Below are 115099 nucleotides of genomic sequence, written 5' to 3' on the forward strand. Positions count from 1 at the left end.
CAGGGCGACGGGTTTGGGCTGGATACTCATCATGCAAGCTCCCCGGCAATGATGTGATCGGCGACGCGCAGCGCCTGCGCGGCAATGGTTAGTGCCGGGTTGACCGCGGCGGATGTGGGAAGGAAAGCAGCGTCAACGACAAACAGGTTCGGGTGGTCAAAGGCGCGGCAGTGGATATCGAGCGGTGCCTGTGCCGGGTCCGTGCCCATCCGCACGGTGCCGCATTGATGCGACGGGGTCTTGCGGTCAAAGGCCTTGGACAGGACCACGGGAAACCCGGCGGTGCGCAACACCGACTTGATCCGGGCCACCAGTTTCTGATGTGCAGGCCAGTTGCTGCGCACCCATTCGAGTATGATCCTGTCACCGTCGACGCGAACGCGGCTTTCCGGCTTGGGCACATCCTCGCTCATGGCAAGGAAATCCACCGTATGGCGGCAGAACCGGTCGAGCACCCATTCAGGCACGAGCTTCAAGTCCGACTTCAGCACGGGGCCGCTGATCCGCCCGAGCAATTGCACATTGCCGAGTGGTGCGCCGCCCTCGCCGTCGGACAGGTAGAAATCATTGAAGCCGAATGTTTTCTGATAGATGGAATCGTTGCGGAAACGCGGATCGAACCCGATGACCGCCGACAGGTTGTGATTCATGAAATTGCGGCCGACCTGATCGGAGCGGTTGGCAAGACCAGCGGGATTGCGGCTGTCGGCCGAGCGCAGCAGAAGCACCGCGGACTGCACCGCACCCGCCGAAAGGATCACCAGTTTCGGCTTGACCACCGCGGGCACGCCATCCCTGACATAGTGCACGGCGGCAATCGACTTCCCGTCACCCGCCGTTTCCAGCCGCGTGACGCGCGAATTGGTCTGCAGGCGGATATTGCCGTGCGTCAGCGCCTGGGCAAGGGCCGTGGTTTCCGCATCCATCTTGCCGTTGAAACTGTTCGGATGCGCATCCCACGGCGTCCTGCCATGGGACAGCCAGGTGTCGATGTCGACGCCGAGCGGCAGCGAGAAAGGGTGGACGCCGGCAACGCGCAGCCGCCTGCGCAGGATGCCGATGGGTTCCTCGTCGGGTACGGGCGAAAAGCCATAGGGCGTCGAATGACGCGGTTCCGTCGGGTCTTCGCCCGAAGTTCCACGCACCCGGTAGAGCGCCTCTGCCTTGCCGTACCATGGCTCGAGCTCGTCATAGGCAAACGGCCAGGCGGGCGAGACACCCTCGAGATGCTGCATCTCGGCAAAGTCCTCTGCCCGGTAACGCGTCAGCACCGCGCCATAGAATTTCGAATTGCCACCGACATTGTAGTAATTGCCGGGATTGAAGGCCTTGCCCTGCGCATCGTACCAGCTTTCATCCGGGCGGAAGAACCCCTTCTGGAAGATTGCACGCGGATCGCGGTTTTCCGGACGGTCAGGCAAATGATCGCCCGCCTCCAGGATCAGAATATCTGCTCCCGAGCCTGCCAGACCGGCGGCAATAGTCGACCCGCCAATCCCCGAACCGATGATGACGATATCGGGGGATCGGCTTTGTTGCGATGCGGCGTTCATGACATTGTGATCGTCAGGCGCCGATGCGCAGCTGCGATTGCGGATCGAAGAACACGGCCTTGTCGAGATTGAATGCCAGCTGGGTCTTCTGCCCCGGCAGAATCTGAGCGTCGGCACGCAGGCGCGCCACCACTTCCTTGCTGCCAAGCTTGGTCACGGCAAAGGTATCGGACCCCGCCGGTTCAACCACGTCGATCAGGCATTCGCCTTCCACCAGCGATGTAGCGTTGCGGTCCGCGCCATCCGGATCGGTCAGCGCTTCCGGCCGGATGCCGAAAATCACGTCCTTGCCGGAATGGCCCACCAGCGCACTGGTGGTCTTCCTGATCGGCAACCGCAATGGTGCGGAATCAGGGCGGTCAAGCACAACGCTCAAATCCGAAGCACCGCCCTCAATCTTGGCCTTGAGCAGGTTCATGGCGGGTGATCCCATGAAGTCGGCGACAAAGAGGTTGGTCGGATTGTTGTAGATTTCCGCCGGGGTGCCGAACTGCTGGAGGATACCGTCCTTGAGCACGGCGATCTTGGTGGCCAGCGTCATCGCCTCGATCTGGTCGTGCGTGACATAGACGATGGTGGTTTTCATGCGTTGGTGCAGGCGCTTGATTTCGGTGCGCATGTCGACACGCAGCTTGGCATCGAGATTGGACAGGGGTTCATCGAACAGGAACACCTGCGGATTGCGCACGAGCGCCCGGCCCATGGCAACGCGCTGGCGCTGGCCGCCGGAGAGCTGGCTCGGCTTGCGGTCGAGCAGATGGCCGATCTGCAGCATGTCGGCAACCTGCTTGATGGCCTTTTCGCGTTCCTCCTTCGGCACGCCGCGGATTTCCATGCCGAAGGCGATGTTTCCGCCGACTGTCATGTTCGGATAAAGCGCATAGGACTGGAACACCATGGCGATGTCGCGTTTGGAGGGATGCAGTCCGCTAATCGACTTTCCCTTGATGGAGATATCACCGGAGCTGATCGGTTCGAGCCCGGCAATGGTGTTGAGCAAGGTGGACTTGCCGCAGCCGGAAGGGCCGACGAGGACGAGAAAGCCACCCTCGTCGATCTCGATATTGATGTCCTTCAGGATCGGGACATTGCCATAGGATTTATGCAGGTTCTTGATCTGTAGGAATGACATGAGATTATCCCTTCACGGCGCCGGACATAAGTCCACGGACGAAGTAGCGCCCGGAAACGATGTAGACGATAAGAGTTGGCAGTGCGGCGAGGATCGCGCCGGCGAAATGCACGTTATATTCCTTCACGCCCGTCGACGAGTTGACGAGGTTGTTGAGCGCGACCGTCATCGGCGTGCTGCTGAACCCGGAGAACGAGGCGCCGAACAGGAAGTCGTTCCAGATATTGGTGAACTGCCAGATGACGGACACGACGATGATCGGACCCGACGATGGCAGAAGGATACGCCAGAAAATCTGGAAGAAGCTGGCACCGTCGATCTGCGCCGCGCGGACCAGCTCCGTCGGAAATGCTTCGTAGTAGTTGCGGAAATACAGCGTGGTGAAGCCAAGGCCATAGATCACGTGGACGAAAATCAGGCCTTGAATTGTGCCGGCCATTCCGAGAGCCCCGAGAACCCGCGCCATCGGTATGAGAACGATCTGGAACGGAATGAAGCAGCCGAGCAGCAGCATGCCGAACATGACATTCGAGCCGCGGAACCGCCACTTCGTCAGCACGTAGCCATTCAGCGCACCCAGCACCGTTGAAATTGCCACGGCCGGGATGACCATGATGATCGAATTGATGAAATAGGGCCGCAAGCCCGTCGGCTGCACGCCGATCTGGGCCGTCGACCACGCCGCAAGCCAGGGCTCGATTGTCCATTCATGCGGCGGCGACAGCATGCCGCCCTGGCGAATCTCGTCCAAGGTCTTGAGCGAGTTCACCACCATGACGTAGAGCGGCAAAAGATAGTAAAAGGCGAAAACCAGCAAGGCGATGTAGATCAAGACGCGGGTCAGCTTGCCGCTGGAGATGGCATTGTCCGGGCTCTGGGCGCTCATTTGCTGCCTCCCCTGACTTCGGAATAGAGATAGGGAATGATGATCGCGAAAATGGTGATCAGCATGATGATGGCCGAGGACGCGCCGATGCCCATGGAATTGCGGGTGAACGTATAGGAGTACATGAAGGTGGCGGGCAGTTCCGTCGCCTGTCCGGGGCCGCCGCCGGTCAGCGCAATCACCAGGTCATACGCCTTGATGGCGAGATGGGCGAGCACGACGAAGGCCGACAGGAAAACCGGGCGCATCAGCGGAATGATGATACGGCGATAGATCATGGCGGTGGACGCACCATCGATCTGTGCCGCCTTGATGATCTCGTTATCGACACCGCGCAGACCAGCAAGGAACATGGCCATGACAAAGCCGGAGGATTGCCACACGGCGGCGATCACCACCGTATAGATCGCCATCTTGGAATCCTTGATCCAGTTGAAGGCGAAACTGGTCCAGCCCCACTGGTGCATGGTGTTTTCAAGGCCGATGCCGGGATCGAGAAACCATTTCCAGGCAACACCGGTCACGATGAACGACAGCGCCATGGGGTAGAGGTAGATCGGCCGCAGGAAACCTTCGATGCGGATCTTCTGATCCAGCAGGATGGCAAGGCCGAGCCCGATGACGGTGCAGATGATGATATAGAGCGAGGCAAAGATACCAAGATTGGTGATCGCCCGCCACCAATGCGGCAGGGCCCACAATTTGCGGTAATTCTCCAGTCCGACAAAACCAAAGGACGGCAACATCTTGCTGTCGGTGAACGACAGGACGCCCGTATAGATGATAAAGCCATAGACGAAGATCAGGACAATCAGAAAACTCGGCCCCAAGACCAGTTTGGGTATCAAGTCCTGTATGCGGCTGCGGGTATCCATAGCCTCACCCCTTCAACTCTTAAGTTCTTGTCATTGCCGTGCATGTTCACGGGAACCTGTCCGGGGCTTAGCGCCCCGGACAGAAGGCGCGCGCTTACTTGGCAGCGTCCACGGCGGAAACGAGTTCCTTGACCGCTGCATCGGACGTCAGCTCACCGTTGAATTCGCGGGTCACCACGTCATAGATCGCATTCTTGATGGCAGCCGGAACCGCATAGCCATGGGCCATGGAGCCGTAGAGCGTGCCCGCCTTGTTGGCTTCGGCCAGATCCTTGATCGCCTTCTTGCCGCAGGCATCGAACGCTGCATCGGAAACGTCCGTGCGTGCCGGGGCGGAACCCTTCACGACATTGAAAGCGGACTGGAAGGTCGGGCTTTCAATGGACGATGCCATGACGAGCTGCGACTTGTGCTCTGCTTCGCTCTTCTTGAAGAACAGGAACTGATCGGAGTTGAAGGTGACCGAACCCTGGGTACCGGGGAAGCGCATGCAAACGAAATCCTTGCCTGGCTCCTTCTTGGCCTTGACGAACTCGCCCTTGGCCCAATCGCCCATGAACTGCACACCGGCCTTGCCCTCGATAACCATGGTGGAGGCAAGATTCCAGTCGCGGCCGGAGAAGTTGCTGTCCACGTAGGAGCGCAGCTTGGTCATGCGGTCAAACGCTTCCTTCATCTTCGCGCCGCCCAAAGCCTTGGGATCGAGATCGATGAAAGCAGCCTTGTAGAAGTCATTGCCGAGCGACAGGACAACCGCATCAAAAATCGTCGCGTCCTGCCATGGCTGGCCGCCGTGGGCGATCGGTGTGATGCCCTGCTTCTTGAAGTTGTCGAGAAGGGCAATCAGCTCGTCCCAGTTCTTGGGTTCCTTGCCGCCAGCCTTGTCGAGAGCGGCCTTGTTGATCCACATCCAGTTGGTGGAGTGAACGTTGACCGGTGCGGCGATCCAGTGACCGTCATATTTGGAGAAATTCTGCAGTGCGCCGGGAATAACGTCGGCCCACTTTTCCTTCGAGGCAACATCGTCAAGATTGGCAAGAACACCCTGCTTGGCCCAGTCGGTAATGTCGAAGCCCAGGGCCTGCACGGCTGTTGGAGGGTTGCCGCCGGTCACGCGAGCGCGCAGAACGGTCATGGCTTCCGTACCGCCACCGCCGGCGACAGGCATGTCAGACCAGGTGATGCCCTTCTTTTCCAGATCCTTCTTCAGGACTTCCAGCGCCGTCGCTTCACCGCCGGATGTCCACCAATGCAGGACTTCGACGTTTTCGGCAGCGCGGGCCATCGTGGCCGTGCCGAGCAGCATGGCTGCCGCAGCAACCGTATTCATCAACTTATTCATTTCATTCCTCCCAAGGAAAAAAAGATAAAATTCCCACTACCCTAGACCTCAGTTATCCCTCAGCCTGCTCCATTCATACAATAAGCCGAACAGCGAATACAATCGATTTAATTCGACGCCCAAAGTAATGTCCTCCGCCCCATATGCATGTTCAGGGTCTTGGTCTCGGTGTAGTCCTCGACCGCATGACGGCCCAGTTCACGGCCAAGGCCAGACTGGCGATAACCGCCGAACGGCAGCTCCGCTGCGCCGTCCATGAACGTGTTCATCCAGATGGTCCCGGCACGCACCCGGCGGCCAACGGTCAGACACGTATCGAAATCGCGGCTCCACACGCCTGCCGACAGGCCGTAGTCGATGGAATTGGCAATCCGGATGGCGTCTTCCATCGTCTCGAATGTTAGCACGGAAAGCACAGGACCAAACACTTCTTCACGCGCCACCGCCATATCCGGCTGCACCGCCGAAAGAATGGTCGGGCTCATATACTGCCCGAGGCCCAAATCAAGCGGTGCACCGCCATGCGACAGCGCCGCACCGGCGGTTTCGGCATTGCGCACGTAGGTATCAATCTTGGCCAGATGTTCCGGGGTGATGATCGCGCCGACCTTGGTTTCAGGGTTGAGCGGGTCACCCACTTTCACCTTGGCGGAAAGCTCCGCAACGCGGCGCGTTACTTCATCAGCAATGTCGCGATGCACGATCAGCCGCGAACCGGCATTGCAGCATTCGCCCGCGTTGAAATAGGCGCCGAACACCGCCGCATCAATGAAATCATCGAGATTGGCATCCGGGAAAACAATCTGCGGGTTTTTGCCGCCAAGCTCGAGCGAGACCTTTTTCAGCGTCTGGGCAGCATTGGCCATCGTCAGCTTGCCGACAAGGGTCGAGCCCGTGAACGAGACCATATCGACATCCGGATGGGTGGTCATCGGCGCGCCGACTTCCGCGCCCGTACCGGCAAGGATATTGACGACACCGGCGGGAACACCGGCTTCCATCAGGATTTCGCCGAGAACGAGCGTGGACCCCGAGGTCAGTTCTGACGGTTTTACAACAGCCGTGCAACCAGCCGCCAGGGCAAAGGGCAGTTTCTGGCTGACGATCAGGAACGGAAAGTTCCACGGCGTGATAATGGAGATGACGCCGATCGCCTCGCGCAGAACCACGCCCAGCGTGCCGTCGCCCAGCGTGTTGTAGCTTTCCCCGTGCAGATCGCGGCCAAGCGCGGCGGCATAGCGCCAGATATCGACCGCACCACTCAGCTCGCCCTTGGCCTGCGAAATTGGTTTGCCGGATTCGATGCAGTCGAGATAGGCAAGTTCGTCGGAACGGGCAGCAATCAGATCGGCGGCCTTGAGCAGGATATTCGAGCGCTCGGCACCGGTCATGCGCGACCAGGGACCGTTGTCGAAGGCATTGCGGGCGGCATGGATGGCGCGCTCCGCGTCGGCTTTCGTGCCTGCCTGATAGCGCGAGACCACGACACCATGGCCGGGGCTCTTGCGCTCGATCACGCCGCCTTGCGCCCCATTGGTCCATTTGCCGTCGATCAGCATCTGGAATTCGCGCACCTTGAAATTATCGAGCGCCTGTGGCCGCATCAGAACCGTCATTACCATTCTCCCTTGAACACGGGCTCACGCTTTTCGGCAAAGGCCGAAACACCTTCTTTCAGGTCCGCTGTTTTGGCGACGAGGATCGAGCCGAGGGCTTCGACCGCCGTGCCATTGTCTTCGCCGTTAGCCGACGCAATCATCAGTTTCGCCACTTCCTCCGCAGCCGGGCCGCGCCTGGCGATCCGCTCGGCATAGGCCTGCGCCGCGGTGACGGCAGCGCCGGTTTCCACGACGTGATCGACGATCCCAAGCGAGGCCGCTTCAGTCGCGCTGAAGGTTTCGCCGCCCAGCGCCATGCGGCGCACGGCCTGCGCACCAAACCGGCGGACAAGCCGCTGCGTTCCCGACCAGCCTGGCACCATGCCGAGGCCGGTCTCCGGCAGACCGATGCGGATATGCGTCTCGGCAATGCGGATATCGGCAGCAGCCGCCAGCTCCAGCCCGCCGCCCAGCGCATGACCGTTGAGCGCGGCGATCAACGGCACGCGCAACGTCGCCAGACGCTCGAAGACGCGGTGCCCGAAGCGGACCCAGGCATGGCCGAATTCATTCGGCGTCATCGCCGCCCAGGCCTTGATATCGCCGCCTGCGGAAAAGGCCTTGCCGGCGCCGGTGAGGATGGCGGCGCGAATATCGGCATTGGCCTCCAATTCGTCACACGCGGCGGAGAGTTCCTTCAACATATCGATGTCAAAAGCATTGAGTTTTTCCGGGCGCGACACGGTGATGGTTGCGACAGGCCCGTTAACGTCAACCGTAATGCGGGGCTCAGCCATGGAGCGTCCTTTCCGGTTTCTGCGGCAGCTTCAGGCCGAACGGTCCTTCGGCAAAGAGCTCTGCTGCCATCAGTTTCAGATCGCCGGCAACGATCAGCGGGAATTCCGACTGATCGAGAATCTGGGTCTGGAGATCGACACCCGGCGCGATCTCGGTCAGCACGATGCCTTCCGGGCGAAGGACCATGACGCAGCGCTCGGTGACATAGGTGATGTCCTGCCCCTGTTCCACGGCGCGGCGGCCAGAGAAGGTGACGTGCTCGACTTCGTTGACCAGCTTCTGCAGCTTGCCTTCCCTTTCGATGACCAGCCTGCCATCGGCCACATGCACCTTGGCACCGGCATTGAACATGCCGGAGAAGACGATCTTGCGGGCCCGCGCGGTGATATCGACGAAACCGCCGGCACCGGCCGTCACATGCGGGCGGAAGCTGAGCTTGGACACGTTGACGGAGCCGGACTTGTCGATCTCGAGGAAGGACAATAGCGAGGCATCAAAGCCCGCCCCCTGGAAGTAGGTGAACTGATGCGGCGACGGCACGAAGGCCTCGGCGTTGGAGGCGCAGCCGAAGGCAAAGTCGAGAAGCGGGATGCCGCCGACCGGCCCCTGTTCGATCACCCACGTCACCGCGCCATGCAGGCCCTCTTCGAGCAGGATGCGCGGGACATTGGCGGAAATGCCGAAACCGAGATTGACCGCGCTGCCTGCCTCAAGCTCCGTCGCGACACGGCGGGCAATCACCTTCTGGATATTGAAATCCGGCAGAGCGAAATCGTCAAGCGGATGGAAGATCTCACCTGAGATGGCCGGGTCGTAAACGGTCTGTGTTGTCTGCTTCTGGTCGGGGTCGACGACGACATAATCAACCAGAATGCCGGGAACGCGCACGTCATGCGGTTTGAGCGAACCGCTCTTGGTGATGCGCTTGACCTGCGCAATGACGATGCCGCCATTGTTGCGCGCGGCCAAAGCCTGATCGAAGCCGCCGAGGTATGCGCCTTCATGTTCATAGGTCAGGTTGCCGCGCTCATCGGCCGTGGTCGCACGGATGATGGCGACTTGCGGGATGACCGGCTTGAAGAACAGCCATTCCTCCCCGTCGAACTCGATCTTGCGGACCACCGGCTCGCGGGCGGCCGAAGCGTTCATGGCGCAACCCTGGCGGTCCGGGTCGACGAATGTATCGAGCCCGACCTTGGTCAGAACGCCCGGACGCTTGGCCGCCGCCTCGCGGTGCATGTCGAACAGGATGCCGGAGGGAATATTGTAGGCGGCCACTTCGTCATTGCCGATCATCTGCCAGATCAGCGGCGGTTCGGCACTCGATGGCCCGGAGGGATAGGAACCGCCGAGAATGCGCTTGAGCAGCCCCTTCCTGGCGATGTAATCGATGCCTTTGATGCCGCTCATGTCACCCGCCGCAATGGGATGCAGCGTGGTCAGATCGCGCGGATGGCCCGTCGCATCGAAACGCGCGCCGATGGCTTTCAGCATCAGATCGGGACAGCCAAGGCCGCTTGACGACGAGACGGAAACAATCGCTGCGTCGGGGATGAGGTTTGCCGCCTCTTCAGGGGTTATGTGCTTGCTCATGCTTGAACGCCGTTTTCTTCAAAGACCCGGATTGATTGTCTGCGCGGTGCCGGTGCGGGCGGCCTCGGTGACCGCAAGGCCGGCGGCAAGCGACCAGACGCCATCTTCGCCGGTTGCCGGCGGCTGCCCCTTGCCGAGGATGGCCGCGTGGAACTTGGCAATGCCGGTTTCATAGAGGTTCCTGTGGTCGAGCTTCAGCTCGGTCTCGCCCTCCGCATTGCGCAGGGTGACGGTGCCGACTGGCTTCTGTGTCATGACATTGCGGCCGACGAGCGAGCCTTCGGAGCCGTGCACCTCAAAGCCGGTTTCGGCATATTTCGTGGTGAAGCCATCATGGAACTGGGCAATCAGCCCCGACTTGAAGCGCATGACGCCCATGACGCCATCGGCAAGGCCTGCCTTGCCAAGACCACCGACCTGGCTGGCGGCAACCGCCTCGACGGGATCGTCGCCCAGCACATAGCGCAGGGTATCCGTGTCATGCACGGTGATATCCAGGATGACACCGCCCCCGGCTTCCGGCTTGTCGAGCCGCCAGCCCTGCAGGTGCGGCGGCAGATAGACCGCGTGAAAAACCCGGGCGGCGAGCGGCGTACCGATCCGGCCGGCGGCAATGGCATCGCGCATGGCTGTGTGGCTGGCGGCATTGCGCAGATGATGATTGGTGCCAAGCACCACGCCGGCCGCGCAGCAGGCGTCAACCATGGCTCGCGCATCCGCCAGACTCATGGCCAGCGGCTTCTCGCAGAGCACATGTTTTCCGGCAGCCGCGGCAGCGAGCACCTGATCCCTGTGCAGTTCATTGGTTGTTGAAATGTAGACCGCATCAACGTCCTGATCGTTGACCAGCGCGTCAAGGGATGTAACGGATTTGGCAATACCATGACCGTCAGCATATGTCCGGCCACGCTCGGCATTCGTGCTCATGACGGAAACAATCTCGCCGCCTTCGGCACGGATCGCGTCGATCACCCATTCATGCGCAATCGTGCTCGCGCCGATCAATCCCCACCGCGTCATGCCATTTCCTCCAGATGATTGTTCCTGACCGGCGCACCACAGCTCTGCCGCACCACAAGGCGCACGGATGTCACCAGCGATTCCTGTTCATTGCCGCCGGCATTGATCTGCTTGAGCAGCAGCTGCGCCGCGCGCTGGCCCATGCCCTGCGGATCGACCGAAACGGTCGTCAGCGCCGGGACGGCGGTCTTGGCCTCGATCACGTCGTCGAAACCGATCACGCCAAACCCCTTGCCGGGCTCGATGCCGACGGTCCGCAAACCATCGCAGACACCGAAGGCCACCGCATCGTTGAGGCACAGCGCCGCCGTTGCCCGATCAGCGAGCAGCATCATCCGCTCGACCGCGGCAACACCGCCGGCACGGGACGGGGCGGAATGCACGATCAGTGCTTCATCAGCAGCAATGCCCGCTTCCTGCAGGGCATCGCGATAGCCGCGCAGCCGCTCGGCAAAAACAGCCGTATCGAGAAAGCCGCCCATGAAGCCGATACGCGTGTGGCCGAGGGAAACCAGATGGCGCACAGCGGCCTTCGCGCCGGTATAATTGTCGGAAAGCAGGGTGGAGACCTTGGCGCCGGACAGATTGCGCACCACGACGACAACCGGAATACCGCTGTCGATCAGGGGCTTGAGATCAGCCGCTTCCGTGCCGCGCGCCGGTGACAGGATCAGCCCGGCAATGCCGTTTTCCCGCATGGATGCGATGACTTCGCGCTGGCGGTCAACGCTCTCGCCGCTATGAGCAAGAAACTGCACGTAGCCAGCCGACTGAACGACCATGTCCATGCCGACGGCGAGTTCGGCGAAGAAACTGTTGGTGAGGTCATTGACCACGATGCCGACGATCTTCGAGCGCGCCTGCCGCAGGTTGGCCGCACCGCGATTATAGACATAGCCGAGATCGGCAATGACGCTGTTGACCTTTTCGCGGGTCTTTTCATTGACCAGGGGACTGCCCTGCAGAACCAGGGACACGGTAGACTTCGACACGCCGGCGGCATGCGCAATATCCACAACGGTTGTCCGGCTTCGGCTCACGGTCTTCCTCCACAGTCAGATAGTGGATATAATTGGAACGTTCCAAATATGTCAAGCAGGAAAAATCAGAGGCGATCACTGTGCGACACCGGAATGACCGGAAAGCCATGATTACAGTGAAGTTTTGCTCATTTTCACTCTCTCGATCGGTGATTTTCTATTTTGTGACTGCGCAAAGCCTTGGATTTTTCCCTCTTGTTTTTTGGAACGTTCCAAATTACAAAGCCCTCACATGACCGGGAGCGCCAAGATGAGCCTAGTTCTGAACCTGCCCGCCGCCGACGGCACACTTTCAGCCTACCGCCTTTCGGGCGAACCAACGGCACGGCCGGATGCTCCGCCATCCTTCAGCCGTATCGCCTATGCGGCCGCCCATGTGGTGTCCGACCCGCGCCGGGACAGCGCCCCCTGGGGAGCGCCCGCCATCGACTGGGATGCCACGATGGCCTTTCGCCATCACCTCTGGTCACTCGGATTCAAGATCGCCGAAGCCATGGACACCGCCCAGCGCGGCATGGGCCTGGACTGGGCCGGTGCGCAGGAACTGATCCGCCGTTCGCTCGCCGAGGCTCGTAGCGTGCCGGGCGCGGACCTTGCCTGCGGTGCCGGGACCGACCAGCTGGCGCCGGAAAACACCCGCAGCCTCGCAGATGTCATCGCCGCCTATGAAACACAGATCGGCTTTGTCGAGGCTGAGGGCGGCCGGGCCGTGATGATGGCCAGCCGGGCACTGGCCAGTGCGGCAAAATCCCCGGATGACTACCGTGCCGTCTATGGCGAGATCCTGCGCCAGACCCGCAACAAGGTCGTCCTGCACTGGCTTGGCGACATGTTCGATCCGCAGCTTGCCGGTTACTGGGGCTCCCACGACTTCGAACATGCCCTGGAAACCGTGCTTGCCATCATCGATGACAACAGGGACAAAGTCGAAGGCATCAAGATTTCGCTGCTCGACAACACAAGGGAGATTGCACTGCGCAACCGGCTGCCCGAGGGCGTCCTGTGCTTCACCGGCGACGATTTCAACTATGCCGAACTGATCGAGGGCGACGGCGCACGGTACAGCCATGCCCTGCTCGGCATTTTCGACGCGGTCGCGCCGCAGGCCTCCAAAGCGCTGGCGCTGCTGGCAAAGGGCGAGACGACGGCCTTTCGCGCCGTGATCGAACCGACCGTGCCGCTGTCCCGCAAAATCTTCGAAGCCCCGACGCAGTATTACAAGGCAGGGGTGGTTTTTCTGGCCTGGCTCAATGGTCACCAGAGCCATTTCACCATGCCCGCCGGCATGCAATCGGCACGCGGCATCGTTCACTATGCCGATATTTTCCGGCTTGCCGATCAGGCTGATGTTCTCGACAGGCCGGACCTTGCCGCACACCGCATGAAGAGCCTGCTTCAACTCTACGGTCTCTGACAGCCGGCTTCTGCTTGAGCCCTCTTGATCCCGCGAGCGGGCCGGGCGATTGTCCGTGCCGACTCGCTCCATCATTCGGGATTCCCCATGAAGCTGCTTTATCAGACCCACTCGCCCTACGCCCGCAAGATACTGGTCGCCATGCACGAAATCGGTCTGGCGGACAGGGTCGAGGTCATTCACCACGAGACCAGCCCGACCCGGCGCAATGAGGCGGTCTATGCGCTCAACCCGCTGGGAAAGGTCCCGGTGCTGATCGGCGAGGACGGCTTTGCGCTCTTCGATTCAGTTGCCATCGCGGACTATCTCAGCACCCTCCCCGGTGGCTCCATACTCATACCGTCAGGCGGGAATGCACGCTGGGAAACACTGCGCCTGCAGGCGGCGGCGCAGGGCATTGCCGATTCCGGCATCGTGGTGCGCTGGGAAACCGAGCGGCGGCCGGAGCCTTTGCGCTGGCCGGCCATGCGCGATGCCCAGTTGCAGAAAATCATCGCGGCTTGCGATTTTGCCGAGAACGAAGCATCCCTCGAAGGCCTGCCGCGCATCGGCGAGATCGCCTTGGCGACAACGCTCGACTGGATCGCGTTTCGCAACGTCTATCCGTTTGCCGAGGGACGCCCGCGCCTTGCCGCATGGTATGCCGGCTATTGCCAGCGTCCGTCGATGCAGGCGACCGCCTTTTCCGGCGAAACGCACGATTGAGACGGCGGTGAAACACCGTCTCCTCCAGGCCAATGCGGCGAGCGGTAGCCTGCGCCGTTGAATCCGATAGCTATTTGCACAAGCATCCAGTATTGAATAATCCGTGGTGATTTGGCCGGCCGGCTTGCAGCCACGTTAAAAAACTCGCTAAAGGGCCGCGTGCGGACCGGAAGCGATCTATTGGCTTTTTTTGGTGACCGTGATGCCTATCAAGATTCCTGATAAACTGCCCGCTTTCGACACTTTGGTCAGCGAAGGCGTACGCGTGATGACGGAAGCCGTGGCTATCCGTCAGGATATCCGCCCGCTCCAGATCGGGCTGCTGAACCTGATGCCCAACAAGATCAAGACAGAATTACAGATCGCGCGCCTGCTTGGCGCTTCGCCGCTGCAGATCGAACTTTCACTGGTGACCGTCGGCAGCTACAAGCCGAAGAATACGCCCGAAGACCATCTCAGCGCCTTTTATGAAACGTGGGAAAAGGCGCAGCATCGCACGTTCGACGGTTTCATCATTACCGGAACCCCCGTCGAGACAATCCCGTTCGAGGATGTCAGCTATTGGCCGGAAATGCGCGATATTCTGGAATGGACGCAAACCAACGTCCATTCGACGATGAACGTCTGCTGGGGCGCGATGGCGGCGCTTCATCATTTCCACGGCGTGCCGAAGCATCCGCTTGGCGAAAAAGCATTCGGTGTCTACCGCCAGAGAATCCTGAAGACAGCGTCGCCCTATCTCAACGGCTTTTCCGACGATTTCAGCATTCCGGTATCACGCTGGGCCGAAGTGCGGCCGGCGGACATTCTTGCGCGGCCGGAACTGACGCTGCTGGCGCATTCGGAGGAGAAGGGAGCCTGCATTGTCGAAGATCCGCGATACCGCCGCCTTTATGTGCTCGACCATCTCGAATATGATTCCAGTTCCCTGGCCGATGAGTATTTCCGCGATGTTCAGGCGGGGGTGCCGATCAACCTGCCGTTCAACTATTTCCCCGATGACGACACATCGAGGCCGCCGCCCAATCGCTGGCGCTCGCATGCGCATCTGCTTCTGTCCAACTGGATAAACGAGATTTATCAGACGACGCCCTTCGATATCGGTTCAATCGGAAAATCCAGATAGACGAACGAAGGGCCAGCCCGGCTGCCGGCTTCTACTGCGATGGGCGCTGGACGGTTTGGGCCATGAAGGTTTCGAGGGCTTCAGCCTGGGCGTCGGTGACATGCAGGCCGATCTTGGTGCGCCGCCACAACACGTCCTGTGCGGTCATCGCCCATTCCTGCGCGATGAGGTAGCGCACCTCCGCCGCATAAAGATCCCAGCCAAAATGCTGGCCGAGATCGGCGGATGCGGCCGCCGTGCCCAGGAGCACCCAGGCCCGCGTGCCGTAGAGCCGTACGAGCCGGTAGGCATGGCGCGGCTCGAGGAAGGGATAATCGGCTTTGAGCCGCTGCAGCTGCGCCGCAAAGCCGTCGGCCGGGAAATCCCCGCCCGGCAGCGTGCCGGTCGCCGTCCATGGCTTGCCCCTGGCCCCGAGTTTTTCCTCGATCTTCTCCAGCATGTGCTCCGCCAGCCGCCGGTAGGTGGTGATCTTGCCGCCGAAAATGTTCATCAGCGGCGCCAGACCCTCCGGCGCATCGCTTTTCAGCACATAGTCGCGCGTTGCCTCCTGCGCCTTCGAGGCCCCGTCATCATAGAGCGGGCGCACCCCCGAATAGCTCCACACCACATCGGCGCGCTGCACCGGCGCGGCAAAATATTCGCTGGCCGCCGCGCACAGATAATCGGTCTCCGCAGCGGTGATCGCCACCTTGGCCGGATCGCCGTGATAATCCTGGTCCGTCGTGCCGATCAGCGTGAATTCCTGCTCATAGGGAATGGCAAAGATGATGCGCCCGTCGGTGTTCTGGAAGAAATAGGCGCGCGGATCGTCGAACTTCTTGCGCACCACGATGTGGCTGCCCTGCACCAGGCGCACATTGTGCGCCGTCTTCAGCCCGGCCACGCCGGTCAGGACCTCGTCCACCCAGGGACCGGCCGCATTGACCACGAGCCGCGCCCGCACCGTCTCCACCGCCCCCGTCAGGGTATCCTCAACCTGCAGCGTCCAGCCATCGGCATCGCGCCGCGCCGCCGTCACCTTGCTGCGGGTGCGGATCAGCGCGCCGCGGTCGGCCGCATCGCGCGCATTGAGCGCCACCAGCCGCGCATCATTGACCCAGCAGTCGGAATATTCGAATGCCCGCGTATAGAGCGACTTCAGCGGCCTGGCCGCCGCATCGCGCGTCATGTCGAGCGTGCGCGTCGCCGGCAGCTTCCTGCGCCCGCCAATGTGATCGTAGAGGAACAGGCCCAGCCGCAGCAGCCAGGCCGGGCGCAGCCCCGCATGGTGCGGCAGCACGAAGCGCAGCGGCCAGATGATGTGCGGCGCCGCCGCCCACAGCACCTCGCGCTCCATCAGCGCCTCGCGCACCAGGCGGAACTCGTAATATTCCAGATAGCGCAGCCCGCCATGGATCAGCTTGGTGGAGGCCGACGAGGTGCCGCTGGCCAGGTCGTTCATCTCGGCCAGACACACGCTGTAGCCGCGCCCCGCCGCATCGCGGGCAATGCCGCAGCCATTGATGCCGCCGCCAATCACGAAAATGTCGTAGATCCCGTCCTGTGCCACCGCTCATCTCCCTGTCCGCAACCATCGCCCGTGCCAATACAGCACCACCGCGAAACAAATACGAAACCAAAAGGAAATATAACGCGCATCAATCCCACCGGCAAGCGGCGATTCAACGGGATGTTTCGATCAGCCGCACATCCGCATCCACGCAAATCGCACGGATGATCTCGCTGTCGCAGCGGTCGGTGATGAAGGTGTTGACCTGCGACAGGTGACCAATGCGCACCGGAGCCGTCCGCTCGAACTTGGTGGAATCGGAAACCAGTATCACGTGCCGTGCATTGGCCATGATGGCCTGCGCCACCTTGACCTCGCGGAAGTCGAAGTCGAGCAACGCGCCGTCATGGTCGATTGCCGACGTGCCGATGACGGCAAAATCCACCTTGAACTGGCGGATGAAGTCCACGGCGGCTTCACCGACAATGCCGCCATCCGAACCGCGCACCACGCCGCCGGCAATGACCACCTCAATGTCGGGATAAACCCGCAAATGGTTGGCGACATTGATATTATTGGTGATGACCATCAGGCCTTTACGGCCCAGCAACGCCTGACCGACCGCTTCCGTGGTGGTGCCGATATTGACGAAAAGCGAGGCATTGTCGGGAATGAGGCCGGCAGCAGCCTGACCGATCGCCTCCTTTTCACTCGCCGCGATCAAACGCCGGGCCTCATATTCCAAGTTCTGGATGCCCGAAGGATACAGCGCGCCGCCATGGATTCGGTTCAGCAGCCGCTGATCGCACAGATCGTTCAAATCCTTGCGGATGGTCTGTGGCGTCACACTGAAATGCGCGGCGAGATCATCCACGAGCACGCGGCCGTGGAGCTTGGCCATTTCGAGGATTTCAACGTGCCGCGGCGGAAGGAACATGGGATAGACTTTCGCTTTCGTTTTTCTGAATACTATACGAAAATGAAAATGAATGCATGTCAATTGGCAAATAAGCGAAGTTGGCAGGCAATTGTGATTTCCAATGGGCCAGATCACGCGGCTGCCATCGTCGCAGGTTGAAGATGCCCAGGGCTCGCGTCATATCCTCCCGCAAATATTCCGGCCGCGATGTCGGGAGTGTTTTTTCCCGTTCGTCCTTGCGATAATCTTCGGCACGCCGTGCCAAATCATAGGAGGACATGATGATGGAAAAAACCGGACCGACAACAATTTCGGCCAAGGCACACTGGGCGGGGTGGATTCTCAGCGGTCTTGTCATCCTGTTCCTGGTGTTTGACTTCAGCATCAAACTGGTGCCGCTCGATATCGTGCTCAAGTCGATGACCGAGCTGGGCTATCCCGACAGTGTCGGCATGGCGCGCGGGCTGGGGATTCTGCTCTTCGTCTGCACGGTGCTTTACGCCGTGCCACAGACCTCGATTCTGGGTGCCATCCTGCTGACAGGCTATCTCGGCGGCGCTATTGCAACCCAGCTTCGGATCGGCAATCCCCTGTTCAGCCATCTGCTGTTCGGCGTCTATCTCGGGCTTATGGCCTGGGGCGGGCTATACCTGCGTGATCCGCGCCTGCGTGCCTGCATACCGTTCCGGGCGGCGGATGGCCAGGTGTGAGCCAAGGCATCGATCCGGCCGCCAAGGGCACGAAAACCGGCATTGAAATTTCCGCGCAATCTGCAAGGTTTGGCGCGGCAGGAAACCCGGGAGGACATGGATTTGGCCATCACATTCCGTATCGATCCTTTCCCGTCCAATGACGAGATGAATGCTCTGTGGGAATGGGCCTGGGATGATTTTGTCCGGAAGGACTTTTCCGTCATTCTGGCACGCAGCCTTGCCCATGTGGGTGCCTATGACGGGCAGCGCCTGATCGGATTCGTCAACGTGGCATGGGATGGCGGTATACACGCCTTTCTCCTGGATACCTGCGTGCACCCCAAATTCCGGCGGCAGGGTATCGCCACGCGGCTGGTCAAAGAGGCGGAAAATCTGGCGCGCGATCGCGGCGCCTTCTGGCTGCATGTGGACTTCGAAGCCCGCCTCACCGGATTCTACCGGGCCTGCGGCTTCACAATGACGGGAGCCGGACTGATCAAGCTGCAGCCTTGATCCGGCGTATCGGGATTTTTCCGGATAGGGGATAGATGCCCTGGCTGCGCGCACTCACTGGTCAAACCGCGCAAGCCGGAATGGCGACAATCGCTCTTCCGGTCTCTCCGATACAATTTCCCGGCTCAACAGCAGACCAACGGCAGGCGCAAGCGTCACACCGGAATGCATCACGGCGAGGGAAAGGCCATCGAGATGTCCGGCCGGCCCGACAATCGGGAAACCGTCGGCGGGGGTCGGCCGGTAGCCGATTGTAAAGAAATCCAGAGCCAGAGCAGCCACATCGTTGAGGCTCGCTTTCAGGCGGTCAAACAGCGCATCCGCCGTTGCCTGCTGATCGTCGCCCGGATCGCTGCCGCCGAAATCGGCGCCCGCGATGATACGGCCTTCCGCAGTCTGGCGCATATGCAGATCAGGGGTGATCACGATGCCGTTGAGCCGCTTTTCCACCGGTTTTGAATGAACGATCAGACCCGGCGGCGTCTCCATGGGCAGGGTCACCCCCGCTGTCTGTGCGAGGGCAGCGGCCCCAGCGCCCGCCGCGAGCACCACATGGTCGGCTTTCACCTCGCCGAAGGACGTGGCGACGCCGGCAATGCGCCCGCCTTCCTGGACAAGCCGGGTAACGTTTGCACCAACCAGCAGCCGCGTACCGCGCGCCTGCGCCCCGGCCAGCATGCGCTGCGCCGCGGCAACGGGCTCAACGGCGCCCTCTTCGGCAATGTGCACGGCGGCATCCGGCACCTGTGCCAGATAAGGCTCGCGCGCCGCTATGGCTTGCCGGTCAATACGCCTCACTCCATAGCCCCACTGCCCATGCTGCGTGACGTAGGCTTCAAGCTCGTCCGGCGATAAATCCCAGCTGATGCCGCCGCACCAGTTCACCCCGATACCGGGCAGCTCATTGTGCAGGCGCTGCCAGCCCTCCATGGCGTAGCGGCGGAAACGGAAATAAAATTCGGGATTGCCCCAGCTGGCATTGATCCATGCGAAGGAGGCCGGTGTGGCGACCCCGCCGCCTTTTTCGGCAACCACCGTGACAGCCGCGCCCTGCCGCGCCAGATGCCAGGCAATCGACGCGCCGATAATGCCGGCTCCGACCACGATCACATGTTTCTGTTTCGCCATGATTCATTCCTTTTGGAAAGGCCGGGACTCTCTGCACAGGGCAATGACAGCATCATTTCCAGACGAATGCCACCGCAAAGGCCGCAAATTTGTGATGGCGCGCATCCGGTGATAGAAAGACCCGCATGATCAAGGGCCAGTTCAGGATAATGCGCTGTACAACCGCGGGGGTGGAAGCCGTCGCGGCGGCAACGCGGCACAGCTTTTCCCGGCACACGCATGAACAATATGGCATAGGTGTTATTCATCAGGGCGCGCAAAAGTCGCTCAGCGGCCGGGGAATGGTGGAGGCCGGCCCCGGCGACATGATCACCGTCAATCCCGGTGAAGTGCATGATGGCGCGCCCATCGGCGATGCCGGGCGCTCGTGGAAAATGCTCTATTTCGACCCGAACCTCATTGGTGCAATGACCACTGATCTGCAGGAGCATGGCAAGGGACGGGACGAGTTTCCGCGGCCGGTCATTCAGGAGGTGCGGCTGGCAACCCAGTTCGAGCGGCTTTTCACCGCAATGACGGCCCCCGGCATTGCCTCGGCCATCCGGCAGGAGGAATCGCTGCTGATGCTGCTTGCCGGCGTGTTTGGTGAAGCGGGCGATCCCCAGCGGTTTCCGGCAATACCCCAAGCCATTCGCCGCGCCCGCGACCTGATCGACGATCAGCCGGCACGCGCGGTGACATTGGAGGACCTGTCACGGGAAAGCGGTTTGAGCCGCTTTCAGGTTGTCCGCGCCTTCGCCCGCGCTACCGGCATGACACCGCATGCCTATCTGGTGCAGCGGCGCATCGACCTCGCCCGCCGCATGATCGCCGGGGGATCGTCCCTGGCGGAAGCCGCCATCGCCAGCGGCTTTGCCGACCAGAGCCACATGACCCGCACCTTCATCCGCAAATATGGCCTGTCGCCCGGCGCCTATGCCGGCGCCATGAACTGAAGCCCTTCCTGCAATTTCGTTCAAGACGAATCCTGCCCGATCCGCTGTTGTGTGCCTTCCCAGGATGAAAAGGATTGCGCATGTCCAAGCAGCTTCAAGGTTATGTTTTTCTCGCACTCGCCATGGTTCTCGTCGGGAGCACCATCATTGCCAGCAAGGTGATTGCAGCGGGCTTGCCGCCCTTTACGGCAACAGCCCTGCGCTTTGCCGTCGCCTTCCCGATATTCCTGTTGCTGATGCGGCTGACGCGAACCAGGTGGCCGCAGCTTGACCGCTCTGCCTGGATCCTTCTCGTCCTGCAGGCAGGTGCCGGCAGCGTCGGTTACACGACCCTGCTGATATCCGGCCTCAAACTGACCTCGGCGACGGATGCCGGTGTCATCATTGGGACGCTGCCGGTGGTTGCCGCAGCCATCGCCATTCTCATCCTCGGCGAACGGCCGCACCGCTTCACCCTTGTCGCCATCCTGCTGGCGACAGCGGGCGTTGTCAGCATCGCTTTCCGCCCCGGCGAAAGCGGCACACACTCCCTGCCGGGCAATGCGCTGATCTTTGCGGCTGTCATCTGCGAAGGTCTGTTCATCCTGATCAACAAGCGCCTGAGAACGCCCATTCCGCCACTTGCCCTTTCGACGCTGATGACAGGCCTTGGGTTGGCGGTGGCCGCTGTACCTGCCCTGTTCGAGATGCCATGGACGGGCAGCATGAGCATTGGATCGTTCTGGGCCGTCATCTACTACGCCATTGTTCCGACAGTTGGCGGCTTCCTGCTGTGGTATGCGGGTGCCGCCCGGGTCAGCGGGGCTGAAGCCTCGCTCTTTACCGCCCTGGCACCGGTTTCGGCGGTGATATTTGCCGTCATCTTCCTTGGAGAATCCGTCAGCGAGAATCAGATGATCGGCATAGCCTGCGTGCTTCTGGCCGTCGGCGGCCTCGGGCTGCAATCCCTGAAACCGGTCAAATCTGCCTGACCATTGCCGCCCGTTCGGACAGGACCGCCCTCATGCGGTTGCACCTTCTATGATGTCATAGCCGGTGTTGATGATGGTCTTTTCAGCCGGGCGTTCGCGGCTTTCCAGAAGCTTTTCGGCGGCGGTCTTGCCGATCAGGAATCGCTTGGAAAGAATCGTCGACAACGGCAACGGCAGAGCCTGCCCGATATCGAGGCCATTGAAGCCGAAAATGCCGAGCTGCTCCTTCGGCGTAATGCCCGCATGCATGCAATGGAAGATGCCGCCCATGGCCATGTCGTCATTGGGGAAGACGACCACATCAAGCCCCGGCGCTTTCCGGAGAATCGCCTCAAGCAGGTGGCGGCCAGCCAGGGTGGAGCTGCCCCCCTGCACGCGTTCTTCGGCAATCAGCAACAGGCCTGCCTCTTTCAAGGCTGCCCGCAGGCCATCATAACGGGCGCGGGCGCGATCATCGCTGGCAATAGTGTGGCCGGCATAGCCGAAACGGCGGTAGCCGCGCTGCACCAGATGTTTGCCGGTATCATAGCCGGCTTGCCAATGCGACATGCCGACCGCGATATCGACCGGGTCCCCGTCAATATCCATGAGTTCGGCGACGCGAAAACGCCCATGCTCCAGATGCCGCCGTGCGGTAGCAGTGTGGTGCAAGCCAGCCAGAATCACCGCCGCCGGCTGCCATGCAAGAAAAGACAGAAGAATGCGCTCTTCAATCACCGGATCATAGTCGGTGACGCCGATGACCGGCTGAAACGCCGTCTCGGTCAGGGCGGTATGGATACCGCGCAATACATCGGGAAAGACAATGTTGGACAGAGAGGGCAGCAGCACGCTCATCAGCGTCGAACCCGAGGAGGCAAGACTGCCTGCCGCCCGATTGGGAATGTAACCAAGCTCGGCGATGGCGGCGAGGACCTTCGCCCGTGTCGCATCGGCAATCGGCCCCTTGTTGCGGACCACGCGAGAGGCGGTGATATCGCTCACACCGGCAAGCCGCGCCACGTCAGCCAAAGTCGGCGTGTCGGCATTCCGGTGCGCGTTGCGTTTGCGTGGCATGGCATGATCCCGATGGGATTGAGCAGAATAATGATAGCGCTACCATAAATCACTTGATGAATGCTAGTGAGTGTGCATAACTTTGTGTTAGCGCTGTCATAAGACCCGCCAGGGCTGGCAGAATAAGACGTTCTGGGAGGATCGGTTCTTGAGTTCAGCGGCAGGTATTGCAGTGATTTGCCTTGGCCCGACGAGGCTTGGCATGGCCTTTTCGGCGCTGAGTCACTGCGAACCCCGCATCTTTCCCCTCGCGCATCTCGTTTGAACAAAACGGGCGACCTGCCCGCATGACAAAGAGGTTGATTGCATATGCACGTACTGGTCATTGGCGCCGCCGGAATGGTGGGCCGCAAACTGCTGGACAGGATCGCGGCTGAAGAGGGTATCCTCGGCGGCGGCATCGACACGCTGACGCTGGTCGATGTCATCGAGCCGGCGGCGCCCCGCACCCTCGCCGGTATTTCCACCACGAAAGCGGCCGACCTTTCCGATCCCGGTGTTGCTGAAAAACTGATTGCCAGCCGCCCGGACCTGATCTTTCATCTCGCAGCCATTGTTTCCGGTGAAGCCGAAGCGGACTTCGAAAAGGGCTACAAGGTCAATCTGGACGGCACACGGTTCCTGTTCGAGGCGATCCGGCTGGAAAGCGCCAAGGCACCTTATCGTCCACGTGTGGTCTTCGCCTCCTCCATCGCGGTGTTCGGCACGCCCTTTCCCGACAAGATCGGCGACGAATTCTTCACCACGCCGCTCACCAGCTACGGCACGCAGAAGGCGATCTCCGAGCTGCTTTTGTCCGACTACAGCCGCCGCGGCTTTTTCGACGGCATCGGCATTCGCCTGCCGACCATCTGCATTCGGCCCGGCAAGCCGAACAAGGCGGCTTCGGGCTTCTTCTCCAATATCCTGCGCGAGCCGCTGGCGGGGCAGGAAGCCATTCTGCCGGTGGACGAGAATGTCCGGCACTGGTTCGCCAGCCCGCGCTCCGCGGTCGGCTTTTTCGTGCATGCGGCAACGCTCGACCTGGAAAAAGTCGGACCGCGCCGCAACCTTTCAATGCCCGGCCTTTCCGCCCTCGTCGGCGAAGAGATTGCAGCCCTGAAACGCGTGGCGGGTGAAAAGGCGGTAAGGCTGATCCGGCGCGAACCGGACGCGACCATCCAGAAAATCGTGGCAGGCTGGGCGACGGATTTCGACACGCGGCGCGCGGCCGCGCTCGGGTTCAAGGCGGAGACCGTCTTTGACGACATCATCAAGGCGCATATCGAAGACGAACTGGGCGGAACACTATGACCAATTATCAGGATTCAGGCAGAGGCAAGATCGCACTGGTGACCGGCGGCGGCACGGGCGTCGGCAAGGCGATTTCTGTGGCACTGCTCGGTGTCGGCTGGACCGTCGTCATCACCGGGCGGCGCAAGGACGTGCTCGATGAAGCAGCAAAGACACTGGCCGCCGAGACCAAGGGAACGGTCAATCCCATTGTCTCCGATGTCAGCGATCCCAAATCCGTCGCCGCACTGTTCGAAGCGGTCAAGGCGGCCTATGGACGTCTGGACCTGCTGATCAACAATGCCGGGATCAATGTGCCGAATGTCGCCATGGAAGAGGTGACGTTCGAGCAGTGGAACGCCATTGTCGGCGCCAATCTGACCGGCGCATTCCTGTGCACGCAGCAGGCGCTGAAACTGATGAAGACGCAGACGCCGCGTGGCGGCCGGATCATCAACAATGGCTCGATTTCCGCGACGACGCCGCGGCCGAATTCAGCGCCCTATACAGCAACGAAACACGCCATCACGGGCCTGACCAAGTCGACCGCGCTGGACGGACGGCCGTTCGACATTGCCTGCGGCCAGATCGATATCGGCAATGCCACCACCGAAATGACGTCGAAAATGGCGGGCGGCGTGCTGCAGGCCAACGGGGAGACGGCAAGCGAGCCAACCATACCGGCGCACTATATCGGCGATGCGGTTGTCTACATGGCCGGACTGCCGCTGGAAGCCAATGTGCTGTCGCTGACTGTCATGGCGACGAAAATGCCGCTGGTCGGTCGGGGATAGTATTTTCGCGCGGTGTTTTGGGAGAAGCGCCGTTTGACATAATTCAGGGAGGAACAGGCATGGCATCCGTCGAATTCGCCAATGTCAGAAAATCATTCGGGACGCATCCGGTTATCAAAGGGGTTGATATCGAGATCGCCGATGGCGAGTTCGTCATTCTGGTCGGACCATCCGGCTGCGGCAAGTCCACGCTGCTGCGCATGCTGGCGGGGCTGGAGAACATTTCCGCCGGCGAGATCCGCATCGGCGGACAGGTGGTCAATGGCCTCGCGCCAAAAGAGCGCGACATCGCCATGGTGTTCCAGAACTATGCGCTCTATCCGCACATGACCGTTGCCGACAACATGGCCTTCTCGCTGACGCTGAAAGGTGCCGCCAAGGCCGAGATCGACAAGCGCGTCAAACCGGCCGCGGAAATTCTGGGCCTCACCCACCTGCTCGACCGCTTTCCCCGGCAATTGTCCGGCGGCCAGCGCCAGCGCGTCGCCATGGGCCGCGCCATTGTCCGCGATCCGCAGGTGTTCCTGTTCGATGAGCCGCTTTCCAATCTCGATGCGAAACTGCGCGTCGCCATGCGCGCGGAAATCAAGGAGCTGCACCAGCGGCTGAAGACGACCACGGTCTATGTGACGCATGACCAGATCGAAGCCATGACCATGGCCGACAAGATCGTCGTCATGCATGACGGCATCGTCGAACAGATCGGCGCGCCGCTCGAACTCTATGACCAGCCGGCCAATCTGTTCGTCGCCAGCTTCATCGGTTCACCCGCCATGAACATGATCAAGGGCAGGCTTGATCCGAACGATGCACTGAAATTCGTGACGGAAAAGGGCGTTGTCCTGCCGGTGGCCAAGGCGCCGGAAAGCGCCAGGGGACGCGCCCTGATCTATGGACTGAGGCCCGAGCACATGACGATTGCCGAGGGCGGCATTCCGGCAAACGTCGTGGTGATCGAACCCACCGGATCGGAAACCCAGATGATCATGCGCATCGGCGGTGACGATATTACCGGCGTGTTCCACCAGCGCGTCAACGCCCGTCCGGGCGAGACGGTCGGCCTGTCGATCCACGCCGAGGCGACATATCTCTTCGATGCGGAGAGCGGCAAGCGCCTCGTCTGAAAACCACCAAGCGGCACCTGCCAGTCGGGGAGCGTGTGCCGGTCATATAAGCCCCCGGAAAGCATGGGCCGGAAGCGGGAGACGTTCCGGACATGCTTGTGAAACCCCAAGGAGGAGCATTCATGACCATCAACAGACGACATCTTCTCGGCGCTTCTGCCGGACTTGTGGCCGCTGCCGGGTTGAACCGGCTGGGCCTTACCCCGGCCTTTGCCCAGGCGGCCCCCGCCTACAAGCCGGAAGCGGGTGCAAAACTGCGCCTGCTGCGCTGGGTGCCGTTCGTGCCGGCGGAAGAAGCCGCATGGCTTGCCAATACCAAGAAGTTCAGCGACGCCACCGGCGTTGAAGTGCGCATCGACAAGGAAAGCTGGGAAGATGTGCGCCCGAAGGCCGCCGTTGCCGCCAATGTCGGCTCGGGCCCGGACATGGTGATGAGCTGGTTCGACGACCCGCACCAATATCCGGACAAGCTCGTCGATGTCACCGAGCTTGGCACCTATCTCGGCGGCGCCCATGGCGGCTGGTATCCGGGCCTCGAAGGCTATGCCAAGCGCGACGGCAAGTTCATCGCCCTGCCGCTCTGTGCCATCGGCAACGCCATCGTCTACCGCGACAGCCACATGAAGGCCGCCGGCTTCAGCGAATTCCCCAAGGACACGGCGGGTTTCCTCGAACTCTGCAAGGCCATGCACGCCAAGGGCACGCCCGCGGGCTTCCCGCACGGCAAGGCCGTCGGCGACGGCAACAATTACGCCCACTGGCTGCTGTGGAGCCACGGCGGCAAGATGGTCGATGAAATCGGCAAGGTTGTCATCAACAGCCCGGAAACGCTGGCCTCGGTGAAATATGCGCAGGAACTCTACAAGACCTTCATCCCCGGCACGGAAAGCTGGCAAGACGTTAACAACAACCGCGCCTTCCTGGCCGGGCAGATATCGCTGACCGCCAATGGCGTGTCCGTCTATTATGCCGCGAAGAAAGACCCGGCGATGGCGGCCATTGCCGAAGACATGCGTTCGGTCAATCTGCCCATTGGTCCGGTCGGCCAGTCGGTCGAGCTGCACCAGGCATCCACCGTCTCCATCTTCAAGCACACGAAATATCCGGAAGCCGCCAAGGCCTATCTGCAGTTCATGTACCAAGCCGACAACATGAATGCGTGGATCGAAGGCGCCAGCGCCTATTGCTGCCAGCCGCTGAAGGAATATGCCGCCAATCCCGTATGGACATCCAACCCCATCCACGAGGCCTATGCCAAGGCATCGGGCAGCCTGCGGCCGAACGGCTATGCCGGACCGCTCGGTACAGCGTCGGCCGGCGTGATGGCCGACTATGTGCTGGTCGACATGTATGCCACCGCCGTGACGGGTCAGATGACGCCGGAAGACGCCATCGCCCAGGCGGAAAAACGCGCCAACCGTTACTACAACGTCTAGCCAAGGGGTGGAGACCGGCAGGATGACAAAGAGCGTGAATACAGGATGCTATGAAGGGAGTGATGTTCTTCACCCCCCTCTGTCCTGCCGGACATCTCCCCACAAAGGGGGGAGATCACATCGGCATCTGCACTTTTGCTTACATCGCCGTGGCTCAAAGCTGGTTGAAACAGCTGGGAAAGCTGATCTCCCCCCTTGTGGGGGAGATGGGCGGCAGCCCAGAGGGGGGTATTCCTTATGACAGCAACAACAAAGCCATCTTCAGCCCTCGGCGCACTGACTCGGAACAACACGTTTCTGGGTTTTCTGTTTCTGTTGCCGGCTGCGGTGTTCCTGCTGTGCTTTCTGACCTATCCGCTCGGCCTTGGGGTGTGGCTCGGCTTTACCGATGCCAAGATCGGCCGCGACGGGATTTTCATCGGCCTGGAAAACTATCAGGCGCTGGCCAGCGATTCCGTCTTCTGGATGGCGGTCTACAATACGGTTCTCTACACATTCATCGCCTCGGTCCTGAAATTCGCCCTCGGCCTGTGGCTGGCGCTGATCCTCAATGAAAACCTGCCATTCAAGTCGTTCTTCCGTGCCATCATCCTCTTGCCGTGGGTTGTGCCGACGGTGCTGTCGGCGCTGGCCTTCTGGTGGATTTACGATGCACAGTTCTCGATCATTTCCTGGTCGCTGATCAAGCTCGGCCTCATCGATACGCCCATCAATTTCCTCGGCGATCCCAACAATGCGCGCGCATCGGTCATCGCCGCCAATGTCTGGCGCGGCATTCCCTTCGTGGCCATTTCGCTGCTCGCGGGCCTGCAGACCATCCCGCAATCCTTGCATGAAGCCGCCTCGCTCGACGGTGCAACCGGCTGGCAGCGCTTCCGCTTCATCACCCTGCCCATGCTCACCCCCATCATTGCCGTGGTCATGACCTTTTCTGTGCTCTTCACCTTCACCGATTTCCAGCTGATCTACGTGCTGACCAAGGGCGGGCCGGTCAATGCCACCCATCTCATGGCCACGCTTTCATTCCAGCGGGGCATTCCGGGCGGGCAACTCGGTGAAGGCGCGGCCATTGCCGTCGCCATGATCCCGTTCCTCCTCGCCTCGATCCTGTTCTCATTCTTCGGCCTGCAGCGCCGGAAATGGCAGCAGGGCGGACAGGATTAAGGGAGGAGAGACCATGAGCATTTCCGAACAGACCGCCACGCCGACACTCACCGACGACGCGCAGGGCATGAGCTATCTCAACCGGCTGCCGCGGCGCCTCGTCGTGCTCTACCTGCCGCTGGCTGTTTTCATCATCGTGTTGCTGTTCCCGTTCTACTGGATGGCAATCACGGCGGTGAAGCCCAACTCGCAGTTGACGGACTACAACAATTACAGCCCGTTCTGGGTGGTCGGGCCAACGCTTGACCACATCAAATATCTCCTGTTCGAGACCTCCTATCCGGGCTGGCTGTGGAACACACTTGTTGTCTCGGTCTGCGCGACCGTTCTGTCGCTTGCAGCCTCGGTCTTTGCCGCCTACGCCATCGAGCGCATCCGCTTCAAGGGCTCGCGCTCGGTCGGGCTCCTGATCTTCCTTGCCTATCTCGTGCCGCCCTCGATCCTGTTCATTCCGCTGGCCGTGATCGTCTTCAAGTTCGGCATCTATGACAGCAAGCTGGCGCTGATCTTCACCTACCCGACCTTCCTCATTCCGTTCTGCACATGGCTGCTCATGGGTTACTTCCGTTCGATCCCGTTTGAGCTGGAAGAAAGTGCCCTCGTCGACGGCGCTTCGCGCTGGCAAATCCTCATCAGGGTCATATTGCCGCTGGCGGTGCCCGGACTGATCTCTGCCGGCATTTTCGCCTTCACTTTGTCGTGGAATGAGTTCATCTATGCGCTGACCTTTATCCAGTCCTCGGAGAACAAGACTGTCCCGGTCGGTGTCCTGACGGAGCTGGTGCGAGGGGATGTTTTCGAGTGGGGTTCGCTGATGGCAGGGGCGCTGTTTGGCTCGCTGCCCGTCGTCATCCTCTACTCATTCTTTGTCGATTATTACGTGTCCTCGATGACCGGCGCGGTCAAAGAGTAATTGGGGCGTGCCCCCATCCAGGAGTTGCTTTCATGACCACCACCAAAACCCCGAAAAAGCTTCGCTCGCAGGAATGGTTCGACAATCCTGACAACCCGGGGATGACGGCGCTCTATCTCGAGCGTTATCTCAATTACGGCCTGACACGGGCGGAACTGCAGTCGGGCAAGCCGATCATCGGCATCGCCCAGACGGGCTCGGACCTTTCGCCCTGCAACCGCCATCACATCGAATTGGCCAAGCGGGTGCGCGACGGCATCATCGCGGCGGGCGGTATCCCGTTCGAGTTTCCGGTTCATCCCATTCAGGAAACCGGCAAGCGTCCCGGCGCAGCACTCGACCGCAACCTCGCCTATCTCGGGCTGGTGGAAGTCCTCTTCGGTTATCCGCTGGATGGCGTCGTGCTGACCATCGGCTGTGACAAGACCACGCCGGCCATGCTGATGGGCGCTGCCACGGTAAACATTCCCGCTATCGCCCTCTCCGTCGGGCCCATGCTGAACGGCTGGCACCGCGGCGAGCGCACCGGTTCCGGCACCATCGTCTGGAAATCGCGTGAAAAGCTGACTTCAGGCGAAATCAACTACGACGAGTTCATGGACATCGTGGCGTCGTCGGCACCGTCCGTCGGCTATTGCAACACCATGGGCACCGCGACCACGATGAATTCGCTGGCCGAGGCACTCGGCATGGAACTGCCCGGCGGCGCGGCCATCCCGGCGCCTTACCGTGAACGCGGCCAGATTGCCTATGACACCGGCAAGCGCATTGTCGACATGGTGCGCGAAGACCTGAAGCCCTCCGACATCATGACCCGCGCGGCCTTCGAGAATGCGATCGTCATCAACTCGGCCATCGGCGGGTCGACTAATGCGCCCATCCATCTGAATGCCATTGCCCGCCATCTCGATATCGCGCTCGACAATGATGACTGGCAGGCCATCGGTCATGATGTGCCGCTGCTGGTCAACCTGCAGCCTGCGGGGGAATATCTGGGCGAAGATTACCACCGCGCGGGCGGCGTACCTGCCGTCGTGGCGGAACTGCTCAAGGCGAAGCGCCTGCCGCACCCCTCGGCGCTCACCGTCAACGGCAAGAGCATCGGCACCAATTGCGAGGGTGTCGAAAATCTCAACACCGACGTCATTCGTCCCTATGAGACACCGCTGAAGAAGAAGGCCGGATTCATCAATCTCAAGGGCAACCTCTTCGACAGCGCCATCATGAAAACCAGCGTGATTTCCGACGAATTCCGCGAGCGCTATCTGTCCGATCCGGAGGATCCGGAAGCGTTCGAAGGCATTGCCGAAGTGTTCGAGGGCCCGGAAGATTACCATGCGCGGATCGACGATCCGAAACTCGGCCTTGACGAGAACAGCATCCTGATCATGCGCGGCACCGGCCCCATCGGCTATCCCGGCGCGGCCGAAGTGGTCAACATGCAGCCCCCGGGCTATCTCTTGAAGAAAGGCATCCACGCGCTGCCATGCCTTGGGGACGGCCGCCAGTCCGGCACGTCAGGTTCGCCGTCCATCCTCAATGCCTCACCCGAGGCGGCCGTCAATGGCGGTCTGGCACTGGTGCGCTCCGGCGACCACCTGCGCATCGACCTGCGCAAAGGCACCGCCAACATCCTCATCGATGACGAGGAACTACAGAAGCGCCGGGACGACCTTCTGGCAGCGGGCGGCTACAAATATCCGGCCAGCCAGACGCCATGGCAGGAAATCCAGCGCGGCATGGTCGATCAGCTGGCGCAGGGCATGGTCCTGAAACCGGCAGTTGATTTCCAACGTATTGCCCAGACCAAGGGACTGCCGCGCGACAACCACTGAGGCCAACCGTTCGGGAGGGAACATGGCGAACACCATCAGGCGCTATGAGGGGCGGCATGCAGTCATTACCGGCGGTGCTTCCGGCATAGGCTACAGGACGGCGGAGCGGATCGTGTCGGAGGGCGGCACGGTCAGTCTCTGGGACGTGGATGCAGCACGGATCGAGGACGCAAAAGCCAGGCTCGGTGAGGGCGCGCTTGGGCTGGCGCTCGATGTTTCCGATCCGGCTCAGGTGGAAAAGGCGGCGCAGCACACCGCCGCCAGCGCCGGCAGGATCGATATCCTCATCTGTTCGGCCGGGATCACCGGGCCGAACGCCAAGGTGGCGGATTATCCGATCGATCAATGGAAGCGGGTATTCGATATCAACGTCAACGGCCTGTTCTACTGCAATCGCTTTGTCGTGCCGTTCATGCAGAAGAACGGCTATGGCCGCATCGTCAATGTTGCCTCCATTGCCGGCAAGGAGGGCAATCCCAATGCTTCAGCCTACAGCGCGTCGAAGGCGGCGGTGATCGGCCTGACCAAATCGCTCGGCAAGGAGCTGGTGCATGACGGCATCACCGTCAATGCCATTACCCCGGCCACCGTCGATACGCCGATCCTCCAGCAGCTCAAACCTGAATTCATCGATTACATGCTGTCGAAAATACCCATGCAGCGGTTTGGTACCGTCGATGAACTGGCATCCCTGATCAGCTGGATCGCCAGCGAGGAATGCTCGTTCACAACAGGTGCTGTTTTCGATATTTCCGGTGGCCGCGCCACCTATTGATCCCCTCCCAATCAGAAAGGTTACCCCATGAAACTCGTGCGTTACGGCCCCGCCGGTCAGGAAAAGCCGGGGCTTGTCGACAAGGATGGCAAGGTTCGCGATCTCTCCGCTCACATCAGGGATATCGCCGGTGAAGCGATTTCGCCTGCGGGGCTGAAAAAGCTTGCCAGCATCGACCCGGCTTCACTGCCCGAGGTCACCGTCGACCGGTACGGCGCCTGTGTTGCGGGAACCGGCAAGTTCATCTGCATCGGCCTCAACTATTCCGACCATGCGGCGGAAACCGGCGCAACCGTGCCGCCGGAGCCGATCATCTTCATGAAGGCGACCTCGGCCATTGTGGGCCCGAATGACGATGTGGAAATTCCGCGCGGCTCGCTGAAGACAGACTGGGAAGTCGAGCTTGGCGTGGTTATCGGCAAGCACACCAAATATGTCAGTGAGGACGAAGCACTCGATCATGTGGCGGGTTACTGCCTGATCAATGACGTGTCGGAACGGGCATTCCAGGCCGAGCGCCAGGGGCAGTGGACCAAGGGCAAGAGCTGCGACACATTCGGACCTACCGGCCCATGGCTGGTGACGAAAGATGAAGTGGCCGACCCGCAGAAGCTGAAAATGTGGCTTGATGTCAATGGTCATCGCTATCAGAACGGCTCGACCGAAACGATGGTTTACGGCGTCAAATATCTCGTTTCCTACCTGTCGCAATTCATGTCGCTGCATCCCGGCGACATCATCTCGACAGGCACACCGCCCGGCGTCGGCCTTGGCCAGAAACCGAATATCTTCCTGAAGGCCGGAGATGTCATGACACTGGGCATTGAGGGGTTGGGCGTGCAAAAGCAGACGGTCGTTCAGGGCTGACAAGCAGCCGGTTTTCCTTACTATGAGAATCACCGCACCCGATGACGGTGCGGTTCCATGGGCGTTGCGCAGCGTCCGAACGGTACTGGGAGGTCCATTCATGAGCATCGCAACGTCATCCGCCCATCCGCCGCAAAAGGCACCGGCGGGCGCCAGCAAGGTCCGCTACATCATTCTTGCCATGTGCTTTCTTGGCATAACGATGAACTATCTCGACCGGGCCAATCTGAGCGTGGCACTGCCCTATATCGATGCCGAGCTCAATCTCCAGCTGACCAATGCGGAAAAGGGTCTGATCCTCGGCGCCTTCTTCTGGGCCTATGACGGCATGATGCTCATTGCCGGCTGGTTCACCGACAAGGTCGGATCACGCCGGTCATTCACCATCGCCGCGGTCTGGTGGTCGGCCTTCACCGCGCTGACGCCGCTGGCCACCAGTTTCTGGGGATTTTTTGCCGTGCGCTTTGCCCTCGGCGCCGGGGAAGCCCCCGCCTATCCCAGCGCGACCAAGGCAGCCTCCCGCTGGTTCCCGAAGAGCGAGCGCGCCTTCGCCACGGCGGTCATCGATTCCGGTTCGCGTGTCGGCACCGTGCTGGCCTTGCCGATCGTTACGGGCATTATCGCCCTGACCACCTGGCACTATTCCTTTGCTATCCTCGGCGCGCTCGGCCTTGTCTGGGCCTTCTTCTGGTATGTCATGTACCGCGATCCGGCCGAACACACCGGCGCCAATGATCTCGAGCGCCAGTACATCACCGACAATGGCGGGCGCACCGACGCAACCGACGACGCGGAAGCCGTCAAGATTCGCTGGATCGACCTTTTCCGCTACCGCACCATCTGGGGCATGATGATCGGATTTTTCTGCCTGAACTTCGTCATCTATTTCTTCCTCACCTGGTTTCCGGACTACCTAAAGAATGCACGCGGCCTCAACCTGGCGGAGCTTGGAACATTCGGCATGATTCCGGGCCTGACCGCGGTGGTCGCCGCATGGAGCGCAGGCGCCTGGGCGGACCGGGCGATCCGCGGCGGTGCCGATGTCACGGCCATTCGCAAGCTCATCATGGTCGGAGGTCTGCTGGGCGGCGCAGCCATTCTCCCGGCAGCACTGGTGTCATCGCTTTACATGGCACTCATCTTCCTGGCGATTTCCTACAGCAGCCTCGCCGTAGCCGCCACGGCCATCTGGTCGCTGCCCGCTGACGTGGCGCCCAGTTCCCATCACGTCGCATCGATCGGCGGTATCCAGAATTTTGCCTCGAACATTGCCGGCATTATCAGCCCGTTCCTGTTCGGCGCGCTGCTTGACCGCTTCCACGGCAACTATACGCCCTCATTCGCCATGGCAGCCTTCATGGCGCTGGTCGGCGCTTTCACCTATGCCTTTGTGGTCGGTCGCGCCGAACCCTTGCCCGTGCTCCCGCCAAGAACCTAAGACGGAGAAGGACGTCCTCCTCCGTTCCTGCAGCGCCGGTCAGTAATCTCGTTCGAAGAACACACCGGCGCCGGAATCACCATCGCTGCCGACGGAGCCCTTGGCCTTGAGCTGCGGCGTCACGTCGAGGTTGATCGTGCCCTTGGTCTTGCCGGCAGCACCCGCTTCCACGCCAAGATAGACATTGTCGCGGATGTAGCGCCCGGCCTTGACGCCGGCATTGCCTTCACTGTCGGTGGTCACATCGAGATCATCAAGGCCGGTGCCCTTGCGCAGGCTGTCGAGCAGGGATGAATTCGATCCGCCGGCCAGCTCGGCCGCAGCGGCAGCCAGCCGCGCAATCTGCAGCGGCGACAATTCACTGATAGAGCGATTGAAGATCAGGCGGGCCAGCACCTCGTCCTGCGGCAATTCCGGCTGCGACGAGAAGGCGATCTGCAGATCGGATACCCGTCCCTTGACCGTGACATTGACAGTGATGTCGCTGCTCTGGGTGCTGGCCACGAAGTTGAGTTCCGGATTGAGGTCCCCGACCAGCGTGACCTGGCCTTCTGTGAAGGTGATACGCTGCCCGAGAATTTCCAGACGTCCGCGCACCAGGTCGAACGCACCGACCGGCTGGATATCGGTTGCGGGGCCGGTCAGCCGCACCGAGCCGCCGATTTCCGTATCCAGCCCACGGCCGCGCACGAAGATCTTGTTGGGCGCCGTCACATTGATATCGAGCCGCACCACACTCGGCCGCGCGGTGGGTGTTGCCGTGGCGGGCTGATCGGCCTTGGCACGCTTCAGTGTCTTGGCCACGGCCTTCGGCGTCTTCTTGTGCTTGACGTCGATGACCGCCGACGAACCGCCAAAGCTTTCGGGAACGCTGATTTCCGCGCGGTCGACATTGATATTGCCGGAAATCACGGGATCACGCGTCAAGGGGCCATTGATGCCGAGCGCGCCGGTCAGCGTGGCAACGACAAGATTGCCGTCGGCATAGCGGGCCTTATCGAGCTTGATCTGGATGTTGGCGGGGAAATTAGCCGCTGCATCGGTGGAGACGGTGCCTGTGGCGCTGACAGTGCCGCCGGTGGAAAGCCCGGCATTGAGCGTGCGGATGGTTACGGTCTGTCCTTCCATGCTGCCGAGCAGCGTAATGCGCTGCAGCCGCAGATTGGTTTCCGGATCGATCACTTCGGCGCCATTGGCCGAGAACATGCCGCGGATGAGCGGCTGCTGGAAGCTGCCGGAGACGGATGCGGTGACGTCAATATTGCCCTTCGCCTGCGTACCGCGATCGGCAAGGAAGCGGTTGGCGAGGGACAACGGGATATTGCCGGTTACATTGATGCCTAGCCCGTTTCCGGAAACCGGCACATTGCCATTGGCGGACACGGTGAACCCCTGGGGTCCATCAGCCTTGGCCGAGGTCAGGGTCAGCGTATCATTGGCAAAGCGGCCCGCAGCGGTCAGCTGCAAGGGCGACAGACCGGCGTCCTGCAAAGGCTTGGCGGACAGGCCCGACCCCTTCAGGTCAAACTCCGCATTGGGCTTCTGCAATGTACCGGTGATGCGGCCCCTGCCGGTGACATTGCCCGCGAGGTTCTGATCCTTGACCACGCCATTCAGGGCGCGCAGCGGCAGGTTGCCGAGCGTCAGATCGACGGCAAGCTGTCCCGGCGTCAGCGGAACCGAGCCTTTGGCCGATGCATCGAGCCCATTGGCGCCGGTCAGGCGCGCATCGACATTGAGCTGATCCGTGGTCGAGGTGCCCTTGGCGTCCAGATTGAGACCATCCAGTCCGGCCTTTTTCAGCATGGCGGCCGTGATCGCACGGGCCTGCACATTGAAGTTCACGTCAGGCTTGTCGCGCGTGCCGCCGATCTTTGCCGTGCCGTTGATTTCGCCGCCCAGTCCCAGATCGGGCTTGACCGCATTGGCAACATCGAGCGGCAGCTTCTCGATGGCAACGGCGAGGTCCAGCTTTTCAGCGACATCGCCGCGAATCGTGACCTTGCCCTTGCCGATATCGAGAATGATATCGCCGAAGGAAACATTGCTGCCGGCGACATTGATGGCGGCTGGCTGAACCAGCCGGGCGGCAAGCGCGCCACGGGTCAGGTCCGCATTGGCGAGCGACAGGAGAAAACCCTTGTCCGTCGGTTCGAGCGAACCGCCAACGGATGTCTTCGCACCATTTTTCAGCGCGGCGTTCAGCTTGAAATCGGTGGTCTTGCCCTGTTGCGCCGCTTGGGCATCGAGCGTCGAAATATCGACACCACCGGCGGAAACCGTGGTGGCCGTGATCGTGCCGTTTGCCGACGGAACCTTGAAGATGTTCTGGGCGGCCAGCGCAACCGCCGCTTTGCCGACGGTGACATTGCTGGCCTTCAACCCGTCAATATCGCCTTTGATGTCGATGTTCTGGCTCTCGTCATCATGGCTCAGCGCAATGGCGGCATTCGCCTTGCCGGTTGCCTCCACGAGGAACAGGGCTGCCGCCGTCGACACGTCGCTAGAAGCCAGCGTCAGGTTGCCCTGAAGCAGTCCCTTCTTGTCCTGGGTGACGTCACCGCGCAGCCGTGTGCCGCCGGCAATGAACTGGACATTGCTCAGGCGTTTTTCATCCTTGTGCAGGGCCAGTTCGGTGGCAAGATCCGCCCGCACGCCATCGAGGAACGCCAGGCCGGATACCTTGCCATCCAGCGCATCCTTGAGCAGAAGCCCGTTGAAGGAGAACGCGCCTTCGCTGAGCTTGCGCCCGGAGAGCTTGCCATCCGGAACGCCGGCATTGAAGGCGAGAGCGATGATGCCGTCACTGCCGCGCGCGCTGCCCTTGACCTTGAGCGCCCCGCTGGTCTTTTCCGACAGAAGCGCGAGGTTGGTGAGATCGAGACCGAAGTCGAAATTGGCAGCGCCCGTGGCAAAGGTGCCATTGGCCGTGACCAGCGTCTGCGGGTTTTCAACCCGGAAATTTCTGGCGCTGAGGCCTGCCTCGCCGCGTGCAAGGCCGCCGGTGATGCGCGTTTCGCCCTCGAGCACGCGATCCGCCGCATCAACGCCGAGCTTCATGCCCGTTGCATGGCCGTCCAGCATCAAATTGAAACCGCCCGTCAGCGCTTCGACAGCACCATTGGCTTTCAGATCAAGCGAACCGGCGAGATCGCGTCCGGCGAGTTCCGAAAACGGTGCGATGCTCGATGCTTTGACCAGGATGTCGCCATTATAAATGAACTTGTCGATGGTGCCCGCCAGCGACGTGCTGAAGCCATTGGCGGCAACCAGCGCCTGTTTGAGATTGACCGGCGTACCGGCCTTCCAATTGCCGTTGATCTTCAGCTGGATCAGGTCGCCCAGCGCCTTGGCGATATCGGCGCGCTTGGCCGTGATGCCCGACACATCGCCGTTCACATCATAGCTCAGGGAACGGGCGGCCGGATTGTCGAGATTTTCCGCCAGACCTTTGGCAACAAGATTGACCGATTTGGCGGCCAGACTGTTGGTGGTGAGGTTGGTGACATCGAGCGTGCTCGACCAGTCATTGCCGGCACTCGTCCCGAAGGCAACCGCTAGCACCGCCTTGTCGACGGTTGTCTGGCCGCCTGCAACCGGCAAAATGACCTTCTTGCCGCTGGGATCGGCAATCGAGGCATTCACCTTCAAGCGGCGCAAAAACCCATCGTTGGTTGTATCGGCCGTCGCATCGACCGCAAGGGCAGCGCTCTTGATGTTCAACCGGTCAAGCGAAACACCACCGGCATCGCGCACCACGCCATTGACCGCGAGCGCCGTATCGTTGCCGAAGAAATCACGGAAGAGCGGCGGAACCAGTATGGCGATCGCGCCGTCGACGGTTGTCTTGAACGCAAGCCCCTCGCCCTGACGGTTGATCTGCGTGCTGCCGGTGAGAACACGCTTGCCCGCGGCGTCGAGCGTCAGCTGCAAGGCGATGTCGCTGAGCGGACCCGATCCCTTCAGGGCAAGTGCAACCGGCGGCCTGCCTTCGATATTGAGCAGATTGGCGGCAATACCGTTCTGCGGTTCATTGAGCGACAGATCCAGATCGAGCTTCTGGCTTTCCTTGGCATAGGCCGCCTTGATCGCAAAGGTACCGCCTGGGCCGTCGAGACGCTGCACCTTGAGGTTCGAATCCAGCGAGCCGCCATCGAGTGTCAGGCTGCCGGCCAGAGAGATTTCCGACTTCAATCCGAAAATGCTGTCGCCGAAGGCAATGCGTCCCACCTGCAAATCCTGCAGGATGACCGCAAGCGGCAATTCCGGCAGGCTGAATCCTTTAGCTTCGGGGGAAGGCAGGCTGCTGGTGTCCGGCAACGGCTTGCGGATGACGTCGATGCGTTCGGCGCCGAGGCTGTTGATATCCAACCGCCCGCGCAGCAGCGCCAGACGGCTCCAGACAATTTTCGCGTTGGTAATGCGCAGCCAGATTCCTTCACGGTCGGCAATGGTGATGCTGCCGATATTGGCTTCCGACGACAGGACGCCCTGAATGTCAGAAATGGAAATCTGGCGATTGGGCGTCGACAGCTGTTCCTCGACAAAGCTGAGGAAATAGGACTTTTCCGCCTCGGCGCTATCCTGCGCCAGGGCCGGTGCTGCAAAGAGCAGAAGGAATATGACTGCGAAAATCCGGATCAAAACGCCTGTCCTATACCAACATAGAAAGCAAAACTGGGGTCATTGGTCTGCCGGTCGAGCGGCATCGCCACGTCGAGACGGATGGGGCCGAGGCCCGTATTGTAACGGATGCCAGCGCCAACGCCGACACGCAACTGCTGGGCAAAATCAGGAAAAGACTCTTCGCCCACATAGCCCGCATCGACAAAGCCGACGGCACCGATAGTGTTTGTGATCTTGGCGCGCGCCTCCACGGATCCTTCGACCAGCGACCGCCCGCCGATCACATAGCTTGTGCCGTTGCGCTCGACATTGACGCCGATGTTGCGGTAGGCGTAACCGCGCACCGAACCGCCGCCACCGGCAAAAAACAGCTGGTCCGAAGGCAGTTCGGCAATTTCTGCGCCGACAATTGTGCCAAGTTTCAGGCGGCTGGCAAGCACGAACCGGTCGTCCTTGCCGAAGCCGAAATAGGTGCGGCCCTCCGCCGTGAACTTGGTGGCAAAATTGCCATGCTCGATCTCGTAGAAGGGCGACAGCAATCCTTCCAGGAAGTAGCCGCGCGCCGGATCGACCTTGCTGTTGCGGCTGTCATAGGTGAGGCCACCCAGCAGACCGACGGTGAGAAAATCGCGCGTGCCGAAGAAATCGTCCTTGAACTGCGATTTGGAAACATTGGCCGTCAGTTTGCCCGAGAGTTCGTCGGAGAAAATCTGGGTGAACCCGGCATCCGCTGTAATCGATGTCTGCGTATAGGCATCGAGCACCTTGCGCTCGCCAATCAGCGAGGCGATGAAATCGGTATCAGGCGTATAGACGCCAGGCTTGGTGAAACTTGCACCCAGCAGATAGCTGTATTCCGAGGGATCGTAGGACTGGCTGCCGATGCCGCCGATCTTCGCGTCGATGCGCAGGCGTTCCGCCCGGCCGAAAAGGTTGCGGTGCAGCCAGTAGGTCTCAAGGCCGAGACCGTCCAGTGTCGAATAGCTGCCGCCGACGCCGAAACGGCGCAATTTCTGCTCCTGCACCGCCACCGTGATCGGCAGCAGGCCGTCGCTGCCAATGGCATCGCCCTCCTCGATCCGCGCGGAGCGGAAGACCTCGAGGCGCGACAGCCGTTTCTTGGCCCTTTCGATTTCGTCGGGATCATATTCCTGTCCCGGCTGCAGGCCGGTGATGAACGCCACGAATTCCGGGTCCATGCGCTCGGTACCCTTGACCTGCACCGGCCCGAAACCGGCCTTGGCGCCGGGGTCGGCATCGATGGTCGCATCAACCCGGTTGTTCTCGTGGTCGGCGACGACTTCCCGGCTGACAATCCTGGCCTTGGGGTGCCCCTGCTGGCGCCAGGCATCGACCACCAGCCGCTCGGCCTTGACGATGGCTGTCGAGCGGGCAATCTCGCCGGCGACGTAGCCCTGCTTTTCCGGGCTTTCGACAAAGTCTTTCGGATCAAGTGTCGGCGGCGCCATGTTCTTGACCCGGGCCGAGGCGAACAAGAATTGCGATCCGGGATCGACCGAAATGACCACCTTGGCCGGCTTGGACAGCACCGCATCCGGCGCAATATCGCTCGCCTCCTTGCCGTCGACGAGAATGCTGATGGTGCCGCCATAGCGGCCATCGGCATAGAGTGCGCCAAGTATGCGGCGGTAGTCTCCGCGCGCCTTGGCAAGCAGTCCCGCCGCACCGGATGCAGGCTTGTCCTTGTCGGCAAACAGGCTCGATGCGCCCTCTACAAGGGTCTTGGCTTCGTCGCTCGTCGAAGCAGCGGTTTCAACCGTGTATCTCTGCGGATCAGCGATGACCGAATCAGCATCGTCTTCCTTCTTGGCACCCCAGAGGTGAACGCCGAAAAGATCAAAGGCCTGGGCAGGCGAGACAAAGGCTGTAAGGGCCAGCAATGCGGCACCGAAACAACTGGCCTGTGGGCGCTTCAAGTCCATCAACCAGCAAATTCCCTACACATCAATAAACACAAGGATACACCGCAGGAAACGTGCGCACGCCGCCTGCAATTGATAAAATTCGCCCTTCGAGCTTAAGAAAACGATAACATGCCGGGAAAAGCTGGCCAACCCGCAATGGTGCCCGACCGGTCATACAACCTGGCATGAGTGGCCATATCGCCACAAAACCACGATACAAGCGCATTCAAGGGCCCAATCACTTTTTATGTGGCGCGTGCAATAGTTTGCCGAACACCGGTTCCATTTCGACCCGGATCATTGAATTGCATGTTGAGACTTTAAGCGCGTCAACAACAAAGTGCATCCAGCGCACTATTTATTGACAAAGTGCATTTAATGCACTATTTTTACCAAAGGCTATTTCAAATGCCAACCATTGCCAGAATCGGAAAAATACTCATCCGGATGTTTGCTGACGATCACAACCCGCCGCATTTCCATGTTGTGACGCCAGATTATCAGGAACTCATCAGGATTTCAGATTTTTCCACCATTGGCGGCTGGGTACCTTCGGGCACTCGTCAAACGGCATTGCAGTGGGCCTCGAAAAACAAGGAAAGGCTGGAAAGTGAGTGGAACAGACTTAGAGAACGATGACGTCATCACTGCCGGGTTACCGCTACCCCGCATCAGAGACGTTGTTCCCCTTGATAGGCGGAAGGTTGCCGTAACATGGCGCTCGGGTGAAACGAAGATTGTGGATCTTGCTCCCGCCCTTGCCAGCCACCGTGTCTATATACCGCTACGGGACGATGATGGCCTGTTCAGGACGATGCGTGTCAGTGAATACGGCGAAGCGATCGAATGGACGGATGAGCTGGATTTTTCGGCGGTGTGGATTGCACGCCTCCCCCCGGTCACATTCGACAATCAGGAATTCAGAACTGCCATGGATGAGCTTGGTATGAGCCTCGATGGCATGGCGGCGGCGCTGGAAGTGTCACGCCGCCTCATTGCCGACTTTCGCAAAGACAAGCCTATTCCACGGCATATTGCCCTCGCGACACGTTACCTGATCGAACATCACAAAAGAAGCGCCTGATTCAGCAGACGCTCTTCTTGCTCGCAATCCAGTTTATTCGGCAGCGGCGAGCCAGCCGCCCTGCGGGCCGGCATCGGCGGGCATGGCGGCGCTGATATGACCGGCGATGATTTCGGCGGTGGCGGCGGAAAGCGTCCAGCCGAGATGGCCATGGCCGGTGTTGTAGAACACGCCGGACCGCTTGCCTGCGCCGACGCGCGGCAGCATGTTCGGCATCATCGGGCGCAGGCCGGCCCACGGCACCACATTGGACGTATCCACGCCGGGGAACAGGTCGCGGCTCCAATCGACCAGCGGCTTGACCCGGTCATGGCGAATGTCGCGGTTCTCGCCATTGTATTCGGCCGTACCGGCCACGCGCAGGCGCCCCGCCCCAAGGCGGCTGGTGACTATCTTGGCGTCGTCGTCGAGCAGGCTGACCCAGGGGGCCGATTTCTGGCTCGCAGCATCGTCCAGGTTGACGGTGATCGAGTAGCCCTTGACCGGATAGATGTTGACGCGATCGCCCAGCTGGGCGGCAAATTTGCGGCTGGCAATACCGGCGCAGATGACGATGGCGTCAAAGCGTTCGGTCTCCGTCCTGGCATCGGCAGCGGATGCCTTGTTCCATGCGACCACGACGCCGCCGGTGCCATGCTTCAATTCGGCGACATCGGCATCGCCGACGAAGCGCACGCCATGACGGATGGCGGCGGCGGCAAGCCCGCGGGTGAATTTGTGAATGTCGCCCGTCGAATCGGATGGCGTGAAGAAACCGCCATAGAAGGAACCGTTCAGGGCGGGTTCAATGCTGCGGATTTCTTCATTGGTAACGGCCTGACGGTCAAGCCCCCCGGCTTCCAGCAGCCTGTTGACCTTGACGGCGTGATCATAGCCGTATTTCGAACGGTAAATGTGCAGGATCCCGCGCTTTTCCAGGTCGAAATCGATCTTTTCCTCCGCAGCGATTTCAAACATGCGCTTGCGTGCTTCAATGGCGAGCCTGGTGGTGGCGATGGTGTTTTCTTCGTAATGCGGGATGTTCATGACGAATTCCGCCATCCAGGAATATTTATGCCAGGAGGGTTTCGGGTTCATCAGCAGCGGCGCGTCCTTGCGCAGCATCCATTTCATGCCCTTGAGCACTGTCGACCAGCTGTTCCACACTTCCGCATTGGATGCGGAGAGCTGACCGCCATTGGCGAAGGATGTTTCCATGGCCGCATAGCGGTTGCGGTCGAACACGGTGACGCAATAGCCCTGGCGGGCAAGCGCATAGGCGGTTGTCACGCCGGTGATACCGGCGCCGATAATGGCGATATGGGTCATGATGCAGCGGTCCTCAGACAACACATGGTTTCAGTTTCGCCGTTGGCAACGGCACGAAACCCCATCTGTCACGGAACCTGAGAGCTTGGCCCTTCGCGCGCCCGCCGGATGTTTATCATCCGTGTCGTCGGCGCCTTTTTCCGGTCATGCAACCGGGCAGGGCTTTCTCCTTCGGTGGGCACATCTCTTGCGAGTTATGCCTCTCTCCAGATGTTCTAGACTATTCTGGTCCTTTTGCCTGAGAGTTTCCGGGGCGGTTGCTCCATCGGCGCCGGTTTTACCGGTCTCTCCCAGATAGTCTGTGCGAACGCGGGATATATATCGCAGTTGCGAGACGAGAACAACTGGCTAAGAAGCGCCGCAGCAATTATGCTGACTGAAAATCGCCCAGCCTTCCGGAGGAATTTATGAAGCCTGTCTTTCTGCAACTGCAATGCGCACCCGGCAAGACGTACGAAGTTGCAAAAACCCTGTTCGAGCGTGAAATCGTCTCCGAACTCTATTCGACCAGCGGCGAATTTGACCTTCTGGCCAAGATCTACATTCCGGAAGATCAGGATATCGGCAAATTCATCAACACCAACGTGCTCGATATATCAGGCATTGCGCGATCGCTGACAACGCTGACCTTCACCGCGTTCTGACAGGCGCTCGGCGGGGCGAGACATTACGTCCCGTTTCATGCGCCCGGCATCTGCCTTATGTAATCAATGCAATGAATCACGCCCCTTCAAGGCAATAAAATTCCATTCTTTTGCCATGGGAGCACTTTTTCTGTAAGAGATGCTCCCTCGCCCGTCATCAGCAGGATTTTCGACAATGCCTCCTTATCGTTCACGCACAACCACACATGGCCGCAACATGGCAGGCGCCCGCGGGCTCTGGCGCGCCACCGGCATGAAAGACGAGGATTTCGGCAAGCCGATCATCGCCGTGGTGAACTCGTTCACCCAGTTCGTGCCCGGCCACGTGCACCTGAAGGATCTCGGCCAGCTCGTGGCGCGCGAAATCGAAAGCGCAGGCGGCGTCGCCAAGGAATTCAATACCATCGCTGTCGATGACGGCATCGCGATGGGGCATGACGGCATGCTCTATTCCCTGCCGTCGCGCGAAATTATCGCCGACAGCGTCGAATACATGGTCAATGCGCATTGCGCCGACGCCATGGTCTGCATTTCCAATTGCGACAAGATCACGCCCGGCATGCTGATGGCGGCGCTGCGCCTCAACATCCCCGTCGTTTTCGTCTCCGGCGGGCCCATGGAGGCGGGCAAAGTTATCTGGGAAGACAAGGAAAAGAAGCTCGACCTGGTCGATGCCATGGTTGCAGCCGCCGACGACCGTATTTCCGACGAGGAAGTGAAGGCCATCGAGCGCTCGGCCTGCCCGACATGCGGCTCCTGCTCCGGCATGTTCACCGCCAATTCGATGAACTGCCTGACCGAGGCGCTCGGCCTTTCCCTGCCGGGCAATGGTTCGACGCTCGCCACCCATGCGGACCGCCGCCGCCTCTTTGTCGAGGCCGGTCATCTCGTGGTCGACCTCGCCCGCCGCTATTACGAGCAGGACGATGAAACCGTCCTGCCGCGCTCCATCGCCTCGTTTGCCGCGTTCGAGAATGCCATGACCCTCGATATCGCCATGGGCGGCTCGACCAATACGGTTCTGCACCTGCTGGCCGCCGCGCATGAAGCCGAAGTCGATTTCACCATGAGCGATATCGACCGCCTGTCGCGCCGCGTGCCCGTGCTGTGCAAGGTGGCGCCGGCTGTTGCCAATGTGCACATGGAAGATGTGCACCATGCTGGCGGCATCATGGGCATTCTCGGCGAACTCGACCGCGCCGGGCTGCTCGACACATCGGTCTATTCGGTGCATGCCGCCAATCTCGGCGCTGCTCTTGACCGCTGGGACGTGGTGCGCACCAAGAACAAGTCGGTGCATGATTTCTTCATGGCCGCACCGGGCGGCGTGCCGACGCAGATCGCGTTCAGTCAGGACCGCCGCTTTGCCGATGTCGATCTCGACCGCGAAAAGGGTGTCATCCGCAATGTTGAACACGCCTATTCGAGAGATGGCGGCCTCGCCGTGCTCTACGGCAATCTGGCTGAAGACGGCTGCATCGTCAAAACCGCCGGTGTTGATGATTCCATCCTGAAATTCTCCGGTCCCGCCCGCATTTTCGAAAGCCAGGACAGTGCTGTTCTCGGCATTCTCAATGGCGGCATCAAACCGGGCGATATCGTGCTGATCCGCTACGAAGGCCCGCGCGGCGGACCGGGCATGCAGGAAATGCTCTATCCCACCAGCTATTTGAAGTCCAAGGGTCTGGGCAAGGCCTGTGCGCTGATCACCGATGGCCGCTTCTCCGGCGGTTCGTCCGGCCTTTCCATCGGCCATGTTTCACCGGAAGCTGCGGAAGGCGGCCTGATCGGTCTCGTCGAGGATGGCGACATCATCGATATCGATATCCCGAATCGCGGGATTCATCTGGCTGTTGACGATGCCGTCCTGGCAGAGCGCCGCGCAAAGATGGAAGCAAAGGGCACCGCCGCGTGGAAGCCCGAGGAAAAGCGCAAGCGCAAGGTCACGACGGCGCTGCGCGCTTACGGCGCCATGGCGACCAGTGCCGCCAGAGGTGCCGTGCGCCAGATTCCGGACGACTGGAACTAACCAGGGTTCAAGGAACACCTACTGGAAGCGGGCTTCCAGTAGGTCGATATCCCGCACCATTTTCGTGGCAATGGTGCTTTCGAGCCGCCGCGCCCGCACTAGGCGGTGAATTTCCTGCCGTTCCGCCCGAAGCGCGGTGATGCGCAGCAGCTTCTCGATCTCCTCGCTCCGCGCCACTTCTTCGCGCTCTTCACCGAGCTGCATGCGCCCGTCGATACGCTTGCGGTAGAGCTCCATGATGTGGTTGGCGACATCCGTATAGATGTCGGCATCGGCACGACCCGATGCCAGACTGTGCTGGGCCCGCTCGATCGCCATGATTGCGGCTTCCGCCGCAGCGATACGGGCATAATCCTCTTCGCGCTGATTTGAATCCTCGATGGGCAGATCGATATTGCGCAACAGGCGCGGCAGGCTGATGCTGGCCATGATCAGCGACAGGATGATCACGCCGGTGGCGAGAAAAATGACGAGATCGCGGGCCGGAAACAGCGAGCCGTCATAGAGAAACAACGGCAGTGTCAGGATACCCGCAAGGGTGATGGCGCCGCGAACGCCGGCAAACGACATGGCGGCAATCAGCTGCCAGCTCGGCTTGACCACAGCCTCGCCCTGCCTGCGGCGCTGCGCCATGGTTACGCGCCATGACGCCCAGACCCAAAGAAAGCGCAAGGCAGCCAGGGCGGCGTAGATGACCACCACATAGACCAGAAGCCACCAGGGACTGGTCTCGCCGTGCCGCACGTTCGCGACGGCACCGGAGAAAATACCCGGCAGCTGCTCGCCGAGCAGAACGAAGATGGCGCCATTGGCGGCAAACTGCGCCGTATCCCACACCGCCGTGCGGCGCACGCGGGTCAACGCCATGGACTGGGCCGTGTTCTCGGCATAGCTCATGGTGATACCGGCCGCGACAGCGGCAAGGATGCCCGACGCATGCACATGTTCGGCCAGGAGGTAAGCGCCGAAGGGAATAAGCAGGCTGATGAGAATCTGCGAGCCGCTTTCCTCGCCGAGCTTGCGGGCAAGAAAAGCCTTGCCGCGCGTGACCCCGATGGTGACACCGATACCGATGGCAATGCCGGCAAAAGCAAGCCAGAGGAAGGTAAAGAACGCCTCGGTGATCGAGAAGCTGCCGGTCAGCATCGCGGCAACGGCAAAGCGCATGCACACGAGGCCCGACGCATCGTTGAGCAGGGATTCTCCCTCGAGGATATGCATCATGCGCGAGGGAATGGGCACGCGCGCCGCAATGGCGGAAACGGCGATCGGATCGGTCGGCGAGACGATGGCCGCCAGCGCGAAAGCCACCGGCAGAGGCACGGAAGGGATCATCCAATGCACGAAAAAGCCAACACCGATCACCGTGAAGATGACAAGGCCGAGCGCCATTTCCAGGATGATGCCCTTGTCCCGGAAGAGACCCTCCTTGGGGATGCGCCAGCCATCGAGAAACAACAGCGGCGGCAGGAACAGCAGAAAGAAAATATTGGGATCAAGTTGTACGCGGATGCTGGTGACCGAGGCAATCGCCGCGCCAAGACCGATCTGCACCAGCGGCAGCGGTATGGCCAGAGGCAGCACGCGCACGATGGAGTCACTGACCACGACGGCCAGAAGCATCAGCAGGACGATGGTGATTGTTTCCACGGCGAATCCATATTGATTGTCGGTGCAGGATGAAGGAAAGGCCGGTGCTTTGTCGAGGCGAACCTTGGCAACTTTGCGCCCATATCATGCCGATTGGATGAATTGGCGGCAAAGCACGACATTTCCGCGACAATCAATTTTACGTTTACGTCAATGTAATACTTGCATGCGCACCGCCTATCGCCATAGATAGAATTGTTGAGTAGCATGTCTGGGGTTGGAGGACCGTGGGCCAGCTACAAGGAAACCATCAGGGGAGGTTAATGTGGCAAAACAGACAACGCCGGTAAAAACATCCGTGACAGCCAAGCGCGCCACTGCAAAGGCAGCGCCAGCCAAAACGGCGAAACCCGCCGCCAAGACTGCTAAAGCCGCCGCGAATAAACCAGCTGGCGAGGTCAAGAAAACGGAAGCCGCCAAGACGGTGAAACCCGCTGCAGCAAAGACGCCGGCCAAGACTGCCGCGACAGTGGCAAAACCCAAAGCTGCGGCAGCGGAAAAGGTGGCGGTGAAAGCCCCCGCCAGGACACCCGCGGCAAAGAAGCCCGCAACCAGGGCCAAAGCCGCTGCGCCTGCGGCCGATGCAACACCGGCAAAGGCGGCATCCCTCGCCGAGATGCCCGCACCGAAACTCTGGGTCAAATCCTATCCGGACGGCGTTCCCGCCGAGATCGGACCGCTGCCCTACGAGAACATCAACGCGCTTTTTGCCACCGCCTACAAAAAATACGCCAACCGGCCGTCCTTTACCTGCATGGGCAAGGTGATGACCTATGCGGAGATGGATCGTCATTCACAGGCATTCGCAGCCTGGCTGCAATCGCGCGGGCTGGTCAAAGGCGACCGGGTTGCGGTGATGATGCCGAACATCCTGCAATATCCGGTGGCTATCGCAGCGATCCTGCGGGCGGGCCTGACAGTCGTCAATATCAATCCGCTTTACACACCGCGCGAGCTTGAACATCAGCTTAAAGACAGCGGCGCGAAAGCGATCATCATTCTCGAAAACTTTGCCACGACACTGCAAAAAGTGCTGACGGCGACGCCGGTCAAGCATGTTGTCGTTGCCACCATGGGCGACATGCTGGGCCTCAAGGGCCATATCGTCAATCTGGTCGTGCGCCGCGTCAAGAAAATGGTGCCAGCCTGGTCCCTGCCCGGCCACACGCCGTTCAAAACAGCGCTGGCGCAAGGCGCTGCGCTCACGCTGAAGCCGGTCGAGATCAAGCGTGATGATATCGCCTTCCTGCAATATACGGGGGGTACGACGGGCGTTTCCAAAGGCGCGGTGCTGATGCACAGCAACATCGTGGCCAATGTCACGCAGATGCGCCTGTGGGTTGAGGTTGGCTTTCGCAAGAAAGGCCGTCCGGACAATCTGACATTCATCTGCGCCTTGCCGCTCTATCATATTTTCGGCCTCACCGTGAATGCGATGATCAGCATGGAACTCGGCGGCAACAATGTGCTGATCCCCAATCCGCGCGATATCCCAGCCTTCGTCAAGGAATTGCAGAAGGTGCCGATCCACGTTTTCCCCGGCCTCAACACGCTCTTCAACGGGCTGCTCAACAATGAGGATTTCCGCAAGCTCGACTTCAGAAACCTGATCCTCACCCTGGGCGGCGGCATGGCCGTGCAAAAGCCGGTCGCCGATCGCTGGTTCCAGGTGACGGGCGGCCTGATCACCGAAGGCTTCGGTCTTTCCGAGACATCGCCTGTTGCATCGGCCAACCGGCTGGATGCGACGGAATTTTCCGGCACGATCGGCACGCCGCTGCCATCGACCGACTTCTCGATCCGCGATGATGACGGCAAGGAACTGCCGTTGCTGGAAGTTGGCGAAATCTGCATTCGCGGGCCGCAGGTCATGGCCGGCTACTGGAACCGTCCCGATGAGACAGCCAAGGTCATGACAGCGGACGGCTTTTTCCGCTCCGGCGACATGGGCTACATGGACGAGCGCGGCTACACCAAGATCGTCGACCGCAAGAAGGACATGATCCTGGTATCCGGCTTCAACGTCTATCCCAACGAGATCGAGGAAGTGGCCATGGAGCATCCTGGCGTGCGCGAGGCGGCGGCAATCGGCGTCCCCAACGAGCACTCGGGCGAAGTGGTGAAACTCTTCATCGTGCGCAAGGATCCCCTGCTCACCGAAGAGGCCGTCAAGGCATTCTGTGCCGAACGGCTGACCAACTACAAGCGTCCCCGGACGGTCGAGTTCCGCGACGAACTGCCCAAAAGCAATGTCGGCAAAATCCTGCGGCGCGAATTGCGCGGCTGATAGCCGAGAAAGCCGCCTTGCGCGGCTTTCTCCTTTTTCAGACGCTTGCACGCCGGTAGAGTGCAAGCGAACCGGCAAGCGCCAGCAATGCACCGCCGCAGATGCGATCAAGCCACAGCGCGCCTGATTTCTTCAGGACGCGGACGGCCTGCGAACCAAGCAGGGCGTAACCGAACATAATTGCAAAATCGAGCGTGGCGAAAATCACCGCCAGCACCGCATATTGCGGGATCTGCGGCATATCGGGCGCGATGAACTGCGGCAGGAAAGCCGAAAAGAACAGGTAACCCTTGGGGTTGGTCACCGCAACAAGGAAGCTCTTGAGAAAGATGGCGCGGGTGGTTGCCGGCGGCTCATGCGTGGCAGTGCGCAGCGACAGGTCAAGCGTTCCCTTCGAGCGCAGGAGCATGAGGCCGAGAAAGGCGAGATAGCCGGCGCCGAGCCATTTGACCACCGAGAACCAGAATTCCGAGGCTGCAAGCAGGGCGCCAAGGCCAAGGGCAACGGAGCCGATCAGAACGAAATCGGAAATGACCGCTCCCATCATCCCCGCCAGCGCACGGCGGACGCCGAAGCGCGAGCCATTCGTCAAAGCCAGGAGAACCGTCGGCCCGGGTGTTGCTATGCCAATGAAGGCAACCAAGGCAAAGGCCAGAAGTGTTGCTGCGGTCATGATCATTCCCCCTCGGCGCCAGATTGCGGGCATCCCTGCCGCTGACATTACCCATGGCAAGCGGCCGGTCAAGCGGGTGTGCATCCCCGTCCTTCACCGGGAAGGACAGGGCAGCGGGAGATTAAAGCGGCTGGCCGACATCAATTCGGTTGCCATCGAAATCCTCGAAGACAAAGGCCCTGAGGCCATAGTCCTTGTCCTTCAAACCCTTGATGATGCGCAAACCTTGTGCCTGGCAGATCGCGTGCAGTGCATCGGCGTTGTCCACCATCATATGGATGACATTGAAGGGCGCGGCTTTGTGGCCCTTCTGCAATGTCAGGTGCAGCTCGGCATTGTCGCGTTTCAAAATCATGAAACCGACGGGATCGCCATTCTGGAAAGTTTTGGAAAAGCCGAGAATGCCCGTGTAAAAATCATGGGCGCGCTGGATATCCGCAACCGGCAGCATGGCTGCGATGCGTCCGAAATGGATGGAGCGGGCGGGACTATCATTCATGTCATAACCTCATGGTTTGAAAGCTCAGGCAGGCTTTGCCGGACGGTGCCGGTTGGAGCTGCTGCTTTCGTCAATCAGATCATGAGACGGTGCCCACGGGATTTCTATAGCGTGAGGTATTGCCTCCATCAACCCCGCAAAGCTTTGCCGCGGCCCGCCAGAAAGTCCGGCAGGTCGGCAATCGAACCGAGAATGGCATCGCTGAGCGAGGCCAGATCATCCAGCGTGCTGTTGCCGGAGAGAACACCAACAGCCAATCCGGCACCGGCCGCATGGGCCATTTCCAGGTCATGGCCGTTATCGCCGACCATGGCGATGGCGCTGGCCGGAATGCCCGTCCTGGCTGAAAACAGCTCCAGCTGGTCGGCATGGGGTTTTGCCCGTGCCACGGAATCGTAGCCGATGATCACCGAAAAGAGCGGCGTCAGCCCGAGCGCTTCGGCCGTGGTGCGCGCACCGGCTTCCGAATCATTGGTGGCAATGCCAAGGATAAAACCCTGCGCCGCCAGCCGTTCCAGCGTCTCGCGCAATCCATCGATGCCGACGGCCCGCCGCGATCCCTCGCGGACAGCGTAGTCGTCATAGGCACGGATACGCTCGCGTTTTTCTTCCAGTGTCAGTTCCGGATGCCAGAGATCGACAATGTCGTTGATCGTTCCCGCTGCGACAACCGAGCCGCCGCGGAACCGTTCCATCTCCCAGTCGTAGCCGCCCGCCGCGACAAGCGCGCGGGCCCGGTCCGCATCGCCGTTCGCTGCCTTGTGCGCCAGTTCCATGGTGATGCCGAACCAGGTCCGGTTGAAATCGACCAGCGTTCCATCCTTGTCAAACAGGATGGCGCGGATTTCCGAGGGGTGCGCGCCGGGCATCAGGCTTCCAGCGAGCCTGGCCGCGCCTGTTCGGAGCGCTTGGAGCCCAGGAGCTTGAGAAGGTCGTCGCCCCGGCGGGTGTAACGATGGCTGCGGCGCGTGAGGATGCGGCCTGCCTGCGGCGCTGTCAGCGTGATATCGCCGGAGGGATCGCCGGGAACGGTCACGACCGTGACAAGTTTTGCGCCCGCCGCAACTTCGTCGCCAATGTTCACGTGGAACAGGATCATACCGCCCTGCGGCGCGCGGACCATTTCAACGTTTTCGAGCGGCGTAACCGGCCCCTTGAAATCAACCGTCAGCGTGACGGCGGGATCGCTGACCACCCCGCGATGAACGAGGAAACGGTACAAGCCTTCCGCATCCGCCTTGCCGGTTGCGATATCGACATCGTTCAACCCGCGAAACTCGACCGTTGTGACCGCACGCCGCGTCATGTCGCGCTTGCCCTCCGGCAATTGCAGCACCGGATGGGCGCAGGCTTCCTCAAAGGCCGCATCGGCAGTGCTGTTCCAGGACAGGATCGCCGTTGACCCGAGCGCCGCGGCCAGATCGTACATCTCCGGCAGGAATGCCTGATGGATGTAGAGGTAGTTTTCGCTCTCGTCATCGCAGTGCAGATCGAGCACGATGTCGTGCGGCAAAGCAAGGCGCAGCAATTGCGCCTTCAACCGTTCAGCCAGGGATTTTGGACCATCGAGCGGCACCAGTCCCGATGTGTCGAACGTATCAAGCAAAGGGAAAGAGCGATTGAAATTGCCGCTGGAAAAGAATTCGAAACGGCCGAGATGCTGATGCGACAACCACTGGGCGGAACCAACCGGATTGGCCTGCGGAACAATGGTGATATCGCCGGCGATCCGGCCTTCCCTGCCGGCCTTTTCCAGCATTGGGAGGAGGAAATGCAGGGCTGCCTGTCCTGGCAGTTCCGAACCATGCAGCGAAGACTGCAGATAGGCGCTGACGGCCTTTTCATCCTTGCCGGCAAAACGCAGCACACGCAGTTCGATATGATTGCCCGGCACATCGCCGGCCAGCTGAATCGTTTCCGTCTTCATCAATGCTTTTCCAGTTCCTCACTTCCGGCCCTGGAGTAGAGGCCGGACACCCATTCTGTTTGTTATCGGGCCACTATAGCCTATTTGCCGCGACGCTTCCTCAAGTGTGCGACAAGACCTTGCGTGGATGCGTCCTTGTCCTTTGGTTTTGCCTCGCCGGAGACGATCGGCAAAAGCTCCGTTGCCAGCTCCTTGCCAAGCTCGACACCCCATTGATCGAAGGCATTGATACCGAAAAGCTGGGCCTCGACAAAAACGCGGTGCTCGTAGAGCGCGATCAGGCGGCCCAGCGCATAGGGGTCGAGTTTGTCATAAACGATGGTGATCGACGGCCGGTTGCCCTTGAAAACGCGGTGCGGCGCAATGCGGTTCACTTCGGATTTCGGCAGGTTCTTTGCCGTGAGCTGCGCCTTGGCTTCCTCCAGCGTGCGGCCTTTCATCAGGGCTTCTGACTGGGCCAGGCAATTGGCCAGCAGCATTTCGTGCTGGTTGTCGAGATGCGGCTCATGGCCCTTCGCCGCCACGATGAATTCGAGCGGGATCGTGTCCGTACCCTGATGCAGCAGCTGGAAGAATGCATGCTGGCCATTGGTGCCTGGTTCACCCCACACCACCGGACCGGTGGGACCGGAAACCGGCTTGCCGTCGACAGTGACACCCTTGCCGTTCGATTCCATGTCGAGTTGCTGCAGATAGGCCGGCAGGCGGGCCAGCCGCTGATCGTAAGGAATGACAGCGCGGCTGGTATAGCCTGAAATGGCGCGGTGCCAGTAACCGACCAGACCCAGCATCATCGGCAGGTTCCTGGAAAGCGCTGCCTTGCGGAAATGTTCGTCCATCGCATGGGCACCATCAAGGAACCGGCCAAAGTTCTCCGGCCCGATGGCAATCATCAATGGCAGGCCGATAGCCGACCAGATGGAATAGCGGCCGCCGACCCAATCCCAGAAACCGAAAATGCGATCCGCCGGGATGCCGAAAGCGTCGACCTTGTCGAGCGCTGTGGAAACGGCGGCAAAATGCTGTCCGACGGCCTTTTCGCCCAGCGCATCGGCAATCCATTTGCGTGCAGCCCGGGCATTGGTCATGGTCTCGATGGTGGTGAAGGTTTTCGAGGCGATGATGATCAGCGTCGTTGCCGGATCAAGGTCTTTCAGGGTATCGGCGATATGCGCGCCGTCGACGTTGGAGACGAAATGGGTCTTCGGCCCGTCGTGATAGGGGGACAGGGCGAGCGTCGCCATGGCCGGTCCAAGATCGGAGCCGCCAATGCCGATATTGACCACATCGGTGATCGGCTTGTTCTTGGAGCCCTTGATGGCGCCGGAGCGCAGGCCATCCGCATAGGCGCCCATGCGCTTCAGCACGTCATTGACACCGGGCATCACGTCCACGCCATCGACCTTGACCGGCTTGTTGGAACGGTTGCGCAGCGCCACGTGCAGGACAGCGCGGCCTTCCGTATTGTTGATTGGTTCGCCGGCAAACATCGCGTCGCGTCGGGCTTCGACATGGGCAATCTTTGCCAGATCGGCAAGAAGAGACAGCGTCTCGTCATTGACGAGGCATTTTGACCAGTCGAGGAGAAGATCGTCGAGACTGAGGGAATAGCGGGAGAAGCGTTTGGGATCTTCTGCAAAGGCCGCCCGCATGTTTTTCGGCGCGCCGCTTTTGAAGTGTGCTTTCAATGTCTGAACCGCACCACGCAGGTCGTTCGCTTTCACCGTCGCCATATCTCTCTCCTGAAGTCACGCCTTGATCCCGGCAAGCAGAAACCTGCCACTGGAATCATTTTTTTTCAATCGATTTAGATCGTACGCTCATAAATCAGAATCTCTTCCGATTTAACATCAGGTAAGTCTGCGCCGCAAATCCGGGCGGAACTGCGGCGCGAAAGTTTACGAGCCCTTGATGGCTGCGAGAACGTCGTCATACGCCTTGCAGGCGTCTTTCAGATCGGTCTGGCCCTGATACTTGGCGGCCAGTTCCTGCATCTTGGTAACGATTCCCTGGGCCTTGGACGGATCCTTGGTAACGACCTGTTGAACGGCGGCGGTGATTTCACCGGCCTTTTTGGTCAGCTCTTCCTGGGTGCAGGTAGGGGCTTTGGAGCAACCGACGAGAGCGACAGCCAGCAGCGAAATGCCGGCGACCATTTTCAATTTCATGTGCAGTCTCCCTTGATGAGATGAGTGAGGTAGAAAAATACTTGGGTCAGTACTTTGTGGCCGTCATCCCTGCGGAATCACAAAGTCTTAATCCTGTTATTACACCGTTCCTGTCCGGTCCAGCGTCTTCATCGCCAGTATCATGATGTTTTGTGACAGGATTTAATACATGGATAGGAAGAACGAATTTTTATAAATCATGGACAGATGAAGCCGTCTATCTTAGCTTTCTTCTTCCAGGGAGGCTTTGAAGAATGGATATGACCGGCGAAGAACGCATTGCTGCGCCCCGCGAAGCAGTCTGGAAAGCATTGAACGATACGGACGTGTTGAAGGCCTGCATCCCCGGCTGCGAAAGCCTCGAACGGATTTCCGATACGGAGCTGGAAGCGACGGTCGGTGTCAAACTCGGACCGGTCAAGGCCCGATTCAATGGCAAAGTCGAATTGAGCAATCTCAATCCTCCGCTGTCCTATACGATCACGGGCGAGGGCAAGGGCGGCATTGCCGGTTTTGCCAAGGGCGGAGCCGACGTTACCCTTACCGAGGAAGGCGGCGAGACCGTGCTCGCCTATTCCGTCAATGCCGATGTCGGCGGCAAGATCGCCCAGCTCGGCAGCCGCCTGATATCCTCTTCGGCCAAGAAACTCGCCACCCAGTTCTTCGAGAAGCTCGGTCAGGCCGCCGCCGGCAGCTGACACGCCGGACAATTCGACGGGCCTGTCGCATTTTCCATAAGCCATGGCGGAATGACGTTTGGGTCTGATACGACGAAGCCGGATATCCTGCCTGGATCAATAGATTGTATTCAGGCTGGAATTCATGCGCGTGTTTGATTTCATCATCGTCGGATCGGGCTCTGCCGGATCGGTTGTCGCCGAGCGCTTGTCGGCCAGCGGACGCCACACGGTTCTTGTGCTGGAAGCGGGAGGGACGGACCGGCGGTTCTTCGTGCAGATGCCGCTTGGTTACGGCAAAACCTTCTACGACAAATCCGTCAACTGGATGTACAAGGCCGAAGCCGATCCGGGTCTTGGCGGCAATGCGGATTACTGGCCGCGCGGCAAGGTGCTGGGCGGTTCGAGTTCGATCAATGCCATGGTCTATATCCGGGGCGCGAAGGAGGATTTCGATGAATGGCGCGAGCGCGGCAATCCCGGCTGGGGCTATGACGATGTGCTGCCGGTGTTTCAGGCGCTGGAAGACCATGATGGCCCCGCGAAAAGCCTTGGCCGCGGCGGGCCGTTGCACGTCACCGATTGCGCGCACCTGTTTCATCCGCTGGCCAATCAGATTCTGAAGGGCGCACAGGAGGCAGGCCTGCGCTACAACCCCGATTTCAACGGCGCCACACAGGAGGGCACAGGGCCATTTCAGCTGACCACGAAAGGCGGCAGGCGCATGTCCGCCGCCAGAGCCTTTCTGCGCCCGGCGATGAAGCGCCGCAATGTGACGGTTCTGACCGGCGCGATGGTGCAGCGGATTGTCTTTGAGGGCAAACGGGCCGCCGGCGTCGCGTTCACCCGCAACGGCCGGGCCGAGACGGTGATGGCCGGGCGCGAAGTGATCCTGTGCGGCGGTTCGGTCAATACACCGCAGCTGCTCGAACTTTCGGGCATTGGCGATGCGGCACGCCTGGCGCAGTTCGGCATTCCCCTTGTGCACGCCAACAGCCAGGTAGGCGAGAATCTGCAGGACCATCTCGGCATCAATTATACCTACAGGGCCAATGTTGCCTCGCTCAACCAGGTGCTGCGTCCGTGGTGGGGGAAACTGCGTGTCGGTATCGAATATCTGCTGTTGCGGACGGGGCCGCTGTCGATCAGCCTGAATCAGGGTGGAGGTTTCTTCCGCACCGATCCTTCGCGCCAGCGTCCGAACATGCAGTTGTATTTCCAGGCCTTTTCGACTGTACGACCGGGGGAAGGCGAGCGCCCGATCCTGACACCGGATCCATGGCCGGGCTTTTCCATCGGCCTGTCCAATTGCCGTCCGACCAGCGTCGGGTCCATCCACATCCGCTCCGGCAATCCGCTTGACGCTCCGAAGATCGTTCCGAATGCGTTTTCGACCGAGCACGATGTTGCCGAGATGCTGGATGCGGTGAAGTTCCTGCGGAAAATTGCTGCCGCACCGGCCCTGTCCAAGCTGATCGTCGAGGAATTGCTGCCCGGCCCGCAGTGCCGAAGCGACGGGGATCTCATTGCCGATTTCCGCCGCCGGAGCGGTACGGTCTATCACCCGGTTTCGACCTGCCGCATGGGACCGGACCCGGCGGCATCGGTGGTCGACCCGCGCCTGCGGGTGCATGGCATCGAAGCACTGCGCGTCATCGACTGCTCCATCTTCCCCAATATCATATCGGGCAACACCAACGCCGCAGCCATGATGGTCGGCGCGAAAGGCGCAAGCCTTGTTTTGGACGAGCTGACCTAGCCATTTCACCCGCTGCCTCTGCCAGATTTGCGTGGATATTCAGCCACGCAAACGAAACGAATATGACTCAATTTCATATTTATTGACCGTTTGATAAAAAATTTGACCTTTTGAGAAAATCTGCCATTCTTTCCCTCAACAGGTGCCGGACAAACCGGCCCATCACCAAATTGCGGCACGCCCCAAGGGAACGGGATGTTGCAATTTCAGAAATGGAGAGGCGATTTCATGGGATCGATCGATTCTGGAATCCGTGATGTGAAGGCCGGGCGGCTTGAGTCCGACGCCTACATCGATGTTTTTTCCGATCTGCACCCGGCACTGACGCGGCATGAGGCGTTTGTCGAATCGGATCGCTGTTACTTCTGCTACGATGCCCCCTGCATGAATGCCTGCCCCACGGGCATCGATATTCCGCTGTTCATCCGCCAGATTGCCGCCGACAATCCCACCGGCTCGGCGAAAACCATTCTTTCGGAAAACATTCTCGGCGGCATGTGTGCCCGCGTCTGCCCGACCGAAACCCTGTGCGAACAGGCCTGCGTGCGCGAGACCGCTGAAGGCAAGCCGGTTAAAATCGGTCTTCTGCAGCGCTACGCCACCGATCACCTGATGGAAAAGGGCCAGCATCCCTTCAAGCGCGCCGAGCCGACGGGCAAGAGCGTCGCCGTGGTTGGTGCAGGCCCGGCCGGTCTTTCGGCAGCGCACCGCCTGGCCAAGCACGGTCACAACGTGACGATTTTCGAGGCCAGGCCGAAAGCCGGCGGCCTCAACGAATATGGCATTGCCGCCTATAAGAGTGTCGATAATTTTGCTCAGAAGGAACTCTATTTCATTCTGAAAATCGGCGGCATCACCATCGAGAATGACAAGGCACTTGGCCGGGACATCAGCATCGACGCGCTGAAAGCCGGTTTTGATGCGGTTTTCCTCGGCATGGGATTGCCGGGTGTGAACGAGCTAGGCCTCGAAGGCGAGGATGCAGCCGGTTGCATCGACGCTGTCGACTACATCTCCGTATTGCGCCAGAGCGAGGACCTGTCGCAGATCGCTGTCGGGCGCGACGTCGTCGTCATCGGCGGCGGCATGACGGCCATCGACGTCGCCGTGCAGACCAAGTTGCTAGGCGCCGAGAATGTCATCATCGCCTACCGGCGCGGGCCGGAAAGCATGAACGCCAGCCCCTATGAGCAGGAACTGGCGCTGAAGACCGGGGTCATCATCCGCCACTGGTTGCAGCCGCGGGCGCTTACCCGCAACGCGTCGGGTGAAGTCTGCGGCATCACGCTGGACTATACCGCCATGGCCGACGGCAGGCTTGCCGCCACCGGCGAAAGCATCACCCTTGCCAGCGACCAGATTTTCAAGGCCATCGGCCAGACGCCGGCAGAGAGCATCCTTGCCGAAGCCGGGCTTGCCCTGTCGAAGGGGCGTATCAGTGTCGACGACGACCGCCGCACCTCGATCCCCGGCATATGGGCTGGCGGCGATTGCATCGCCGGCGGCCAGGACCTGACCGTGGCCGCGGTGCAGGACGGCAAGCTTGCCGCTGAATCCATCCACCGGTCACTGACGCAGCAGCCGGAGAAGGTCAGCGGCTTTGTCGAAGCCGTGATGGCGGAAAATCCGGACAGCGCATCGGCACCGGCACAGCACCCCACCCATCCAAGCCACATCGCTGGCTGAAGGAGATCGACATGGCTGATCTTTCATCGAATTTCCTCGGCATCAAATCCCCCAACCCATTTTGGCTGGCCTCCGCGCCGCCGACAGACAAGGCCTACAATGTCGAGCGCGCCTTCAAGGCGGGCTGGGGCGGCGTCGTGTGGAAGACACTGGGCGAAGAGGGCCCGCCCGTCGTCAACGTCAATGGTCCGCGCTATGGCGCGATCCACGGTCCGGATCGGCGCTTGCTCGGCCTGAACAATATCGAACTCATCACCGACCGTCCGCTGGAAGTGAACCTGCGTGAAATGACCGAGGTGAAGAAGAAGTGGCCGGACCGGGCGCTGATCGCCTCGATCATGGTGCCCTGCGAGGAGAACGCCTGGAAAGCCATCCTGCCGCTTGTCGAAGCTACCGGCGCAGACGGCATCGAGCTTAACTTCGGCTGCCCGCATGGCATGTCGGAACGCGGCATGGGCGCGGCCGTCGGTCAGGTGCCGGAATATATCGAGATGGTGGTGCGCTGGTGCAAGCAGTATACGCGCATGCCGGTCATCACCAAGCTGACGCCGAACATCACCGATATCCGCAAACCGGCACGCGCAGCAAAATCCGGCGGTACCGATGCCGTGTCGCTGATCAACACGATCAACTCCATCGTGTCGGTCGATCTCGATACTTTCGCGCCCAATCCTTCGATTGACGGGCGCGGATCGCATGGCGGTTATTGCGGCCCGGCGGTCAAACCGATCGCGCTCAACATGGTGGCGGAAATTGCCCGCGATGCGGACACGCGCGGCCTGCCGATCTCCGGCATCGGCGGCATCACCACATGGCGCGATGCGGCGGAATTCATCGCGCTCGGTTGCGGCAATGTGCAGGTCTGCACGGCGGCCATGACCTACGGCTTCAAGGTCGTGCAGGAAATGATCGACGGGCTCTCCGACTGGATGGACTCGCGCGGCTTCACATCCATCGAAGATTTCCGCGGCATGGCCGTGCCGAACGTCTCCGACTGGCAGTACCTCAATCTCAACTACATCACCAAGGCGCAGATCGACCAGGACCTGTGCATCAAATGCGGCCGCTGCCACATTGCCTGCGAAGACACATCGCACCAGGCCATCACGGCGATGGTGGATGGCGCCCGGCATTTCGAGGTGATCGACGAGGAATGCGTCGGCTGCAATCTGTGTGTCAACGTCTGCCCGGTCGACAACTGCATCACCATGGTGCCGATGACCTCTGGGGTCGACCCGCGCACCAAGCTGCCGATCCAGCCGGACTACGCCAACTGGACCACCCATCCGAACAATCCGATGGCCAAGGCCGCTGCCGAATAACATTCAAAACCCGCCGTTAAGGCGGGTTTTTTGTCAGACCATTATCCTTTCATATAATCGTACACGACTTCCCCGAGCCCGAGGGTCAGATCGGCAATGAAATGCGTTCCCGACAAGACCTCCAGCACGGGCAGGCCCGCAACATTGGCCATGACGTGCGCATGAAGTTCAAGCGCTGCCGGTGCCGTCCAGGCACCCTTCAGATCGATATCCTGCAGGTGATACTCGACCAGTTCGCAGATGCGCGCGGTGCCGTCCACATGCGGAATGATCTTGATGAGGTAATTCGGCAGCAGCATTGATTTCAATACGGCCGCATGATCGGCCGGCTTGTGCTTGTAGCCCATGGTGCCCGTCGCACAAAGCACACTGCCGTAGTGCAGCGTGCCGAGGATGGTTTCTCCCTCATGGGAGATTTTCGGCTTGGCGAGTTTCTTGGGAAAGCCCCAGATCTCACGTCCGCCGGCAATCGGCGCATCATCGTCGAGATACATGGAATGGACGTAGACGCCCTCCTTGCCGTTGAACCGCACCGGGATGACCTGACCGGATTCTGTGTAATCGCCAAAGCCGGTCGAATCCGGCATGCGGATGAACTCGAATTTGACAATGGGTTCGGCGATCTCAAGCGGTTCCGGTACCACCGCGCGCAGTGCTTCCGGATCGGTGCGATAGGTGATGACCACAAATTCGCGGTTGATGAAACGGTATGGACCCGGCGGATAGGACGGGTTGGTGAGCGGCATGGCGTAGGCGGAACGAACATCGGATATTTTCACGGGGGCATCTCCGGATGTCAGGGAAACTGGCTTTGATACAAGTCAGGCGCGGCAACGGATATTGCGGCGCAGCAGGACAATAGTGCAATGCACAATCCGCGTCTGTCAATTTCGCGTGAAGCAGGTGTTTTGTGTCAGCGCGGGCGGATCCCATTGAGAATGATGCTCAGCACCGCCTGCGCCGTCTGCTCGCGGAAGCCGGGGCGGCCAACCTGATTGCCCATGATGGCACGGACCTGCACATCGAAATCCGCATAGTGCTGTGTGGTCGCCCAGATCATGAAAATCAGGTGATAGGGGTCGACCGGCGCGAGCTTGCCCTCGCCCACCCAGCGGCGGATCACCGCCGCCTTGTCGTCGACCAGCGGCTTCAGGTGCTTGCTCAGAAATTCGCTGATGGCGGGTGCGCCATGCAATACTTCGTTGGCAAACAGCCGTGACGCTTCCGGGTGGCTTTCCGACATGCGGATTTTCAGGGTTATGTATTTGCGCAACTGCTCGATCGGGTCGCCCTCGGGATCGATTTCCGCCAGCGGCGCCAGCCACTCCGCCAGCGTCTCTTCCAGCAGCGTCACATAGATGTTCTGCTTGCGCGGGAAATAATAGAGAAGGTTCGGCTTCGACATCCCCGCCTTGTCAGCAATCTGGTCGATGGTGGTGCCGCGAAAGCCATAGGCGGAGAAAACATCGAGCGCGGCATCGAGGATAAGACGGCGATTGATTTCCTGAATGCGCGTCGTTTTTTCCGGCACGTCGCTCGTCTTTTTCTTCGCTGCCCTCGCCATGCCACTCATCCCTTTTTGTTATCCGGCGCGACGGGCCGTTTCGTCGCATCCTGGAACCGCTTTTATTCCCCATAAAGCGCTTGACCGGCTTCCTATGCTCTTCTAGCCTGCATTTTGACCAACTAGTCAAGTTTTTGATTGCACCACAGGTTCAATCATTCGGGAACACAAAACAAGCGGCAATGTCCGCAAACAGGAGGCGTATGTCACATGTCGAAATCGGCATTGGGATTGGGCACCAATAATCTCGAGGCGTTCTGGATGCCGTTTTCGGCAAACAGGCAGTTCAAGCAAAATCCCCGTCTTCTGGTCAGCGCCAAGGACATGCATTTCAAGTCCGCAGACGGCCGCGAAATTCTCGACGGAACCGCCGGTCTCTGGTGCTGCAACGCCGGTCATTCGCGCCCGAAAATCGTCGAGGCGGTACAGAAGCAGGTTGCCGAACTCGACTACGCGCCTGCATTCCAGATGGGCCATCCCAAGGTCTTCGAACTGGCTGCACGGCTTGCGGCCATGCTGCCGTCACCCATCGATCATGTCTTCTTCACCAATTCCGGTTCGGAATCGGTCGATACGGCGCTCAAGATTGCCCTCGCCTATCACCGCGCCAAGGGCAACGGCACCAAGACCAAGCTGATCGGCCGCGAGCGCGGCTACCACGGCGTCGGCTTCGGCGGCATTTCAGTCGGCGGCATTTCCGGCAACCGCAAGACGTTCGGCAACGCGCTCGGCGGTGTCGACCACATCCGCCATACCCACGATCTCGCCCGCAACGCCTTCACGCGCGGCGAGCCCGAATATGGCGTCGAATTTGCCGATGACCTGGAAAAAGTCATCGCCCTGCACGATGCGTCCAACATCGCCGCCGTCATCGTCGAGCCGGTGGCCGGATCGACCGGCGTGCTCATTCCGCCGAAAGGCTACCTGCAGCGCCTGCGCGAGATCTGCACCAAGAACGATATCCTGCTGATTTTCGATGAAGTTATCACCGGTTTCGGCCGTCTCGGCACCCCCTTCGCCGTCGATTATTTCGGCGTGGTTCCCGATCTCATCACCACTGCCAAGGGCATCACCAGCGGCGTGATCCCGATGGGCGCGGTATTTGCGTCCAAGCAGATCTACGATGCGTTCATGACCGGCCCGGAAAACATGATCGAACTCTTCCATGGCTACACCTATTCCGGCCACCCCATTGCCTGCGCGGCAGCGCTTGCAACGCTGGATACCTATGAGGAAGAGGGCCTGCTCACCCGGGCGGCGGAGCTTTCCGATTACTGGGCCGATGCATTGCATGCCCTGAAGGGCCTGCCGCATGTCATCGACATCCGCAATCTCGGCCTGATCGGCGCCATCGAGCTGGAACCCATACCAGGCGCACCGACCAAGCGCGCTTTCCAGGCATTCCTCGATGCCTATGAAAAGGGTGTTCTTATCCGCACCACCGGCGATATCATTGCGCTGTCGCCACCCCTGATCATCACCAAGGGCCAGATCGAGCATCTCTTCGATACGCTGGCCGATGTCCTGAAAAATCTGGCATAGTTGAAAGGCTCTCACATGGCGCTCACTGGAAATCTCAGGATCAACGGCGACCGCCTCTGGGACAGCCTGATGGAGATGGCAAAGATCGGCCCCGGCTTGCGCGGAGGCAACAACCGCCAGACCCTGACCGATGAAGACGCGGAAGGCAGGCGCCTGTTCCAAAGCTGGTGCGAAAAGGCTGGCCTGACCATGGGCGTCGACACCATGGGCAATATGTTCTTCCGCCGTGAAGGCACGGACCCGGATGCCCTGCCCGTCTATGTCGGGAGCCATCTCGACACCCAGCCCACCGGCGGCAAATATGACGGCGTGCTCGGTGTCCTCGGCGGGCTCGAACTTGTCCGTACCCTCAACGACCTCAACATCAAGACAAAACACCCGATTGTCGTGGTCAACTGGACCAATGAGGAAGGCACGCGCTTTGCCCCCGCCATGCTGGCATCGGGCGTTTTTGCCGGTATTCACACGCAGGACTGGGCCTATGCGCGGGAAGACGCCAAAGGTAAAAAGTTCGGCGACGAGCTGGAGCGCATCGGCTGGAAGGGTGACGAGGCGGTGGGCGCGCGCAAGATGCACGCGCTGTTCGAACTGCATATCGAACAGGGCCCGATCCTCGAAATCGAAGGCAAGGATATCGGCGTCGTCACCCATGGCCAGGGCCTGTGGTGGCTGCAGATCACGCTGACCGGCAAGGACAGCCATACGGGTTCCACACCGATGCCCATGCGCCGGAACGCCGGGCTCGGCATGGCCCGCATCACCGAACTCGTGCACACCATCGCCATGGCGCACCAACCCAGCGCGGTCGGTGCGATCGGCCATTGCGATGTCTATCCCAACTCCCGCAATGTCATTCCCGGCAAGGTGGTTTTCACCGTCGATTTCCGCTCGCCCGACCTTGCGACACTCAATGCAATGAAGGCGGAGCTTGAGAAAAAAGCACCCGAGATTGCCAAGGAGCTCGGTCTCGGCATCGAGATCGAGGAAGCCGGGCACTTCGATCCGGTGACGTTCGACGAAGGCTGCGTCACCGCTGTACGCAATGCAGCCGAGCGGCTGGGTTACAGCCACCGCAACATCATTTCCGGCGCGGGGCACGACGCCTGCTGGGTCAACCGTGTTGCGCCCACGGCCATGGTCATGTGTCCCTGCGTCGACGGACTCAGCCACAATGAAGATGAAGAGATTTCCAAGGAATGGGCGGCCGCCGGCGCGGACGTCCTCCTGCATGCTGTTCTGGAAACGGCCGTGATCCAGACCTGACCGGATACCATTTCCATACAGAGCAACATGTTCGACAAAAGACCAATAAGGGGAACGGACACATGGCTACGAAAGTGATCAAAGGCGGAACCATCATTGCCGCCGACCGCACCTACAAGGCGGATGTGCTGATCGACGGCGACATCATCGCTCAGATCGGCGCTGATCTTTCCGGCGATGAGATCATCGATGCGACGGGCTGTTACCTGATGCCGGGCGGCATCGATCCGCACACCCATCTCGAAATGCCCTTCATGGGCACCCACTCTTCCGATGATTTCGACACCGGCACCGCCGCTGCGCTGGCGGGCGGCACCACCATGGTGGTCGATTTCGTCCTGCCCGGCGCCGATGGCTTGCTGGCAGCCTTGCAGGACTGGTTCCAGAAGGCGGGCAAGGCGCGCACCGACTATTCCTTCCACATGGCCATCACCGGCTGGAACAAGCAGATTTTTGACGAGATGCCGAAGGTGGTGGAACGCGGCATCAACACGTTCAAGCATTTCATGGCCTATAAGGGCGCCCTGATGGTGGACGATGACGAGATGTTCGCCTCGTTCACGCGCTGCGCCGAGATCGGCGCCATGCCGCTGGTCCACGCGGAAAATGGCGACGTGGTTGCGCATCTCCAGCAGAAACTCCTGGCAGAAGGCAACAACGGACCGGAAGCCCATGGCTATTCCCGCCCGCCGGAAATTGAAGGGGAAGCGGCCAACCGCGCCATCATGATCGCCGATCAGGCCGGCGTGCCGCTCTATATCGTGCACGTGTCGTGCGAACAGGCGCATGAAGCCATCCGCCGCGCCCGCCAAAAAGGCATGCGCGTCTATGGCGAACCGCTTGTGCAGCATCTGACGCTGGACGAGAGCGAATACAGGAACAAGGACTGGGACTACGCGGCCCGCCGGGTGATGTCGCCGCCCTTCCGCGACAAGAGCCATCAGGACGGCCTATGGGCTGGTCTTGCCTCCGGCAGCCTCCAGGTGGTGGCAACCGATCACTGCGCCTTCACCACGGAACAGAAGCGTTTTGGCGTCGGCGATTTCACCAAGATTCCCAATGGTACCGGCGGCCTTGAAGACCGCATGCCTGTCCTGTGGACCAAGGGCGTTCGCACCGGCCGCCTGACGCCGAACGAGTTCGTGGCCGTGACCTCCACCAACATCGCCCGCATCCTCAACATCTATCCGCGCAAGGGTGCCATTCTGCAGGGCTCCGATGCGGATATCGTCATCTGGGACCCCGAAGCGTCGAAGGTGATTTCCGCCAAGACACAGAAATCCGCCATCGACTACAATGTGTTCGAAGGGATCGAGGTTACCGGCCTGCCGCGCATCACCCTGTCGCGCGGGCAGATCGCCTACAAGGACGGCGAAGTGCTGGCGCCGACCGGCAGCGGCCGCTTTGTCGAACGCGAGGCCAATGCACCGGCCAATCGTGCACTTTCCACGTGGAAGGAACTCACGGCACCGCGTAAGGTGGAACGCGATCCGAAAAACATACCGGCGGGTGTCTGATGACAGTCGTCGCGCTCCGACCCAAGGCCCAGTCAATGCCAAACGCGACGCCCAAGAATGTGATCGACGTCAAGGACCTCTCCCTGGTTTTCCAGACCAATGACGGGCCGGTCAACGCCCTGTCGAACATCAATCTTGCGGTCGATGGCGGTGAGTTCGTATCCTTCATCGGGCCGTCGGGCTGCGGCAAGACCACCCTCCTGCGGGTGATCGCCGATCTGGAGCAGCCGACATCAGGGGCCATTTCCGTCAATGGCATGACACCGTCGGAAGCGCGGCAGAAACGCGCCTACGGCTACGTGTTCCAGGCGGCAGCGCTCTATCCCTGGCGCACCATCGGCGGCAATATTTCCCTGCCGCTGGAAGTGATGGGCGTACCCAAAGCCGAACGGGCAAGCCGCATCGCCAAAAATCTCGAGCTGGTCAACCTTGCCGGTTTCGAGAAAAAATTCCCGTGGCAGCTGTCGGGCGGCATGCAGCAGCGCGCCTCCATAGCGCGGGCGCTATCCTTCGATCCCGACATGCTGCTGATGGACGAACCGTTCGGTGCGCTGGACGAGATCGTCCGCGACCACCTCAACGAACAGCTGCTGAAGCTGTGGGCCAAGACGCAGAAGACGGTGATCTTCGTCACGCACTCCATTCCGGAAGCGGTGTTCCTTTCGACCAAGATCGTGGTGATGAGCCCGCGTCCCGGCCGCATTCATGAGATCATCGACTGCAATCTCGGCACGGAACGCACGCTCGATATCCGCGAGACGCCGGAATTTCTCGAGATTGCCCACCGGGTGCGCGAGGGTCTGCGCCATGGCCATTCCTATGACGAGTAACCGGGGCAGATGATGATCACGATCCGCGCCGCCAAACTGCGTGACATGTCCGACTGCGCGGCTATCGTCAATGCGTGGATCGACGCGACGGAATGGATGCCACGCATTCATTCCGCCGACGATGTCACGGACTATTATTGCGATACGGTCTTTTCCAGATATGAAGTCTTTGTCGCCGATGACCATGACGCCGTGGCCGGCATGGTCGCACTCGCGCCGGACAACATGGTCAATGCGCTCTACGTGCATGCCGACCGGCGCGGCAGGGGCGTCGGCAAGGCATTGCTGGATCATGCCAAGCGGCAGGCCGCGGGACCGGTGCAGCTTTGGACCTTTGTGGCAAATACCGGCGCCCAATCCTTCTACAGACGGGAAGGCTTCACCGAAGTGCGCCGCACCGATGGCGACAATGAAGAACATTTGCCGGATATTCTGTACCGATGGCAGCCTGAAGCGGGGATGCATTCATGAACTTCATCCGCAACAGCGTCATTCCGGTGGGAACGGTCCTCCTGGCCATTCTGGCGCTGTGGTATGCCTTTGCCATTGTCCTCAATGCGCCGTTCGAACGGGATCAGGCCGCGCGCGCCAACACGACAATCTCCACCGGCCAACTGATTGCCAATACGATGGCGCAGGAGCGCCCAGTCCTGCCCGCACCGCATCAGGTCGCCGAGGAAATCCGCAAGACCGTTTTCGATATCAGCCCGACATCGAAACGCAGCCTCGTTTATCACGGCGGTGTCACCCTGTCCTCGACCCTGCTGGGTTTCGGGTTTGGCACGCTGCTCGGCATCCTGCTGGCCATTGCCATAGTCCATTCGCGCACGCTGGATAAAAGCCTGATGCCGTGGATTATCACCTCGCAGACCGTGCCGATCCTGGCCATTGCGCCGATGATCATCGTGGTGCTCAACGCGGTCAATATCACGGGGCTTTTGCCCAAAGCGATGATCTCCACCTACCTATCGTTCTTTCCCGTTGCCGTCGGCATGGTCAAGGGCCTGCGCTCGCCGGAAATTATGCATCTCGACCTGATGCGCACCTATAACGCGTCGAAGGCACAGGTATTCTGGAAGCTGCGCTGGCCGGCATCCATGCCCTATCTCTTCACCTCGATGAAGATTGCCGTCGCCATCAGCCTGGTTGGCGCCATCGTCGGTGAATTGCCGACCGGGGCGGTCGCGGGCATCGGTGCGCGGCTCCTGGCCGGTTCCTACTACGGCCAGACGGTGCAGATCTGGGCCGCATTGATTGCAGCCGCGCTGATGGCGGCCATTCTCGTCAGCCTGATCGGGCTGATGGCCACACTCGTCAACCGGCGCATGGGGGTACGGCCATGAGACTATCCCGTTCGCCGCTGGCCATTGCCGCCTTCCTGCTCGCCGTTCCCGGATTGCTGATATCGTCCGGCGGCGATGTTTTCGACACGCTCACCTATTCGACCCCGGTCATCCTGTTCGTTGCAGCCGCCGTTGCCATGTTCACGAGCGTATCTATACCATCGCTGGTCGTCGTTCTCGTGCTTGTCCATGTGGTCGCCTTCTGCCTCATTGGACTGCTCCATGCGATGCCGCAGCCGCCGGGACCGTCGATCGGCTACTGGTGCATGGTGGCATCGTCCTGGCTGCTTGCATGGTTCAGCGTGCAGAATCTGGCCGGTTTGAAACTGGCTTCGCCGCAGGCCCAGCGGCTGGTCAATCTCGCCCTGCCGGTGCTGTTCGGTGCCTGGCTGCTGATCCTGTGGGAAATCATTGTCCGCGGCTTCGGCGTACCGAGCATCCTGCTGCCGCCTCCCTCCATGATCGCGGAGCGCATTTCCAGTTCCGTGCCGACGCTCTGGGCGGATTTTCAGCAGACCTATTTGAAAGCCGCCATTGCCGGTTATGCCATCGGCTGCGGCTCCGGCTTCCTTGCCGCCATCATTGTCGACCGGGTACCCTTCCTGCGCCGGGGACTGCTGCCCATCGGCAATCTCGTGGCCGCTCTTCCGGTTGTCGGCATCGCACCGATCATGGTGATGTGGTTCGGCTCCTACTGGGAATCGAAGGCCGCCGTGGTTGTCATCATGACCTTCTTTCCCATGCTGGTGAATACCGTGGCCGGACTTGCCGCATCCGGCGCGATGGAACGCGACCTGATGCAGACCTACGGCTCCAGCTACGGACAGACCCTTTTGAAGCTGCGCCTTCCCGCCGCCATGCCCTTCATCTTCAACGCGCTGAAGATCAATTCGACGCTGGCCCTCATCGGCGCCATTGTTGCCGAATTCTTCGGCTCGCCCATTGTCGGCATGGGCTTCCGCATCTCGGCCGAAGTCGGCCGCATGAATGTCGATATGGTCTGGGCGGAAATTTTCGCCGCGGCGCTTGCGGGCTCCCTGTCTTACGGGCTTATTACCCTCGTCGAGCGGGCAGTTACTTTCTGGCACCCTTCCTACAGAACTTAAAAACAAGAACAGAGGAGAACTGAAACATGAAGAAGACGATTGCATTGACGATGGGGCTGGCGATGACGCTGATGGCGGGTTCGGCGCTGGCTGCCGACAAGCTGACCCTGCAGCTCAAATGGGTCACGCAAGGCCAGTTCGCCGGCTATTACGTCGCCAAGGACAAGGGGTTCTACAAGGAGGCCAATCTCGACGTGGAGATCAAGCCGGGCGGGCCTGATGTTGCCCCGCCGCAGGTAATTGCCGGTGGCGGCGCTGATGTGGTGGTCGACTGGATGCCGTCGGCTCTTGCCACCCGTGAAAAGGGCCTGCCGCTCGTCAATATCGCCCAGCCGTTCAAGCGCTCGGGCATGATGCTGACCTGCCGCAAGGAGACCGGCATCACCAAGCCACAGGATTTCAAGGGCAAGACCCTCGGCGTCTGGTTCGGCGGCAATGAATATCCGTTCCTGTCGTGGATGAACCATCTGGGCCTGAAGACCGATGGCGGACCGAATGGCGTGACCGTCCTCAAGCAGGGCTTCAACGTTGATCCGCTGATCCAGAAGCAGGCGGACTGCATCTCGACCATGACCTACAACGAATACTGGCAGGTGATCGATGCCGGTATTCCTGCTGATCAACTCGTCACGTTCAAATATGAGGACGAGAAGGTGGCCACGCTCGAAGACGGTCTCTACGTGCTGCAGAAGAGCCTCGATGACCCGAAGATGGTGGAAAAGCTTGCCCGTTTCGTCAAGGCCTCGATGAAGGGCTGGGACTATGCCCGCCAGCATCCGGATGAAGCCGCCAACATCGTGCTTGAAAACGATGCGAGCGGCGCGCAGACGGAAAAGCACCAGAAGCGTATGGTGGCCGAGATCAACAAGCTGACGGAAGGCTCAACCGGCGTGCTCGATGTGGCAGCGGCAGAACGCACCGTCGACACACTCCTCGGCGGCGGTTCCGATCCCGTTATTACCAAGAAGCCGGAAGGCGCCTGGACAACGAAGGTCACGGACGCCGCGAAATAATAATTCGCAGCTGGAATGAAAAAGGCGGGGAGCAATCCCCGCCTTTTGCTTGTAAAGACGGCCCTATTCCGCGGGCAAGGGCGGCTGCGACACCACTTCCAGAAGTTCCCGTTCCAGCCGCGCTTCCTCTTCCGCCTTCGGCTTGGAGAAACCGGCGAGCAGGAGATAGGCAACGGGCGTCAGGAACAGCGTCGAGGCCGTGGCAAGTCCGAGACCGCCGACGATGACCCAGCCGAGGGCAATGCGGGCCTCAGCGCCAGCACCGCTGGCCAGAACCAGCGGAACGCCGCCAAGAATGGCGCAGAGCATGGTCATGACCACCGGGCGCAGCCGGATATTGGAGGCTTCCTCGATGGCCTGCCGCACAGTGCGGCCCTGATCGCGCAAATGATTGGCGAATTCCACAATCAGAATACCGTTCTTGGCCATGATGCCGACAAGCAGAACCAGCCCGATCTGGCTGTAGACGTTCATGCTGGTGCCGGTCAGGATCATGGCGAAGACCGCGCAGGCCAGGCCGAGCGGAACAGTCGCCATCACGATAACCGCGCTGATGAAGCTTTCAAACTGTGCGGCCAGCACAAGCAGGATGATCAGGATGGCGAAACCGAAGGTGACGAACATGCTGGCGGAATTCTCGCCGAGCGTTGCTGCCTCGGCGAGCGGAATGATGCGGTAGCCCGGCGGGAGCAGTGGCGCAGCCACCTCCTGCGCTACCTTGTAGGCATCGCCGAGGGCAAAGTCGGGGCTGAGCGCGGCGGTGATGGCGACAGACCGCATCTGCTGCTCACGGGTCAATGCCGGCGGCACGGCCACTTCCGTCAGCTTGGCGATGGTCGCCATCGGCACGAAGCGGCCGTCGCTGGTGCGCATGAAGACGTTTTCCAGATCCGTCGGATCGTTGATCGGATTGGTGGTCGAAACCAGCTTCACGTCAAAACTGCGGTCCTCGATGTAGACCGAACCAATCTTGTAGCCGTCCAGCACCGATTGCAGCGCCTCGGCGAGGCCGGTGATCTCGATGCCGAGATCGGATGCACGCTCGCGATCGATGGACACGGAAAGCTGTGGCTGCGTCGGTTCATTGGTCAGGCGCGGCCGGTCAAAACGTTTGTCCTTTTCAAGCGCCGAGACTATCTTGGCAGCGGCCGTTCCGAGGTCGGCGTAACTGGTTCCGACAATGGCGAACTGTAGACCGTTGCCGGCGCCACGAATGCCGAGCGAATTGGGCTGGGCGGCAAAAACCTGGATGCCGGGAATATTGCGCACGCGCTTGGACACGTCGGCGAGAATTTCCTGCTGCGTCCGGTGGCGTTCCTTCCACGTGGCAAGGCTGAGCACCATGAAGCCGCGGTTGGTGTTGCCGTTCAGTCCGGCGATGGAGAAGGTATTCTGGATTTCGCCGGAATCGCGCATCGGCTGGATCAGCGTTTCGATCTGGCGCATCTGGTCGTTGAGATATTCAAGGCTGACGCCCTGCGGCGCGGTGATGCGCAGGAAGGCGGAGGCGCGATCCTCACTCGGTGTCAATTCCTGCTTGAGCAGCGAAAAGGCGCCAAAGGCCGCACCGGCAAACAGCAGCGACGCCAGGACCACCAGCCACGGCGCGGCGAGGCACCCGTGCAGCATGCGGCGGTAGGCTTCGAGGAACCAGCCCCCTACACGCCTGATCAGGCCGGGCGAATGGTTGATATCCTCATGCTTGGCTTCGCTTGCCGAGAGCAGGCGCGAAGCCAGCATCGGGCAGAGCGTGAGCGCGACTACGGCCGAGAGCAGCACGCAGATTGCCAACACGAAGCCGAACTCGCGAAACAGACCGCCGGTTTGTCCAGGCAGGAACGAGAGCGGCACGAACACTGCCGCCAGCGTCACCGTCGTTGCGATGACCGCGAAAAACACCTCCTGCGTGCCAAGCACGGCAGCGGCGCGCGGCCCCATGCCCTGGTTGCGGCGCCGGACGATATTTTCGAGCACGACAATGGCATCATCCACCACGAGACCCGTCGCCAGCACCAGCGCCAGCAATGTCAGAATGTTGATCGAGAATCCGGCGAGATAGATCGCCGAGATGGTGCCGATCAGGGCAACCGGCATCGACACGGCAGGGATCAACGTCGCACGCAGATCCCACAGGAAGAGGTAGATGATCAGGATGATGATGAAGACGGAGGCGCCCAGTGCGATTTCAACCTCATGCACGGCACCGTTGATGAAATCGGCATCGTCACTGGTCACGCGGATATCGACGCCTTCCGGCAATGTCTTCTGCAATTGACCGATGGCCGTCCGGATACCCTTGGAGATATCGAGCGTGTTGGATTGCGCCTGGCGGATAATGCCAAGACCAATACCGGTCTTGCCATTGGCGCGCAGTGTCGACGTGCCGATATCGGGACCAAGCGTCACGGTTGCGACATCCCGGATCTTGGTGCGATCCTTGATGATGATGTTTTCGAAATCCTCCGGCGTCGACACCGGCGCGGTGGCGCGAACGACGATGCTCTGGGCACTGCTGTTGATCTGGCCGGCAGGCGTGTCGAACGCCATCGTATCAAGGGCCGTGCGGACATTGGCGACCGTTAGCCCGAGGCTTGCCAGTTTGCCCTGATCGATGTCGATGCGGAAAATCTTGCTGCGGTTGCCGTTGATCTGCACGTCGGCGACGCCGGGCACCGATGCAAGCACATCCTTGATCTGGTCTTCCACCAGAACGGTCATGTCTTCAACGGGCATCGTGGTCGAGGTGACGGCAAGGCGCATCACCGCATCGGCATTGGCATCCGCCTTGACGATCTGCGGCGGGTCGGCCTGTTCCGGCAGCGTGTTGGTGATGCGGCTGATGGCATCGCGCATATCGGCGGCGGCAACGTTGAGATCGACGCCGTCGTTGAATTCCACGGTGACACGGCTGATACCGAAGGATGAGCTGGAGGAAATGGCTTTGACGCCGGAAACGCGCGACACCGCGCCTTCAATCGCAGCGGTCAGCTCGCGGTCGACCGTTTCGGCCGCGGCGGCCTGGAATGTTGTGGATACCGTCACCACGGGCCGGTCGACGTCCGGCAGCTCGCGCACGTCGACGCCATAATAGGCGGCAAGCCCGGCAACCACGATCAGGGCATTGAGCACCAGGGCCAACACCGGGCGGCGGATGAAAAGGGCGGTGAAATTGGAGCCGGACTGTCCGTGCGAATTGCTCACGCCACACCTCAGCCCTGTTCGCCGACGGAAGCCAGCGGCCGCGCGCCGGAATCCGTCTGGTTGGCAGGCTGGCCCTTGATCTGGACCGTACCACCCTGGCGAACGGCCTGCACGCCTTCGGCGACGATAAGGTCACCCGGGTTGATCTCGGCATTGACCAGAACATAGGCTGCATTGCGCTGCATGATACGGACGGGAACGCGCTGCGCCTTGTTATCGGCAATCTTCCAGATATAGGCACCGTCCGTGCCCCACTGGATCGCCAGCGGATCAACCGTCGGATAGGTCTCTCCGGCAAATCCCATATTCACCTGGAATGCCATGCCTTCACGCAGGGCATCGTTCGGATTGGTGATCTTCGCCTGCACCTGCAGCGTGCGGCTGTCAGGATCGATGCGGTTGTCGATGGCATTGATCGTGCCCTTGAACGTCTCGCCCGGACGGGCAACGGAAGTGGCGGTGACGGCGGCTCCAACCTTGATGGCCGGGGCAAAGCGTTCCGGTACCCAGAAGTCCACCAGCACCTCGCTGCGATCGGCGATGGTCGCGATCTGCGTCGTCGTGGTGATGTAGTTGCCGGCACTCACGGGCAGAATACCGACGATGCCGCCAATCGGCGCCTTGACGGCGCGCCGGTCCAGCGCCAGTTCGGCCTCACGCAGGTCGAGACCGGCATTGTCGACAGCCAATCCGGCATCGGACACCTGCACGGCGGAAACGGTGTTGGTGGTGCTGAGATTTTCCGCGCGTTTCAGCTTGGTCTGGGCGTCCTTGAGCATCGTGCGCGCCTTGTCGGCCGCGATGGTCTCCGCCTCGGAATCAAGCCGGGCAATCACGTCACCAGCCTCAACCTTGGTGCCCGAAGTGACCAGGATTTCCGTCATGCGTCCCGCAGCAAACGGTGTGACCGAAACCGAGCTCTTTGCCTTGCCCGTGCCGATGGCCGACAGCTTGTCATTGATCTTGGCCGCGTTGGCTGCCCGGACGACGACGATCGGAACGGCCTGTCCGCCCCGTCCCTGCCCATTGGGTTGGGCTGGTTCCTTTGCCGCGGTCTGAACCTTGTCGGCACCGGCCTTTTTCAGGAAACTGGATGCGCCCGGAAAGAAATACAGCCATCCCGCGCCGGCAACGGCGAGGATAACGACAACCAGAACAAGTTGTTTCCAGACTTTCATACATCACTCCAAAAAGGCCGGTTCCGCCACCCGCGGAGCCAGCACCACTGTATTTTTGATTGTATCCCAATGCGCATCCCGGCGCGAAAGGTTGTTTAGCGACATGAATAAAGCGCTTTGATGTCGCCGTTAATGACAAAACGGTGAGGTTACAAAGATTTAATGCAAATGCCTGCGAGGCTTTGACTGCAGAATTTAGCCGGTTATGCCCGGTTATGCTTGATGGGCGGTTTTTGCCGTGCAACATGGCGGGCGGAAATTCCGGAAGGAGAGCATTCAATGGCGACGAAGACCGACATTGCACGCCGCGTGTTCAATCACACGTGGAAACTCGACCCCATTGTCCGCAGTCTGCTGGATACGGATTTCTATAAATTGCTGATGCTGCAGATGATCTGGGGTGTTTACCCCAAGGTTGATGCAACCTTCACGCTGATCAACCGCACCACACGCGTCCGGCTGGGCGACGAGATCGACGAGGAAGAACTGCGCGCGCAACTCGACCATGCCCGCACCATCCGCTTTTCCAAGAAGGAAATGATCTGGCTTGGCGGTAATACGTTTTATGGCAAGAAGCAGATCTTCGAACCCGACTTTCTCGAATGGCTGACGCATTTCCAGCTTCCGGAATATGAGCTGACCAAACGGGACGGCCAGTACGAGCTGAACTTCCATGGCCCATGGATGTACACGACCATGTGGGAAATCCCGGCGCTCACCATCATCAATGAACTGCGCTCGCGCGCGGCGATGAAGAAGATGGGGCGGTTCGAACTCGACGTGCTCTATGCCCGTGCCAAGGCCAAGATGTGGACGAAGGTGGAACGGCTGCGCTCCCTGCCCGATATCCGGATTTCCGATTTCGGCACCCGCCGCCGCCATTCGTTCCTGTGGCAGCGCTGGTGCGTGGAAGCCCTGAAGGAAGGCATCGGCGAAGCCTTTACCGGCACCAGCAATGTGCTCCTTGCCATGGACAATGACCTGGAAGCGCTCGGCACCAATGCGCACGAGCTGCCGATGGTCCTGGCGGCGCTCAGCCGGACGGACGAGGAATTGCTGAAGTCGCCCTACAAGGTGCTGCAGGACTGGAACCGCTACTATGGCGGCAATCTTCTCATCGTGCTGCCGGACGCATTCGGGACCGCTGCCTTTCTGCGCGATGCACCCGACTGGGTTGCCGACTGGACGGGTTTTCGCCCGGACAGTGCGCCGCCAATCGAGGGCGGGGAAAAGATTCTGTCCTGGTGGCGCTCCAGGGGCAAGGACCCGCGCGGCAAACTCCTGGTGTTTTCAGACGGGCTTGACGTCGAGACGATCGAAGAAACCTATCATCATTTCAAGGGCAAGGTGCGCATGAGCTTCGGCTGGGGGACAAACCTCACCAATGATTTCGAGGATTGCGCACCGCGTTTCAACGACCAGCTCAATGCCATTTCCCTGGTCTGCAAGGTCAGCGAGGCCAATGGCCGCCCTGCCGTCAAGCTTTCGGACAATCCGAAGAAGGCAACCGGCGACAAGGCCGAAATCAAACGCTATCTGGACTTGTTCGGCGCGGAAGACCGGGTGGAACAGGCCGTGAAGGTTTAAGTGGAAGAAGCCGCATTGCTATCCTGCGTGGACCGATATGAATAAAACCCCGCCGGCAAGCCGGCGGGGTTTGGAAATTCAGCGTCGACCGGACGGCTGTTACTGCAGCATGACTGTCTGCAGCTCGTGTTCCTGCGCGCCGACAAGGATATTGTCGCGTTCATCGGAAAGCACGATGGGGTCGCCATTGGCGGCAAAGAGCGCCCAGAGCTCGACACCCGGTGTCATCGGCGGCAATGCTGGGAAACTGGTGGCGAGATCGTCAGTCTTCACCTTGCGCATATAGGCGACCTGTCCGGCGCCAAGACGCGAGAATTCCAGTTCACTCAGGAAATTCTTCGAAACAGTGTTTTGCATATCAGCCTCCATATTCGGACAGTCCTTCCAAAGGCCCCGTCCTGTTAGAGCCACACTACTGCGCCATGCGTCCACCTGGACGCATAAAGGACGCAGTAGCCCTTTAGTGGCGCATAATCCTTTCCAAAAATCGAAGTGATTTTTGGGGTTATGCGCTAGTCCTGAACTGCAATGTTGATGCGTTTGACCAATCGTTCGGGTTCCGGACGGTCGAGATCGATCGACAGAAGCCCATTCTTCAATGTGGCAGCACTCACGCGCATTCCATCGGCAAGAACGAAAATGCGCTGGAACTGGCGCGCGGCAATGCCACGATGCAGATATTCCCGTTCGCTTTCATCGGCCTGCCTGCCGCGGATGACCAACTGATTGTCCTCTGTCGTCACTTCGAGATCGTCATTGGAGAAGCCGGCGACCGCGAGGGTGATGCGAAGCTGTTCCCGGCCACTGTCGGCGTGGATGCGTTCGATATTGTAGGGCGGGTAGCCATCACCGGATTTGGCGATACGCTCCAGCGTCTTTTCCATCGTGTCGAAACCAAGCAGCAAAGGGCTTGAAAACGGTGTCATTCGTGTCATCTGTGCAGTCCTCAGAAAAGCGACCGAAAAGAGAAACCCGGAGATGGCATTTCCCTTCTGTCCTTTGATATGGTCGATCGGCAAGCAGACTTCAAGAGAATGAAAGCAAGAGATGACGCGGAAAATCATAATTGACACCGATCCCGGCCAGGACGATGCGCTGGCGATCCTTCTGGCGCTGGCAAGCCCGGAACTGGATGTTCTGGGAATCACGGCGGTTGCCGGCAATGTTCCCCTGGACCTGACCAAAACCAACGCCCGGAAGATCTGCGAGCTGGCAGGACGGCCGGATGTGAAGGTCTTTGCCGGTGCCGACCGGCCCCTGATGCGCGCGCTGGTCACGGCTGAAAACGTCCACGGCAAGACCGGTCTCGATGGCCCGGACCTGCCGGAACCCGCCATGCCCTTGCAGGACCAGCATGCGGTCGATTTCATCATCGAGACCTTGCTGACGCAGGAGAGCGGCAGTGTGACCCTGTGTCCGCTCGGCCCCCTCACCAATATTGCCCAGGCTCTGATCCGCGCCCCGCAGATCGCCACGCGCATCCGCGAAATCGTGCTGATGGGCGGCGGCTTTTTCGAGGGCGGCAATATCACCCCGACGGCCGAATTCAACATCTATGTCGATCCGCAGGCGGCCCATATCGTGCTGACATCGGGTGTACCCATCGTGATGCTGCCACTGGATGTGACGCACAAGGCTTTGACCAGCGCCAGGCGGATTGAGCGCTTCCGGGCCATGGGAACCCGGTCCGGCGCTGCGTCCGCGGAGCTGCTGGAATTCTTCGAGCGGTTCGATGAAGAGAAATATGGCAGCGATGGCGGCCCGCTGCATGATCCGAACGTTATTGCCTATCTCCTGAAGCCGGAGCTTTACAAGGGGCGGCATTGCAATGTCGTCGTGGAAACGGCGTCAGACCTTACCCTCGGCATGACCGTCGTCGACTGGTGGGGCGTGACCGACAGGCCGAAAAACGCCTTTTATATACGCGATGTGAACGATGAGGGTTTCTTCGACCTCCTGATTGAACGCATCGCCCGTCTTCCCTGAACCAAAGCAGGTCCGGCAGCCCGCCGCCGGACCTATCTCCTTGTTTCATCACGAAAAGGTGAGTCGGCGTAAACCTTCAGTCAGCAATTTCCGCGCATAATCCTCCCGTGACCGGAAGGCCCGCAAGGGCTGCGCTCAAGCCTGTTGGGATCGATATGCTGACACGACGGACGTTCTTCTGCGGATTGATGGTGACCGTTGCCGCGCCTCAGGCAGCTTCGGCAAAACCCAGGAAACCCTTTATCCTCAACCCGGAATACATGCCGCAAATCGTTGATTACCCGACCTATGAAGAGGCCGGAACCGTCATCATCGATCCGCGCAACCGCTTTCTCTACCTCGTCGAGGATGAGTATTCAGCCATCCGTTACGGCATCGGCGTCGGACGGGCCGGACGGGCCTTCTCGGGAACGGCGGAAGTGGGGCGCAAAGCCAAATGGCCGCGTTGGCAGCCGACGGACAACATGATCAAACGTCAGCCAGAAAAATATGCCCGCTATGCGGACGGGGTTGCCGGCGGCGGCAGCAATCCGCTGGGGGCCCGCGCCCTCTACCTCTACCGCAATGGCCGCGACACCTATTACCGCATCCATGGCACCACCGAACCCTCATCGATCGGCAAGGCCGTCTCCAACGGTTGCATCCGCATGATCAACGAGCACGTGGTCGACCTGTACAACCGCGTTCCACTGGGAACCGCGGTCGTCGTCCTGTGAACCGGATCGTTCAGGAGCGCGTATCGGGCACGCGGCGCCAGCTATAGGTGCCCGCCCTGGTGTGGGAGCCGCGGCCCGGCTGATAATAGACCGGCGTGTCGTGCAGGTTATGGTTGGCAAGGCGCGTCAACGTCACCGAATGGGTGACCTTCAGCGTGTCAAAGCCGGTACGCAGCATATAGGCGACCTGATCGATCAGCACATCGCCGACCGCACGCAGTTCACCCTGGTACTGATGGCGATCTTTCAGCACCTCGGCCTTCGAATAGGAGCGGCCGTCATTGAAGGCTGGAAACTGCAGCGCAATCACAGGGATTGAACCGAGCAACGGCAGAAGCGGATCGATGCTTTCGCCGGGCGCGACGGAAACGCCGATCCGCCGGTTGGTCGCATTGCGCACGCCCTCGTCAAGCCCGAGCCAGACGGCCAGCGGCAGGATGACCGCCGGGGCATCGCCTGCCTCCTCCAGCGTTTCAGCCGTGATATAGGGGTCCTCGCGGAAACCCTCGCGGCCCCAAAGCTGGCTCTCGGGCTTTTCAGACATGTCACTCATAGATTCGAATCCGTCAGGGAAATATTGCTCAACTGGTCGGTAAGGCCAGTCAGGTGGATACCGCATTCGGTTTTATCGGTGCCTGCCCAGCGGCCGGCGCGGTCATCTTCGCCATCTTTCACCGGGGACGTGCAGGGCATGCAGCCGATGGACCGGTAGCCTTCCGCAACAAGCGGGTGCGGCGGCAGCTGGTTGGCAGCCATATAGGCCTTCAGGTCCGCTGAGGTCCAGCGTGCCAGCGGATTGATGCGCACGCGTGCGCCGACGGACTCGAACACCGGCAGTGCCGTGCGTGTCGAGGCCTGGAACTGCTTGCGCCCGGTCATCCAGGCCCGGTACGGCGCGACAGCACGGGCCATCGGTTCGACCTTGCGGATATAGCAGCAGCGGTCCTTGTTGGTCATGGACAGCGCCCCGAAAGGATCCTCGTCTTTCAGGCTCTGCTTGAGCGGGTGGATGTCCTGCACATCGGTCAGGCCAAGTTCGTGCACGAGCTGGTCGCGGTAGCGCAGGGTTGCCGGGAAATGTTTGCCGGTCTCGAGAAAGAGCACCGGCAGGGCGCGATCCACCTGTGCGATCAGGTGCAGAAGCACCGAGGATTCCGCCCCGAAAGAGGAAACCACGGCGATATCCTGTTTGAAGAGCTGGGTAATCGCCAGTTCGATGATCTGTGCCGGGTCGAGATTGCCATGGCGGGCTTCCAGCGCACGCGCCTCGTCCGCAACGGTGATCGCATTGGTTTCAAGCAGCATCGGCAGCCTCGCTATAGAGCGCATCCTTGAAGGGAGCCGCGCCCAGGCGCCGGTAAGCGGCAAGGAAGGTTTCTTCCTTGTCCGTCCGGATTTCGAGATAGCGGTCGACAATGGTCTCGATCGCATCGACGATTTCTTCGGAAGAGAAGCCGCGCCCGGTGATATCGCCGATGGTGCAGACCTCGTCACCGGAGCCGCCGAGAGAAATCTGGTAGAGTTCCTCGCCCTTCTTCTCAACGCCCAGAATGCCGATATGACCGACATGGTGATGGCCGCAGGCATTGATGCAGCCCGATATCTTCAGTTTGAGCTCGCCGATGTCGGCCTGGCGCGCCGGATCGGCAAAGCGTTCCGATATGCGCTGGGCAACCGGGATAGAGCGGGCTGTCGCCAGCGCGCAATAATCCAGACCAGGGCACGAAATGATGTCGGTGATCAGCCCCGCATTGGCCGTGGCGAGACTGTCGGTCAGCAGCAGATCATAAACAATGCGCAGATCGGCGATCGCCACATGCGGCAGAATGAGGTTCTGCTCGTGGCTGACGCGGATTTCGTCCTGGGAGAACTGTTCGGCAATATCGGCAACCAGATCCATCTGGGCATCGGTGGCATCGCCCGGAATGCCGCCGATCGGCTTGAGCGAAATAGTCACGACGCCGTAATCCGGGTTCTTGTGCGGTGTCACGTTCTGGTCGACCCAGGCGGCAAAGACATGATCCGCCTTGCGCGCGCTGGCCAGTGCCGACCAGCCTTCCGGCCGCTGTGGGAGGTGCGGCGGACGGAAGTAGCTGTCGATGGCATCGACATCCGTCTGCGGCAGCTTCAGGTCGCTGTTCTTCAGCGCCAGCCATTCGGTTTCCACCTGGCGGGTCAGCTCTTCCGTGCCGGTTTCATGCACGAGAATCTTGATACGCGCCTTGTACTTGTTGTCACGGCGCCCGTTCAGATTGTAAACGCGCATGATTGCCGTGGTATAGGTCAGCAGATCCTCGACGGGCAGGAAGTCGCGGATCTTCTTGGCAACCATCGGCGTGCGGCCCTGGCCACCGCCGACATAGACAGCAAAACCGATCTCACCCGCCGCATTCTTTTTCAGGTGCAGGCCGATATCGTGCACCTGAATGGCAGCACGGTCACGCTCGGCGCCGGTAACGGCAATCTTGAACTTGCGCGGCAGGTAGGAGAATTCCGGATGCATCGACGACCACTGGCGCAGGATTTCCGCGTAGGGGCGCGGGTCGGCAACCTCGTCGGCGGCAGCACCGGCAAAGTGATCTGCCGTGACATTGCGGATACAATTGCCTGACGTCTGCAGGGCATGCATCTCGACTTCGGCAAGTTCATCGAGAACTTTCGGCATGTCCTTGAGGGCGGGCCAATTGTATTGAAGGTTCTGGCGCGTGGTGAAGTGGCCATAACCGCGGTCATAGGTACGGGCGATATGGGCAAGCTTGCGCATCTGACGCGACGACAATGTGCCGTAGGGGATAGCGACGCGCAGCATATAGGCATGCAGTTGCAGATAGACGCCGTTCATCAGCCGCAGCGGCCGGAACTGGTCCTCGGTCAGCTCACCGGCAAGACGGCGTTCGACCTGATCCTTGAACTGTTCAACACGGGCGGAAACAAACGCGTGGTCAAACTCATCGTAACGATACATTCTGCGAGGCCTTCAATTATCAGTTAAGCAGCGTTTGCCGCAGGCTTTTCCGCCTGCTTGCCAAGGTCAAGACGGACGGTGGGGCCGAGCTGGCGGATGCGCTCGCGCAGGCGGATCGGATAAAGATGTTCGCCGCGCTCTTCCACATCAATGACATTGACGTCGATGACAAGATTGGACTTGATCGCCACCTTGCCCGCTTCCTCCAGCGCCGCCGCTGCTTCCGCATGGCGGGCCACGAGGGCACCGTCAATGTGATCGAGCCATTCGCCGTTGGCCCCAAGCCATACGGCTTCGCCATCGGTCAGACGGTTTGCGGTGAGAACTTTAACACTCATGATCATCATCCTTCGCAATCAAGCGGCATTGGATTGAAGGCGGCGCGCGGCCACCGAAGAGGTTGGGGTGCGGATGGCCAGCGGCTCGGCCTTGTCGATCGCCGCACCAGCCACGGCGTCACCAATGACCACCATGACCGGGCCATCCAGGTCGGGGCGCTGTTCCAGCGCCGGCAAATCCTGCAGCGTGCCATGGAACATGCGGCGATCCGCACGTCCGGCATTTTCGATCACCGCCACGCCGGTATCGGCATGCAGGCCGGCACGCATCAGCCGCTCGGCGACGGAGGCTGCAACGCTGCGGCCCATATAAACCGCGATGGTTGCACCCGAAATGGCGAGGCGCGCCCAATCGGGCAGCACCTCGCCTGCCATGTCATGACCCGTGGTGAACACAAGGGAGGATGCGACACCACGCAGGGTCAAAGGCAGTTGCATATCGGCTGCCGCGGCAAAGGCCGAGGTGATGCCGGGAACGATCTCGAAGGGGACACCGGCGGACCGCAGCGCCGCCATTTCCTCACCGGCACGGCCATAGACCAGCGGATCGCCGGATTTGAGGCGCACGACGCGCTTGCCTTCACGGCCGAGCGAAACGAGAAGTGTGTTGATTTCCGCCTGGCTTTTCGAATGGCAGCCCTTGCGCTTGCCGACGGAAAGCCGGGCTGCGTCGCGGCGGCCCATGGAGACGACAGCCTCTGGCACCAGCGCATCATAAACGACGACATCCGCTTCCATGAGAACGCGGTGCGCACGCAGGGTCAGCAAATCCTCAGCGCCGGGGCCTGCGCCGACCAGCCAGACATAGCCCTTCGGCTCGTCCTGATTGTCGAGGAGCAGCCCGGCAGCCTGGCGGGCACCGTCGAGATCATTGTTGTAGACCTTGCCGGCAACATCGCCCGAGAAGAAGGAGCGCCAGAACAGGCGCCGCGGCAGGCCCTTTTTCACCAGCTTTTCAACGGCCGGACGATAGGCATTGGCGAGACGGGCAAGATCACCCAGGCGCGGCGAGAACGCGGCATCAATACGGGCGCGAATGATCTGGCTGAGCACGGGGCCGGTGCCTTCCGAGCCAATGGCGATGGCGATCGGCGCACGGTTGACGATGGCGGGGGTGAAGAAATCGCAAAGTTCCGGGCGGTCGACCACATTGACCGGAACATGCTGGCGGCGTGCCTCGGCGGCAATGGCGCTGTCGCGCGCTTCATCGCCCGTGGCAACAAAGGCCAGCTTTGCGCCGGAGAGGTGCTTTGGAGAAAAAATGTCCGCGATATGCTCGTGACGGCCAGCGCGGATGAAATCGGCAAGTTCCTGTTCGGGTTCCGCAGCGACAACGCGGATCATCGCATTTGTCTGCGCCAGAAGCCGAACCTTGTTCAGTGCTTCTTCGCCTTCGCCGACAACCACAACCACTTCATTCCGCACGCGGAAGAAGGCAGGAAAGACAGAAAGCTGGTTGGCATGAAAAGACATGAGCAAGACAATCCCGGTGAATGCTGGGATTATCGTTGATCGGACCGCGCTTTATAAGGAACAGAAGTGCGCCGAATCGAACGGCGGAGCATAGAATTTCTGAAAATCCCAGAACAAGCGGATTCTCTTTCCATGTATTGCAAGTAAATGCCTCCCAGCCTTTGCCGGGACCAGCAAGGCGGGACAAGCGACAGCAAACGGCACCGGATCAAGCGGTGGCGGTTTGATACACGACTACTTTTATCGTGTTAATGCAGAAATGCAAGTCCATTGTGCATATCCGGCGAGAGAAGGGGACATATCAAAACCTCCTGCGCTGGTTCAAAATTCGTATCGCGAAAATTTATTATTGTAAAACGATAATTTCTTGCTATCCTTACAGAAGAAAATTCACAGAGGTGCCCCATGAGCAATCTTTCTTCGCTTGATATACCAACGACTGGACGCACGCCGGCTCACCGCGCGGAGCGCATCCGGCGTTTCAGCAAAATCATGTCCGGCCTGTATCTCGCCACATCGGTCGTCCTGACTGCCGGAACGCTCTGCTACTGGCTTGCGACGCCGCAGGCCGATATTCTGGCTTCGGCCGGTTTGCCGGCAGCCGGCGCCGGAAACCTTGGTTTCCCGACACGTCTTCTTGCCTTCCTCGTCTCGATGCTGCCGCTGGCAGCGTTGATCTGGGGATTGGGGCAGGCCCGGCGCTGCTTTGACGGCTTTGCCAGACAACAGTTCTTCACGGCCGAAACCGTTGGCAGCTTGCGTGCGTTTGCAATGGCGGTCTTCGTATCGACGCTCCTTCAGCCCTTCGCCTATTCCGCCCTCTCGCTCATCCTGACCTGGACCAACCCGGCCGGGCAGCGTGCGTTGGCCATAGGCATCAGCTCGGACATGCTGCTTGGGCTGCTGTTTGCCGGAACCATCACCGTCATTGCCTGGGTGATGCGCGAAGCCATCGCGATAGCCGATGAAAATGCCCAGTTCGTCTGAGGATCAGCCCATGCCCATCAAAGTCAGGCTCAATGTCATGCTGGCCGAGCGCAATGTGAAATCCAAGGATCTGGCGGAACATGTCGGAATAACGGAAGCCAATCTGTCCCTGCTCAAACAGGGCAAGGTGAAAGGCATCCGCTTCGAAACCCTGGAGCGCATCTGCGACTATCTCGACTGCCAGCCCGGCGATCTCATGCGCTACGACAAGGAGGAGAGCTAGGCGGTGAAAATGGCCGGCACGTGCACCGGCCAGCGCCACGGCACAATCGCCACGAGATCAAACCGCAATGACAGGTTTGCATAATCGGGCTGACGCACGAGCCAGAGATCGGCAGCCGCCTCAATGCGCCGCATGGCGGTCCCGGTCACCGCTTCCATCGCCTGTTCGAGTGTCGGGCGGGCTTTCACTTCCACAATGAGGACAAGGTCGCCGCGCCGGGCAATGAGGTCGATCTCCCCCTGTTTGGTGCGGTGGCGCCGCGCGACAATGCGAAAGCCTTTCAGCATCAGGGCAAGCGCGGCGAAATACTCAGCGGAGTGGCCGCGCCGGTAAGCCCTGTGTCGCTTGCCCGCGCCCGTCATTTCATTGCGAGCAACCGCTGATAGAGTTCGCCCTTCGGACGGCCCGTCATGCGTGATGCTTCACCTGCGGCCTTGGAAGGCGGCATTTCCAGTGCCAGTGCGCGCAGCAGCGCATCGATATCATCGTCGGTGCGGGCAATGTTCTGATCGCCCTCGGGCGGTCCCACGACAAGAACCACCTCGCCGCGGATCCGGTCTTCGCCATCGAACTGCGCCGCCAGCTCCACCAGCGGCAGGGTAACCACCGTCTCGTAGGTTTTGGTCAGTTCGCGGCACAGCGATGCCTGCCGCTTCGGGCCGAACACCTCGACCATATCCGCCAGCGTCGCCGCGGCACGATTGGGCGATTCAAAGAAGACCAGCGCAGCATCCAGCGTCTTCAGGGATTCAAGTTTCGACCGGCGCTGCCCCTGTTTCGACGACAGAAACCCGGCGAAGTAAAAGCTGTCGGTAAACAGCCCCGAGGCCGTCAGCGCCGCCAGCACCGAGGATGCGCCGGGAATAGGCACCACGCGGATACCGGCAGCCTTGGCTTCCGGTACGAGACGCCCGCCAGGGTCGGAGACCAGCGGCGTCCCCGCATCCGATACCAGCGCCACGCTTTTCCCCGAAAGCAGGGCTTCGATCAGCTTTGGCCCGGCTTCCCCGGCATTGTGTTCATGATAGGCATAGGGACGCCGGGAAATACCGTACCTGTCCAGAAGCACACGGCTGACGCGTGTATCCTCGCAGGCGATCACATCGGCGGCCGCGAGGGTTTCGATACCGCGCAGCGTCATATCGCCGAGATTGCCGATGGGTGTGGCGACGATGTAAAGCGCCGGCTCGAGCGGCCGGGCGCGAAACGCCGTGTTGCCGATCTGATAGTTCCGTTCCCTGGCTTCCCCGTCAGACACGCCGCACCCTCACGCTGCCAGATCGGCAATGACCGCATTCAGAACGATAGCGCCTTCGGGCGTCGTGCGGATGCGGCTGTTGCCGATATATTCGATCAGACCCTGTTCAGCCAAGGAAATCACGCGCTTTTCCTTGACGCCGTGGCCGGTCAGCCGCTCGTAGCGGGCAAGATCGATGCCTTCGACAAGCCGTAGGCCCATCAGCAGGAATTCATCGCCTTCCTGTTCGCCGGTAAGCAGTTCCTCTTCAACGACGCCATGACCGTTGCTCTCGACCCTGCTGACCCAGGTTTCGGGGTGACGCTCGGTGATCGTCACCGCACGCTTGCCGTTTTCGATGAAACGGCCATGCGCGCCAGGACCAACGCCGACATACTCGCCATACCGCCAGTAGACCAGATTGTGCTGGGATTCGGCTCCGGGTGCCGCGTGATTGGAAATCTCATAGGCCGGCAGGCCGCGCCCGGCCGTCACATCCTGCGTTTCAGCATAAAGTGCTGCCGCATGATCGCCGTCGGGCGTAATCAGTTTGCCGGCTTTCCACAACTGGTAGAAGGGGGTGCCTTCTTCAATCGTCAATTGATAAAGCGACAGATGATCGGCCGCATAGGAGATGGCCCGGTTCAGTTCCTCGCGCCATGCCTCGATAGTCTGGTCGGGCCGGGCATAGATCAGATCGAAGGACAGGCGCGGAAAAATATCGCGTGCCAGCCCGATTGCCACCAGGGCTTCCTCGACATTGTGCATGCGCCCGAGCCGCCGCAGGTCCGCATCGTTCAACGCCTGCACACCCAGCGAGACGCGATTAACGCCTGCCGCCCGGTAGCCGCGAAACCGGTTGGCCTCGACGCTGGTCGGATTGGCTTCCAGCGTGATCTCGATATTGTCAGGCACAGTCCAGTTCTTCGCGATCTCATTGAGCACAGACCCGACAGTCTCCGGCTCCATCAGGGATGGCGTGCCGCCACCGAGAAAAATGCTGGAAATCGTGCGCGGCCCAGTACGTTCGCGCATGGTCGCCATTTCGCGGGCGAAGGCCGCGGTAAACCGAAGCTGGTCCACCGGCTGGTGACGGACATGCGAATTAAAATCACAATAGGGGCACTTGGCCATGCAGAAGGGCCAGTGGACGTAAATGCCAAAGCCCCCTTCGCTCTCCTGACCGCGCAGCAATGGCGTCATCAGGCCCCCAGACAATCACGGGCAAAATGCTGGAAAGCCCGTGCCCGATGCGACAAAGCATCGGCTTCGCCCGGCTTCCAGCCATGTTTCTGCTCGGCGGTCATTTCCCCGAAGGTCGCATCATAGCCCTGCGGCTTGAACACCGGATCAAAACCGAAACCGGCGGTGCCGCGCGGCGGCCAGACAATCTCGCCCTCCACTTCGCCACGATAATAGTTGGCTTCACCATCAGGCCATGCGAGGCAGATCACCGAAACGAAGCGTCCGCCGCGATCCCTGGCATCAGTGATTCCCCGGTCCCGCAGCGCGGTTTCCACCTTTTGCATCCCATGGGCGAAATCCCGCTTGCCATCCGGCAGTTCCGCCCAGTTGGCAGTATAAACGCCGGGGTCGCCGTCCAGCGCATCGACACAGAGGCCGGAATCATCTGATAGCGCGACAAGGCCGGTCGCCTTGGCCGCCGCGAAAGCCTTGATATAGGCGTTCTCTTCAAATGTGGTGCCGGTTTCATCCGGTTCCGGCAGGCCGAGATCGCCCGCCGACACCACTTCGAAACCGAAGGGGCCAAGCAGATCGATCATTTCCTGGATCTTGCCCTTGTTGTGGCTGGCAACGAGCAGTTTGCCTTTTTCAAGTGTTCTCATGTCAGGTTCCATAAAGCCGGTTCGGCAAATTCAATCGAGTTTCCGGACGGATCGCGGAAATACAGGGAGCGGGCACCATTGGGCCAGTCAAATTCAGTTTCGATGGCGATACCATTGGCCTCAAGATGGGACTTCCAGCCGGAAATTTCATCCCGCGTTGCACGGAAACAGACGTGACCAGGCCCCTTGGCACCATGCGCCGGGATGGGAAGACCGCCTTTGGGCCTTTCCGCCAGCTTTTCCGCATTAAACAGGATCAGGACGCCGGCTCCGCAGCGGAAAAAGACCGATTCATCGCCCGCTCGCAGGATAACGTCCAGCCCGAGTATATCGGTATAGAACCGTGCAGCCACGTCGATATCGGTCACATACAGAGCTGTTTCCAGAATACCCGATGGCTGCATGGTGTTTTCCGCTTACGAGACCGCCATTTTCTGCAGGGAAACCAGCCGGGTAATGCCGTTGCGGGCAAGCCCCATCAAGGCCAGCAGCTCGTCCTGCGAGAATGGCTCGCCTTCCGCCGTTCCCTGCACTTCGACGATACCACCTTTGCCGGTCATGACGAAATTGGCATCGGTCTGCGCCGTTGAATCCTCGGCATAGTCGAGGTCGATCACCGGTGTACCATTGGAGATGCCGCAGGAGATCGCCGCGACATGATCCTTCAATACCTTCTCGACCTTGAGCATCTGGCGTGTTTCCATCCAGCGCAGGCATTCGTGCAAGGCAACCCAGCCGCCGGTGATGGCTGCCGTGCGGGTGCCGCCATCCGCCTGAATGACATCGCAATCCACGGTGATCTGCACTTCGCCCAGCGCCTGCAGGTCCACGACGGCACGCAGCGAGCGGGCGATGAGACGCTGGATTTCCAGTGTGCGGCCGCCCTGCTTGCCGGATGACGCCTCGCGGCGCATGCGGTCGCCGGTCGAACGCGGCAGCATGCCGTACTCCGCCGTTACCCAGCCCTTGCCGGTGTTGCGCATCCAGCCCGGCACCTTTTCCTCAAGACTGGCGGTGCACAGAACGTGGGTATCGCCAAACTTGACCAGGCACGAGCCTTCAGCATGTTTGGAAACGCCGCGCTCGAAGGAAATGGCGCGCATTTCGTCTGGGGCTCGTTTGGAAGGACGCATGGATTGACCTCTTGAAAATATGGTTGTCCGGCCTTTTAGAGCAACGGAGGCTTAAATGGAACCATGAAGCAAAAGCTTTGATGATTGCGCCGACAATGCCTATATTCCCTGACAGAGAACAAGGGCGTCACACAGAATGAACAAGGCAGTTACTCCCGAACCATTGCAGTCCCTCGATCAGCGGTCGCGGGATATTTTCCGGCGCATCGTCGAGAGCTATCTCGGCGACGGCGAACCGGTCGGATCGCGCAACCTGTCGCGTATCCTGCCCGTCACGCTTTCTCCGGCGACAATCCGCAATGTCATGAGCGATCTGGAGCATCTCGGCCTTGTCTACGCGCCGCACGTCTCGGCGGGACGGCTGCCGACCCAATTGGGCCTGCGCTTCTTCGTCGATGCCTTCATGGAAGTGGGCGACCTTTCCTCCGACGAGCGCAATTCCATCGAGGCGCAGGTGCGGGCGGGCGGCGACGCCCAGTCGAGCGAGAACATGCTGACGCAAGCCAGCCAGATCCTGTCGGGCATGTCGCGCGGTGCCGGACTTGTCCTTGCGACCAAAGCGGAAGGCGCGCTCAAGCACATCGAGTTTGTGCGGCTGGAACCCACCAAGGCGCTGGCGGTGCTGGTGACCCAGAGCGGCGATATTGAAAACCGGGTCGTTGATCTGCCGCCCGGCGTGACGCCATCGCAGCTGATCGAAGCATCGAATTTTCTCAACGCGCATATTCAGGGCCGCACCATCACTGAAGCGCGCGCCGAAATTGCCCGGCTCAAAGATGAAACCCAGCAGGCACTCGATACCCTGTCGCAACACCTAGTCGAACAGGGACTGGCCGTCTGGGGCGGCACGGGTGGCGGCCAACCGCCACGGCTCATCGTGCGCGGGCGCGGGAACCTCCTGGATTCCATCAACGCCGAAGCGGATCTCGACCGGCTGCGCCATCTGTTCGATGATCTCGAAACCAAGGAAGGCACCATACAACTGCTCGATCTAGCGGAAGCAGGATCGGGCGTGCGCATTTTCATCGGCTCCGAAAACAAGCTGTTTTCGCTCTCCGGCTCATCTCTGGTCATCGCGCCCTATCGCGACTCGGAACAGCGGGTGATCGGTGCCCTCGGCGTTATCGGCCCAACCCGGTTGAACTATGCACGCATTGTTCCGATGGTGGACTACACCGCGCAACTGGTCTCACGACTGTTGCGATAGAGCGAAGGATACTGCACTGGCGCTGTGCCGCCACGCGAACTTCCGCCGCGTCGGGCATTTGCACTTGATTTTCATGGCCTAAACCTCGATATCCAGCGCACATTCGATTTATGAACGGACAGGATAGATGACTGAAGAAAAGAAACATCATGACGCACCCGATCTCGATCAGCGCGATCTGAAGAATCCGCGCGACCGTGATGCGCTGAAGCGTGCCGCCGATGATTTTCTGAAATCGCGCAAGGCCGAAGAATATGCCATGGCGCAGGAAGAGGAAGAACAGGCGCAGGCGGCCAGCAGCGTTGAACTGGATGCGTTGCGCGGCGAAAACGGCGATCTGCGCGATCAGCTGCTGCGTCTGGCCGCCGACATGGAAAACCTGCGCAAGCGCACCGCCCGTGATGTTCACGATGCGCGGTCCTATTCGGTTGCCAATTTCGCCCGCGACATGCTCTCGGTTTCCGACAATCTGAAGCGCGCGCTCGAAGCCATTCCGGCCGATGCCCTCGCCAATGGCGATGCGGGTTTCAAGGCACTGGCCGAAGGCGTGGAAATGACCGAGCGCTCGATGATGTCGGCGCTGGAACGCCACGGCGTCAAGAAGATCGAGCCGCAGGGCCAGCGTTTCGACCCGAATTTCCATCAGGCCATGTACGAAATCCCCAACGCCGACGTGCCGCACAACACTGTGCTGCAGGTGGCGCAGGCCGGTTTCGTCATCGGTGACCGCATGCTGCGCCCGGCGCTCGTCGGCGTCTCCAAGGGCGGTCCGAAGCAGGCTGCGGGCGAAGGCCAGGCAGAGCCGGGCCCGATCAACTCGCAGGCGGAAAAAGACGCATAATCACAGCGTTCTCTCAACGGCAAAGGCCAGATTCCGGTAACGGGGTCTGGCCTTTTTCATTTAGCTGTTTACGCTCCGTATCGGTCATGTTCTACCTTTTATATGGAGGGGAACAGCCGATGACATCGATCCAGATATTCAACTATGCGGGTGTTTTCGTTTTCGCCGCGACGGGCGGGCTCGCTGCCTCGCGCCGCCAGCTCGATATCATCGCTTTCGTGTTCCTGGCTGCGGTAACGGGCATCGGCGGCGGCACCCTGCGCGACCTCATCCTCGGCGTCCCCGTCTTCTGGGTCCGGGAGCCCGGCTATATCCTCGTTTGTGCCGCGGCGGCAATCATCGTCTATTTCTCCGCCAATCTCCTGGAATCACGCTACCGGCTTCTGCTGTGGCTCGATGCGCTGGGGCTTTCGGCCTACAGCGTCATGGGCGCGGCGAAGGCACTGGCGCTCGGCTTCAGCCCGACAATCGCCGTGGTCACAGGCATTTTGACGGCCACGTTCGGCGGCGTGCTGCGTGATATCGTTTCCGGGGAACCGTCAGTGCTGATGCGGCGCGAGATCTACGTCACTGCTGCGCTTGCCGGTTCCGCCGCCTATACGCTGCTGCTGGGGCTTTCGGCAGGGCCGGAAATGTCGGCCCTGCTCGCCGCCCTGACCGCCTTTGCGGTGCGCGGCGGCGCGCTTTACTTCGGCTGGACCCTGCCGAACTACCACAAGGTGGGCCGCACGCCTGAAGAGCTCAAGCGTGACGGCATCGTCCGGTCAGAGTAAGCCGGCCTGCTGGGCTGCCACTTTCAGGTTCTGCGCCGGACGCGGGCCAATCTGCTGGATCACGAGGCCGGCGGTGAGCGACCCCAACCGCGCGCAATCGGTCAATGAGCGGCCATTGGTATAGCCGAACAGGAAGCCCGAGGCATAGAGATCACCCGCACCGGTCGTATCGACAAGCTCGGCGATCTCGATCGCCGGAACGGCAACGGTTTCGTCCTTCGAGACAACCACCGAGCCCTTTTCCGAGCGGGTGATGGCCGCAAGCTTGCAATCCTTGCGGATGGCATCGAGCCCCGTCTCGAAATCGTCGGTCTGGTACAGCGACTTCAGTTCCGCCTCGTTGGCAAAGACGATATCAACCGTGCCGGAACGCATCAGGTCGAGGAATTCCTCGCGATAGCGATCCACGCAGAACGGATCCGACAGCGTCATCGATACTTCGCGCTTGTGCTCATGCGCAATTTTCGCTGACAGGCGGATGGCTTCCTTGGCCCGGGGCGGATCCCAGAGATAACCTTCAAAATAGGTGACCTTGGCTTCCGATACCTTGGAGCTTTCCACGTCTTCCGGTCCAAGCTCGACACAGGCACCGAGATAGGTGTTCATGGAGCGTTCGCCGTCGGGCGTGACAAAAATCATCGAGCGGGCCGTGGGCGGCGGCGCTTTCAGCACACGCGTATCGAAGGCAACGCCCTGCGCGCGGATATCGTGGGTAAAGATGTGGCCGAGCGGATCGTCGGCGACCTTGCCGAAATAGGCGGCGCGGCCGCCAAGACTGGCAACGCCGGCTGCGGTGTTGCCGGCACTTCCGCCAGAAGCTTCGATGGCCGGTCCCATGCGTTCATACAAAAATTCCGCACGATCGGCATCGATCAGATTCATCGCATTCTTGATGATACCGTTCTTGACGATGAAATCATCATCCGTGCGGGCGATGATATCGACAATGGCATTGCCGATGCAAAGCACGTCATAACTCGACATGAAAACTCCAGGATTGATTCAATTGCAGTTCTTGGCCTCTGGTTCGCCAAGTCCTAGCTGGAACAGCGGGCCTTGACTACCCCCAGAGCCTTTCCTGCTTAAATAGAATCGTTCTGCCAGAGGGAATTTGGTTCAAGATCGAGGGATTTGGCGAGACCGATGCCTTTCCATCGGGCGAAGCCGAAGCCCGATGGAATTGGGCCAAATTCACCCGGCCCTTCGGGTTTCCGGCTGGCGGACACCCACTTTGTCAGGCAGCTTCGTCCGATGGGTAAACATCGGCCTCGCTGCCTTCCGCGTGGATTGTCTCGCCATCCGGGAAACAGAACTGGTTCTATTTAAACAGGAAAGGCTCTAATGCGCGCGGGCGCCTTGTCTCTACAGGACGCGCGCCTTATGTCCCAAACATTGGAAAGACCGGAAAGGAAGAACGGTACCATGATTTTTGACAGCGCCCAGGCCGCAGCAAGTCACCTGTTCCGGCCTGAATTCCGTTCTGTCCTGTGGAAGTCACTCGGAATGACCGTGCTTCTGCTGATCGGCGCCTGGTTCGGGCTACGGGAACTCTTTGCCTTGCTGGCATTGCCCTTTTTCGATCAATGGATACCGGACCTGCCATCCTGGGCCGGGTGGCTCGGCTTTGTCGCCGGTATATTCGCCAGTATCGCCCTGGCGCTCGGTCTGGCACTGCTGATTGCGCCGGTCTCGGCCATCGTTGCCGGATTGTTTCTCGACGACGTGGCTGAAGTTGTGGAAAAGTCGGATTACCCGCTCGATCCGAAGGGCCGCCCGCTGCCGGTACTGCGCTCCTTCGTGCTTTCGCTGAAATTCCTCGGCATCGTTATTCTCGGCAATATCATCGCGCTGCTGATGCTTCTCATTCCCGGCGTCAACATCATCGCGTTCTTCGTGGTCAACGGCTACCTGCTTGGCCGGGAATTCTTCGAGTTTGCCGCCATGCGCTTCCGCCCGGAAATGGAAGCCAAGGCGCTGCGGTCCAAACATGCAATGACGGTTTTCCTGGCCGGTCTCGTCATTGCGGCCTTCATGGCCATCCCGATCCTCAACCTTTTAACCCCGCTGTTTGCCGCCGCCATGATGGTGCATCTGCACAAGGCGGTTGCGCAGTCGGAACCGCCTGCAGCGTTGCGTTAAAACACCTGCGGAGGCAACGGCACCAGCGGCGCGGGCAGTTCCGCTGTTTTTTCCGCCGACTTGCAGATATCCGCGATGACGCAGGCCGTGCATTCGGGCTTACGGGCCTTGCAGACATAGCGGCCATGCAGGATCAGCCAGTGATGGGCATGGTAGAGATATTCCGCCGGAATGATCTTCATCAATTTGGCTTCCACCTGATCCGGTGTCTTGCCCGGCGCAAGACCCAGCCGGTTGCCAATGCGGAATATATGCGTGTCGACGGCCATCGTCGCCTGCCCGAACGCCATGCTGAGCACCACATTGGCCGTCTTGCGGCCGACACCGGGAAGCTTGACCAGCTCGTCGCGGTTGTCCGGCACCTTGCTGCCATAGTCGCGGATCAGGGCTTCCGACAGGGCAATGACGTTTTTGGCCTTGTTGCGCCAGAGGCCGATGGTGCGAATGTATTCACCCACAGTTGCCTCGCCGAGATCGCGCATCTTTTCCGGCGTATCGGCCACCTTGAACAGGGCGCGGGTGGCCTTGTTGACGCCGACATCCGTCGCCTGGGCCGAAAGCGCAACCGCAACCAAAAGGGTAAAGGCATTGACGTGCTCAAGCTCACCCTTGGGCTCCGGCCGCTGGATGGAGAACCGGCGAAAAATCTCGTGGATTTCATCGGCGGTATAACGCGTACCCGCGACAAGGCGCGGCCGCTTCACCGGCTTTTCGGCGATGCCGCTCACGTCAATCTGATCAAGTTTGCTCTTGGGATTTTCCATCACCCTTCTATACTCAAGCGTCATGAGCCAAACAATGAACCCAATTGACGCTGCCGCGCGCAATGAAGAAGAAATTTTCCGCGCCCTGCTGGTGCCGCACCGGTCGCTTGGCCGGAAAGGCTTTCTCATTGTCATGGCCGCGATCGGCGGATGCAGTTTTCTGACCGGTCTTTTCTTCCTGTCGCTGGGGGCATGGCCGGTTTTCGGCTTTTTCGGCCTTGACGTCCTCGTGGTCTACCTTGCCTTCCGGATGAACTACACCGCAGCAAAGGCGCATGAAGAGGTCAGTGTTTCAAGGATCGCGCTGCAGATCAGGCAGGTAGCGCCGTCGGGCCGGACCAACCTGCACGAATTCAACCCGTTCTGGACCCGCTTTGACGTCGCGCGGCACGCGGAAATCGGCATCACTTCCATGCGGGTGGAGGGACAGGGCAAGGCCGTGACCATCGGCTCGTTTCTCAATCCCGATGACCGGGAAAGCTTTGCCCTGGCATTCACCCGGGCCTTGGCGGCGGCCAAGGGCCGGTAGTTTTCATATCACGCAAGAATCGGGTGGCAGATCAGGCCCCTGCATGGTCATATGACACTCAACATGAATTGAAAACCTGATCTGCCTTTGCGGTGCAACGCACCCGGATCAGGCCGGAATGAGGTAACGACCATGAAACCGCATGCCATACTTCAGAACGATATTACGCCTTCGGGCAATGACTATGCCATTGTCAGCCATATCATTGAGCGAATCAGCGAGGATTATCGCGACCAGCCATCGCTCGAGGTGCTGGCCAGGGAGGCAGGCCTTTCGCCTACGGCCCTGCAGAAGCTTTTCACCCGTTGGGCCGGCCTGTCGCCCAAGGGCTTTCTGCAGGCCGTGACGATCGACCATGCCCGCCGCCTGCTTGACGAGGGCATGCCGCTGCTGGAGACGGCGCTGGAAACCGGCCTGTCCGGGCCAAGCCGCCTGCACGATCTGTTCGTCACCCATGAAGGCATGTCGCCGGGCGATTACAAGACCCGCGGTGCGGGCCGCGTCATCCGTTACGGCTTCCATATCTCGCCGTTCGGGCGGGCCCTGGTGATGGTGACGGATCGCGGTCTCGCCGGCCTTGCCTTTGCCGATCAGGGGCACGAGCGTGAAACCATGGAAGACATGACATCCCGCTGGCCCAATGCCACCTATGTCGAAGACCTTGGCGCCACCTCGCCCTATGCGGCACGGGTGTTCAACCCGGCTGAATGGCGTTCGGACCGGCCGCTGAAAGTGGTGATGATCGGCACGGACTTCCAGCTGCGTGTCTGGGAAGCCCTGTTGAAGGTGCCAATGGGCAAGGCTTGCGCCTATTCGGACATTGCCCAGGAAATCGGCTCGCCCAAAGCGTCCCGCGCCGTTGGTGCCGCGGTGGGCGCCAACCCGATTTCCTTCGTGGTTCCCTGTCATCGCGCCGTCGGCAAATCCGGCGCCCTCACCGGCTATCATTGGGGACTGACCCGCAAACGCGCCATTCTTGGCTGGGAAGCCGGGCAGATGGGCGACGGCACGCAGCTCGACATGGCCCGCTCCGGCTGATCACCACATCCTCCCGAGACACCCATCAAAGCCCGGCAGAAATGCCGGGCTTTCATTTTTTCAATGATGCGATCACATCTGCCAAGCCGGACAGGAGCTTTTCACACTCTTCGTCCGTGCCGATGCTGATACGCAGATAGTCGTGTATGCGCGGTTTCGGGAAATGCCTGACCAGAATGGCCCTGCTTCTAAGCTCGGCAGCGACCTGCGCGCCGGCTAGCGTAGCATGGCGTGCAAACAGAAAATTGGCCGCCGAGGGAAGAACCTCAAACTGCAGCGCGCGCAGGGCGGCGGACAATCTTTCCCGCGTGGCCACAATCCGATCGCGCTTATCCTCAAACCATGCCCGGTCCTCCCACGCGGCAACCGCTCCCGCGATGGCGAGACGGTCGAGGGGATAGGAATTGAAACTGTCCTTCACCCGTTGCAGCGCTTCAATCAGCGGAGGCTGTCCGACGGCAAAGCCAACGCGCAGACCAGCAAGGCCGCGCGATTTCGAAAACGTCTGGGTCACGAGCAGATTGGGATAATGCGCAACCAGAGGAATGGCACTCTCCGCACCAAAATCCACATAGGCTTCATCGATCACCACAACCTGATCCGGGTGATCGATAAGCAATGCCTCGATTTCCGTCAGGGGCAAGGCTGTGCCGGTGGGAGCATTCGGATTGGGCAGGATGATCGCACCGCATGGCTGCCGGTAGTCGGAAATGCGCACCGCCATCGTGTCATCGAGCGGAACAGCCCGAAAATCTATTGCGTAGAGGCGGCAGTAGGTGGGGAAGAAACTGTAGGTGACATCGGGAAACAGCAAAGGCTTGCCGTGTTTCAGCAATGCCTGGAACACATGGGCCAGCACTTCGTCAGATCCGTTTCCGGCGAAGATGTGATTGGCATCAAGCCCATGGCTTTTGGCGATGGCTTCTCTCAGCCTGTGCGCCGTTGGATCGGGATAAAGCCGCAACGTTTCCGTCGTCTCGGCTGTTATGGCCGCCAATGCGCGCGGTGACGGACCATATGGGTTTTCATTGGTGTTCAGCTTGGTCAGATCGGGCAGCGCCGGTTGCTCGCCCGCGACATACGGGGTCAATGTGTGCACGAGGGGACTCCAAAAACGGCTCATCAAAATGTCCAGTACTGCCTTGGCGGGGTGATCGCGATTCAAGCGAACAGTGCGTGTTGCTTCCCCTACCATGGCAAAAACCGGCTTTTGCAACAATCGAAATCCCCAGCCATTGCGCTGTGCTGCAGAAACTTTCGGGCAGGCCTTGACCTTCCAGTTACTGGAAGAATTACCTTTGCGTCACTATCTTCCCGTCCATGTCGAAAGTTCCATCATGAAACATGACCATCACGACCACAATCACGCCCATGGCACCCATGGCCACAGCTGTTGCAGCACGCACGCGGCGCAGGCGGAGGTCACGCGTGATCCGGTCTGCGGCATGACTGTGGACCGGGCAACGGCAAAGCATTTCCTGCAGCACGACAATGAGACCTATTATTTCTGCTCGGCCGGCTGCATGGCGAAATTCGAAAAAGCGCCCCGGGACTATCTCGGCGGCAGGCCGGCACCGAAACCGATGCCGGCGGGAACCCAATATACCTGTCCGATGCATCCGGAAATCGTCAGAGACCATCCAGGGTCATGCCCGCTGTGCGGCATGGCGCTCGAACCCATGGGCATTCCCACCGGGGATGAAGGCCCAACCCCTGAACTCGTCGATTTCACCCGCCGGTTCTGGATCAGCGCGCTCTGTTCCATACCGCTGCTCTTCATCACCATGGGCCCCATGCTTGGCCTGCCTTTCCGCGACTGGATCGGCGAAAGCCGTGCGATCTGGCTGGAGTTGGCCCTCGCCACCCCCGTTGTCCTTTGGGCAGCCATACCCTTCTTCGAACGCGCCTGGGCGTCCTTCGTCAACCGCAGCCCCAACATGTGGACACTCATCGCCATCGGCGTCGGTGCGGCCTATGCCTTCAGTGTCGTGGCAACACTCGTGCCCGGCATTTTCCCGCATGCCTTCCGCATGCATGGCGGCAGCGTGCCGGTTTATTTCGAGGCGGCGGCCGTTATCGTTACGCTTGTCTTCCTTGGGCAAATCCTGGAGCTGAAGGCGCGCGAACGCACCGGGTCCGCTATTCGCGCCCTGCTCGACCTTGCGCCCAAAACCGCGCGCCGTGTGGCTGCGGACGGAACGGAAAGCGATATCCCGCTGGACGAGGTCGTGGCCGGCGACCGGCTGCGGGTGCGTCCGGGCGACAGCGTGCCGGTGGACGGCATCGTGCTGGAAGGCCGCTCGTCCATCGACGAATCCATGCTGACGGGCGAACCGCTGCCGGTTGAAAAGACTGAGAATGATGGGGTGACCGGCGGTACGCTCAACCGCAACGGCACGCTGCTGATCAAGGCGGAAAAGGTGGGTGCCGATACGGTCCTGTCGCAGATCGTCGGCATGGTCGCCACCGCCCAACGCTCACGCGCGCCCATTCAGGGTCTGGCGGACCGCGTTGCCAGCTATTTCGTGCCTGCGGTGGTTCTCGTCGCCATCGTCTCGTTCATCGCCTGGGCCTGGTTCGGACCGGAACCTGGTATGATCTACGGCCTTGTCGCCGCCGTTTCTGTGCTGATTATCGCTTGCCCCTGCGCCCTTGGCCTGGCAACGCCCATGTCGATCATGACCGCCACCGGGCGCGGCGCGCAGGCCGGTGTCCTGATCAAGGATGCGGAAGCGCTGGAACGTTTTGCCGGTGTCGACACCCTGATCGTGGACAAGACCGGTACTCTCACCGAAGGCAAGCCCAAACTCACCGATATCGTGACGGCAGGCGCGCTGACCGACGACCAGTTGCTGATTCTTGCCGCCAGCCTCGAAAAGGGTTCGGAACATCCGCTTGCCGAGGCCATTGTCGACGGCGCAAAAGCCCGCGCTCTCACCCTGCTCAAGGCCGAGACGTTCGAAGCTGTAACCGGCAAGGGCGTTTCCGGCAGTATCGGCGGGCAGTCCGTCGCTCTCGGCAACAAGGCCATGATGCAGGATGCTGGCGCCGACATATCCGCCCTGAGCGCGAAGGCCGATGCACTGCGGACCGGCGGCAAGAGTGTCCTGTTCATGGCGGTTGGCGGCACGGCCGCGGGCATCATCGCGGTGGCCGACCCGATCAAGGCGACGACAGCCGAGGCAATCCGCCTGCTGCACAAGGCCGGCCTCACCATCGTCATGGCGACGGGTGACAACCAGATCACCGCCCAGGCGGTCGCCGCCCAGCTTGGCATCGATGAAGTGCGTGCCGACATGATGCCCGAGAGCAAGAAACGGCTGGTCGATGAGCTTCGGGCCAAGGGTGCAAAGATCGCCATGGCCGGTGACGGCGTCAACGATGCCCCGGCGCTTGCTGCGGCCGATGTCGGCATTGCCATGGGCACGGGCGCCGATGTCGCGATGGAAAGCGCGGGCATTACCCTGGTGAAGGGCGACCTCATCGGCATTGTCCGTGCCCGTCATCTCGCCGATGCAACCATCCGCAACATCAAGCAGAACCTGTTCTTTGCTTTTATCTACAATGTGCTTGGCGTACCGGTTGCGGCAGGCGTTCTCTACCCCGTCTTCGGCGCCATGCTCTCGCCCATGCTGGCGGCAGCGGCAATGAGCCTTTCCTCCGTGTCGGTCATTGCCAATGCGTTGCGCCTGCGCGCATTGAAACTGTGAGGTTGCCATGAATATCGGCCATGCATCGGAAAAATCGGGCCTGCCGGCCAAAACGATCCGCTACTACGAGGATATCGGGCTGTTGAAGCCCGACCGGTCGGACAACGGCTACCGGGATTATTCGATGTCGGATGTCCACAAGCTGCGTTTCCTGCAACGCGCGCGCGGGCTGGGATTTTCCGTGGAGGAATGCCGCCAGCTTCTGGCCCTTTACGAAGACAAGGACCGCGCGAGCTCCGATGTCAAAAGCATCGCCAGAACAAAGCTGAAGGAAATCGAGCGCAAGCTCACCGAACTGCGCGAACTGCAGCACACGTTGCAGCACCTGGTCGCCCATTGCCATGGCGACCAGCGGCCGGACTGCCCGATTCTGGAACGTATTTCCGGTACTAGGCCAGAGTAGAGACCACATCGGCTGAAATGCGCAGTTCGCGCAAGGGGCGCACCACTGCTGTGGTTTCACTGTAGATCGGGTGTGCCTTGTAGGAGGCCAAAGCCTCGGCACTTGCGAACTCGCCATAAACGACAACGTCGATTTCGCCCGAGATCGGATCGGTCTTGGTGTTCTTCATGACCTCGAACACGAGGGAATGCGGAATTTCTCCAAGCCGCTTGAGACGCGTGTGAATCGTGTCGACATCATCCGGATTGCGGGCGCTGAAGAATACAATATGGCGGATCACGGTCTTGTTCCTGCTTGATCGAACTGGCGCGGACTTTTAAAGCACCCGCCTTCGGCGTCAATAGATGTGCTGTCGCAGGCGGCTTTCATGACCGGCAATTTTGCCGGTCCGGCGTGGATTCTGCGCTGGTGGCCGCAACCACGCGGCATCCTGTCCTTGGCATTTCCACCAAGGGTGGGGTAAAGGTTCTGGCGCTCAACCGGCGCAAGCGACCTGAAAAAGCAAACTGAGGCGTATATGGCCGACCACGGTCAACAGACACGACCCGATCCTGACAAGCTGCTGGAGCTGGCAACGCGCGAATCGCGCGGCAAGCTGACCGTTTTCCTCGGAGCTGCCCCTGGCGTCGGTAAAACCTATGCCATGCTGGTGCGGGCGCAGCGCCTGAAGGACGACGGCACGGACATCGTCATCGGCCTTGCCGAGACGCATGGGCGCGCGGAAACCGCCGAACTTCTTGAGGGGCTGGAGGTGCTGCCGCGCAAGCAGATCGGCTACAGGGACCGCACGCTGGAGGAATTCGACCTTGATGCAGCCCTCGCGCGCAAGCCAAAGGTGCTGGTCCTTGACGAGCTGGCCCACACCAATGCGCCCGGCAGCCGTCATCCGAAGCGTCATCAGGATATCGAGGAACTGATCTGGCAGGGTATCGATGTCTGGACTGCGATGAATGTCCAGCATCTGGAGAGCCTGTCCGACCTCGTCACAAAGATCACGGGCGTCACCGTTCGCGAGACCGTGCCGGATGTGGTCCTCAAGCGTGCCGATGAGGTGCTGCTGGTCGATCTGCCGCCGGCGGAACTCATTGCCCGGCTGAAGGAGGGCAAGGTCTACCTGCCCGGCAACGCCGAACGGGCAGCGCGGGGTTTCTTCAAGCCGGCCAACCTTACCGCCTTGCGCGAGCTTGCCCTGCGCCGTACCGCCGATCGCGTCGATGACCAGATGATCGACCTGTTGCGGCAAAACGCGATCGAAGGCCCTTGGGCCACCGGCGAGCGGCTGTTGGTCTGCGTTGGACCGGATAGCCTGTCCGAAAAGGTCGTCCGCACCGCAAGCCGCCTCGCCTCGGGCCTCAACGCCCGGTGGCTGGTGGTTTCACTGACCAAGACCAGCGATGCGGGCATGGACACGGCGGCAAACCAGCGGCTTGATGAAATCCTTGACCTGGCAGAAAGGCTCGGCGCGGAAACGCGGCGCGTGATTGCCCGGGACTTTGTCGACGAGATTTTCCGCATTGCCCGGCGCGAAAATGTGACACAGGTCGTGCTCGGCCGCCCGAAGGGCAAGCGCTTCTCCAACCCATTCCGGCGGTCGCTTCCCGACGAGATCGTCAAACGCTTCACCGATGTCGGCGTCCATATTGTCACCGGGGATGAACAGGACAAACCCTATGTGCCGCCGGCGCCGCAGAAGCGCTCGGCGCGCGATCTCGCCATATCCATCGCCATTCCGATAGCGGCGACGGCCGTGACGACGCTTCTGGGGCTTGGCGCCAGTGAAATCGTCCACCCGCAAAATCTTTCCATGCTCTACCTCGTTGCCGTTATCCTGTCGGCGATGTCGAGCGGGCGTTTTGCAGCCATCATTGCTGCCGGCCTGTCATTTGTTCTCTACAACTACTTTTTCATCGAGCCGGTCCACAATTTAAGCATTGCCAAACCGCATCAGCTGTTTTCACTGATCATCTTTCTCGGCGTGGCCCTGATGATCGGCGATCTCGCCGGGCGTTTGCGCGACCAGGTGGCGCGATCGCGCAATCAGGCAAAGAATACGCAGGCCCTTTACGAATTCTCGCGCAAGCTATCGGGCACAGCCCGGCTCGATGATGTGCTTGTGGCCGCAGCCATGCACCTGCATTCAACGCTTGGAACGGGTGTGGTGATCCTGCTGCCGGAAGACGGCGAGCTGTCGCTGCAGACCGCCTGGCCGCCTGATATGACGCTCGACAATACGGACATGACCGCCGTGCGCTGGGCATTTGAGAAGAATGAACGGTCCGGGCATGATACGGGGACGCTGCCGCAGATCGACTGGCTGTTCCTGCCGATCATGACGTCGCATGGTGTCGCCGGCGTGCTTGGCCTTTCCATGACCGAGCATCCCACCTCTCTGACGGAAAACGAAGACCGCATGCTGGTTGCCATTCTCGACCAGACGGCGATTGCCATCGACCGCGCCCAGCTGGTGCGCGAAAATGCCAAGACGGCGGCATTGCAGGAAAGCGAAAAACTGCACGCAGCGCTGTTCTCTTCGCTTTCGCACGACCTGAAGACACCGCTGGCCTCGATCACGGGGGCCGTCACCACGCTGCGCGAGCTTGGCAGCCGTATCAAGCCGGAAAGCCGGGACGACCTCCTGCTCTCCATCGAGGAGGAATCGGGGCGGCTGACCCGCTTTGTTTCCAACCTCTTCGATATGACCCGCATCGAAGCTGGAACGCTGAAGGTCAAGCACAGCCCCGTCGATGCCGCGGATATCATCATTTCATCGGTTGAGCGCATGAAACGGCTCAAACCGGGCGTTGCCATCGAGATCAGCATTGCTCCGGACCTTGCCACCGTCAGCGGGGATTCGTCCCTGCTTGGACAGGTGCTGTTCAACCTGCTTGACAATGCAGCCAAATATGGCGGCGATGGCCCGATTGCCATCTATGCCAAACAGGATGCGACTGAGGTGGCAATCAGCGTTACCGACCAGGGCAAGGGCATTCCGGCAAGGGATATCGACCGCATCTTCGAAAAGTTCTACCGTCGTGTCAAAGGCGATGGCCGGGCAGCGGGAACCGGCCTCGGACTGTCGATCTGCCGTGGCTTCGTTGAAGCGATGGGCGGCACGATCAAGGCGGAAAGTCCGGCAATCCGCAAGCGTGGCACGCGATTTATTATCCGGCTTCCTATTTTCGATGCAACCACGAGCGGAGACGCGCCATCATGAACGAGAACCGCATCCTGGTTGTCGACGACGAGCCGCAGATCCAGCGTTTCCTGCATCCGGCGCTGACGGCGTCGGGCTATGACGTCATCTCCGCCGCCACCGCTGCGGATGCCGAACGGCTGATCGCCACCAGCGCTCCCGACCTGGTCATTCTCGACCTTGGCCTGCCTGACAAGGACGGCAAGGAGGTCATCAAAACGGTGCGCGCTTTTTCCGAAGTGCCCATCATTGTCCTGTCAGCCCGCGACCGGGAAGTCGAGAAGATTGCCGCACTTGATCTCGGCGCCAATGACTACGTGGAAAAGCCGTTCGGCATCGGCGAGCTTCTGGCACGCGTGCGCACGGCGCTGCGCCAGAAAGTGGCGGGAACCAGCGTTCCCTCGCGCTTTGAAAGCAACGGCCTCGTCGTCGACATGGTCAAGCGGGTGGTGACGCTCAAGGGTGAGGCCGTGCACCTGACCCGCAAGGAATACCAGTTGCTGGTCCACCTCGTCCTGCATCCAGGGCTTGTCGTCACCCATCGCCATCTCCTGGCGTCAATCTGGGGAGCGGCCCATGTTGAAGATCTGCATTACCTCAGGGTTTTTGTCGGGCAGCTGCGCGCCAAGATCGAGGAAGATCCGAACCATCCGCACTTCATCCGCACCGAGCCCGGCGTCGGTTACCGGTTCATCGCGGAATAGGAACCGGCCGCAGCCTGAATTCCTGTCGACAATTGCCGCGAGCTTTGACAAGCTCCGGTCAATTCAACAGCAGATTCGGGAAACGCCCATGACCTCCTTTAGCGCGACGGTTCTATGGAACCGTGCTCCAGATGCCGCATTTACCGACAACAAATATAGCCGCGCCCATGTCTGGCAGTTCGACGGCGGCGCTGAGGTGCCCGCCTCCTCATCGCCGCATATTGTCCGCCTGCCCTATTCCGCAGCGGAGAATGTCGACCCGGAGGAGGCATTCGTCGCCTCGCTTTCCAGCTGTCACATGCTGTTCTTCCTGGCGGGTGCGGCCAAAAGCGGCTTCGTCGTTGATGAATACCGCGATGCGGCAAGCGGCGAACTCGGCAAGAACGAGCAGGGCAAGCTGTTCGTCAGCAAGGTCGTGCTCAAGCCGCATGTCCGCTATGCCGGCGCAGCACCGGACAGGGCAGCGGAAGAACACCTGCACCACGAGGCGCATGCGCAATGCTTCATCGCCAATTCCGTGCGTACCGATATAAGCGTCGACCTGGCTTAAGGAGAAAACATCATGTCAGACCTGAAAATCAGCGACGCGGTCAACACAACCTGCCCCTGGTCGGGCGATCCTATCAGCGAAGACAGTCTCACGCTCTACAAGGGTGCCGTTGTCGGCTTCTGCAACCCCGGCTGCCGCGATAAATTTGAGAAAGCGGTCAATCACTTCGAGGAAGCGCTGGCGCACAACAGACACGCAAGCGTCTGACTTTTCCAAGCCCTTTCGGGGTTCGGATCACGCGGTTTCGCAATGGCGTCCAAGCCTGATTGACAAACTCCGTCAGCGGGTTTACTTAAGCATATGCTTAACCAACAAACCCCACTCGATCTCATGTTTCAGGCGCTGGCGGATCCGTCCCGGCGCTTCATGGTGGAACGGCTCAGCCGCGGCCCGGCCTCGGTCAGCGAACTGGCGAAGCCTCTGACCATGTCCCTGCCCGCCGTGGTGCAGCATCTGCAGGTTCTCGAGAACAGCGGCCTGATCCGCACGGAAAAGGTCGGCCGGGTGCGCACATGCCACATCGAATGGGCCGCCATGCAAACGGCCGAGCAATGGATGGATGAACGGCGCAAATCATGGGAGCGCCGGCTGGACCGGCTGGGCGAGTTTCTGGCCGAGGACGGCAATCAATAACCGGAGCGAAGGCATGACGAAGAGATCTGTCAAACACGATACATTCACCATTGAGCGCAGCTATGCGGCGGCCCCGGCGCGCGTCTTCTTTGCGCTCAGCGACAAGACCGCCAAGAGCAAATGGTTTGCCGGCCCGGACGACTGGGGCGTCGCCCGGTTCGAGATGGATTTTCGGATCGGCGGCCGCGAGACCAACAGCGGCGGACCAAAGGGCGGGCCGGTGCATAGGTTCGAGGCCATCTATCAGGATATCGTCCCGGACCAGCGCATCATCTACAGCTATGACATGTATCTCGACGACAGGCGTATTTCCGTCTCGCTGGCGACGATGGAACTCAAGCCGGAAGGCACCGGCACAAAACTCGTCTTCACCGAGCAGGGCGCCTTTCTCGACGGATATGACGAGCCGGGACAACGCCAGCGCGGAACGGAAGACCTGCTTGACGCTCTCGGCGCATCACTGAAAGGCGCACCGGTCAACGCCTGATCCACCGTTTCCGGCCTCAGACCGGATCGCCGGAACCGGTGACGATGGTTTCGGCCGGTTCCGCCTTCATCCGCCCCTGCCGCTTCAGCTGCTGTTCGCGGAAGAAGATGAACAGGCCTGACGCCACGATAAAGCCCGAACCGATCAGCATGGGCAGGCGCGGCACATCGCCAAACACCAGCCAGCCGAACACGATGGCCCAGAACAGAAGCGTATATTGCAACGGCGCAACGGTCGCCGCATCGGCCATCTTGAGCGCCCGGTTGACCAGCATATGCGCCAGCATGGCGACAACGCCGAGCACGGCGAGCAGGACCAGATCCCTGGGGCTGACCGGCTTCCAGTCGAAATAGAGCGAGGCGGCGCCAGCAAGACCGGCACCGACAATCTGCCAGAACACCAGCGTCGTATCGGGCGTGCCGCGCAGCGAACGGCCGAGCAGCAGCATCAGGGCGAAGGTCATGCTGCCCAGAATCGAAATGATCGCCTGCGGCGTGAGGGCCTGCGACGACGGCTCCAGGGCAATGACGACACCGATGAAACCGACGATGATGGCGCTCCACCGGCGCCAGCCGACGGGCTCCTTCAGCACGAGCGGCGAGATCGCGGCGACATAGATTGGGGCGGCCAGCCAATAGGTCATGACATCGGCCAGCGGCAGATAGACGACGGCGAAGTAGAAGGCGAAAATCTCCGCCGTCGATGCGGCAACGCGGGCAAGCTGCAGGACCGGGCGGTCCACCTGCAGGATTTTCTTCGGCCCCGAATACCAGAGGAATGGCGCGAGAATGATCAGGGCGGCGACACTGCGGACAAAGACGACCTGACCGACGGAATAGGTCGACACCAGCCATTTGCCCATCACGTCGTTCAGGGCGAACATCAGCATGCCCAGCAGCATCAACAGGACGCCGGTGCGCGCCAGAGATGATTCGGGCGTTCCGGAAAGGGCAACCGGGCGGGCAGACATGGGAGCTTCCTCGATTCTGATCTTTTTCAGAATGGTTTGATTGATTTTCTCGCGCTAATCCAGTCGAAAACAGCAAACGCCACGCGTGCCCGCGAAATAGTTTCCAGCGACGACGATCCCGTCCCTTTTCACGGGCGGCGGTGCTCTGGCACAATTCCGAATTCAGGACTATAGATTTGCGCGACTGACATGTCTGTTCAGAGAAAGAATGTGCTTATGCCACAGGTTTCGCAGCTGTTCTTCAAATCCGCGACGGTCTTCTTTCTGCTCGGTATCATCATGGGGTTGCAAATGGGGATATCAGGCGATCATTCCGCCTTTCCTGCCCATGCCCATCTCAATCTTCTCGGTTGGGTGAGCAGCGCGATATTCGGCACCTACTACGCGCTCAACCCGGCAAAGGCCACCGGGCGCCTGCCAATGCTTCAATTCATTGTCTACACCGTGGGTATCGTCGTGATGATACCGTCGTTGTATTTCCTGTCGCTTGGGCATGCCGCGATGGAACCGCTGGTCGGCATCGGCTCGATGATCGTTCTCGCCGGCGTGCTTCTGTTCACGGTGGTGGTTTTTTCCAGGCAGGCCTGACAAGCATCCTAGGGCAAAAGCTTTTCCAGCTGCACCGCGCAGTCTCGAAGAGGCAGCGCGCTCTGGCTGGCCTTGGCCATTGCCATGGCGCCGGAATAGGCGGCAACCACCAGTGTGGCCAGCATCCCGGCCTGCCGGGATGCGAGGGCCGGGTCGTCATCCTGCAATCTTTGTGCAAGCACTCCAACCCAACGCTGGAAAATGGCGTTGGAAGCATGGCGAAAATCCGGATCAGCCAGCGAAAGCTCGACGGCCAGATTGTTGAGCGGGCATCCCGTCACCGCCTGATTACGCTCGAGTTCGCCGGCCACCGCGGAAAAAAACGCCAGAACGCCGGTCTTGAGCCGGTCTGCCTGCAGCACGGGCTCGATCGCGGTGGTGTTGACCTCACGCGCCACCCGTTCTTCGATCACGGCCAGCCCAAGGGCCTTCTTGGTGGGAAAATGATGATGCAGGGCGCCGCCTGTCGCCCCGGCCGCCTGAACGACATCCTGAACGCTGGTCGAATGATAGCCGCGCCTTTGGAAAAGGTCCGCCGTTACATCGAGAATGCGTGAACGCATCCCCTGCGGATCATTGATCCTCTTCGGTTTTCCAACGGAATCCTGCGCCATCTCTATCCCTTCCTACCGCTGCAGACTAACAAGTTGACAAAAACAGGACAACCGGTTTTATTAAAAACAGGATGACCGGTCTGTTTTATGAAAAGGATCGAACGAGATGTCTCAATTGCCATTAAAGGCTGTTCAACCGACCGAGGCGACGGGGAGGCATTTCAATTCCATCGTCGAACTCAGGAGCTATACGCTTCATCCCGGCCGCCGTGACGACCTCATCGACCTGTTCGACGCCCATTTTCTCGAGAGTCAGGAAGCCTGCGGCATGACCATTATCGGCCAGTTCCGCGATCCCGGCGATCCCAACGCCTTTGTCTGGCTGCGTGGCTTTCAGGACATGGCAACCCGGCACGAGGCGTTGACCGCATTCTATGACGGTCCGGTCTGGAGCGCGCATCGCGACAGGGCCAACAGCACCATGATCGATTCGGACAATGTACTGCTGCTTCATCCCGCCGAACCATCCAGCGGGTTTGCCCTTCCCGCCGCCCGGCCGGCATCTCCGGCGGAAGTCGCTTCAACGACAGTGTTTCAGGTGGCCATCTATGCACTCAACCAGCCTGCGGACCAGGGTTTCTACAGCTATTACAGCACGTCTGTCGCACCGTTCCTGCGCGAACGGGGCGACGAGCCGGTTGCCGTCTTCACATCCGAGCATGGCGAAAACACGTTCACCCGCCTCCCCGTACGGGAGAATGAAAATGTTCTGGCGGTCTTTTCCCGGTTTGACGATGAGCCCGCATACAGAGCGTATGGGGTAGCACTGGAGAGCGATGCGGATTGGCTGTCCGAACAGGCACGGCTTGGCGCCTATCTCGCCGGCAAGCCGCTGGTAACGTGCCTGCAGCCGACCGTGCGCTCGCGGCTGCGTTGAGGCGGCCGCCATGTGCTGTGCACAGAATTCTGAAATCAATGAAGATTTGGTGGAGCCAAGCGGGAAATCCATCTGGCTTCCCATAACCCAACCTTTTCAGGTACTTATGATACATCGCCTATAGTCGGGTATACCAGAATTGTTACCAATAAAACAAGCCAATTTAGTATTACAGAATTACATTATTCGGCGCGTGCTTTGGGAAGACACTCGCATCTTTTTCTTTCACAGCTGAGCGGTTTCGTCGCACTAAAAGAAAACCTGCGGTACCCGACAAACCGGAAGAACGGTTATTCGGAATGGCATTCACGCAGGCTTTTGAAGCGATATGATTGTTTCTGTACGCATTCGCTTACCAAGTTGCGATCCCGTAATTGGCAAATACCTATTGGTACTTGGAATTTCGCGCTCATATACGCCTTTAATCTCCAACCCTGTCGCAACCGCAGCACTAATAACGGCTTGAGAATTACGTATAAAAACTCCCTTCAAGCAGGAATTTCCTACAACGAAAATTCCCGTGCCTCTCGGTTTCAAAACGCGTTCAACTTCTGAAAGCGAACGGCCCATGTCGTCGACATAGCGGAAAATCATATTACGATCCCGTTGAGGAAGATTTTGCAAATCTCCCATCTCCAGCATCACTTCGTCATTGTTCAAAGATGACGCTTTATCTGAAAGTGATTTCTCCGCTCCTATACTGCCAGAGCGAATTATCCGGAGTTCCGATATTGTATACCCTAACCAAACAAGCGCTAATTTATGCCCTCGCATATAATCTATGGCGTTAAGATATGGTGGAGATGTTACAACAGCATCAACAGAACACTCATCCACGTCCAAAAGGGAACGAGCATCTCCTATAAAAGCTCTTCCGCTCCCGATCTGAGAGACTTCACTTAGCCTCTTTAGAATTTGGTTAACCGCTTTCTTAAATCCGCCGAATACGTCAAAATCATTCTCCTGAGTTACTCGATGCGGGCGGCTGTGTGACGTGTCGCGAGCCAAAGATGCTGCACGCTCTTTCGTTACTATTATTCTGCTAAGCCCTAACTTTAACACATCTACTACTGCCGCAGAGTGCTTGCATATCGATATAGCGTAAGAAAGACGTCGCAGTTCTTGCTTCTGTCGTTCCGCGAACCAAAAGTCGACAAACTTTAACGTTTCTTCATCGTTATCCAACCATTGAAGAACAAACGAGTTATTGGCCAGAGACATCGCCGCATCGACGATCGATGACAATGCTTCTGTCGCCTCAGCTACATCTGCTTTTGACGCCCATACGTTACTCATCAAAACGGCTAGAGGATCGACATCATAACCGATTGCTGAGTGGCCAAACTCGATTGCTTGTCGCAAAACAGTGCCGGAACCGACCATCGGATCGAGGACAACAGAATTACTTGGCAGATCGCCCATAGCCCGAAACGCCAGTTCTGGCGCCATTCTTGCGGGAAATGGATGAACTGGCTTTATCATACGCTCGTCTCCTGATCGGAATGCAATTTCTCAAGTTGCGCCGCTACTGCTGCTGCCACGCGTTCTGCCGATGCATTTACAACAATTTTGTCATCGGTTATTCCAATGAGATCAGGCACCAAAATTTGCAAACCTCTTACAAGATTTATTACGTCGCTATCTCGTACGGTTGCAACGCCTAACTCTTCACGACACGTGTAAGCAACGGTAGATGCAGCAAGCACATCGGGAACCTTGCCTTTTAAGGCCTCCAAGGCTCGAATAAATACATCTATTGTTATTTTTCGCCCCTCGCTAAGCGTTTCTGCAAGTTTATCAACCCATTCAGTGAGTAATTTCGGATCCCTAAAGCCGAACATCTCTCGGAGTTTGGGAAGCGGTATTGCGCCGTATTCGACGGTATATTCAAGAAGTCGGCCAAGATCACTTGCTTTTATCGGAGTTATATTTCCGATCTCTGTGCAACGAGTTATCAAAGCACCCTCGCTAAACCCAGGCGCCACAACTAAAGCGTAATCCGCAGCGTAGCGCTTTCGGTGCTCGTTAATTCCATCAAGGCTAAGATTACCGGTTTTTGCAGTCTCACCCTTCGAGGACTTTGCATCGAATGTGAAGCTAAAAAGCGGCGGCTTCGGGTTTGCCTCGGTTGGATCTTGGTAGGTCGGATAGGGATAAGCACTCGCGATCCCCTCGGGTTCTCCAGACTTAGCCAGATCTCGGACAGTGAAACCCAGATATTGCAGAGCTTCAGAGACTGCCTTTTCGAGGCGCTGGCTATTTTCGCTTTCGTGTTGAGTTTGGAGCAAAATTTTCGCAATATGAGTCCCAGACTTTCGTGACTGAAGCGCTTTAAAACGCAGTAATTTGTCACGGTATTCCCTCAGATCTTCAATCATCTTCGGTTCAATACCGATATTTACCGCATAAACGTCAGATAGAAGATTAACCATCGCGATAGTTCTAAGGAGCTCTTTCTCTGCTTTGGTTCTTGAATGTTCAGCGACAAACGGATGATCTTTATTTACAACAATTGTATTGTCAGAAATTCTGAACTTAGCAAAACTTTCGTCCCCGGTCTTCTCGTACTTAATTTGCCCAAGAGCATTTCTAATATTATCTGACGTGTTCTCCCGCCAAGAGTCACGTTTTTCCTCTCGGTTCACGATGCCGGTTTCATCAAACAAACCCGTTACAACCGCCTTGGATTGCAAAGTATCCGAAACAACCGTCCTCAATGGATTAAGCGAAAGAACTCCAAGGGATTGAACCAATACGTCGCCACCATCAGGCATCGCTGATTGAGGATCACTGTCATAAAACGTACGAGCTTTATTGAACGCCCTCCTCAAGAAAGCTCTAAATATACGAAGCTCGCGCTTATCTAAGAACTGTTCGCGATTGGTCGTTAGAAATGGATTTAGGTCATCAGCCCGAACTGCCATTCGAAATCTCGCCCAAGCAGCGTGACTTAAGTTCTGTTCTCCAAAGCTTGGGTCATTCTGATTTACGACACGGCCAAGAACATTAACATGGAAGCCATTGGAGGCACCTCGCTCGTCGCTTTTACCTCCACTAATTTTATCCTCAAACAAATAAACCGTACCTGTAACGCGACCTATTCCAGGTATTTCAGCATGAGGATACGGCGACGAATGTAACTTAATTGTGATCTTTTCAGCCTCCGCCGACTGGGATGAGTCAGCAGCACTCGTCTCAAGTTCAACGCTATCAAAATCCAGTTCCGGACCGATTACCCAAGTCTTCAATCTAGGAGTATTTACCTTTGACGAGATTAATTTCTCACCATTAATCTGGATGCTCATCTCAGCTCCGAATGGCAGCGCTGATACCAACATCCTCCGCAAGGTCCCGAGCTTCAGCTCTCGCCCAGCGGGTTTTAATTCCGATAAAACGACAAGCGTCCAAGTTTGCTTTCTGTCTCGATCTAAGCTCGAAGAAGGAGCGCGGAATTCTTCCAACTCGAGATCAGCATCCTCATCCCCTGAGTTACCTAATGTAGTGTTCAACTTTTCGCTAATTAACTTCTTTATTTCCTCACCTCCCTCGATGTTATCGAGAGATTGATCAACCGTTTCTTGTGTAACTTCAAATACATCCAGGTCTATTTCGCTAATCAGACGATCAGAAGTTTTATCGCTTGTTTTTTCGACGGCAGAGTAATCCATGGTTACGCGGCGAATTATACCGTCTTCTGCTTTACAAATATAAGTCAATTTATTTGCAAGAAGATACGTTGCAAGTTTTCCAATACCAAACTTGCCAACTACTCGCCTTCCAAATTGTTCAGGCCGACTTCTTTTCGGGGAAAATGCAATGTGCCAAAGTGTCTTTAACCCCTCCAAATCCATGGACGAACCATTGTCCAAAACGCACATAGTCGCACTGGATGTAGAGAGATCCACGGGAATGCGGACATCGACCCAATCGGCACCCGCGTCCCATCCATTTGAGATTAGCTCTTCAAATGCTTTTTGGGGCGATGAATACAACTGTTCGCTAAAATGCTCGAGAAATCGAGTGCCGATCTCAACCGAGATCTTTTCTTTTAAACTACCGATTTCATCTGGCAGCTTGCCTGCCGTGACCGTATTGGCGTCCATTCAGTCCCCCCAAATTAAAACGCATGCCAAGACAAGCTTAGCGAAAGCGAAATTCCAAACACCTTTATCCTATTCGCGGTTAGCCTGACCACTGGCATTTGTCACTTTTAAGGGGAGAGCTAACTTAAAAAATAGAGCTCTTATATCTTGAACATTGCCCTTGATAATGAAGAGTTATCCAAGTTGTTGATTGACGGTAAGCGCTGTTCTGGTCCCACTTCGTATGACCGATTGACAGCATCGCTTGACGTTCATCGAGGTCAACAGCGATATTCTGACCGAGAGGAAACCCGCGTGATGCATTCGGATACGTCGATAAAGCCAGACTTTGAACGCGAATGGTCTTCATTCCACGCCAATCGAAGGCCATTGGGCTGGATGCTTCGATCGGACAAGTCGTTGGCATGGGTCCGGTTTCATTCGTTACCGAACTCAAAACGATATCCGGAGAACGAAGCCGAGGAAGGCATTATCCTCAGTCGAGCCTATAGCCTCGGGAATGCGACATTGGGAACGGATGCCAGTTGCTGGCAGATTGAATGCCGCGCAAAAGAGGTAAACTCACCATATTGGAATGCTCCTGTGGGCGGCACAACAGCAACGACATTTGCTGATGACGACGAGACGCAGTGGTGTGCAAATGTTTTAGAAACTCACTGGCGGCAAGGCACCCTAGATTGCATTTTACTGGCAATCGCTAACGATAAGACGGGACCGACGATGTGGATGGACCGGAAAACCGGAAGGATTTTTGCTCCATACGATGGCGGTTTCGACCTGTTGGTGTCATCGCCAGAGGAGGTTGAGCAGTTGAGGGTACGGTTTGGCGATTGGCTGTCTGATCATCCCGAAGGTCTGTGAGAGACCAGCCCATGACCTGCCGCATCAGGTGATGGATTTGCTTTTGAATGTCCATGGCAAAAAGCTCGTCAACCCCGCTTTGCTTGTGGCCGTTGACGATGGCGGCGAGCATGTTGGTCAGATAACGATCCGGGCCGAATAAACAATTCGTCAAGGATGGCTTCGCGCGGCTTGATTGCCACAAAGCCAATGACAACACTTTCCCGAACGGCGACTGTCACGTTCCAGCCCGCGACAATCTCCAAGTCGACCGCGCTCGTAGCTCGCTCAAAGTCGGCATAACCAGAGGGCCAACACCTTCTAGGCTTGCGCTGCTATGCCAAATCTCGGCAATCGCATCACATTCGTTACCGATTAATGATCGAAGTTCGCAGGACCGATTTTCTTCGTGCATGGCTT

108 protein-coding genes and 2 riboswitches (1 of these 110 only partly in view) are annotated in these 115099 nt (G+C 59.8%); of the genes, 57 read left to right on the plus strand and 51 right to left on the minus strand.

What is annotated here, in order from left to right:
- The 11 genes from C5750_RS10955 to C5750_RS11005 form a co-directional block, all read right to left on the minus strand.
- Positions 1 to 30, minus strand: partial view of a 3-ketoacyl-ACP reductase gene (locus tag C5750_RS10955; RefSeq protein ID WP_105733950.1) — the beginning only. It extends 747 nt beyond the left edge of the window; only the first 30 of its 777 coding nucleotides appear in the window; the start codon lies at positions 28 to 30; its stop codon lies beyond the left edge, outside the window.
- Positions 30 to 1553 carry a GMC oxidoreductase gene (locus C5750_RS10960; protein ID WP_105733951.1) on the minus strand — a complete coding sequence of 508 codons (1524 nt, stop codon included), beginning with the start codon at positions 1551 to 1553 and terminating at the stop codon, positions 30 to 32. Before C5750_RS10960 ends, C5750_RS10955 begins: the two co-directional genes overlap by 1 nt.
- A 13-nt stretch (positions 1554 to 1566) precedes the next feature.
- Positions 1567 to 2685 carry an ABC transporter ATP-binding protein gene (locus C5750_RS10965; protein WP_105733952.1) on the minus strand — a complete coding sequence of 373 codons (1119 nt, stop codon included), beginning with the start codon at positions 2683 to 2685 and terminating at the stop codon, positions 1567 to 1569.
- Between the two features lie 4 nt (positions 2686 to 2689).
- Positions 2690 to 3571 carry a carbohydrate ABC transporter permease gene (locus C5750_RS10970; RefSeq protein WP_105733953.1) on the minus strand — a complete coding sequence of 294 codons (882 nt, stop codon included), beginning with the start codon at positions 3569 to 3571 and terminating at the stop codon, positions 2690 to 2692.
- Positions 3568 to 4446, minus strand: coding sequence for a carbohydrate ABC transporter permease (locus C5750_RS10975; RefSeq protein ID WP_105733954.1), 879 nt, complete (start codon positions 4444 to 4446; stop codon positions 3568 to 3570). Before C5750_RS10975 ends, C5750_RS10970 begins: the two co-directional genes overlap by 4 nt.
- A gap of 94 nt (positions 4447 to 4540) precedes the next feature.
- Entirely contained in the window at positions 4541 to 5788 is a 1248-nt protein-coding gene (locus C5750_RS10980; RefSeq protein WP_105733955.1) for an ABC transporter substrate-binding protein, read from the minus strand.
- A 107-nt stretch (positions 5789 to 5895) separates the two neighbouring features.
- Positions 5896 to 7404, minus strand: a complete 1509-nt coding sequence (locus tag C5750_RS10985; protein WP_105733956.1) for an aldehyde dehydrogenase family protein — start codon at positions 7402 to 7404, stop codon at positions 5896 to 5898.
- On the minus strand, positions 7404 to 8183 hold the full coding sequence (locus C5750_RS10990; RefSeq protein ID WP_105733957.1) for an enoyl-CoA hydratase/isomerase family protein: 780 nt from the start codon (positions 8181 to 8183) through the stop codon (positions 7404 to 7406). Before C5750_RS10990 ends, C5750_RS10985 begins: the two co-directional genes overlap by 1 nt.
- Positions 8176 to 9777: an acyl CoA:acetate/3-ketoacid CoA transferase gene (locus C5750_RS10995; protein WP_105733958.1), complete on the minus strand. Its 1602-nt coding sequence runs from the start codon at positions 9775 to 9777 to the stop codon at positions 8176 to 8178. The genes C5750_RS10990 and C5750_RS10995 overlap by 8 nt, the downstream gene beginning before the upstream one ends.
- Positions 9778 to 9795: 18 nt before the next feature.
- Positions 9796 to 10797 carry a Gfo/Idh/MocA family protein gene (locus tag C5750_RS11000; RefSeq protein WP_105733959.1) on the minus strand — a complete coding sequence of 334 codons (1002 nt, stop codon included), beginning with the start codon at positions 10795 to 10797 and terminating at the stop codon, positions 9796 to 9798.
- Positions 10794 to 11837, minus strand: a complete 1044-nt coding sequence (locus C5750_RS11005) for a LacI family DNA-binding transcriptional regulator (protein ID WP_105733960.1) — start codon at positions 11835 to 11837, stop codon at positions 10794 to 10796. Before C5750_RS11005 ends, C5750_RS11000 begins: the two co-directional genes overlap by 4 nt.
- 250 nt (positions 11838 to 12087) lie before the next feature.
- On the opposite strand from C5750_RS11005, the gene C5750_RS11010 reads away from it, so the two are divergent.
- The 3 genes from C5750_RS11010 to C5750_RS11020 all read left to right on the plus strand — a co-directional run bounded on the left by C5750_RS11010 (position 12088) and on the right by C5750_RS11020 (position 15082).
- Positions 12088 to 13251 (plus strand): dihydrodipicolinate synthase family protein, encoded by a 1164-nt coding sequence (locus C5750_RS11010; protein WP_105734587.1) that lies wholly within the window; start codon positions 12088 to 12090, stop codon positions 13249 to 13251.
- 87 nt (positions 13252 to 13338) lie between these two features.
- On the plus strand, positions 13339 to 13956 hold the full coding sequence (locus tag C5750_RS11015; RefSeq protein WP_105733961.1) for a glutathione S-transferase family protein: 618 nt from the start codon (positions 13339 to 13341) through the stop codon (positions 13954 to 13956).
- A 93-nt stretch (positions 13957 to 14049) separates the two neighbouring features.
- Positions 14050 to 14127: riboswitch (SAM riboswitch) on the plus strand.
- 31 nt (positions 14128 to 14158) lie between these two features.
- Positions 14159 to 15082, plus strand: coding sequence for a homoserine O-succinyltransferase (locus C5750_RS11020; protein WP_105733962.1), 924 nt, complete (start codon positions 14159 to 14161; stop codon positions 15080 to 15082).
- Positions 15083 to 15113: 31 nt separating this feature from the next.
- Here C5750_RS11020 and glpD read toward each other — a convergent pair whose 3' ends face one another.
- The 3 genes from glpD to C5750_RS26370 form a co-directional block, all read right to left on the minus strand.
- The gene (gene glpD / locus C5750_RS11025) at positions 15114 to 16631 is read right to left on the minus strand and encodes a glycerol-3-phosphate dehydrogenase (RefSeq protein ID WP_105733963.1); all 1518 of its coding nucleotides are present in this window, start codon (positions 16629 to 16631) and stop codon (positions 15114 to 15116) included.
- Positions 16632 to 16743: 112 nt separating this feature from the next.
- Complete coding sequence (locus tag C5750_RS11030) at positions 16744 to 17508, minus strand: DeoR/GlpR family DNA-binding transcription regulator (protein WP_105733964.1); 765 nt, start codon at positions 17506 to 17508, stop codon at positions 16744 to 16746.
- On the minus strand, positions 17483 to 17770 hold the full coding sequence (locus C5750_RS26370; protein ID WP_130502077.1) for a hypothetical protein: 288 nt from the start codon (positions 17768 to 17770) through the stop codon (positions 17483 to 17485). Before C5750_RS26370 ends, C5750_RS11030 begins: the two co-directional genes overlap by 26 nt.
- Here C5750_RS26370 and C5750_RS11035 point away from each other — a divergent pair.
- Together C5750_RS11035 and C5750_RS11040 are read left to right on the plus strand one after the other, a co-directional pair.
- Positions 17769 to 18200, plus strand: a complete 432-nt coding sequence (locus tag C5750_RS11035; protein ID WP_105733965.1) for a DoxX family protein — start codon at positions 17769 to 17771, stop codon at positions 18198 to 18200. The genes C5750_RS26370 and C5750_RS11035 overlap by 2 nt on opposite strands.
- A gap of 96 nt (positions 18201 to 18296) precedes the next feature.
- The gene (locus C5750_RS11040) at positions 18297 to 18695 is read left to right on the plus strand and encodes a GNAT family N-acetyltransferase (protein WP_105734588.1); all 399 of its coding nucleotides are present in this window, start codon (positions 18297 to 18299) and stop codon (positions 18693 to 18695) included.
- Between the two features lie 54 nt (positions 18696 to 18749).
- Here the strand turns inward: C5750_RS11040 and C5750_RS11045 are convergent, their stop codons facing one another.
- On the minus strand, positions 18750 to 19823 hold the full coding sequence (locus C5750_RS11045) for an NAD(P)/FAD-dependent oxidoreductase (RefSeq protein WP_105733966.1): 1074 nt from the start codon (positions 19821 to 19823) through the stop codon (positions 18750 to 18752).
- 125 nt (positions 19824 to 19948) lie between these two features.
- Here C5750_RS11045 and C5750_RS11050 point away from each other — a divergent pair, with 125 nt between their 5' ends.
- Complete coding sequence (locus C5750_RS11050; RefSeq protein ID WP_105733967.1) at positions 19949 to 20758, plus strand: AraC family transcriptional regulator; 810 nt, start codon at positions 19949 to 19951, stop codon at positions 20756 to 20758.
- A gap of 80 nt (positions 20759 to 20838) precedes the next feature.
- On the plus strand, positions 20839 to 21729 hold the full coding sequence (locus C5750_RS11055; protein ID WP_105733968.1) for a DMT family transporter: 891 nt from the start codon (positions 20839 to 20841) through the stop codon (positions 21727 to 21729).
- 30 nt (positions 21730 to 21759) lie between these two features.
- On the opposite strand, the gene C5750_RS11060 is transcribed toward C5750_RS11055, so the two are convergent.
- On the minus strand, positions 21760 to 22785 hold the full coding sequence (locus C5750_RS11060; RefSeq protein WP_105733969.1) for a LacI family DNA-binding transcriptional regulator: 1026 nt from the start codon (positions 22783 to 22785) through the stop codon (positions 21760 to 21762).
- A gap of 309 nt (positions 22786 to 23094) precedes the next feature.
- Here C5750_RS11060 and denD point away from each other — a divergent pair, with 309 nt between their 5' ends.
- From denD to C5750_RS11115, 10 genes are all read left to right on the plus strand, one after another.
- Positions 23095 to 24078 (plus strand): D-erythronate dehydrogenase, encoded by a 984-nt coding sequence (denD, locus tag C5750_RS11065; RefSeq protein ID WP_105733970.1) that lies wholly within the window; start codon positions 23095 to 23097, stop codon positions 24076 to 24078.
- On the plus strand, positions 24075 to 24851 hold the full coding sequence (locus C5750_RS11070; protein WP_105733971.1) for an SDR family oxidoreductase: 777 nt from the start codon (positions 24075 to 24077) through the stop codon (positions 24849 to 24851). Before denD ends, C5750_RS11070 begins: the two co-directional genes overlap by 4 nt.
- Before the next feature lie 59 nt (positions 24852 to 24910).
- Entirely contained in the window at positions 24911 to 25975 is a 1065-nt protein-coding gene (locus C5750_RS11075) for an ABC transporter ATP-binding protein (protein ID WP_105733972.1), read from the plus strand.
- Between the two features lie 122 nt (positions 25976 to 26097).
- On the plus strand, positions 26098 to 27411 hold the full coding sequence (locus tag C5750_RS11080) for an ABC transporter substrate-binding protein (protein ID WP_105733973.1): 1314 nt from the start codon (positions 26098 to 26100) through the stop codon (positions 27409 to 27411).
- Between the two features lie 237 nt (positions 27412 to 27648).
- Entirely contained in the window at positions 27649 to 28575 is a 927-nt protein-coding gene (locus C5750_RS11090; RefSeq protein ID WP_105733974.1) for a carbohydrate ABC transporter permease, read from the plus strand.
- A 13-nt stretch (positions 28576 to 28588) separates the two neighbouring features.
- Complete coding sequence (locus C5750_RS11095) at positions 28589 to 29488, plus strand: carbohydrate ABC transporter permease (protein WP_105733975.1); 900 nt, start codon at positions 28589 to 28591, stop codon at positions 29486 to 29488.
- A 32-nt stretch (positions 29489 to 29520) separates the two neighbouring features.
- On the plus strand, positions 29521 to 31323 hold the full coding sequence (locus C5750_RS11100) for an IlvD/Edd family dehydratase (RefSeq protein ID WP_105733976.1): 1803 nt from the start codon (positions 29521 to 29523) through the stop codon (positions 31321 to 31323).
- Positions 31324 to 31345: 22 nt separating this feature from the next.
- Complete coding sequence (locus C5750_RS11105; RefSeq protein ID WP_105733977.1) at positions 31346 to 32098, plus strand: SDR family NAD(P)-dependent oxidoreductase; 753 nt, start codon at positions 31346 to 31348, stop codon at positions 32096 to 32098.
- Positions 32099 to 32125: 27 nt separating this feature from the next.
- Positions 32126 to 32965, plus strand: a complete 840-nt coding sequence (locus tag C5750_RS11110; RefSeq protein ID WP_105733978.1) for a fumarylacetoacetate hydrolase family protein — start codon at positions 32126 to 32128, stop codon at positions 32963 to 32965.
- 100 nt (positions 32966 to 33065) lie between these two features.
- Positions 33066 to 34403, plus strand: coding sequence for an MFS transporter (locus tag C5750_RS11115; RefSeq protein ID WP_105733979.1), 1338 nt, complete (start codon positions 33066 to 33068; stop codon positions 34401 to 34403).
- A 39-nt stretch (positions 34404 to 34442) separates the two neighbouring features.
- On the opposite strand, the gene C5750_RS11120 is transcribed toward C5750_RS11115, so the two are convergent.
- Positions 34443 to 39047: a translocation/assembly module TamB domain-containing protein gene (locus C5750_RS11120; protein WP_105733980.1), complete on the minus strand. Its 4605-nt coding sequence runs from the start codon at positions 39045 to 39047 to the stop codon at positions 34443 to 34445.
- Positions 39044 to 40972: an autotransporter assembly complex protein TamA gene (locus tag C5750_RS11125; RefSeq protein WP_105733981.1), complete on the minus strand. Its 1929-nt coding sequence runs from the start codon at positions 40970 to 40972 to the stop codon at positions 39044 to 39046. Before C5750_RS11125 ends, C5750_RS11120 begins: the two co-directional genes overlap by 4 nt.
- Before the next feature lie 390 nt (positions 40973 to 41362).
- Here C5750_RS11125 and C5750_RS11130 point away from each other — a divergent pair, with 390 nt between their 5' ends.
- Both C5750_RS11130 and C5750_RS11135 read left to right on the plus strand, forming a co-directional pair.
- Positions 41363 to 41593, plus strand: a complete 231-nt coding sequence (locus tag C5750_RS11130; RefSeq protein ID WP_245421084.1) for a DUF4160 domain-containing protein — start codon at positions 41363 to 41365, stop codon at positions 41591 to 41593.
- Positions 41565 to 42038, plus strand: a complete 474-nt coding sequence (locus tag C5750_RS11135; RefSeq protein ID WP_158531270.1) for a DUF2442 domain-containing protein — start codon at positions 41565 to 41567, stop codon at positions 42036 to 42038. Before C5750_RS11130 ends, C5750_RS11135 begins: the two co-directional genes overlap by 29 nt.
- Before the next feature lie 33 nt (positions 42039 to 42071).
- Here the strand turns inward: C5750_RS11135 and C5750_RS11140 are convergent, their stop codons facing one another.
- Positions 42072 to 43346 (minus strand): D-amino acid dehydrogenase, encoded by a 1275-nt coding sequence (locus tag C5750_RS11140; RefSeq protein WP_105733983.1) that lies wholly within the window; start codon positions 43344 to 43346, stop codon positions 42072 to 42074.
- Between the two features lie 216 nt (positions 43347 to 43562).
- Positions 43563 to 43649, minus strand: a riboswitch (glycine riboswitch).
- Between the two features lie 104 nt (positions 43650 to 43753).
- On the opposite strand from C5750_RS11140, the gene C5750_RS11145 reads away from it, so the two are divergent.
- Entirely contained in the window at positions 43754 to 43990 is a 237-nt protein-coding gene (locus C5750_RS11145; protein WP_105733984.1) for an Lrp/AsnC ligand binding domain-containing protein, read from the plus strand.
- Between the two features lie 175 nt (positions 43991 to 44165).
- Positions 44166 to 46019, plus strand: a complete 1854-nt coding sequence (gene ilvD / locus C5750_RS11150; protein ID WP_105733985.1) for a dihydroxy-acid dehydratase — start codon at positions 44166 to 44168, stop codon at positions 46017 to 46019.
- 18 nt (positions 46020 to 46037) lie between these two features.
- On the opposite strand, the gene C5750_RS11155 is transcribed toward ilvD, so the two are convergent.
- Complete coding sequence (locus C5750_RS11155) at positions 46038 to 47669, minus strand: Na+/H+ antiporter (protein ID WP_105733986.1); 1632 nt, start codon at positions 47667 to 47669, stop codon at positions 46038 to 46040.
- 265 nt (positions 47670 to 47934) lie between these two features.
- Here C5750_RS11155 and C5750_RS11160 point away from each other — a divergent pair, with 265 nt between their 5' ends.
- On the plus strand, positions 47935 to 49956 hold the full coding sequence (locus C5750_RS11160) for a long-chain fatty acid--CoA ligase (RefSeq protein WP_105733987.1): 2022 nt from the start codon (positions 47935 to 47937) through the stop codon (positions 49954 to 49956).
- A 37-nt stretch (positions 49957 to 49993) separates the two neighbouring features.
- On the opposite strand, the gene C5750_RS11165 is transcribed toward C5750_RS11160, so the two are convergent.
- The 6 genes from C5750_RS11165 to C5750_RS11190 all read right to left on the minus strand — a co-directional run bounded on the left by C5750_RS11165 (position 49994) and on the right by C5750_RS11190 (position 55223).
- Positions 49994 to 50629, minus strand: a complete 636-nt coding sequence (locus C5750_RS11165; protein WP_105734590.1) for a LysE family translocator — start codon at positions 50627 to 50629, stop codon at positions 49994 to 49996.
- Positions 50630 to 50750: 121 nt separating this feature from the next.
- The gene (locus C5750_RS11170; protein ID WP_105733988.1) at positions 50751 to 51128 is read right to left on the minus strand and encodes a glyoxalase superfamily protein; all 378 of its coding nucleotides are present in this window, start codon (positions 51126 to 51128) and stop codon (positions 50751 to 50753) included.
- Between the two features lie 128 nt (positions 51129 to 51256).
- Complete coding sequence (locus C5750_RS11175) at positions 51257 to 51997, minus strand: HAD family hydrolase (RefSeq protein ID WP_105733989.1); 741 nt, start codon at positions 51995 to 51997, stop codon at positions 51257 to 51259.
- Positions 51997 to 53055, minus strand: a complete 1059-nt coding sequence (locus tag C5750_RS11180) for a M14 family metallopeptidase (RefSeq protein WP_105733990.1) — start codon at positions 53053 to 53055, stop codon at positions 51997 to 51999. The genes C5750_RS11175 and C5750_RS11180 overlap by 1 nt, the downstream gene beginning before the upstream one ends.
- An 80-nt stretch (positions 53056 to 53135) precedes the next feature.
- Positions 53136 to 54788: a glucose-6-phosphate isomerase gene (gene pgi, locus C5750_RS11185; RefSeq protein ID WP_105733991.1), complete on the minus strand. Its 1653-nt coding sequence runs from the start codon at positions 54786 to 54788 to the stop codon at positions 53136 to 53138.
- A 165-nt stretch (positions 54789 to 54953) separates the two neighbouring features.
- Positions 54954 to 55223, minus strand: coding sequence for a hypothetical protein (locus C5750_RS11190; RefSeq protein WP_105733992.1), 270 nt, complete (start codon positions 55221 to 55223; stop codon positions 54954 to 54956).
- 254 nt (positions 55224 to 55477) lie between these two features.
- On the opposite strand from C5750_RS11190, the gene C5750_RS11195 reads away from it, so the two are divergent.
- From C5750_RS11195 to preA, 4 genes are all read left to right on the plus strand, one after another.
- Positions 55478 to 55921 carry an SRPBCC family protein gene (locus C5750_RS11195; RefSeq protein WP_105733993.1) on the plus strand — a complete coding sequence of 148 codons (444 nt, stop codon included), beginning with the start codon at positions 55478 to 55480 and terminating at the stop codon, positions 55919 to 55921.
- 124 nt (positions 55922 to 56045) lie between these two features.
- A complete protein-coding gene (locus C5750_RS11200) occupies positions 56046 to 57659 on the plus strand; it encodes a GMC family oxidoreductase (protein ID WP_105733994.1) in 1614 nt (537 codons plus the stop codon).
- A gap of 228 nt (positions 57660 to 57887) precedes the next feature.
- On the plus strand, positions 57888 to 59345 hold the full coding sequence (locus C5750_RS11205; protein WP_105733995.1) for an NAD(P)-dependent oxidoreductase: 1458 nt from the start codon (positions 57888 to 57890) through the stop codon (positions 59343 to 59345).
- 11 nt (positions 59346 to 59356) lie between these two features.
- On the plus strand, positions 59357 to 60667 hold the full coding sequence (preA, locus tag C5750_RS11210) for an NAD-dependent dihydropyrimidine dehydrogenase subunit PreA (protein ID WP_105733996.1): 1311 nt from the start codon (positions 59357 to 59359) through the stop codon (positions 60665 to 60667).
- A gap of 41 nt (positions 60668 to 60708) precedes the next feature.
- Here preA and C5750_RS11215 read toward each other — a convergent pair whose 3' ends face one another.
- Together C5750_RS11215 and rutR are read right to left on the minus strand one after the other, a co-directional pair.
- Positions 60709 to 61446, minus strand: a complete 738-nt coding sequence (locus tag C5750_RS11215) for an acetoacetate decarboxylase (protein ID WP_105733997.1) — start codon at positions 61444 to 61446, stop codon at positions 60709 to 60711.
- Positions 61447 to 61580: 134 nt separating this feature from the next.
- Entirely contained in the window at positions 61581 to 62231 is a 651-nt protein-coding gene (gene rutR, locus C5750_RS11220; protein WP_105733998.1) for an HTH-type transcriptional regulator RutR, read from the minus strand.
- 210 nt (positions 62232 to 62441) lie between these two features.
- Here rutR and aptA point away from each other — a divergent pair, with 210 nt between their 5' ends.
- From aptA to C5750_RS11260, 8 genes are all read left to right on the plus strand, one after another.
- Positions 62442 to 63773, plus strand: a complete 1332-nt coding sequence (gene aptA / locus C5750_RS11225; protein WP_105733999.1) for an omega-aminotransferase AptA — start codon at positions 62442 to 62444, stop codon at positions 63771 to 63773.
- A 15-nt stretch (positions 63774 to 63788) separates the two neighbouring features.
- Positions 63789 to 65036: a Zn-dependent hydrolase gene (locus C5750_RS11230; protein WP_105734000.1), complete on the plus strand. Its 1248-nt coding sequence runs from the start codon at positions 63789 to 63791 to the stop codon at positions 65034 to 65036.
- A gap of 62 nt (positions 65037 to 65098) precedes the next feature.
- The gene (gene hydA, locus C5750_RS11235) at positions 65099 to 66553 is read left to right on the plus strand and encodes a dihydropyrimidinase (protein WP_105734001.1); all 1455 of its coding nucleotides are present in this window, start codon (positions 65099 to 65101) and stop codon (positions 66551 to 66553) included.
- 35 nt (positions 66554 to 66588) lie between these two features.
- Positions 66589 to 67383 carry an ABC transporter ATP-binding protein gene (locus C5750_RS11240; protein ID WP_199537996.1) on the plus strand — a complete coding sequence of 265 codons (795 nt, stop codon included), beginning with the start codon at positions 66589 to 66591 and terminating at the stop codon, positions 67381 to 67383.
- A gap of 9 nt (positions 67384 to 67392) precedes the next feature.
- Entirely contained in the window at positions 67393 to 67854 is a 462-nt protein-coding gene (locus C5750_RS11245; protein ID WP_245421085.1) for a GNAT family N-acetyltransferase, read from the plus strand.
- Entirely contained in the window at positions 67851 to 68726 is an 876-nt protein-coding gene (locus tag C5750_RS11250; RefSeq protein WP_105734003.1) for an ABC transporter permease, read from the plus strand. The genes C5750_RS11245 and C5750_RS11250 overlap by 4 nt, the downstream gene beginning before the upstream one ends.
- Entirely contained in the window at positions 68723 to 69832 is a 1110-nt protein-coding gene (locus C5750_RS11255) for an ABC transporter permease (protein ID WP_245421086.1), read from the plus strand. Before C5750_RS11250 ends, C5750_RS11255 begins: the two co-directional genes overlap by 4 nt.
- Positions 69833 to 69858: 26 nt before the next feature.
- On the plus strand, positions 69859 to 70845 hold the full coding sequence (locus C5750_RS11260) for an ABC transporter substrate-binding protein (RefSeq protein ID WP_105734004.1): 987 nt from the start codon (positions 69859 to 69861) through the stop codon (positions 70843 to 70845).
- Positions 70846 to 70908: 63 nt separating this feature from the next.
- Here the strand turns inward: C5750_RS11260 and C5750_RS11265 are convergent, their stop codons facing one another.
- Both C5750_RS11265 and C5750_RS11270 read right to left on the minus strand, forming a co-directional pair.
- Positions 70909 to 74046, minus strand: a complete 3138-nt coding sequence (locus C5750_RS11265) for an efflux RND transporter permease subunit (RefSeq protein ID WP_105734005.1) — start codon at positions 74044 to 74046, stop codon at positions 70909 to 70911.
- 8 nt (positions 74047 to 74054) lie between these two features.
- Positions 74055 to 75224, minus strand: coding sequence for an efflux RND transporter periplasmic adaptor subunit (locus C5750_RS11270; protein WP_105734006.1), 1170 nt, complete (start codon positions 75222 to 75224; stop codon positions 74055 to 74057).
- Positions 75225 to 75503: 279 nt separating this feature from the next.
- On the opposite strand from C5750_RS11270, the gene pncB reads away from it, so the two are divergent.
- Positions 75504 to 76811, plus strand: a complete 1308-nt coding sequence (gene pncB / locus C5750_RS11275) for a nicotinate phosphoribosyltransferase (RefSeq protein WP_105734007.1) — start codon at positions 75504 to 75506, stop codon at positions 76809 to 76811.
- A 99-nt stretch (positions 76812 to 76910) separates the two neighbouring features.
- Here pncB and C5750_RS11280 read toward each other — a convergent pair whose 3' ends face one another.
- Both C5750_RS11280 and C5750_RS11285 read right to left on the minus strand, forming a co-directional pair.
- Entirely contained in the window at positions 76911 to 77180 is a 270-nt protein-coding gene (locus C5750_RS11280; RefSeq protein WP_105734008.1) for a BQ00720 family protein, read from the minus strand.
- 143 nt (positions 77181 to 77323) lie between these two features.
- On the minus strand, positions 77324 to 77746 hold the full coding sequence (locus C5750_RS11285; RefSeq protein ID WP_105734593.1) for an Hsp20 family protein: 423 nt from the start codon (positions 77744 to 77746) through the stop codon (positions 77324 to 77326).
- Between the two features lie 112 nt (positions 77747 to 77858).
- Between C5750_RS11285 and C5750_RS11290 the strand changes: the two genes are divergently transcribed.
- Positions 77859 to 78797, plus strand: a complete 939-nt coding sequence (locus tag C5750_RS11290; protein ID WP_105734009.1) for a nucleoside hydrolase — start codon at positions 77859 to 77861, stop codon at positions 78795 to 78797.
- 155 nt (positions 78798 to 78952) lie between these two features.
- Positions 78953 to 79513 carry a L,D-transpeptidase gene (locus C5750_RS11295; protein ID WP_105734010.1) on the plus strand — a complete coding sequence of 187 codons (561 nt, stop codon included), beginning with the start codon at positions 78953 to 78955 and terminating at the stop codon, positions 79511 to 79513.
- Positions 79514 to 79523: 10 nt separating this feature from the next.
- Here the strand turns inward: C5750_RS11295 and C5750_RS11300 are convergent, their stop codons facing one another.
- The 5 genes from C5750_RS11300 to cysG are packed head-to-tail and all read right to left on the minus strand — an operon-like array spanning position 79524 to position 84289.
- A complete protein-coding gene (locus C5750_RS11300) occupies positions 79524 to 80057 on the minus strand; it encodes a DUF934 domain-containing protein (protein ID WP_105734594.1) in 534 nt (177 codons plus the stop codon).
- A 5-nt stretch (positions 80058 to 80062) separates the two neighbouring features.
- A complete protein-coding gene (locus C5750_RS11305; protein ID WP_105734011.1) occupies positions 80063 to 80818 on the minus strand; it encodes a phosphoadenylyl-sulfate reductase in 756 nt (251 codons plus the stop codon).
- Positions 80808 to 82478, minus strand: coding sequence for a nitrite/sulfite reductase (locus C5750_RS11310; RefSeq protein ID WP_105734012.1), 1671 nt, complete (start codon positions 82476 to 82478; stop codon positions 80808 to 80810). Before C5750_RS11310 ends, C5750_RS11305 begins: the two co-directional genes overlap by 11 nt.
- A 23-nt stretch (positions 82479 to 82501) precedes the next feature.
- The gene (locus tag C5750_RS11315; RefSeq protein WP_105734595.1) at positions 82502 to 82816 is read right to left on the minus strand and encodes a DUF2849 domain-containing protein; all 315 of its coding nucleotides are present in this window, start codon (positions 82814 to 82816) and stop codon (positions 82502 to 82504) included.
- 18 nt (positions 82817 to 82834) lie between these two features.
- Entirely contained in the window at positions 82835 to 84289 is a 1455-nt protein-coding gene (cysG, locus tag C5750_RS11320) for a siroheme synthase CysG (RefSeq protein WP_105734013.1), read from the minus strand.
- A gap of 405 nt (positions 84290 to 84694) precedes the next feature.
- Here cysG and C5750_RS11325 point away from each other — a divergent pair, with 405 nt between their 5' ends.
- Together C5750_RS11325 and C5750_RS11330 are read left to right on the plus strand one after the other, a co-directional pair.
- On the plus strand, positions 84695 to 85276 hold the full coding sequence (locus C5750_RS11325) for a DUF2975 domain-containing protein (protein WP_105734014.1): 582 nt from the start codon (positions 84695 to 84697) through the stop codon (positions 85274 to 85276).
- Positions 85277 to 85286: 10 nt separating this feature from the next.
- Positions 85287 to 85499, plus strand: coding sequence for a helix-turn-helix domain-containing protein (locus C5750_RS11330; protein WP_105734015.1), 213 nt, complete (start codon positions 85287 to 85289; stop codon positions 85497 to 85499).
- On the opposite strand, the gene C5750_RS11335 is transcribed toward C5750_RS11330, so the two are convergent.
- From C5750_RS11335 to rph, 6 genes are read right to left on the minus strand one after another with little or no spacing between them, the layout of a single operon-like run.
- Positions 85496 to 85861 carry a YraN family protein gene (locus tag C5750_RS11335; protein WP_105734016.1) on the minus strand — a complete coding sequence of 122 codons (366 nt, stop codon included), beginning with the start codon at positions 85859 to 85861 and terminating at the stop codon, positions 85496 to 85498. The genes C5750_RS11330 and C5750_RS11335 overlap by 4 nt on opposite strands.
- A complete protein-coding gene (rsmI, locus tag C5750_RS11340; protein WP_105734017.1) occupies positions 85858 to 86757 on the minus strand; it encodes a 16S rRNA (cytidine(1402)-2'-O)-methyltransferase in 900 nt (299 codons plus the stop codon). Before rsmI ends, C5750_RS11335 begins: the two co-directional genes overlap by 4 nt.
- A gap of 9 nt (positions 86758 to 86766) precedes the next feature.
- Positions 86767 to 87939 carry a radical SAM family heme chaperone HemW gene (gene hemW, locus C5750_RS11345; RefSeq protein WP_105734018.1) on the minus strand — a complete coding sequence of 391 codons (1173 nt, stop codon included), beginning with the start codon at positions 87937 to 87939 and terminating at the stop codon, positions 86767 to 86769.
- Complete coding sequence (gene rdgB, locus C5750_RS11350; protein WP_105734596.1) at positions 87939 to 88583, minus strand: RdgB/HAM1 family non-canonical purine NTP pyrophosphatase; 645 nt, start codon at positions 88581 to 88583, stop codon at positions 87939 to 87941. The genes hemW and rdgB overlap by 1 nt, the downstream gene beginning before the upstream one ends.
- Positions 88580 to 88987: a VOC family protein gene (locus C5750_RS11355; protein WP_105734019.1), complete on the minus strand. Its 408-nt coding sequence runs from the start codon at positions 88985 to 88987 to the stop codon at positions 88580 to 88582. The genes rdgB and C5750_RS11355 overlap by 4 nt, the downstream gene beginning before the upstream one ends.
- Before the next feature lie 12 nt (positions 88988 to 88999).
- Positions 89000 to 89716, minus strand: coding sequence for a ribonuclease PH (gene rph / locus C5750_RS11360; protein WP_105734020.1), 717 nt, complete (start codon positions 89714 to 89716; stop codon positions 89000 to 89002).
- Positions 89717 to 89852: 136 nt separating this feature from the next.
- On the opposite strand from rph, the gene hrcA reads away from it, so the two are divergent.
- The 3 genes from hrcA to C5750_RS11375 all read left to right on the plus strand — a co-directional run bounded on the left by hrcA (position 89853) and on the right by C5750_RS11375 (position 92537).
- The gene (gene hrcA, locus C5750_RS11365; RefSeq protein ID WP_105734021.1) at positions 89853 to 90923 is read left to right on the plus strand and encodes a heat-inducible transcriptional repressor HrcA; all 1071 of its coding nucleotides are present in this window, start codon (positions 89853 to 89855) and stop codon (positions 90921 to 90923) included.
- 127 nt (positions 90924 to 91050) lie between these two features.
- Positions 91051 to 91764 carry a nucleotide exchange factor GrpE gene (gene grpE, locus C5750_RS11370; RefSeq protein ID WP_105734022.1) on the plus strand — a complete coding sequence of 238 codons (714 nt, stop codon included), beginning with the start codon at positions 91051 to 91053 and terminating at the stop codon, positions 91762 to 91764.
- A gap of 119 nt (positions 91765 to 91883) precedes the next feature.
- A complete protein-coding gene (locus tag C5750_RS11375) occupies positions 91884 to 92537 on the plus strand; it encodes a trimeric intracellular cation channel family protein (RefSeq protein ID WP_105734023.1) in 654 nt (217 codons plus the stop codon).
- On the opposite strand, the gene C5750_RS11380 is transcribed toward C5750_RS11375, so the two are convergent.
- Positions 92529 to 93521, minus strand: a complete 993-nt coding sequence (locus C5750_RS11380; protein ID WP_105734024.1) for an adenosine kinase — start codon at positions 93519 to 93521, stop codon at positions 92529 to 92531. The genes C5750_RS11375 and C5750_RS11380 overlap by 9 nt on opposite strands.
- 438 nt (positions 93522 to 93959) lie before the next feature.
- Here C5750_RS11380 and C5750_RS11385 point away from each other — a divergent pair, with 438 nt between their 5' ends.
- Entirely contained in the window at positions 93960 to 94676 is a 717-nt protein-coding gene (locus tag C5750_RS11385; RefSeq protein ID WP_105734025.1) for a sulfate transporter family protein, read from the plus strand.
- Here C5750_RS11385 and nth read toward each other — a convergent pair.
- Positions 94673 to 95440, minus strand: a complete 768-nt coding sequence (gene nth / locus C5750_RS11390) for an endonuclease III (RefSeq protein ID WP_245421087.1) — start codon at positions 95438 to 95440, stop codon at positions 94673 to 94675. The genes C5750_RS11385 and nth overlap by 4 nt on opposite strands.
- Positions 95441 to 95474: 34 nt before the next feature.
- Here nth and C5750_RS11395 point away from each other — a divergent pair, with 34 nt between their 5' ends.
- Positions 95475 to 95969, plus strand: a complete 495-nt coding sequence (locus C5750_RS11395) for a DUF2244 domain-containing protein (protein ID WP_105734027.1) — start codon at positions 95475 to 95477, stop codon at positions 95967 to 95969.
- A gap of 132 nt (positions 95970 to 96101) precedes the next feature.
- Positions 96102 to 97007: a methylated-DNA--[protein]-cysteine S-methyltransferase gene (locus C5750_RS11400; RefSeq protein WP_105734028.1), complete on the plus strand. Its 906-nt coding sequence runs from the start codon at positions 96102 to 96104 to the stop codon at positions 97005 to 97007.
- A gap of 52 nt (positions 97008 to 97059) precedes the next feature.
- Here C5750_RS11400 and hisC read toward each other — a convergent pair whose 3' ends face one another.
- Positions 97060 to 98130: a histidinol-phosphate transaminase gene (hisC, locus tag C5750_RS11405; RefSeq protein WP_105734029.1), complete on the minus strand. Its 1071-nt coding sequence runs from the start codon at positions 98128 to 98130 to the stop codon at positions 97060 to 97062.
- A 214-nt stretch (positions 98131 to 98344) separates the two neighbouring features.
- Here hisC and C5750_RS11410 point away from each other — a divergent pair, with 214 nt between their 5' ends.
- Together C5750_RS11410 and cueR are read left to right on the plus strand one after the other, a co-directional pair.
- The gene (locus C5750_RS11410) at positions 98345 to 100717 is read left to right on the plus strand and encodes a heavy metal translocating P-type ATPase (RefSeq protein WP_105734597.1); all 2373 of its coding nucleotides are present in this window, start codon (positions 98345 to 98347) and stop codon (positions 100715 to 100717) included.
- 7 nt (positions 100718 to 100724) lie between these two features.
- On the plus strand, positions 100725 to 101120 hold the full coding sequence (gene cueR, locus C5750_RS11415) for a Cu(I)-responsive transcriptional regulator (protein WP_105734030.1): 396 nt from the start codon (positions 100725 to 100727) through the stop codon (positions 101118 to 101120).
- On the opposite strand, the gene C5750_RS11420 is transcribed toward cueR, so the two are convergent.
- Entirely contained in the window at positions 101107 to 101400 is a 294-nt protein-coding gene (locus C5750_RS11420) for a Dabb family protein (protein ID WP_105734031.1), read from the minus strand. The genes cueR and C5750_RS11420 overlap by 14 nt on opposite strands.
- 14 nt (positions 101401 to 101414) lie before the next feature.
- On the opposite strand from C5750_RS11420, the gene C5750_RS11425 reads away from it, so the two are divergent.
- From C5750_RS11425 to C5750_RS11455, 7 genes are all read left to right on the plus strand, one after another.
- Positions 101415 to 101630: a hypothetical protein gene (locus C5750_RS11425; RefSeq protein ID WP_105734032.1), complete on the plus strand. Its 216-nt coding sequence runs from the start codon at positions 101415 to 101417 to the stop codon at positions 101628 to 101630.
- A 7-nt stretch (positions 101631 to 101637) separates the two neighbouring features.
- A complete protein-coding gene (locus tag C5750_RS11430; RefSeq protein ID WP_105734033.1) occupies positions 101638 to 104334 on the plus strand; it encodes a sensor histidine kinase in 2697 nt (898 codons plus the stop codon).
- Positions 104331 to 105017, plus strand: coding sequence for a response regulator (locus tag C5750_RS11435; protein WP_105734034.1), 687 nt, complete (start codon positions 104331 to 104333; stop codon positions 105015 to 105017). Before C5750_RS11430 ends, C5750_RS11435 begins: the two co-directional genes overlap by 4 nt.
- A gap of 88 nt (positions 105018 to 105105) precedes the next feature.
- On the plus strand, positions 105106 to 105567 hold the full coding sequence (locus C5750_RS11440) for an OsmC family protein (protein ID WP_105734035.1): 462 nt from the start codon (positions 105106 to 105108) through the stop codon (positions 105565 to 105567).
- Between the two features lie 12 nt (positions 105568 to 105579).
- Positions 105580 to 105774 carry an eL24 family ribosomal protein gene (locus C5750_RS11445; RefSeq protein ID WP_105734036.1) on the plus strand — a complete coding sequence of 65 codons (195 nt, stop codon included), beginning with the start codon at positions 105580 to 105582 and terminating at the stop codon, positions 105772 to 105774.
- Between the two features lie 93 nt (positions 105775 to 105867).
- Positions 105868 to 106200, plus strand: coding sequence for an ArsR/SmtB family transcription factor (locus C5750_RS11450; protein ID WP_105734037.1), 333 nt, complete (start codon positions 105868 to 105870; stop codon positions 106198 to 106200).
- 13 nt (positions 106201 to 106213) lie between these two features.
- Positions 106214 to 106687: an SRPBCC family protein gene (locus C5750_RS11455; RefSeq protein ID WP_105734038.1), complete on the plus strand. Its 474-nt coding sequence runs from the start codon at positions 106214 to 106216 to the stop codon at positions 106685 to 106687.
- Between the two features lie 16 nt (positions 106688 to 106703).
- On the opposite strand, the gene C5750_RS11460 is transcribed toward C5750_RS11455, so the two are convergent.
- Positions 106704 to 107657, minus strand: a complete 954-nt coding sequence (locus C5750_RS11460; protein ID WP_105734039.1) for a DMT family transporter — start codon at positions 107655 to 107657, stop codon at positions 106704 to 106706.
- 216 nt (positions 107658 to 107873) lie between these two features.
- On the opposite strand from C5750_RS11460, the gene C5750_RS11465 reads away from it, so the two are divergent.
- Positions 107874 to 108245 (plus strand): hypothetical protein, encoded by a 372-nt coding sequence (locus C5750_RS11465; protein WP_105734040.1) that lies wholly within the window; start codon positions 107874 to 107876, stop codon positions 108243 to 108245.
- Between the two features lie 8 nt (positions 108246 to 108253).
- On the opposite strand, the gene C5750_RS11470 is transcribed toward C5750_RS11465, so the two are convergent.
- The gene (locus C5750_RS11470; RefSeq protein WP_105734041.1) at positions 108254 to 108859 is read right to left on the minus strand and encodes a TetR/AcrR family transcriptional regulator; all 606 of its coding nucleotides are present in this window, start codon (positions 108857 to 108859) and stop codon (positions 108254 to 108256) included.
- A gap of 106 nt (positions 108860 to 108965) precedes the next feature.
- On the opposite strand from C5750_RS11470, the gene C5750_RS11475 reads away from it, so the two are divergent.
- Positions 108966 to 109736, plus strand: a complete 771-nt coding sequence (locus C5750_RS11475; RefSeq protein WP_105734042.1) for an NIPSNAP family protein — start codon at positions 108966 to 108968, stop codon at positions 109734 to 109736.
- Positions 109737 to 110042: 306 nt separating this feature from the next.
- On the opposite strand, the gene C5750_RS11480 is transcribed toward C5750_RS11475, so the two are convergent.
- Complete coding sequence (locus C5750_RS11480; RefSeq protein WP_105734043.1) at positions 110043 to 111218, minus strand: hypothetical protein; 1176 nt, start codon at positions 111216 to 111218, stop codon at positions 110043 to 110045.
- Positions 111215 to 113839 carry an ATP-binding protein gene (locus tag C5750_RS11485; protein ID WP_105734044.1) on the minus strand — a complete coding sequence of 875 codons (2625 nt, stop codon included), beginning with the start codon at positions 113837 to 113839 and terminating at the stop codon, positions 111215 to 111217. The genes C5750_RS11480 and C5750_RS11485 overlap by 4 nt, the downstream gene beginning before the upstream one ends.
- 297 nt (positions 113840 to 114136) lie before the next feature.
- Here C5750_RS11485 and C5750_RS26375 point away from each other — a divergent pair, with 297 nt between their 5' ends.
- Positions 114137 to 114700, plus strand: a complete 564-nt coding sequence (locus C5750_RS26375; protein WP_110003310.1) for a DUF3885 domain-containing protein — start codon at positions 114137 to 114139, stop codon at positions 114698 to 114700.
- The last annotated feature ends 399 nt before the right edge of the window (positions 114701 to 115099 follow it).

The organism is Phyllobacterium myrsinacearum, assembly GCF_002980555.1.
Taxonomy (GTDB): Bacteria; Pseudomonadota; Alphaproteobacteria; order Rhizobiales; family Rhizobiaceae; genus Phyllobacterium; species Phyllobacterium myrsinacearum.

Bases quoted from the DNA above. Each gene is read 5' to 3' on its own strand.
- C5750_RS10960 (WP_105733951.1), bottom strand. From the start codon at position 1,553: ATGAACGCCGCATCGCAACAAAGCCGATCCCCCGATATCGTCATCATC.
- C5750_RS10965 (WP_105733952.1), bottom strand. From the start codon at position 2,685: ATGTCATTCCTACAGATCAAGAACCTGCATAAATCCTATGGCAATGTC.
- C5750_RS10970 (WP_105733953.1), bottom strand. From the start codon at position 3,571: ATGAGCGCCCAGAGCCCGGACAATGCCATCTCCAGCGGCAAGCTGACC.
- C5750_RS10975 (WP_105733954.1), bottom strand. From the start codon at position 4,446: ATGGATACCCGCAGCCGCATACAGGACTTGATACCCAAACTGGTCTTG.
- C5750_RS10980 (WP_105733955.1), bottom strand. From the start codon at position 5,788: ATGAATAAGTTGATGAATACGGTTGCTGCGGCAGCCATGCTGCTCGGC.
- C5750_RS10985 (WP_105733956.1), bottom strand. From the start codon at position 7,404: ATGACGGTTCTGATGCGGCCACAGGCGCTCGATAATTTCAAGGTGCGC.
- C5750_RS10990 (WP_105733957.1), bottom strand. From the start codon at position 8,183: ATGGCTGAGCCCCGCATTACGGTTGACGTTAACGGGCCTGTCGCAACC.
- C5750_RS10995 (WP_105733958.1), bottom strand. From the start codon at position 9,777: ATGAGCAAGCACATAACCCCTGAAGAGGCGGCAAACCTCATCCCCGAC.
- C5750_RS11000 (WP_105733959.1), bottom strand. From the start codon at position 10,797: ATGACGCGGTGGGGATTGATCGGCGCGAGCACGATTGCGCATGAATGG.
- C5750_RS11010 (WP_105734587.1), top strand. From the start codon at position 12,088: ATGAGCCTAGTTCTGAACCTGCCCGCCGCCGACGGCACACTTTCAGCC.
- C5750_RS11015 (WP_105733961.1), top strand. From the start codon at position 13,339: ATGAAGCTGCTTTATCAGACCCACTCGCCCTACGCCCGCAAGATACTG.
- C5750_RS11020 (WP_105733962.1), top strand. From the start codon at position 14,159: ATGCCTATCAAGATTCCTGATAAACTGCCCGCTTTCGACACTTTGGTC.
- C5750_RS11030 (WP_105733964.1), bottom strand. From the start codon at position 17,508: ATGTTCCTTCCGCCGCGGCACGTTGAAATCCTCGAAATGGCCAAGCTC.
- C5750_RS11035 (WP_105733965.1), top strand. From the start codon at position 17,769: ATGATGATGGAAAAAACCGGACCGACAACAATTTCGGCCAAGGCACAC.
- C5750_RS26370 (WP_130502077.1), bottom strand. From the start codon at position 17,770: ATGTCCTCCTATGATTTGGCACGGCGTGCCGAAGATTATCGCAAGGAC.
- C5750_RS11040 (WP_105734588.1), top strand. From the start codon at position 18,297: ATGGATTTGGCCATCACATTCCGTATCGATCCTTTCCCGTCCAATGAC.
- C5750_RS11045 (WP_105733966.1), bottom strand. From the start codon at position 19,823: ATGGCGAAACAGAAACATGTGATCGTGGTCGGAGCCGGCATTATCGGC.
- C5750_RS11050 (WP_105733967.1), top strand. From the start codon at position 19,949: ATGATCAAGGGCCAGTTCAGGATAATGCGCTGTACAACCGCGGGGGTG.
- C5750_RS11055 (WP_105733968.1), top strand. From the start codon at position 20,839: ATGTCCAAGCAGCTTCAAGGTTATGTTTTTCTCGCACTCGCCATGGTT.
- C5750_RS11060 (WP_105733969.1), bottom strand. From the start codon at position 22,785: ATGCCACGCAAACGCAACGCGCACCGGAATGCCGACACGCCGACTTTG.
- denD (WP_105733970.1), top strand. From the start codon at position 23,095: ATGCACGTACTGGTCATTGGCGCCGCCGGAATGGTGGGCCGCAAACTG.
- C5750_RS11070 (WP_105733971.1), top strand. From the start codon at position 24,075: ATGACCAATTATCAGGATTCAGGCAGAGGCAAGATCGCACTGGTGACC.
- C5750_RS11075 (WP_105733972.1), top strand. From the start codon at position 24,911: ATGGCATCCGTCGAATTCGCCAATGTCAGAAAATCATTCGGGACGCAT.
- C5750_RS11080 (WP_105733973.1), top strand. From the start codon at position 26,098: ATGACCATCAACAGACGACATCTTCTCGGCGCTTCTGCCGGACTTGTG.
- C5750_RS11090 (WP_105733974.1), top strand. From the start codon at position 27,649: ATGACAGCAACAACAAAGCCATCTTCAGCCCTCGGCGCACTGACTCGG.
- C5750_RS11095 (WP_105733975.1), top strand. From the start codon at position 28,589: ATGAGCATTTCCGAACAGACCGCCACGCCGACACTCACCGACGACGCG.
- C5750_RS11100 (WP_105733976.1), top strand. From the start codon at position 29,521: ATGACCACCACCAAAACCCCGAAAAAGCTTCGCTCGCAGGAATGGTTC.
- C5750_RS11105 (WP_105733977.1), top strand. From the start codon at position 31,346: ATGGCGAACACCATCAGGCGCTATGAGGGGCGGCATGCAGTCATTACC.
- C5750_RS11110 (WP_105733978.1), top strand. From the start codon at position 32,126: ATGAAACTCGTGCGTTACGGCCCCGCCGGTCAGGAAAAGCCGGGGCTT.
- C5750_RS11115 (WP_105733979.1), top strand. From the start codon at position 33,066: ATGAGCATCGCAACGTCATCCGCCCATCCGCCGCAAAAGGCACCGGCG.
- C5750_RS11125 (WP_105733981.1), bottom strand. From the start codon at position 40,972: ATGGACTTGAAGCGCCCACAGGCCAGTTGTTTCGGTGCCGCATTGCTG.
- C5750_RS11130 (WP_245421084.1), top strand. From the start codon at position 41,363: ATGCCAACCATTGCCAGAATCGGAAAAATACTCATCCGGATGTTTGCT.
- C5750_RS11140 (WP_105733983.1), bottom strand. From the start codon at position 43,346: ATGACCCATATCGCCATTATCGGCGCCGGTATCACCGGCGTGACAACC.
- C5750_RS11145 (WP_105733984.1), top strand. From the start codon at position 43,754: ATGAAGCCTGTCTTTCTGCAACTGCAATGCGCACCCGGCAAGACGTAC.
- ilvD (WP_105733985.1), top strand. From the start codon at position 44,166: ATGCCTCCTTATCGTTCACGCACAACCACACATGGCCGCAACATGGCA.
- C5750_RS11165 (WP_105734590.1), bottom strand. From the start codon at position 50,629: ATGACCGCAGCAACACTTCTGGCCTTTGCCTTGGTTGCCTTCATTGGC.
- C5750_RS11170 (WP_105733988.1), bottom strand. From the start codon at position 51,128: ATGAATGATAGTCCCGCCCGCTCCATCCATTTCGGACGCATCGCAGCC.
- C5750_RS11175 (WP_105733989.1), bottom strand. From the start codon at position 51,997: ATGCCCGGCGCGCACCCCTCGGAAATCCGCGCCATCCTGTTTGACAAG.
- C5750_RS11180 (WP_105733990.1), bottom strand. From the start codon at position 53,055: ATGAAGACGGAAACGATTCAGCTGGCCGGCGATGTGCCGGGCAATCAT.
- pgi (WP_105733991.1), bottom strand. From the start codon at position 54,788: ATGGCGACGGTGAAAGCGAACGACCTGCGTGGTGCGGTTCAGACATTG.
- C5750_RS11190 (WP_105733992.1), bottom strand. From the start codon at position 55,223: ATGAAATTGAAAATGGTCGCCGGCATTTCGCTGCTGGCTGTCGCTCTC.
- C5750_RS11195 (WP_105733993.1), top strand. From the start codon at position 55,478: ATGGATATGACCGGCGAAGAACGCATTGCTGCGCCCCGCGAAGCAGTC.
- C5750_RS11200 (WP_105733994.1), top strand. From the start codon at position 56,046: ATGCGCGTGTTTGATTTCATCATCGTCGGATCGGGCTCTGCCGGATCG.
- C5750_RS11205 (WP_105733995.1), top strand. From the start codon at position 57,888: ATGGGATCGATCGATTCTGGAATCCGTGATGTGAAGGCCGGGCGGCTT.
- preA (WP_105733996.1), top strand. From the start codon at position 59,357: ATGGCTGATCTTTCATCGAATTTCCTCGGCATCAAATCCCCCAACCCA.
- rutR (WP_105733998.1), bottom strand. From the start codon at position 62,231: ATGGCGAGGGCAGCGAAGAAAAAGACGAGCGACGTGCCGGAAAAAACG.
- aptA (WP_105733999.1), top strand. From the start codon at position 62,442: ATGTCGAAATCGGCATTGGGATTGGGCACCAATAATCTCGAGGCGTTC.
- C5750_RS11230 (WP_105734000.1), top strand. From the start codon at position 63,789: ATGGCGCTCACTGGAAATCTCAGGATCAACGGCGACCGCCTCTGGGAC.
- hydA (WP_105734001.1), top strand. From the start codon at position 65,099: ATGGCTACGAAAGTGATCAAAGGCGGAACCATCATTGCCGCCGACCGC.
- C5750_RS11240 (WP_199537996.1), top strand. From the start codon at position 66,589: ATGCCAAACGCGACGCCCAAGAATGTGATCGACGTCAAGGACCTCTCC.
- C5750_RS11245 (WP_245421085.1), top strand. From the start codon at position 67,393: ATGATGATCACGATCCGCGCCGCCAAACTGCGTGACATGTCCGACTGC.
- C5750_RS11250 (WP_105734003.1), top strand. From the start codon at position 67,851: ATGAACTTCATCCGCAACAGCGTCATTCCGGTGGGAACGGTCCTCCTG.
- C5750_RS11255 (WP_245421086.1), top strand. From the start codon at position 68,723: ATGAGACTATCCCGTTCGCCGCTGGCCATTGCCGCCTTCCTGCTCGCC.
- C5750_RS11260 (WP_105734004.1), top strand. From the start codon at position 69,859: ATGAAGAAGACGATTGCATTGACGATGGGGCTGGCGATGACGCTGATG.
- C5750_RS11270 (WP_105734006.1), bottom strand. From the start codon at position 75,224: ATGAAAGTCTGGAAACAACTTGTTCTGGTTGTCGTTATCCTCGCCGTT.
- pncB (WP_105734007.1), top strand. From the start codon at position 75,504: ATGGCGACGAAGACCGACATTGCACGCCGCGTGTTCAATCACACGTGG.
- C5750_RS11280 (WP_105734008.1), bottom strand. From the start codon at position 77,180: ATGGAGGCTGATATGCAAAACACTGTTTCGAAGAATTTCCTGAGTGAA.
- C5750_RS11285 (WP_105734593.1), bottom strand. From the start codon at position 77,746: ATGACACGAATGACACCGTTTTCAAGCCCTTTGCTGCTTGGTTTCGAC.
- C5750_RS11290 (WP_105734009.1), top strand. From the start codon at position 77,859: ATGACGCGGAAAATCATAATTGACACCGATCCCGGCCAGGACGATGCG.
- C5750_RS11295 (WP_105734010.1), top strand. From the start codon at position 78,953: ATGCTGACACGACGGACGTTCTTCTGCGGATTGATGGTGACCGTTGCC.
- C5750_RS11300 (WP_105734594.1), bottom strand. From the start codon at position 80,057: ATGTCTGAAAAGCCCGAGAGCCAGCTTTGGGGCCGCGAGGGTTTCCGC.
- C5750_RS11305 (WP_105734011.1), bottom strand. From the start codon at position 80,818: ATGCTGCTTGAAACCAATGCGATCACCGTTGCGGACGAGGCGCGTGCG.
- C5750_RS11310 (WP_105734012.1), bottom strand. From the start codon at position 82,478: ATGTATCGTTACGATGAGTTTGACCACGCGTTTGTTTCCGCCCGTGTT.
- C5750_RS11315 (WP_105734595.1), bottom strand. From the start codon at position 82,816: ATGAGTGTTAAAGTTCTCACCGCAAACCGTCTGACCGATGGCGAAGCC.
- cysG (WP_105734013.1), bottom strand. From the start codon at position 84,289: ATGTCTTTTCATGCCAACCAGCTTTCTGTCTTTCCTGCCTTCTTCCGC.
- C5750_RS11325 (WP_105734014.1), top strand. From the start codon at position 84,695: ATGAGCAATCTTTCTTCGCTTGATATACCAACGACTGGACGCACGCCG.
- C5750_RS11330 (WP_105734015.1), top strand. From the start codon at position 85,287: ATGCCCATCAAAGTCAGGCTCAATGTCATGCTGGCCGAGCGCAATGTG.
- C5750_RS11335 (WP_105734016.1), bottom strand. From the start codon at position 85,861: ATGACGGGCGCGGGCAAGCGACACAGGGCTTACCGGCGCGGCCACTCC.
- hemW (WP_105734018.1), bottom strand. From the start codon at position 87,939: ATGACGCCATTGCTGCGCGGTCAGGAGAGCGAAGGGGGCTTTGGCATT.
- rdgB (WP_105734596.1), bottom strand. From the start codon at position 88,583: ATGAGAACACTTGAAAAAGGCAAACTGCTCGTTGCCAGCCACAACAAG.
- C5750_RS11355 (WP_105734019.1), bottom strand. From the start codon at position 88,987: ATGCAGCCATCGGGTATTCTGGAAACAGCTCTGTATGTGACCGATATC.
- rph (WP_105734020.1), bottom strand. From the start codon at position 89,716: ATGCGTCCTTCCAAACGAGCCCCAGACGAAATGCGCGCCATTTCCTTC.
- hrcA (WP_105734021.1), top strand. From the start codon at position 89,853: ATGAACAAGGCAGTTACTCCCGAACCATTGCAGTCCCTCGATCAGCGG.
- grpE (WP_105734022.1), top strand. From the start codon at position 91,051: ATGACTGAAGAAAAGAAACATCATGACGCACCCGATCTCGATCAGCGC.
- C5750_RS11375 (WP_105734023.1), top strand. From the start codon at position 91,884: ATGACATCGATCCAGATATTCAACTATGCGGGTGTTTTCGTTTTCGCC.
- C5750_RS11380 (WP_105734024.1), bottom strand. From the start codon at position 93,521: ATGTCGAGTTATGACGTGCTTTGCATCGGCAATGCCATTGTCGATATC.
- C5750_RS11385 (WP_105734025.1), top strand. From the start codon at position 93,960: ATGATTTTTGACAGCGCCCAGGCCGCAGCAAGTCACCTGTTCCGGCCT.
- nth (WP_245421087.1), bottom strand. From the start codon at position 95,440: ATGGAAAATCCCAAGAGCAAACTTGATCAGATTGACGTGAGCGGCATC.
- C5750_RS11395 (WP_105734027.1), top strand. From the start codon at position 95,475: ATGAACCCAATTGACGCTGCCGCGCGCAATGAAGAAGAAATTTTCCGC.
- C5750_RS11400 (WP_105734028.1), top strand. From the start codon at position 96,102: ATGAAACCGCATGCCATACTTCAGAACGATATTACGCCTTCGGGCAAT.
- hisC (WP_105734029.1), bottom strand. From the start codon at position 98,130: ATGAGCCGTTTTTGGAGTCCCCTCGTGCACACATTGACCCCGTATGTC.
- C5750_RS11410 (WP_105734597.1), top strand. From the start codon at position 98,345: ATGAAACATGACCATCACGACCACAATCACGCCCATGGCACCCATGGC.
- cueR (WP_105734030.1), top strand. From the start codon at position 100,725: ATGAATATCGGCCATGCATCGGAAAAATCGGGCCTGCCGGCCAAAACG.
- C5750_RS11430 (WP_105734033.1), top strand. From the start codon at position 101,638: ATGGCCGACCACGGTCAACAGACACGACCCGATCCTGACAAGCTGCTG.
- C5750_RS11435 (WP_105734034.1), top strand. From the start codon at position 104,331: ATGAACGAGAACCGCATCCTGGTTGTCGACGACGAGCCGCAGATCCAG.
- C5750_RS11440 (WP_105734035.1), top strand. From the start codon at position 105,106: ATGACCTCCTTTAGCGCGACGGTTCTATGGAACCGTGCTCCAGATGCC.
- C5750_RS11445 (WP_105734036.1), top strand. From the start codon at position 105,580: ATGTCAGACCTGAAAATCAGCGACGCGGTCAACACAACCTGCCCCTGG.
- C5750_RS11450 (WP_105734037.1), top strand. From the start codon at position 105,868: ATGCTTAACCAACAAACCCCACTCGATCTCATGTTTCAGGCGCTGGCG.
- C5750_RS11455 (WP_105734038.1), top strand. From the start codon at position 106,214: ATGACGAAGAGATCTGTCAAACACGATACATTCACCATTGAGCGCAGC.
- C5750_RS11460 (WP_105734039.1), bottom strand. From the start codon at position 107,657: ATGTCTGCCCGCCCGGTTGCCCTTTCCGGAACGCCCGAATCATCTCTG.
- C5750_RS11465 (WP_105734040.1), top strand. From the start codon at position 107,874: ATGCCACAGGTTTCGCAGCTGTTCTTCAAATCCGCGACGGTCTTCTTT.
- C5750_RS11470 (WP_105734041.1), bottom strand. From the start codon at position 108,859: ATGGCGCAGGATTCCGTTGGAAAACCGAAGAGGATCAATGATCCGCAG.
- C5750_RS11475 (WP_105734042.1), top strand. From the start codon at position 108,966: ATGTCTCAATTGCCATTAAAGGCTGTTCAACCGACCGAGGCGACGGGG.
- C5750_RS11480 (WP_105734043.1), bottom strand. From the start codon at position 111,218: ATGATAAAGCCAGTTCATCCATTTCCCGCAAGAATGGCGCCAGAACTG.
- C5750_RS11485 (WP_105734044.1), bottom strand. From the start codon at position 113,839: ATGGACGCCAATACGGTCACGGCAGGCAAGCTGCCAGATGAAATCGGT.
- C5750_RS26375 (WP_110003310.1), top strand. From the start codon at position 114,137: ATGCATTCGGATACGTCGATAAAGCCAGACTTTGAACGCGAATGGTCT.